The following is a 115,343-nucleotide window of genomic DNA, read 5'->3' on the forward strand; positions in this document are numbered from 1 at the left end:
CGGCATAACTTTTCCCCATAGAAACATCTAAAGCTAGTACATAAGTCATATTATTCCTCGCTTTCTTTTGTATTGAAAGACCATCACTGCTTCATTTCGTGTCTTATTTCCTGTACTCGGACTCATGGTCCCACATACTTAAACCTGATTTAGAAATGACAGTGAGGGAGCTCAGTTTTTGTTTCGGACTCATAGTCCCTGAGGCTTCAGTCGAGCTTCCTTTCACCCTTACTATACCTCTATAAAAGAAAAATAGTAGGTAAAAACCACCGTCGTGGTCTTTACCTACTAATCTTAGTATGTTTTTCTTATCGGTGGAGAAGTGTTTACAAAGCTTGTAAATTCAATTCCTTCAAGGTCGCATCAATAAATTCACGACGCATCTTAAAATCACTACCATATTGTTTGACGGCAGCAATGTCGCCTTCATCCGAATAAAAACCAGCATATTTATCGGGGTCTTTCACTGCTGAAATGACAGACTGGCAACCTTCATCTATGGTCACAAAAAAGGGATCTAATAACGTAAAGACTATTTTCGCAACTGTTGGACTGACATTGCTTTTCCCAATATTCGTTGAAACCATGCCCGGATGCACCGCAGTAGTCCTAAGTCCTTTGTGAGAGTAGAATTCATGCAGTTCCTGAGCCAAGTAAAGGGTCCCCAATTTAGAACGACCATAACCGGTCACTGCAGAAAAACGTTTCGGTTTGAAAAAGGGCTTTTTCATTGGCGCAAATCTATAAGCATCAGAAGAAACAACGACGATCTGTTTTCTTTCACTGTTCAGAACTAACGGCAACAGTTCATGTGTCAGTAAAAATGGACCCATATAGTTAGTCGCCATCATCAACTCATATCCATCATTACTTTCCTTTTTAGAAGTTGAAACGATCCCGGCATTATTGATTAAACAGTCTATGTGATCGAATCTACTTTTGATTGTCGTTGCAGCATCCCTAACAGAAGAGAGCTCACTTAAATCGCATTCAATTATGTCTACTTTCAACTGGGAATTCAATTCGAGTAATTCTTCTTTTAAGTAGGCACCTTTTTCCAAGTTGCGGACTAATAATAATACCCTATCAAATTCTGTTGCCAAAACTTTTACAGTCCCGCGACCGATTCCAGATGTTGGACCGGTGATGGCTAAAATTGATTCAGACATGTATGCATCCTCCTTTAACATTTATAAGAATTATACACTATCTTTTTCATTTTTTCTTTTCTCCACTACCCTTCTAGTTAAATAAACGACTGGAATGCTTAAAAATAATAATCCTCCACTGAATCTAATAAAGGTTGATGTAACTCGGCCGTCTACCAAAAGAATAAACAAAGAGACTGACACATTTTACACTGCCAGCCTATTTGTTATCCTACTGATTTAGTTTGAGAAATGAATCAGATCAATCAAACCATAATGCGATTTCTTTTTCTGCGCTCTCTTGGGAGTCGGATGCATGGACGGTATTCCTGGACTTATCGATTCCATAAAGGGCACGGATCGTATTATCTGTTGCTTTTTCCGGATTTGTGGCTCCGTTCAATGTACGGACGCGGGTGATGGCGTCTTCTCCTTCAAGGATCAAGGCGACAAGGGGGCCACTGGTGATATACGCCAGCAGTTCCGAGAAAAATGATTTTTCGATATGTGCCGCGTAGTGTTTTTTTGCGATACTTTCGGTTGCTTCTATCATCTTCATTTTTACGATTTTGAGTCCATTGCGCTCATACTCGCTTAAAATGTTACCGATTACATTTCTTTCTACCGCATCGGGCTTAATTAATACAAACGTTCTTTCTAGCATAGACACATTCCTCCTACTAACTGATTTGTGTTTTTAGCTTATCATATTTTTTAGTAGATAGATATTAGATAAATGCACAAGAACTCTGACACGTTTATCAAATAGAGCATAGGAACAAACTCTGGATTATGTTATGATAAAAACATTGCAAAAAAAATGGATACAAAGGAGAAATGAAAATGGATTGGATCAACTTATTGATTGATATCGCAAAGCCTATCGTTCTAGCTTTGATTACGTTTGCTGTAGGATCAGCCGCAATCAAAATCATTGTCAGAATTGTGGGGAATCAGATTGAAAAATCAAAATTAGATAGTAGTTTAAAACCATTCTTAAAATCTGTCTTAAGTGTAGCCCTAAAAATTGTTTTAATCATCACAGTAGTAGGTATATTGGGTATTCCCACAGCTTCATTTGTCGCCATGTTGGGTGCTGCCGGACTCGCTATCGGTTTAGCTTTCCAAGGTTCCTTATCAAATTTAGCGGGCGGAGTGCTGTTACTTTTCATGCGGCCTTTTTCAGTTGGGGATTATATTGAAGCCAGCGGATTTGATGGAACTGTAAAAGCCATTCAGATTTTGTACACTGAACTGATCACACCTGATAACAAGGTCATTTATATTCCAAATGGCGACTTGGCTAATTCAGGGATTGTGAATTACTCAGTCAATAGTACCCGCCGTGTCGATTTCACTTTCGGAGTTGGGTATGAAACAGATAACCAGCATGTTTTAACTACTCTAAAAGGCGTTGTTAACAAGCATACAGCCATTTTACAAGATCCAGAACCTTTTGTTCGCTTATCTGCTCATGGAGACAGTGTTGTTGAATATACGGTAAGAGTATGGGTAAATGCTGAAGACTATTGGGATGTCCATTTTGATATCTTAGAAGAAGTCAAAACGACTTTCGATGCAGAAAACATTTCTATCCCTTATCCGCAGATGGATGTACACGTGAATCAGTAAAAAGATCCTATCCGCATGAAACCGTGTGGATGAGTTCTAAAGCACGCGTGAGAACGATTTAGTATAGGAACTGGAGAAGTTTAGCAGAATACGGACAGAACTTCTGAAGATACCGCTCCTTCCACTACATTTTTAGTTTTGGTCACTGTTCGCTTGAAAATAGGAGAGCAGGTTTGAGGAAGTAACGGTATAGAAAGAGTCCAGGACAATACTGTCTTGGGCTTTTTTCATTTATTCTATTAGGGATAGAATAAATGAAAAAGTAGGATGAAGTGAATCAAACTATGTTTTCTGTAAAAACGAACTTTCCAAAAAAAAAGAGGATTTGTACGCAAATAAAACTACCCACATTCTTCAGAATAGCTTATGATAGAAAAATAAGTTTTTGTAAGGAGCGCGAGCCTGCGCTTTAAAAGAAGCCTGAGGATGTGAAAATATGGAAAAATTTCAAGCTATCAATACATGGGTGAATGGAATCGTTTGGGGATGGCCACTGTTAATTGCTATTTTAGGTACAGGTATTTACTTTACAGTCCAGACTCGCTTTATTTCGTTCACAAAGTTTCCTTATATCATGAAACAAACCTTTTTTAAGATGTTTTCCAAAAGCCAAGTCGGTGAAGGAGAAATCACAGCTTTTCAAGCCGTTGCTACAGCCTTAGCCGCAACAGTCGGGACCGGGAATATTGCGGGTGTCGGGACAGCCATCGCCATTGGAGGTCCGGGAGCTGTCTTTTGGATGTGGATCGCTGCGCTATTCGGAATGGCCACCAAATTTGCGGAAGTCGTTCTGTCCATTGAGTACAGAGAGAAAACAGCCAATGGACATTTTGTCGGTGGACCGATGTATTACATCAAAAATGGCACGAATATGAATTGGCTCGCCATCACTTTTGCCGTTTTTGGAGCTGTCGCTACTTTTGGAATTGGAAACATGGTCCAGTCAAATTCCGTTGCGGACGCCCTCAACACAACATTTGGAATCGATCCATTCATAACAGGACTCGTTTTAGCCACACTAGCTGCCCTGGTTATTTTTGGAGGAATAAAAGCAATCGGAAAAGTCACAGAAATACTGGTTCCGTTTATGGCCCTTGTTTATATAGTCGGAAGCCTGTTCGTGATCCTGTTCAATATTCAAGCTTTACCAGCAGCCTTTGTCCTTATTTTCAAAGAAGCCTTTACGGGTTCTGCAGCTGTCGGAGGCTTTGTCGGATCGAGCTTTTCACTTGCCGTCCGCTATGGGATCGCCCGGGGGGTCTTTACAAATGAGGCTGGCTTAGGAAGTGCACCAATAGCTCATGCGGCCGCTACGACGGACCATCCTGTCCGCCAAGGGATGTGGGGCGTGTTTGAAGTATTCGCAGATACACTGATACTGTGTACACTCACCGCTTTGGTGATCGTGATGACAGGAGCTGTAGAAACTGGATTAGACGGTGTATCCTTAACAGCCGCTGCCTTTGGTATGGGTCTTCCTTTTGGGGAATACATTGTCACATTCGGTATCATCTTTTTTGCTTTCTCAACTATTCTAGGCTGGTCTTATTACGGTGAACGGTGTGTAGAATTTTTATTTGGACCGAAAGCCACCGTTTTCTACCGTCTGGTTTATTTACCCTTGATCGTGGTTGGATCCGTAGGGGGGCTGCGGACAGTGTGGGCATTAGCCGATACGTTAAACGGCTTGATGGCTATTCCCAATTTGATCGGAATAGGCGTGCTCAGTCCGGTTGTGATCAGACTCACAAAAAACTACTTCAAAAAAGGTGGATTATACGAAAAAGATCAAGTTCTCTGAGATATGAGAGCGCACGAGTGAAGCACTTTGGAGGGGAAAATCTTCTGAGGTGCTTCATTTTTTACGACTGTTCAATTGTGAAGAGGAGTCGAATCAGTTGAACAACTTTGTGAATCATTATACAATTAAGAGGTGATATTCAAGATCAGTAATAGAAAGGGAGGATTTATTAATGAAAGCAGCTAGATGGCATGGTCAAAGAGATGTACGTGTGGAAGATGTGAAAACACCCACAGTGGGAGCACATCAAGTGAAAATTGCGGTTAAATACGCCGGTATTTGCGGAAGTGATTTACATGAATATTTAGGTGGACCCATTTTCATTCCGGTAGATAAACCTCATCCTTATTCAAATATAAAAGCACCTGTCACAATGGGACACGAATTTGCCGGAGAAATTGTAGAAGTCGGCGCTGATGTGGAAACTGTATCCGTTGGGGATAGGATCACCGTTGAACCGATTTTGGCTAAAAACGGATTAGTGGGTCAATACAATCTAGATGAGAATCTCGGATTTGTTGGTTTAGCTTCTAATGGAGGCTTTGCAGAATTTTGTGTGGTGGACGCCGGATTGGTGCACCTATTACCTGAAAAAGTAGACTTTGAACAAGGAGCTTTGACTGAACCGGCTGCAGTGGCTCTGTATGCAGTCCGTACAAGTAAACTAAAAGTGGGCGATTCAGCTATCGTTTTTGGAACAGGTCCGATAGGGTTATTGATCGTTGAAGCCTTATCTGCAGCGGGTGCCACAGATATCTATGCTGTAGAGCTGTCGCCTGAACGGCAGGAAAAAGCACGGAAACTCGGAGCGATCGTTATTGATCCTAAAGAAGTCGATGCCGTACAAGCAGTACGCGAAGCAACAAATGGAGGAGTAGATGTTGCGTTTGAAGTGACTGGTGTTCCGATGGTACTGCAACAATCGATCGAATCGGTTAAAAATGATGGAGAGTGTGTAATAGTCAGTATTTGGGAAAAACCCGCTACCATCCATCCAAATGAAATTGTGATCAAGGAAAAAACTGTCAAAGGCATTATTGCCTATCGTCATATTTTTCCTGAAGTTCTCAAATTAATGGAAAAGGGTTATTTTGCAAAAGAAAACTATGTCACGGGCCACATTAAAATTAATGATATTGTTGATAAAGGCTTTGAAGTTCTCGCTAATGAAAAAAGCCAAGTCAAAATCATGGTCTCTCCTGAATAATAAAACTATAGTATAAATATGGTAAGAAGCCTTGGATTTTCAAGGCTTCTTTTTAGATTCTCTGCAATTTTCAAAAGATAGACAAAAGAGTGTGTTTCACCGTAAGGGGAGTAAAAATTTGTGGTAAACTTTCTTTAAATATAAACATAAAGGAGGTAAAGTAATGAAGAAAATAACTAAAAAGAAGGGATCATTCTTTATTATTGGGATTGCTTTGTTATTTTACTTCTTTTATTTTCAGAATAATGCCCTTGTGGTAAGTGAATATACCCTCGCTTCAGAAAAAATTCCACAACAGTTTGATGGATACAAAATTGTTCAACTATCCGATCTGCATAATAAGTCTTTTGGGGATGATCAAAGTGATTTAGTTGAAAAAGTGGAAGATTTAGAGCCCGATTCGATTGTATTCACAGGTGATCTAGTAGATTCAAGGCGGTATGATGAAAAACCCAGTCTAGTGTTGATGGAAAGACTGGTTCAAATTGCACCAGTCTATTATGTGACAGGAAATAATGAATGGTGGTCTGGAAAATTCCAGACACTCGAGATGCAATTAAAAAGCCTAGGTGTACTGGTGATGAGAAATACTACTGAAGACATTACAATTGGAACTGAAAAAATCGCAATGATCGGAATTGATGATCCAATCATTGAAGAACTCTATTTGGAAAGAGCAAATACGAAGGAGAATATCGTGAATGCACTTGATGAAATAGAAGAAGAGACTGATTTTCAAATTCTCTTAGCACACAGACCCGAAATGTTTCCTTTGTATAGTGAATATGGATTTGATGTTGTTTTTTCAGGACACGCTCACGGTGGACAATTTAGAATTCCTTTCGTGGGAGGTTTGGTTGCTCCTGGTCAAGGTTTGTTTCCAAAGTATACATCTGGAACGCACGAAATGAATAACACGACAATGATCGTAAACAGAGGGCTAGGGAACAGTATCATTCCGATAAGGATCTTTAATCGCCCGGAAATTGTCACAGTGACATTGAATTCTGCTAACTAAATCAGCACCAAGAGAAAAGATAGAAAATAGTGAAGTAAAAAATATTTTATTTGGCTATTTACCATTAATAATAAAGACTTTTCAATCGATATGATGAAAATCAAAGAGCAGCTCAAATTGATTATCAAAAATCTATCTGCTATACTTTTGAGTATCGATAAGCAGTACTGAATAAAAAATTGAAGACATACTTAAAATGGAATCCGGTTAGAATCCGGGACGGTCCCGCCACTGTGATAGCATCTTGCTTAAGTCAGGTCTTTTTTACTGTGGTTCTATTCCGTTTTATACTTCGAGGCAAAGTATGAACAGCACCCTAGGAGTAGTATGCCTCTAGGGTGCTTTTTTTATATTTTAAAGTGGGCAGAACGGAACGAAGTGCAGAAATTAAACTAAAAAAAAGGAGAATGAAATATGACAAAGAAAATAATACTGTATACAAAAATAGGATGTGGTCAATGTCTGTTTACGAAAAAACAATTAGAAAAAATGCACTTAGCTTTTGAAGAAAAAAATATCTCTCAGAATCCAGAATGGATAGATGAGGTTAAAGCATTGGGATTTCAAAGTCTCCCCGTTATTTCTATTGAAGGGGAAGAGCCTTTTAGTGGATACCAACCGGATAAGTTAGAAAAGTTGGTTATGTAGTATGCCAGCTATTGTTTACTTTTCTATCACAGGGCAAACGAAAAGATTCGTAACGAAAATACCGAATGCAGAAGTAATCGAAATTGAACCACAAGATCCTTTTATAGAAATGGACAGAACGTACATACTCGTTGTGCCCACTTATGTCGAAGAAATGATCGAACCTGTTTTAGATTTCCTTGAAACAGGAAAAAATAGTGAATATTGTCTAGGAACATTTGGAAGTGGAAATCGAAATTTCGCACAGTTATTTTGTTTCACTGTTGACGAAATAGACAAGAAATACGGGATACCCGTTCTGCACAAATTCGAATTTCAAGGAACCCCAGCAGATATCAAAAAAATAGGAGAGGTGTTAGGGAATGAAAATAGAAAAGATCGATCAACAGTCTAAAGTGACATATTATCAATTGAATAACCAGTTGAATATACCTGTGAATGGTCAGATTCCATTAGTTAAAGATAAAGAGGCTGTAAAGCAGTATTTTTTGGAAGAAATAAATCAACATACGGTTTTCTTTCATAGCTTGGAAGAAAAAATTCACTATCTTCTGAAATACGATTATATCGATGAAATGATTCTATTAAACTATTCTGAGAAAAATGAAGCACCCTATGATTGGGTATTCATTAAAAAGTTATTTAAACAGATTTATGATCACAAATTTCGGTTTAAGAGCTTTATGGGAGCTTTCAAATTCTATGAACAATATGCTTTAAAAACCAATGACGGCAAAAAGTATCTAGAAAGATTCGAAGACCGTATTGCATTTACTGCTCTATTTTTAGCAGACGGAGATAAAAAACTGGCTTTGGATCTAGCTGAAGAGATGATTACTCAGAGATTTCAGCCGGCCACACCTACTTTTCTAAATGCAGGTAAGAAAAGACGGGGAGAGTTGGTATCTTGTTACTTGATCGACCTTGATGACTCCATGCTTTCCATAGCTAGAGGGATCAACTCTAGCTTACAATTGTCCAGAAAAGGCGGTGGAGTAGGTGTCAATCTATCCAATTTGCGAGCTGCAGGTGATCCGATAAAACATATCGAAAATGCCTCCTCTGGTGTGGTGCCGGTTATGAAGTTACTTGAAGATAGTTTTAGCTATAGTAACCAACTCGGTCAACGCAATGGTGCCGGAGCAGTTTATTTAAGTGTTTTCCATCCGGATATCTATGCTTTTTTATCGACAAAAAAAGAAAATGCCGATGAAAAAATCCGCGTTAAAACTCTTTCTTTAGGATTGACCGTTCCAGATAAATATTATGAATTGATAAAAACCAATCAGCCCATGTACTTATTTAGTCCCTATGATGTAGAACGAATATACGGAATACCCTTTTCTTATGTGGATCTTACAAAAGAATACGATAAGATGGTCAAGGATCCGGAAATCCAAAAGACAAAAATCAATGCAAGGGAACTGGAACAGGAAATATCTCGACTGCAGCAAGAATCGGGTTACCCTTATATCATCAATATCGATACCGTAAACCGCCAAAATCCAGTAGATGGAAAAATTATCATGAGTAATTTATGTAGCGAAATATTTCAACCCCAGGAACCCTCTGTTTTAAATCCTGATTTATCTTATGAATCTACCGGAACAGATATCAGCTGTAACTTAGGGTCGACAAATATTGTCAATATGATAGAATCGCCAGACTTCAAAAAATCGATTGAGATTGCGACACGCGCGTTGACTACTGTTACAAAAAATAGTGCGATCGAAGAAGTCCCTACAATCAAACGGGGCAACGACTTGTATCACACAATTGGTTTGGGTGCGATGGGGCTGCATACAACTTTTGCGTTAAATCAAATCGAATATGGATCTCCGGAATCACTTGAATTCACCGATGTTTATTTTAGAACACTCAACTATTATTCCTTGGTAGCAAGTAATAAAATTGCTCAGGAAAAAGGAGAGACTTTTAAAGATTTTGATAAATCAACCTATGCAGAAGGTTCCTATTTTGATAGCTATATACAAGAATCGCTCCACTATCGGTTTGAAAAAACGAAAGACATCTTCAAAGGCATCACAGTTCCAACAATAGAAAACTGGAAAGAGTTAAAAGGGAACGTTAAGAAATACGGGCTGTATCATCGAAATAGATTGGCGATCGCACCAACAGGTTCTATTTCCTATATCAATGAAACGAGTGCTTCTCTGCACCCGATCACACAAAGAATTGAACATCGTCAAGAAAAAACAATCGGAGCTATTTACTATCCTGCTCCCTATCTATCGGATGAAACGATTGACTATTACACATCCGCCTATGATATGGATCAAAGAAAAATCATTGATTTGTATGCCGCCGCGCAAAAACACATAGATCAAGGGATGAGTTTAACGCTATTTATTCGTTCTGAATTGCCAAAAGGATTGTATGAATGGAAAAAGAACAATGCGCAGAAATTGACTACAAGAGATTTGAATAGACTACGCAACTATGCTTATTCCAAAAAAATCAAATCTCTTTATTATGTGAGAACGTATACTGACGATGGATCCATTATTGGGGCAAATAGTTGTGAAAGCTGCATGGTTTGAGGAGGAGAAAGCAATGAAAAAATATTTGCATTATCAAGCGATCGATTGGAATAAACTAGAAGAGACCATCGACAAACATACTTGGGAAAAACTTACTTCGCAATTTTGGTTGGATACCCGTATACCTGTCTCCAACGACTTGGATGATTGGAGACAATTGTCTTTAGAAGAAAGGGATGTAGTCAACAAAGCTTTTGGAGGATTGACTTTACTGGATACACTCCAATCAGAAGTGGGAGCGAGTGTCATGAAACAAGATGTTCGTACCCAGCATGAAGAAGCAGTATTAAATAATATACTCTTTATGGAATCTGTTCATGCAAAAAGTTACAGCACGATTTTTATTTCATTAAATGAAAATCGAAAAATCGAAGAAATATTTGACTGGACGAATCAGAATGAACGTTTACAGTATAAAGCCAAAAGAATCAAAACGATTTATGATACAGGGACTCCTTTACAGAAAAAGATTGCCAGTGTGTTTTTGGAGTCTTTCTTATTCTATAGTGGGTTCTATACCCCGCTGTGGTATTTAGGAAATAATCAGTTGCCGAATGTGGCTGAAATCATCAAACTGATTATTCGGGATGAATCAGTCCATGGAACTTATCTGGGATATAAATTTCAGCTAGGGTATAAAGAGTTAACTGAAGAAGAACAAGCTGATCTGCGTGACTGGATGTATTCTTTGCTTTTTGATTTATTAGAAAATGAATTCGTCTATACGGAAGAACTGTATGATACCGTTGGCTGGACTCAAGAAGTGAAAGTGTTTGTACAATACAATGCAAATAAAGCTTTGCAGAATTTAGGGTTTGAATCGCTATTTCAAGAGGCAACAGAAAAAGAGATCAATCCAATCGTAATGAATGGTCTTTCAACAGATACGAATAATCATGACTTTTTCTCGCAGGTCGGTTCTGGATATTTAATGGGGGAAGTTGAGGCTATGGAAGAGGATGACTATGATTTTTAGCTGACAAAAACAGATTCTAGAAAAACTATTACTGTCAGAACAAAGGGGGATCAGAATGGAAGAACTGGGATCGAGACATAGAAACGATGTGCAGTATTATGTTATTAAAAGGGATGGAAAAAAACAGTTGTATTCAACAAATAAGTTAATACTTTCCCTATCTAAACTTTTGAAAGAAGATAAAAAAGCTATTGAAAAGATTAAAATGATCATTGAAAAAGAGGTAGAGTTTTTAGTAAAGGAACAAGGAAAAATTTCCGCTGTTCAGCTTTCCACTATCATTTGTACTTCTTTAGAAAACGGAGGTTTCAAGGATGCTAGGGGTTCATATGAAAAGTTTCAGCGAGATAAACAGCAGAATTTTGATAATAACAGGAATGTACAATATAAAATTGCCGAACTGGAAGCGAAAGAGGCCACTGTTGTCAACGAGAATGCAAATAAAGACAGTAGAATATTCAATACTCAACGCGATTTAACAGCTGGAGTCGTTTCCAAGACAATGGGACTGAAACGACTACCCGATCATGTAGCGAAAGCCCATGAAAAAGGGGATATACATTATCATGATTTGGATTATACGCCCTATTTACCGATGACTAATTGTTGTTTGATCGATTTTCAGACAATGTTTGAAAAAGGGTTTTACATCGGGAATGCAGAAGTTGAATCACCAAAATCTATTCAAACTGCGACAGCTCAGACAGCACAAATTATAGCCAATGTGGCTTCAAGTCAGTATGGCGGATGTACATTTGATAGAATTGATGAAGTGCTGGCTCCTTTTGCACGACTGAACTATGAAAAACACTTGAATACAGCAACCAAATGGATAGATGACCCTGAACAAAGAGAATTATTTTCTAGAGAGAGAACCAAAAAGGATATATACGATGCGATGCAAAGTTTAGAATATGAGATCAATACATTATATACTTCTCAAGGTCAAACCCCCTTCACAAGTATCGGGTTCGGTTTGGGAACGAATTGGATTGAAAAAGAAATCCAAAAAGCCATCTTGAATGTGCGAATAAAAGGATTGGGCAAAGAAAAAAGAACGGCTATTTTCCCCAAATTAATTTTCAGCTTAAAAACTGAGTTGAATCTTAAACCAGAGGATCCTAATTATGACATCAAAGTGCTAGCTTTAGAGTGTTCTACTAAACGTATGTATCCCGATGTATTGAACTACGATAAATTAGTTGAACTAACCGGTAGCTTTAAAGCACCAATGGGTTGTCGTTCTTTTCTGCAAGCTTGGCAGGATACTAAAGGTAATGAAATCAGCGCGGGTAGAATGAATTTGGGTGTGGTAAGTTTAAATATTCCCCGTATTAGTCTGGAAGCAGAAGGGAATAGGGAAGAGTTCTGGACATTATTTGATGAAAAGATGAAAATCATGCATGATGCATTAGTCTTTAAAGCAGAACGCGTCATGGAGGCCCAACCAGAAAATGCACCTATTTTATATAAATATGGTGCATTTAAAGACCGATTGGATGCTGATGATAAAGTAAAAAGTTTATTTATCAATCGTCGAGCAACCGTATCAATCGGATATATTGGACTATATGAAACAGCCACTGCTTTCTTTGGGCCAGATTGGGAAAATAATAACAGAGCAAAAACTTTTACCTTTGACATAGTCAAACGCTTAAAAACCTATGCAGAACGTTGGTCAATAGAAACAGATTTACATTTCAGTGTTTATTCTACACCAAGTGAAAGTCTGACTGATCGTTTTTGTCGCTTGGACAAAAAGAAGTTTGGAAGGATAAAGGATGTAACAGATAAAGACTATTACACAAACAGTTTCCACTATGATGTCAGGAAAAATCCAACTCCTTTTGAAAAAATAGATTTTGAAAAGGATTATCCTAGATATTCTAGTGGAGGATTTATTCATTACTGCGAATATCCGAAACTACAAAGCAATCCGAAAGCTTTAGAAGCAGTATGGGACTATGCCTATCCCCGCATTGCTTATCTAGGAACCAATACTCCTATTGATCATTGTTACCAGTGTGGATTTGAAGGAGATTTTCATCCGACAGCTCATGGATTTAAATGTCCACAATGTAAAAATACTGATCCGGAAACATGCGATGTAGTCAAAAGAACATGTGGTTATTTAGGTAATCCTCAAAAACGGCCGATGATAGCCGGGCGGCACAAAGAAATTGCTTCTCGTGTGAAGCATATGAAAAGAAGTGAGTATAATGAATCCAATTGAATGGACAACAAAACAATGGAGTCAGAATTTTATTGCTGACTATAAGCCGTATAACTTTGTGGATGGAGAAGGAGTTAGATGTAGCCTGTATGTCAGCGGGTGTCCATTTGCGTGTAAAGGCTGCTACAATAAAGCGGCACAAAGCTTTTCTTACGGAACGCTTTATACAAAAGAAGTAGAAGAACAAATCATAGAAGATCTGAGTGCTGATTATTGTCAAGGACTGACTTTACTAGGAGGAGAACCCTTTTTAAATACAGATGTGACAATTCCTCTTTCTAAAAGAGTGAAGAACACTTTTGGTGATACAAAAGATATTTGGTCCTGGTCGGGTTATACGTATGAGGAAATTTTAGCTTCCTCACAAGATAAACGGGAACTCTTAGATACTATTGATGTTCTTGTTGATGGTCGATTTGTACTTGATCAATTTGATTTGGGTCTCGATTTTAGAGGAAGTAAAAACCAACGTATTATTGATGTGCAATCTTCTTTAAAGAAAAAGAAAGTTGTCCTATGGAAACAAGGCGGATACAAATGAAGATAGAGAAGATTGTGTGGGTTGAATAGCTAGGGCAAGTATAGAAAAGAGTATCACAAAAGAACGAAGAACTCGTCGAATGATGAAAAGCCCTAATATCAAAACTGCTTGACGTGGACGTAGAGTCATAAAAAAACAAAAAAGTTAAACTAGGTATAAGTTGAACCTCACCTTTTTTATGCCAGCCTTCTAGCGACTACTGTTTGGTCATGGAAGGCTAGTTTTTTACTTGTCTAAATATTTACTGGCTTCTTGAATACTTAATGGATGAAGTTTTTTTTGATATTTGGATAAAAAAGATCGGACCCAGGCTGGATTTGTCTTGCTGTAGTCACGCAGACTCCATCCAATGGCTTTATTGATGAAGAATTCAGTGTCTCCTAAATTTGCTACAATGATTTTTTCAAGCAACGCGACATCTGTTTGTTCTTTTCGGTGCCGCTGATGGTTGATTGCGATACGTCTCAGCCAAATGCTATCGGCAGTACTCCATTCGATCAAAGTGGCATTTACTTCGGGTTCCTCCAGTGCGATTTTTCCAATGACTTTATCCAAGCTATCGATGGTATCCCACCATGGTTTGGTCAAAGCTAATGCTTTGATTTTGGGAATATCATTGGCGGCTAATGCCTTCTGTTTTAGATTAAGGTAATCAGCTCCTACATACTGATATTCTCGGTAAGGGGAGTCCCAACATTCTTTCAGGAATGTCCAATCGACCTCTTTTTCTTTGCGGGCTTCCTTAAAGAAAGCGCGTGTGATCTCCCGTCGTTTCTCGGCCTGGATACCGAGAAAGTTAAATTGGTCACGCATATAGGCACGCATGTGTACGGCTTTGGTGGAATCTCTATGTGCTACTAATTCATCAAATAATTGTTGCTTGTTCAAAAAATCGACTCCTTTCTCTGTATGAAAATTTTGATTGAACGTTTCCTCTCTTAAAATTTAACATGAAATACAATGGTAAAGGAAGCTTAAAATAGAATTAGACAATAGGATGTCTCATTCAGCAATTTGGTTTTGAACGAAAGATGAATTATTCGAAATTGCCTTCGTTTGATCTTAATGATAAAATAACGAAAAGGAGCGATAAAAATGCATAGAGATGAAAAGATAATTTCTATTGTCAGTGAAGAAAAAAAAATTGAGGTCAATGAACTTGCTACACGATTGGGAGTTTCAAAGGTAACGATGCGTAAAGATTTGGACAAGTTGGAAACAAGAGGGATCATCAACCGGCAGCACGGCTATGCATTGATCAATAATGAAGATGATATCAATTATCGCTTAGCAGTGAACTATGAGTTGAAATTAAATATAGCTAAAAAAGCGGCCGAATCTGTAAAAGACGGTGATACAGTCATGATCGAATCGGGATCATCTTGCACCTTATTAGCTGAAGAACTAGCAAAACAGAAGAAAAACATTACGATAATTACGAATTCTACATTTATTGCTTCCTATATCCGCAAATTAGAAAATGTGCATATTATTTTATTGGGAGGAGAATACCAGAAAGATTCCCAAGTTAATGTGGGTCCTCTTTTAAAAAAAGTAATCGAAAATTTTTATGTGGATAAATTATTTGTGGGAATCGACGGCTTTGATGAGAATAGAGGATTTATGGGAAGTGATCTCGCACGCTGCGATGCTGCTCAAATAATGGCAGAATCGGCTAGAAAAACAATAGTACTGACAGATTCTTCTAAATTTCTTAGACGAGGAATGGTAGCAGAATTCTCTTTTGAAGAAATTTTTCAAGTATATACGGATAAAGAAATTGAAAGTGAAAAGATAATTTTGTTACAACAAAAAGGAATAGAGGTAGTTTTAACCTAATTCAATGTTAGTGTAAAAATCGAATGGGTAAAATATAGTTTCTATTTTCATTTTTAGAAGAAAATAGAAACTATTTTATTTGCAGTAAGACGGCACATTTATTTTGAATGAAATATATAAAGTTTCATATGAACGATAATAATCCACTAAAGAAACAGCACAAATGTGCTGTTTCTTTAGTGGATTTTTTTAAAAAGCTTGGTACAGAGCTTTTTAAGTAATTTTTTAACAAAAACGGATCAAAATAGTAAGGGTTTTCAATTACACTTAACATATACTTAACAACAAAAAAATAGGAGGGAATAAAGTAACAGACGAAAATTTTTTATAAAATCATGAGGAGGAATTATAAATGAAGAATATGTTTGGGTATTTACAAAAGATTGGAAAATCATTGATGTTACCCGTTGCTACATTGCCTGCAGCAGGGATTTTAATGGCATTAGGTATTTTATTACAAAATGAAAGCTTGCTCGAAACGATCCCATTTATGAAAACGGATGGATTTCAATTGCTTGCAACGGTAATGGCAGATACAGGAAATATAATATTTGGTAACTTGCCTCTTTTATTTGCTATAGCGGTGGTTATTGGCTTAACAAATAATGATGGAACATCAGCACTTTCTGGTGTCATCAGTTATTTAATGATAAATATGTCAATCAATGCATTTTTGGGAATCACACCTGAAATGGTTGCTGCTGATGGACAAGCCTATGCAACTATTCTCGGTATCCCAACATTACAAACAGGAGTTTTTGGAGGGATCATCGCCGGACTGATTGGCGCTTGGTGTTATAATACTTTTTATCAAATTGAACTTCCTGATTATTTAGGGTTCTTTTCTGGAAAGCGTTTTGTACCCATGGTTACCGCAGTCGTTTCTATTGTAGCAGGATTTGTTCTCACTCTGGTGTGGCCACAATTTCAACAGCTGCTTACTGCGTTTTCACAAACAGTGATCGATACAAATCTAACCTTTGCCGCAGGTATTTTTGGAATTGTCGAAAGATTGTTGATTCCATTTGGTTTACACCACGTATTCTATGCTCCGTTCTGGTTTCAATTTGGTGAGTACATGAGTGCAGACGGAACGCTTATTTTCGGAGATCAATCTATTTTCTTTCAACAAATGCGTGAGGGTGCAGATTTCACTGCCGGTGCATTCATGACAGGGAAATTTCCGTTTATGATGTTTGGATTACCAGCAGGAGCACTTGCGATGTATCATACAGCAGAGGATAAAAAGAAAAAATTAGCTGGGGGGATACTCTTATCTGCAGCGTTAACTTCCTTTTTAACAGGTATAACAGAACCAATTGAATTTACTTTCTTATTCTTAGCCCCAGGGTTGTTTGTTATCCATAGTCTCTTTGCGGGAATATCGTTTGCTTTGATGAATCTTTTAAATGTCAAAATCGGAATGACTTTATCTGGTGGATTGATCGACTATATATTATTTGGGGTCATTCCAAATAATACTTCCTGGTGGTTGGTCATTCCTGTAGGTCTGATTTTCTCATTCTTATATTACTTCACTTTTAAATGGTACATTCTCCGTTTCAATGTTCCTACCCCAGGAAGAGACAAGACAGATAAAGTAGCGAATATCGCAGATAATTTTGACAAGACAACAATTTCTTGGAACGTTTTAGATGCATTAGGAGGTCTGTCAAACATTAAATCTGTTGACGCCTGTATTACTCGCTTACGGATGGAATTATACGATAACTCAGCGGTAGATAAACCCCGTTTAGCTGAATTAGGAGCAATGGGTGTTGTTGCAGTTGGAAGTGGACTACAAGTGATCTTCGGAGCGAAAGCTCAAGTTTATTCTAATGAGATAAACTATATTATGAAAGAAAATAGTGCGCGTCCGGATGATTTAGTGAAAATTGATGAAATTGAGGGCGATGAAAAGGCCCTTATCTTTGATGCACAAATCTTTTCACCCGTTTCAGGAGATATCATCCCCATTACAGAAGTTAATGACCCGGTATTTTCGCAAAAGATGATGGGAGAAGGATTTGCTGTACAACCAGAAATGGATGATAATATTGTTCATTCACCAGTAGAAGGTGAAGTAATCAGTCTATTTCCAACTAACCATGCAATCGGACTACGTACCTCTTGTGGATTAGAACTGATTGTTCATATTGGTTTAGATACTGTAAAACTAAATGGAAAAGGATTTAAACCCCTGATAGCCATTGGTCAAATGGTTAAAGTAGGTGAACCCTTAGTAGAAGTTAACTACCAAATATTAGAAGAGTATAAAAAAGATCCTTTGGTAGTCGTTGTCTTTACCAATTTAAGTGACGAAAATGTGGAGCTACAATATACCGGGAATCGAAAACATGCCGAAGACATCATCGTAGATTTTAACTTAGCCTATAGCTGAGTGAACAAATCAAAGCTGTATTTACTGTGAGCGGAAATGATTGTTAACAGAGATTTTGTTAGCAATCATTTTTTTAAGGGACACTTTTGGATAACGAGAACCCTTCTCATTATCCAAAAAGTATCCATAGACCACTGCACATTTGTGCAATTTAGATCTAACTCTCTATTTATGAATTGAATAAGATTTAGACACATGGTAAAATAATTACGAAAGAAACAAAAAAATGTTTCAAACGAAAGGGTGGATAGTATGTCAATAGCTACTATAAAAGACAAAAAGTTAGAGAAGAATGAACCATATTTCGGAAATTTAACTGAGAGAATGTCTGAATATCGCGAAAAAGTCTTGACAAAGAAACCTTATATTTGTGCAGAACGTGCTCTACTTGCCACAGAAGCTTATAAGGAACATGATCATAAACCTATCGTTATCAAAAGAGCACACATGTTAAAAAACATAGTAGAAAAAATGTCTATCTATATAGAAGATGAAACATTCATTGTTGGAAACCAAGCAGCTTCTAACAGAGATGCACCCGTTTTTCCAGAGTATACAATGGAATTTGTCCTAAATGAATTAGATACTTTTGAAAAAAGAGATGGCGATGTTTTTTATATTACAGAACAAACTAAGGAAGATCTTCGCTCCATGGCACCTTTTTGGAAAAATAAAACCTTGCGAGATTACTCGGGTTCGATCCTACCAGAGGAAGTAAAAGTGTTTATGGATACAAACTTTTTTGGTATGGAAGGGAAAATGAATTCGGGAGATGCACACTTAGCTGTCAATTATCAAGAAATGCTTAAAGTTGGTCTAAAAGGCTATGAGAAGCGTGTCAAAGAATACAAAGAAGCATTAGATCTAGCAGAATTAGGGAGTCTGGAAAAATATCATTTCTATGAATCCGTATTGATCGTGATCGCATCAGTGAAAACTTTTGCAGAGAGATACGCCGCATTAGCTAAGGAAAAAGCAGAAACAGCTTCTCCCGAAAGAAAAGCAGAGTTAGTAGAGATAAGCAGGATTTGTTCGAAAGTACCTTATGAACCAGCCGACTCACTGCATGAAGCTATACAATCTGTCTGGTTTATTCAATTGATTCTTCAAATCGAGTCTAATGGCCATTCTCTTTCATATGGACGGTTAGACCAGTTCTTATATCCCTATTTCATGAATGATGTAAATGCAGGAAAGATAGAAGAAGATCAAGCAGTTGAATTATTGGCGAACCTATGGATAAAAACTTTGACTGTCAACAAAGTTCGTAGTCAAGCACATACTCAAAGTAGTGCAGGAAGTCCGTTGTACCAAAATGTCACGATTGGCGGACAAACCCGTGATAAAAAAGATGCTGTAAATAAATTGTCGTATTTGGTACTGAAAAGTGTAGCACAAACTAAGTTACCTCAGCCGAATTTGACTGTTCGTTATCATGAAGGATTAGATGATCGCTTTATGAATGAATGCGTTGAAGTGATGAAATTAGGTTTTGGGATGCCTGCTTTTAATAATGACGAAATCATCATTCCATCTTTTACTCGAATTGGCGTGGCAGAGGAAGATGCCTATGATTATAGTGCGATTGGTTGTGTGGAAACGGCTATTCCTGGTAAATGGGGCTATCGTTGTACAGGAATGAGTTATATGAATTTCCCGAAAATTTTGATGATCGCGATGAATGACGGGATCGATCCGGTTTCTGGCCATCGTTTCACAAAAGGATATGGTCATTTCAACGAAATGCAGTCATTTGAAGAGCTTCAAGAAACGTGGGATAAAGTAGTCCGCGAACTGGCTCAGAAGAGTGTGATCGTTGAAAATTCTTGTGATATTGGATTGGAAAAGAAAGTGCCCGATATTTTGTGTTCTGCTCTGACAGATGATTGTATTAAACGAGGCAAGACCATTAAAGAAGGTGGAGCTGTATACGACTTTATTTCAGGCTTGCAAGTTGGGATCGCAAACTTAGCCGATTCATTGGCAGCTATTAAAAAATTAGTTTTTGAAGAAAAGAAATTTTCACAAGAAGAATTATGGGAAGCTCTCACGACTGATTTTGAAAGCGAAAGAAGTAAAGACATTCAACAGATGTTGATCCATGATGCTCCCAAATATGGGAATGATGATGATTATGTTGATTTACTAGTGACACATGCTTATGACAGTTACATCGATGAGATCAAGAAGTATCCGAACACTCGCTATGGTAGAGGACCAATCGGTGGAATTCGTTATGCGGGGACTTCTTCTATCTCGGCAAACGTTGGACAAGGTATGGGAACAATGGCTTCACCAGATGGGCGTAAAGCCTGGACACCATTGGCTGAAGGGTGCTCACCTTCCCATAACATGGATCAAAATGGTCCGACTTCTGTAATGAAATCTGTTTCTAAATTACCTACGGAAGAAATTGTCGGGGGAGTATTACTCAACCAGAAAATCAATCCACAAACACTTGCTAAGGAAGAAGACAAACAAAAATTAATACTGATGCTACGTGCCTTTTTCAATAAATTGCATGGGTATCATATTCAATACAATGTAGTTTCTCGAGATACATTGATCGATGCACAAAATAATCCGGAAAAACATAGAGACTTGATTGTCCGTGTTGCTGGGTACTCAGCGTTCTTTAATGTACTATCAAAAGCTACACAAGATGATATCATTGAAAGAACAGTACACGTTATTTAATAACCAAATGGTAAGCAGAAGAGAGTGGGACAAAAAACGTTCAGACCCGAATCGCTGGAGCGGATACTCGAAAGATAGTCGTAGACTATCGAAGAGTATTCGTGAAGTGGATGTCGGGTCTGTTTTTTGGAGCACGTTTTAGAAAGTAAAGTTTAGGAAATGATTAGAGGCTGGGTCTTTTGTTCGATCCTTTTTCTGTTCGTTTTTTGGAGGATCATCGTGGGTACAAATATAGTTAGGGGGACTGTTTTTAATAAATAAAAAACAGACAATTTTCAGCTATTATACTGAAAATTGTCTGTTTTGGGTTGATTAGTGTACTAAACACTGAATACCATTTTTTTCCATGACAGTTTGGTAATCAAGTAAATCTTCGGAATGGAGTTGTGGAATATCTTCCATTTCATAATCACGGTCTAAGTACGTATATTTTTTTTCGCCGAATTGATGAAAAGGTAATAATTCGATTTTTTCGACTCCATATTCATTGAATAGATCTGCAAATTTCACTGCATCTTCTAGGGTATCATTAAAGTTAGGAATGATAGGGATACGCACTATCAAATGGGGATGCTTAGCTAGAGCTAATGCTAAATTTTTTAAGATCAACTCATTTCTGACCCCGGTTCCGTCAAAATGTTTGATGGAATCATAATGTTTAATATCCATGTACACTAGGTCTACATTTTCTAAAAACTCTTCAAATTTCGAGCTTTTCACGTAACCAGTTGTTTCACAAGCCGTGTGAATATTTTTTTCCCGAAGTCTTTTTAATAAATCAATGGCAAAATCTGCTTGATAGAGAACTTCTCCTCCGGATAGGGTGACTCCACCGTTTGATTCTTGATAAAAAACTTCATCTTTTAAAATATCTTCCATAATTTCATCTGCGGTTCGATAATTCCCCACAGTAGTATGGGTTTTTTTCTGATTGTCCCACATCTTTTCAGGTTTGCTATCCTGGGATTCAGGATTTGCACACCAGTAGCACTTCAATGGACAGCCCTTAAAAAAGACAACCGTTCGGATGCCTGGTCCATCATGGATACTATATTTTTGAATATTGAATATGCTTGCAGTATTCGTCATTTCTTCCGCCTCCTCTACTTGTCTTTATATTACCACGTATACTATCTTTCGTAAATGAAATAATTACGTTCGTAAATATTCTAACTAGAACTTTTTTCAAACCAATCAATTTTCACCTGATAGTGGGGGTGTTCAGCGAGGGGAAGCTGAGATTGGAAAGGTTGGTTTAAAGATGAAAAGGGAGAATTTTTTATCTTTTTTGCACAAATGTGCAGATGTGTTTTTGTTAATGAACATTTGTTGTTGTGTGCGACCGTTCATGGTATTATTCTTACGAAAGAAAGAAAAGATTAAGGAGTGGTAGACATGACTGAAGAAAAAAGGAGAATGCTAGCCAAAATTGCCTATCTTTACTATATAGAAAACAAAAGTCAAAATGAGATTTCTAAAGAACTCAATATTTATCGGACAACAATCAGTCGCATGCTCAAACTTGCGAAGAAAAAAGGGATTATCGAAATCCAGATCAAGGACTATACAGCCGAACTTTTTTCTTTAGAAGAATATTTCAAAGAAAAATATCAGTTGAAAGATGTCTTGATCGTATCTGCTTCTAGGAACAATGCAGATATTTTTTACAAAGAAGCGGCATTTTATCTTAAGCGAGTGATTGGTCAGAAGGATAACGTAGGCGTATCTTGGGGAGCTACTTTAGGAGAAGTGTTTGGTTATATCCAAGACAAAAGAGAGACACAAGCGACTTTCGTACCGTTAGCTGGGGCGCCGAGTCATAGCAAATCGAATTTTCATGTAAATACGTTGGTATATGAATTAGCAAGAAAATTTAAAGGAGAAAGTATTTTTATTAATGCCAGTGTGATCCAAGAGAGAAAAGAGCTGACACAAGCTATTATGAATGCAAAGTATTTTCGAGAGCTAAAAGAATACTGGAGCAAACTGGACATAGCAATCATGGGCATTGGTGGGAAATTGACTGGGACAGAAAGTCAATGGCGAGATTTACTGACCACACAAGATTTGAAAGAATTGAAATTAAGAGAAGCCGCTGGAGATATTTGTTGCCGCTTTTATGATGCATACGGAAAAATTCTCAAGAGCGACTTGGACTCACGTACTATCAGTATCTCTCTAGAACATTTGCAGCGTATACCCACGCGGATCGGAATCGCTAAATCAACTGCTAAAACAAGAGCTATCTTGCCTACTTTACAAAAAGGATTTGTTAATGTTTTAATAACGGATGTTGAGACCGCTTTAGATATTCTAAGAGTAGATCAAGACCCGTTTTACGAAAAAATAAAAGAAAAAATGGAGGAAATATAATGGAATTTTTACTTGATACAGCTAATTTGGAAGAAATCAACTATTTTAAAGAGGTTTTACCGTTGTCCGGAATCACCTCGAATCCTTCTATAATAAAAAAAGAAGGGAAAGTAGACTTTTTTGTTCATATGAACAAAATACGTGAACTAATTGGGATCGACCGCTCTCTACATATTCAAGTCGTCTCTCAGAATTACGAAGGCATGATGAAGGATGCAGAAACAATTTTAAAGCAAGTGGATGAACAGGTATTTATTAAAGTGCCCGTCACAGAAGAAGGATTAAAAGCCATTCAAGCCTTAAAAAGACAAGGGAAAAATGTCACTGCAACAGCTATTTATACAAAAATACAAGCATACTATGCTATCGCAGCTAAAGTCGACTATCTTGCTCCTTACTATAATCGTATGGAAAATCTGAATATCGATCCAAATGAGGCAATACAAGAAATGAGAAATGAGATCCAGCGTACAGGGAGCACCTCAAAAATCCTTGCTGCAAGTTTCAAAAATGTTGGCCAAGTCACGAAAGCACTAGAAGCTGGAGCACATGCCGCTACTTTTAGTGCAGAGGTTGCGAAACAATCATTAGATATGCCATCTATTTCATTAGCAGTCGCTAATTTTACTGCGGATTGGGAAGCTGTTTATGGAGAAGACATGACGATCACAGATCTTTTTAAATCAGTAAATTAATCAACTGAAAAAACACCGGTAAGCAAAATTTGTTTTTGCTTACCGGTGTTTTTTGCATGAATACTTTACAAAGCTGGGTCATGTCTAGATTCTTGGTGAACAGGGTCTTCTGTCATAGTTGGTGGGCGACGTGAGAGTATCAACGCACCCAATCCGGTTAGGATTACGATCAGTCCAATGATCCAGTCTAGGATATTGATGAGTGAAAGCAATTCTAAAATGATCAGACCGACCAGTACAAGGAATACTTCTTTGTCAAAATTCTCTTTGCCGAATAGTCGAAAAATGGAAGCCCCGATATACAGAGCCACAATGATCTTCGAAATATAGAGAGCGATCCCATAGAGCATCATTAATAGTATACTCATGGGTACCCCGATCAGAGTAATCAACAAGAGCACGATAATAAAGGGGGTGGCAAGAAGTGCTACTGCCCCTATCCCTATGGTTTTGAGTGGTTGAGTGCCGATCGGTCTGACTGTGTCTTTCCAAAAATGAGGACTGAACAACTTGATCAAGAACCAGACCAAGAGAGCGCTGAGAACGCTCCACACAGCAGCCAGCAAAATGAATTCCCATCTTTCTGCTCGATTATAAGTCCATTCCCTGTCCCAGGAATCTCTCTGGGAAAAAATGGTCTCTCCAGCCACTGTTGCGCTGGGAGATAGTGAAGCTTCGTTGGGACTTTCATATCGGAGATCCCCTTCAATGGAAGCGGAATCTTCTAAAGTCAACTCTTCACTATTCAGATTTGCGTTTCCACCGATTTCACCATTCAAAGTGAGCGATTGCCCGGCTGCAAACAGATGGCGCGGAACGGATCCTTCAAACAGTGCATTCATTCCAGCCACAAACAAATCTCTTCCGACTTGAGCATCTTGTTCGATGGTGACAGTTTCTCCAGCAAAGAAAGCATCGCCATCATTTTGTCCGCTCAGTTGAATCAGCTGACCAGCTCCATAGATATTGCCGTTGATATCACCTGTGATTTGAACCGTGCTCCCCAAGACGAACAAGGAGCCGTTAATATCTCCATTCACCCGTATGAGGTCTCCGGAAACAAAGGTCGTTCCGTCGACCGTTCCATTGATTTCAACCAGGTCACCCGCAAAAAATCCAGGTCCGTCTACTGTTGAACCCCGATCTAATGTCTGCATCGTTTGACGGTCAAAGTTAAACCGGTTAGAATATGCCGAAACACTTCCGGCTATGGAGAACAGTCCAATAAGAAATACGATCAGGACAGAAAGACGCAATCGTTTAGAGCCTTTCTTTTTTCCTTTCATCTTTGTTAGCCTCCTCGGTAACTAGTCCATAAGCATCAACAATTCGGATTTGTATAGAAAGCCACCTCCCAACTGTAATGAACGTGAGCAAATAAGCCGGTTTCAATTGAATTTAGTAAATAGGAAAGGATCATTCGTCTGTAAAAGGGGGAAAGGGAATGTTTTTAAAAAAAGAGGGGGGTGTGGGGTGATTTTTCATCTTCATTTTATCATGAAAGAATGAAAGAGCGTAATCAAAACAACTGATCACAAAGAGAAATAGAAACCTAACTATCTTATTAAACCAGTTGGAAAAGGGGAAGAAGGCAGTCGCTCGTTCGTCAACTACTTTCATGCTTACTGGTCAATACTGAAAGGACGAGCATAAAAAAGACACTGGATCACATTCCCGTCAGAGCGACGCGCGTGATTCAGTGCATGTGTTTTAACGGTAGGTCCCAATTCGGCTCTTCAATCAACAGTATAGCTGAGTCACATGAATCTTAAAAGACCAACATGTCGTTCTCATCATAATTAAATTCGGGGCCCCAGGCCACTTCAAAAACATAGCCATCGGGGTCACTGAAATAGGCGTGATATCCACCCCAGAAAACATCCACCGGTGCCTTTAGAAGAGTTGCGCCCGACTGGATCGCTAAATCAACGAGTTCCTTTACGTGCTCTTTTTTTCGTACATTGATTGCAAGCGTCATTCCGCTAAAGCCTTGAGTAACTGCTGGTGGGGCAGTCGCATCGATATCTTTTCTGAGCTGATCCAGTGGAAACAATTCAAACTTCGTTCCCGTCGTGTTAAAGAAGATCACTGCTGGGGAATCACTCGTTTCTTCCGTTTGAAAACCTAAGCTATCACGGTAAAAGCGAATGGATGTTGCCATATCTCTAACACCTAAACAAATGAGGTTGATCCGGTTGACAGATTCCATATTGTTCACGCTCCTTATAATTGATCACTACACAAAGCTATTGTCGTTTACATCCGCATTACGGGTTCTTTTTCAGCGACTTTAGTTTACCAAATCAGGCTATGCAAGTGAAATTTTTGCTCCTATTGAATAGCAGTATTTCAGAAGGGCATCCTCGCCACTAGTATAGAAAGGCAAATTCGATTCTGCCTTTGTGCTTGTTCTCACAGTGTAGTAGAATAGAATAAACTATACATTAAAGGAGATCACCGATGGACTATCCCTTATTAAAAAATCAATTACCAGAATCGATCAAGTCAGTTTGGAAAAAAACCAGTTTGATTACTTTTATTATTTTTATGTTGGCTGGAATAGGTGTGATTGGTGGACTTACATATTTTGACGTGGTAAATGACATGTGGAAGCTGATAGGCGGTGGGTACTTCGCTTTGATAGTTCTTTTCTATCTATTGAATTTCTTCTTGATCCGTTACCGCTACGAGTATTTTCGTTACGAAATAACTTCTACAGAAGTTGTTTTTCAACAAGGGTTTATTTTCCGCTCGATAACGTACGTCCCTTTTTCCCGCATTCAACATATCGAAACGGAACAAGGTCCGTTTCTAAGACGAGAGAAATTGATGGAGTTAGTGATCCACACGGCCGCTACCAATCATCATATTGCCGGACTGGCCATGGATGAAGCACAACTATTGCGCCAGAATTTATTGGTGAAAGTAGAGGAGACTGGTGCCAATGAATACGGAGCGTAAAAAATTCCATCCAGCTGTCATTTTCGTCCATTTCATTCGAGAAATACGGAGTTGGCTGTTTCTGATTTTTATTTTATTTATTGATACTGACGGGAGCGGATTGTTTGCTAGTCTAGGGTTAGTCGCGCTTTTTCTGTTTGTTTTCGCCAAAAGTTTGATCAAGTATTTCTCGCAAACTTATCAGGTGACGGCCGATAAGATCGTTGTCTATCGCGGGATTTTCAATAAAAGAGAAACCGATATCGTCTACGATCGCATCCAAACCATCAAACAACGGCAATGGTTTTTCTTTAAACCATTTAACATCATCGAAATCTTGATCGAAACCGCCAGTAGTTCACCTGGAGAAGCTGAAGCTTCATTGACGGCAGTCGATCAATCATTAATCGAAACGATTGAACAATTCAGAAATCAGACGACTACCAGCTATGAAAATGCGGACCGGCCTTCTGATCATAGCCAGACCAGGTTTCATTTGACCAACAGAGAAATCGGCTTGTATGCTTTGACGGATGTGACGGCTATTTTTGTACTGGTCACGCTGTTTACTTTTGCGTTGGAATGGTTGCCAGATAGCATTTTTGCTCAAATCGACTCGGTCCTAGCGTATTTTCAAGGGATGATGCTCCTGATCTTGCTGGCTGTCGGGGTCGCTGCTATCGGGGCTTTGTCGGTGCTGAAAAACTTTGTGTTGTTTTACAATTTCCAAGCGTCACAAGAAGAGGAAACAATCACTCTAGAATACGGATTGTTTGAACGAAAAACTCAAAAGATCCCATTGAATAAAATCCAGGGGATCCGCATTCGCAAACAAGTCATCCGAAATATATTCCACCGATCATCTGTGGAACTGTTGATCATGGGCGGGCAGGAAAAAGAAGACGGAGGAATGAACATCCGGAAAGTATTTTTATTCCCGCTGATTCACAATGACAGTGTATATACTCAATTGAACAACTTTCTGCCGACAATCCCCATCCAAGAACCACGCATCCAAGCGGTGTCAAAAGGCAACAGCTGGTATTTCTGGCGTTGGACACTGCTCAGCGGCATCCCGTTGGTCGTTGGGTCCTTTTTCTGGGAGAAATGGGTAGCGGCCGGGCTCGTCTTTGTGCTTTTCATCGCTATTGGAGTCGGATGGAAGATGAGTCGCGCGCAAGGGTTCAGCATAAATGAGAATATTCTCTGTCTGCAACAATTCCAGGGACTTTCAACCGTTCAATTGTTTATCGCCCAGAAGAATATTCAATCGTTTACGCAGTCGACTACGTTCTGGCTCGTGAAAAAAGGTCTCGGACATATGACCATTTCATTTAAAGAAGGCGAGCTGCCCGCGGAATTCAAACTCCGCTTTATTTCACAAAACGATTCTGCACACATCTATGAAAAATTCTGGAAACAGACACGGTCAACAGACTAGATACAAGACAAGGTGTTTTCACTCTCCTGGACGACAACGAGAGTGAAGAGGCTGTTCAATACATCCGGAATGGGTACACTGATAGTTACTTACAACAGTAAGATTTACTTTGAGTTGTACCATTTTTTATAGGTAAGAATAAAGGCTCCTTTGCGGTTAAAAGATCCTACCGACTGATTTCAGCGTGCAGATACTTAAAGGGAGCGAATGTTTTCAAATTGGGTTGGCTACTTTCTTTCTGCCGGATCCAAAAACAGAAGAGCGCAGCTTGGTAGAGTTTTAAAAAAACAAGCGTATATCCGCACACAAAATTCGCTAGGAGGAATGAGAAATGAAATTATTAATTCGTGCAGACGATTTGGGGTATTCTGAAGGGATCAATTATGGCATCGAAAAAGCAGTGAAGGAAGGCATCGTTGCTAACGTGGGCATTATGGTCAATATGCCTGCAGTGGCGCATGGGATAAAGTTATTGAAAAATGAACCCATCTGTTTTGGGTGTCATGTGACGATCTGTGCCGGGAAACCAGTGACGGATCCCACTAAGATACCAAGCTTGACAACGGATAAAGGAGAATTTAAAGCATCCAAGGTGTACCGGGGATCTGCTGATGATTTCGTCGTTTTTGAAGAAGCATTAATAGAAGTGGAAGCTCAATTTGACCGCTTTGTAGAATTAATGGGGAGAAAACCTGATTATATGGATGTTCATGCACTAGGCAATCCGACTCTCTTAAAAGCAATCAAACAGATAGCTGATAAATATGGAGTGACGTATTCCGGATTTCCTATCGGTCACTATCCTTTAAAAGTGAACGGAACAAATGTCTACATGTCTATGGATAGCAGTAAACCAGATTATGATCCCTATAGAAGCTTAAAGGAAATAGTGGAACAGCCTCATGAAGACGGAGTAGATATGCTGATCCTTCACCCAGGGTATTTGGATGCACCTATTTTGAAAGGATCCAGCCTCACCACTTCACGTCCACAAGAAGTCGAGCTGGCCATCGATCCGGTAGTGAAAGAGTGGTTTAGAGAGTACGATGTGGAATTGATCGACTATCGGGATCTTTAACTGAACGCAAAAAAGAGTGCATGGGCAGAGTTCATTTTGAGGAAAGGGGAATGTGACCATGGAATTATTGCAAATAGAAAATTTTTTAAATCTGAGAGGGTTAGTGTTAGTCCTATTGGCAATAATTTTTTTACTTTCAGTGCTCCTAATGATCAGCGGAGTGAAAATAAAAAATGAAAGAGTAAAAGGAGTCAGTATTTTTTTCGGAGGGGTTCTGGGTCTCACAGCGATCCTATTGTTTATTTTCACTTTCATATTTGGCTTCAACTCATGACGACTGGTTTCTTAAACTGAGCAGGTCTGAAAAGGATCAGTACATATTCTATTGAACTTGAGAAGTTTAGACCGTTTAATTGAAAACTCCTGCAGTTCCGGTGGGAATCTGCAGGAGTTTATTCAAAACAGAAACGGACTTCTATAGATAACTAGTAAGCGTAAAAAGTATTCAGGGGGATCACGAAAACTTCTTATGCTATGGGCACATGTGCAATCTTTTTTGAAGATGAAATTTTTCGTAGGCGAAAAATGACCGCTTGATTAGAGAAAGAATGGGGAATTCAACTATAATAGGAACCACGACCAATGATATGCATGTGATAGTTGTTTTTCAACACATCTCTTATTCTCGATTTAGAATAACTCCCCCCACACCACTCATAGATAAACTGTTTCGTAAGGATAAGCTCTGGAAACAAGAGACGAAATTCTTTTATACTTCGATGAATGGCCTCAGCAGTTTTTTCTTGGTGCCCACATTCAGAGCATAGACAAAATTGTCGTGAACCACTGTGTTGAAATGAGAAGCATTTAGGACACAAGATCCCTTTCTGCAGCTGATCGAAGGTATACTCCGGTAGATTAGGCGGACGAAAATTGTGGTCATGTAGTCTGAGCAGTTTATCAGCTATCTTTTTGATTTGGTCAGTAACTGATGGTGTTTTTTTTACCAAATCATGAAAATGATTTGGTAGTTGTCCGAGAAAGAGAACCGACTGATTTAATGGCAACGAGTAAATATAAAAATCAGTGTTGATATAAACCACATAGGAAGTAATTTCGGTCTGGTGACCGAAATTCAACAGCAGGTTATATAAATAAGCTCTTTTCCGGTTGGCTTGAGCTAATGGATCCTGCAATGCGTGACCCGATTCTGAAAACAGTGAACCGTTTCTATGATGATACGTACCGGTATAGTTCTTCACTTCATATAGATAAATATGGTCAGCTGTAATAAGCAGGGAATCTATTTGATACTGTGTATCTCGGGTACTGATCAGCAGGTCATTTATAATTAGACCAGGTAGTTGAGCCTCTTTCATATAGTCGTCGAATACTTGCTCACCAGCAAAACCCTTGACCTGATTCTTATACTGATTTTTTTCATTAAATGAAAGGTTCATACGGTAATTCAACGATTCCAGCAACAGGTAACTTATCGATTTCGTTCGTTCTTTTAGTATCATTCAGATATATACTCCTTCTTTGTTGTTTCTACATACTTTATATACGAAAAACGAGAGAAGTTTTACTGAATTTGAGGAAAACTTCTTTCGATTCCGGAGAAACGAAAGAAGTTTGCAGGAAAAATCAAGAAACTTCTTTAGATACCTGTGTGATCGAAAGAAGTTTCAGCGCTTATAAGCAAAACTTCTTTCGTTAAACCAACTGGACTCATAAAAATCAGTTTATTTTGTCAGAACACTGACAAAATTTCCGACTTTATCTACAAAAATACTACAATCTGCTTTGTTAAACGAAAAACGAGAGAAGTTTTGGTGAATTTGAGGAAAACTTCTTTCGATTCCGGAGAAACGAAAGAAGTTTGCAGGAAAAATCAAGAAACTTCTTTAGATACCTGTGTGATCGAAAGAAGTTTCAGCGCTTATAAGCAAAACTTCTTTCGTTAAACCAACTGGACTCATAAAAATCAGTTTATTTTGTCAGAACACTGACAAAATTTCCGACTTTATCTACAAAAATACTACAATCTGCTTTGTTAAACGAAAAACGAGAGAAGTTTTGGTGAATTTGAGGAAAACTTCTTTCGATTCCGGAGAAACGAAAGAAGTTCGCAGGAAAAATCAAGAAACTTCTTTAGATACCTGTGTGATCGAAAGAAGTTTCAGCACTTATAAGCAAAACTTCTTTCGTTAAACCAACTGGGCTGATAAAAATCGGTTTATTTTGTCAGAACACTGACAAAATTTCCGACTTTGATTCTCATTGCTGCGATTTTTCATTATACTGGATAGAGAAAACTTTTTTAGACAGGGGAGGGAACGGACTAATGGGTTCTGCTGATGAAGATTACATACAGGGACAAATTGCTAAACAGTACAGAAATCCGAAAGCATCTTCCGTCAAAGTTTCGTTGGAGTATGAACCGTTTGCTGTAGAGGAAGATTTAATGAGTGAAGTGGTATCCAGCGATATTGAAAAGCTACAAAAAATGGTGCGAGACGGCCAAGTGTCTTATGCTGATATCGTCATGTGTTTCTGGAACCAGATTTTAAAAGACAAGGGATACAATGCCGTAATTTCTTTAGATGAAACAGTGATCGAAGAGGCTGAATCATTGGCCTATGCTGATACACATGATTTACTGTACGGGATGCCAGTCTTAGTCAAAGATAATATTGCAACAAAAAACTTGCCGACGACGGCAGGTGCTGCTGTATTAAAAGATTTTCAACCGAAGCAAGATGCAGAAATCATTAAACGATTGAAAGAAAAAGGGGCATTGATCTTAGGGAAAACCAATTTATCTGAGTGGGCGAACTTTATGTCGACAGACAGTTCGAACGGGTATTCTGCTATTGGAAGCCAGACAAAAAATGCACACGGTGAATTTGATGTCGGTGGGTCGAGTGCAGGCAGTTCGGTCGCTGCAGCGTTCGGTTTTGCACCAGTGACGATCGGATCGGAAACATCCGGCTCCATTATTTATCCTGCCAGTCAAAACGGTGTCGTGGGGCTAAAACCAACGCTGGGGATAGTGTCGCAGGACGGCATCATTCCCATCTCGAAAACACACGATACGGCTGGACCGATTGCGCGAACGGTCAAAGATACGTATGTGCTCTTTAAAGCGATGGCAGATGTGAAAGAGTCAGCCAAATGGGACAAAACAAGTTTGTCCGGGATCAAAGTGGGAATACTGACCAATCAGGCAGTCCAAGACGTGTACCGCGCTGAAGACGGGGAGATAGTGTCGCGTGCAGAAGAAGAATTGAGAAATGCGGGAGCCATATGTACGCACATTTCAGTGGATGCTGCAGCCTTTACTGTGGATTACCTCAGTATCTTGAAGCATGAGTTTCATTCGGGTATCCAGTCTTATTTCCGATCATACGGAAAAAACGGGTTGACGCTGGACAACATTTTTGCATTCAATGAACAAAAGAAGGCCGACTTTGCCCCTTACAATCAGGAATTGATTCGTCAGTCGCTAGAAGAACAGTATCCAAAAAAAGCCATAATAGAAGCCAGTAAATGGAATCAGGCGACAGCACGCAAAGCGCTAGATCAGGCATTTGAAACGGTAGATGTACTGGTCACTCTCAGTAACTATGCAACGGTCCTTTACGCGGCCGCCGGTTATCCGGCAGTGACCATTCCCGGTCAGAAAAGAGCTTCAGGAGAGCCGGTAGGCGTTACCTTTATCGGAAAAAATATGCAGGACGTCCAGCTGTTTGAGTGGGCCTATGCTTATGAGAATCAGGTAAAAGAGCAGTCAAAACACAAAGGGTAGAATATTGTGTACAGTATAAAAATAGGAAGACTCTTTAAAACCGGCAGTCCGTGCAAATGTAACAATAGGTGAGTGATTCATTTTATTTCTACCTTCTCCAAATGAATAGTGCCTAGGCGATGCTGATTTTTGCTGAATGTGCATTGATCAACTGCTATTGCAACTGCAGGTTGACGAAAAGCAAACGTGAGTGGGTAGTGTTTCAACTGGGCGTACCCTATCATTTTAAGTGAGGTGAGGAAAAATGGAGTTTTCTGAAAAATTGAGATCGTTGCGCAAAGAAAAAGGCTTATCCCAGGAGAAACTGGCAGAACGGTTGACTGTAACGCGGCAATCCGTTTCGAAATGGGAATCGGGCCAGGCATTCCCTGAAATTGAAAAGCTGATCAAAATAAGTGACCTGTTTGGAGTTTCTCTGGATGAGTTGATAAAGGATAGAAAGACACGTGCTGATCCAATCGAGATAGAAGAAATAGAGGAAGATGACGAAGAGATGGATGAGTATCTCATTGTTGGAGGCTTCATTATCGGGATAGGCATCGGACTGCTGACAGGTAACTTCCTGTTAGGTTCAGTCGGTGGGTTTATAGGGTTGGGATTGCCTTACGTCATAAAAGGTGTAAAGGGCAGAAGCAAAACTTAAAAATTACCAGGAAGAGGCTGAGAAAATGGGGATCATCTATAAAAAATGTCTCAAATGCGGTTCTTTAGATACGATCGATATTTTATATGGGCATCCTACTGCGAATGCAATGAAAAAGGCTGAAGAGGGGAAAATAAAACTCGGCGGAGGTCTAAAAACAGATGGAGACCCGCAATACTTATGTAACGAGTGTGGTCATGAATGGGATCGCCAAACAGCTGTTGATCAAGCTTACGCTGATATAAAGGGAATGAAAGCAGAAATCTGAGGGTTTCACAGTGGCTTTATTGTTGTAGAACTAGATTTTTACAGTCGGGAAATGAAGTGGTCACATAGCCTAGCTGTTGAACAGCCGGGCAAAAAATCCTACCTTCTTCTGAAATAGAAGCGTTTAGACAAAAGCTAAAAGAGATGAATTTACTGAACTGGAAAGCAGAGTATAGTGATCCATATATCTTAGACGGTACACAGTGGAGCATAGATATCCTAAGAAAAACGACCACTCTCCACAAATATGGGAGCAACAGATTTCCGGTTGAATGGGATGCATTCGGCCAGGCTATTCAAGCTATCAGTGGACAGGATTTTGACTAAGAAAAAAAGGGAGTTTTCAAAGTGTCACAAAAAAATGATGACCAGTCTTCTAAAAATCATTATTTAAGTTATGGAATAAGTTTTGGAATGCTTGCTGGAAGTATGATAGGAATGCTTATAGGTAGTTTGTTTAACAGTGGTGGCATCGGATTGGCTTTTGGAATCAGTATGGGATCAGGATTTGGGATGCTGATAGGAATTGTAATCGGTTCTTTGATGGATCTACCTAAAGAAGATGAATAGGTCCGAATGCTGAGAAATTCAGGAAAACACATGAGAATATTAAAAAGAACAAACAACTTCTTTAGGGAAGGTCGTTTGTTCTTTTTTTCTCTTCAGTTAACTGTTCTAGAGCTTTCCTTAATCCCTGACGAGCTAAGTTATCGGCCCCCTGGTTTTCTTTTTCTGGAATCCATTCTGTTACCACAACGGGAAAGTGTTCCATTAAAGTGGTGATTTTCTCGAGGGAATTTGAAAAGGTGCTCCTTTTTGCATAGCGTTTGTTGATGGAATCTGCGGCGATTTTACTGTCTGTGTACAAAAACAGCAGCTGATCCGTGTAGTGCTTTTCAACCAGCAAGGTCAGCGCTTCGATTATGGCTAAAAATTCAGCCTCGTGATTGGTGGCGGCTATGGGGAGTGTGCGTGCGTGCTGCTCATGAAACTCACCCTCGCCGGATAGCACGATCCCGATCCCAACAACAGGTAAATCTTGTTTGACGGCCGCATCTGTATATACTTTTAACAAACAACTACCTCCTATTTTTTTTAGCCGGTTTGACGAGGAAATGGTTTGAACCATAAGCACGTGTCCTTTCGTATAAAATAGCAGGAAAAAGCAACAGCTGAGCAGCATTTTAATAAACAGCGGATTTTCTAACTGATTTTCGATCAGCTAAAAAAAAGGAGAAGTTCGAAACGACCGTTTCAAAGAACTCCTTTTTGAATCTTTAATTTTCTACAACGGTCACATTTGTTGCTTGGGGTCCTCGGTTACCTTCTACGATTTCAAATTGAACGGATTGTCCTTCATTTAACGTTTTAAATCCTTCCATATCGATTCCAGTAAAATGTACAAATACATCTTCATCTTGGCCGTATTGAATAAAACCATAGCCTTTATCGTTACTAAACCACTTCACAGTTCCATTTGTCATTGTGAATCCCCCCAAATCCTATTGCAATCTCTTGCTAAACTGAACAAGAATTGCTAGTCTCATTATATTGAAGATAGATGAAACAGTCAATGGAAATTAAACCGTTTTCATGAAACTAAACCAAAGAGGGTGAGCAGCAATGCAATCGATCATTACAGAAGAGATGAAAATCCGAGCGCTAGCGCTCGTTCAAGACTATGCTGTTGAAGGCTTTATGAAGGGCCAAGGTTCTCTCCGACCAAAATGTGTATTTGTGGGCGAAGCTCCGGGAGAGACAGAAGTCGTTTCCGGTAAGCCATTTTCAGGGCGTGCAGGGAAAAAATTCGATGCCAATCTAGAACGGATCGGCTTGACGCGTGAAAATATTTTTGTAACCAGTGTGTTTCGTAGCCGTCCGTTTAAAGTAGTCAATAAAATGGACAGAAAAACGAATGAAATAGTGGAGAAAAGACCCAATCGCAAGCCTGTACAAAAAGAAATCGATGCGCATGCCTGGTTATTAGACGAGGAATTGAAACGATTGGATCCTTCTTTAGTGATCGTAATGGGGAACGTGGCATTGAAAAGAGTATTGGGGGATGGCTACTCACTAAAGGAAGCGCGCGGGAAAATTTTCAAAGAAAAGATTTTGATTTGGAATAATGGAAACTTACCGAAGTATATCCGGAGTGAGAAAGAATATTCTCTTTTGGTGACCTATCATCCGGCAGCTGTTTTGTATAATCCGTCACTAAATGAAGAAATTAAAGGGGATTTCCAACGAATCAGCGAATATTTGACCAAAAATATGGTAAACTAGGAACAATTGAATTTATGAAAAGGACTGATTGGAACAGATGATAGAATTAAAAGTAACGGACTTGACCCTCTCTTATGGAGACAAAGAATTATTTCAATCGATATCGTTTTCTATTAAAGAAAAAGAACGGATCGGTTTGATCGGTGTCAACGGAACAGGGAAAACAAGTTTATTGAATGTGCTGACAGACAACTTAGCGAAAGATTCTGGGACAATTACAAAGCCAAACAATTACCGTATGGGTTATTTAAAACAACATCCAGATTTTGATTTGGATCAGACAGTTCTGGATGCAGTCTTTTCAGGGGACAATCCATTAATGAATACGGTGAAAGAATACGAAGTTGCTTTAGAAAATTTAATGCTGCAGGCAGAAGATACGAAAGCACAAGATCGTTTTTCAAAAGCTGAACAGCAAATGAATGCTCAGGATGCCTGGCTTGCCAGTACGACAGCCACAACGATTTTAACAAAATTGGGTATCACAGATATGAATCAACGCGCCAACCAATTATCTGGGGGTCAACTGAAGCGGGTTTCTTTAGCACGCGTGCTGATATCCTCACCAGATTTATTGATCTTAGATGAACCGACCAACCACCTTGACTTTGACATGATCAATTGGCTAGAAGACTATTTAGCCAACTATAGAGGGTCTTTATTGCTTGTGACACATGATCGGTATTTCTTGGATCACGTAGTCAATCAAATCATGGAATTATCGAATGGTTCGCTGTACCAATATCCAGGTAACTATCATGAGTTCATTCGTTTGAAAGCTGAAAGAGAAGAAACAGAGGCGTTGATGCAACACAAAAAAACGCAACTTTTTAAAAAGGAACTGGCTTGGATGCGTACGGGTGCCAAAGCCCGGACAACAAAACAACAAGCGCGAATCAATCGCTTTGGAGACTTGAAAGAAGAAGTTTCCCAAGACTCCGGTCAAGGCGATATGGATCTTTCAATCAAAGGCTCCCGTTTGGGAACGAAAGTATTGGAATTGGAAAATGCTTCGTATCGGATAGAAGACAATCAAATACTAGATGAGTTTAATTTATTGATACAAAATAACGATCGAATCGGTATCACGGGAGAAAATGGTTCAGGGAAAACAACTTTCTTGAATATATTAGCTGGGCGAGTACCGCTTGATTCGGGCATATTGATCGTTGGCGAAACGGTTAAAATTGCTTATTATACCCAACAGAATGAGGAACTAGACCCAAATAAACGGGTCATTAACTACCTACAAGAAGTGGCAGAAGAAGTAGTCAATGCCGAAGGTGAAAAAATTAGTGTGACACAGTTGTTAGAACAATTCCTATTTAATCGTTCTTCCCATGGAACAATGATCGGCAAATTGTCTGGTGGAGAAAAACGCCGGTTGTATTTGTTGAAACTGCTCATGCAACAACCCAACGTATTGCTGCTGGATGAACCAACCAACGATTTAGATGTTCAAACATTAACCGTTCTGGAAGATTACATCGAACAATTTACAGGAGCTGTTCTAGCTGTTTCCCATGATCGGTATTTCTTAGATAAAACCGCCGATAAATTATTGGTTTTTAAAGGCAACGGGAAAATTGATACGTATTATGGAAAATTGACACGTTTCTTGGAAGAAGAAAAAGAGAAACAAGCTGAAAAAAAATCACCTGCAAAAAAAAGCACGCAATCTAAAGCTATCGAGCCGGCTCCCCCACAACAGGATGAGAAAAAGAAATTATCCTATATGGAGAAAAAAGAGTGGGAAACCATTGAAATGAATATAGCTGAATTGGAGAAGAGTTTAGAAAAAAACAAGGAAGAAATGGCTTTAGCTGGAAGTAATTATGAAAAAATTGCCGATTTAGAAAGTGAAGGAAAAAACATCGAAGAAAAACTAGAGGAAAAAATGGAAAGATGGGAATATTTAAGTCAATTTGCGGAATAAAAAGGAGCGAGGGGAATGGAAGAACACTATTTAAACTTAGCACGACACATTCTAGAAAACGGAACATACAAAGAGGATCGGACGAATACCGGGACGAAAAGTGTGTTTGGATACCAAATGCGGTTTGATTTACAAAAGGGATTTCCATTACTCACGACCAAACAAGTAGCTTTTCGCTTGATCAAAAGCGAATTGCTTTGGTTTTTGCATGGCGATACGAATATTCGCTATTTATTACAAAATAAAAATCATATTTGGGATGAATGGGCTTTTGAACGGTATGTCAAAAGCGATGCATACAAAGGCCCCGATATGACTGATTTTGGTAATCGAGCTCAACAAGATGCTGATTTCAACAAAGTATATAAAGAAGAAAAGAAAAAATTCACTACACAGATAGTAGAAGATGAAGCATTTGCAGAAGCGTTTGGGACTTTAGGAAATGTGTATGGTGCTCAATGGCGCGCCTGGAAAACGTCTCAAGGTGAAACCATTGATCAACTAAAAAATGTCATCGAAAACATAAAAAAGAATCCTCATTCTCGTCGGCATATTGTCACTGCATGGAATCCAGAAGATATTCCACACATGGCCTTGCCTCCTTGTCACATGATGTTTCAGTTTTATGTTGCGGATGGGAAACTGAGCTGTCAATTGTATCAGCGGAGTGCCGATGTCTTTTTAGGTGTTCCTTTCAACATTGCCAGCTATGCGTTATTAACACATTTGATTGCACATGAAGTAGGGTTGGAAGTCGGTGAATTTGTGCATACTCTAGGAGATGCCCATATTTATTCGAATCATTTCGAGGCAATCCAAACACAATTAGAGAGAGAACCTAAACCGCTACCTAATTTGAAACTGAATACAGAGAAGAAAAGCATTTTTGATTTTGAAATGGAAGATATTGAAGTTGTAGATTACAATCACCACCCAAGAATCAAAGCACCGATAGCTGTGTGATGGTTTCGCTATACAACCAATTGAAAGGAACGTTGCTATGATAACATTTGTATATGCGGAAGATGAAAATGGAGTGATCGGTCAAGATGGAAGTATTCCTTGGCATTTGCCTTCTGATATGAAGTTTTTTAAAAAAGTCACCTTAACAGGGAATGTAGTTATGGGGAGAAAGACATATGAAAGTATTCCAAATCCTCCTCTTGCCAAAAGAGAAAATATTATCCTAACACGTAATCTGTCTGCTGATTATCCTGGAGCTGAAGTCATGCATTCAAGAGAAGAAGTGATCGCTTACGCAAATAAAAATGAAAAAGAGACCCATGTGATCGGCGGAGCTGACATCTTCAGGTTATTCCGGGATGATGTCGACAAATTGTACCGCACAGTTATTCACCATTCATTTGCTGGAGACACGTATATGCCTAAGATCAATTATGATGAGTGGGATCTGGTGAAAAAAAGTGAGGGCGTAGTTGATGAAAAGAATCGCTATCCCCATACTTTTTATATTTACGAAAGAAAACAAAAATAAATGTATTTTTGTTTAAAATACAATAAAAAAGGACATGGTTGCACTTGACAACTATGTCTTTTTTGTTGCTATTTTTTACTGGTTTCCTGCGTATGGTTGATCACCTGCTCTAAAATACTGAATACATGCTCGTCATCTAAACTATAAAAAATCGACTTTCCATTTCTTCTTGATTTTACTAGTTTATATTTTTTTAATGTGTTGAGTTGATGAGAGATTGCTGATTGTTCCATATTTAAAGAAGTAGCAATTTCACCAACATTGTGTTCTTTTTTCTTTAATAAAAAGAGAATAGAAATTCTGGTTGGATCACTGATCACTTTGAAAAATTTACTGACACATTGGATGGTTTCGTTATCTGCAGTCACAATTTCTGTATCATTCATTTGGTGTCCTTCCTTTCTGATAAATGAACAACTAATCATATATAACAATAACATTTTTCGTTGAAATTACAATAAATGTTAGACAATTTTAGTGTAACATCTTGACAAAACAGGAGTGAACGATTAAAGTTGAGTTGTCATACATATGAATGAAACAACATATGTAAAACGGAATCAATCCGTTTTACCTTTAACTAAGGAAGGTGTTCGTTTATGGAGAATAGTCACGAAGGAAGAAAACAGAGTCAGGAAAAAAATCATGAGGAGAGTCACGAACATGACCATAATCATGGGAAAGGACCGATCGTTTTTTATTTAATAGGTTTATCACTCTATATTGGTGCATTGTTTTTAAGTAATGAAAATGTGTTTTTGACAAACCTATTATTTTTGACTGCATTAATTTTAGCTGGATATCACGTCATTCTTAATGAAGGTATTGCAGAGACGATCGAAAATACTAAAAGAGCAAAGAAGTTCATTCCCAATTCACATATATTAATGGGACTGGCTGCGATAGGGGCCTCATTATTAGGCGAGTTTAATGAAGGAGCACTATTGATCCTCATTTTTTCGGGTGCTCATTTTCTTGAAGATTATGCTGAAGGAAGGAGTAAAAGCGAGATATCTAGCCTATTAAAAATGAATCCGACAACAGCTCGACGCTTAACTTCTGATGGAAACACAGAGGTGGTCGATGTAAAGGAACTTGAAATCGGTGATCATCTCAAAGTCTTAAATGGAGATCAAGTTCCAATCGATGGCATCATTCTATCTGGAAGCACTTCAATAGATGAATCGTCTATTAGCGGAGAAAGTATACCGAAAGAGAAAACAAAGGATGATGAAGTCTTTGCCAGCACGATCAATGGTGCGGGTACTTTTACAATGGAAGTCACAAAGACGACTAAAAATACGGTGTTTTCTAAAATACTCGAATTAGTAAATCAAAATCAGAATAATCGAACAAAAGCTGCCAGTATTATACAAACATTCGAACCAAAATATGTGAATGTAGTTCTGCTATTGGTTTTACTTGTCATATTATTAGGGCCTATCTTGTTGGATTGGACATGGGGTCAAAGTATTTATAGAGGCCTCGTACTTTTAGTCGCGGCTTCTCCATGTGCTCTAGCTGCGGCTACTGTTTCAGTCACTTTATCAACAACGTCTAACCTAGCTAAAAAAGGGGTGCTTTCAAAAGGAAGTTCTTATTTATCAAATTTAGCTAAGATCAAGGCAATTGCTTTTGATAAAACAGGTACGCTCACCCATGGGAAACCAGAAGTAACGAATCATTATTTTTCTGACTCTGTGAATGAAGATGATCTGATCGATATAATCGTGTCTCTTGAAAAGAAAGCAAATCATCCGTTAGCAGATGCTATTTTAAGAAAATTCGAAGCTAAACAATTGCTTGAAATCGAAGTGACAAACCAGATCGGAAAAGGTCTTACTGGTATGTATGAAGGGAAAAATTATCGTATAGGAAAACCGACTTCTTTTGAGACGGTTTCGGCTGAATACAGTAAATTGAATACCGACTGGGCTACCCAAGGAAAGACTGTAGTCTATGTAGCTGAAGAAGAAAAAGTGATCGGTATTTTAGCTCTGATGGATACTCCGAGTGAACATGCGAAAACAACTATCGATTACTTTAAAAAACAAGGAGTCCATACCACTTTGATTACGGGTGATTCTAAAATGACAGGAGAGGCAGTGGCTAGAGAATTAGGAATAGACGAAGTCATCGCCAATGTCTTACCGGAAGATAAATCGGTAATCATAAATAAACAAAAAGAAAAATATGGCATGATCGCAATGGTTGGAGATGGAGTGAATGATGCACCGGCACTCGTTAGTGCAGATGTTGGAATTGCTATGGGAGATGGTACCGATGTAGCTGTGGAAGTATCCGATTTGGTTATCATGCAGAATAATTTGTCCAAATTGGTCCAAGCCCACATTATTTCAACTCAAATGAATCGTGTTACTTGGCAAAATATCCTATTTTCGATGGCAGTTGTTGTCTTTCTAGTGACGATCAGCCTATTAGGATTAACTGATATTTCATTGAGTGTGATCCTTCACGAGGGAAGTACCCTAGTAGTTATTTTAAACGGTCTGCGCTTGTTGAAGTATGGGAAATCAGCCTAAGATATACATTTGGATGGCTGGAGCAATTTTTTAGGAACGATTGGATACGATTTTGTTTAGAAACTGCGTGGGTTGAACAGTATACGGACAAAATTTCTGAAGATAAGTATTGTATCTTCAGAAGTCAGCGCACAAATCCACTAAACTTCTGAAGAAAACTAGCTTCTCTTTCCTTAAAAAGGTAGAAACGATTCAACACGAGTGGACAAAGAATCCAATAGAAAAGCGGCGCTGATAAGAACTCATCAGGGCCGCTTTTTTATTGATTTATCTAGTTATGTGATCAGGTATATAAATAGATTGAAAAGAACATGCAGATGGTTCCCAGCAATACGAATAGATGCCAAACGACATGCATGTAATGAACATGCTTCATTTTATAAAAAATTGCCCCGACACTAAAAGAAAGTCCGCCGAAGATCAACCAGAGAAATCCTTGAAGACCGAGTCCTCTGTACAATGAATTCAAAAAGAATACGGCTACCCAACCCATACCGATATAGATCCAGAGAGACAAACCTTTGAACTTATCAAACCAAATCGATTTGTACAAGACACCAAAAATAGCAATCATCCAAATAAAAATAGTCAACAACCAGCCTAATGTTCCCTGGATGACCAATAAAGTATAAGGAGTGTAGGTGCCAGCAATTAAAAGGAAAATACTACTGTGGTCTATCCGTTGGAAAACTTTTTTTGCTTTAGTAAATGTGAAACTATGATAGAGTGTGGAAGCTGTATAAAGCAATATCAGTGAGCCACCATAAATACTGTAAGAAACGATTTGAAGAGTTTGTCCCGTTTCTAAACTTTTCATCAGTAACAAGACTAAAGCGGTAATACTCATGATTGCTCCAATACCATGCGTGACTGCGTTTAAGATTTCGTTACGGATCAGATATTTTCTGTCAAGTTGATTTGTTGATTCCAACTAACTCACTCCTTTAATGTATTAAATTTATTTCTGCCTAATTATGTACGAAGAGGGTATCTTTTTGATATAATAGCACAAGGTCAAAAGACAGTAAATTTATTTCTCTTATTTGTAGAGAATTTTTATATAAACGAACAAGGTTTAGTTTAAAAGGACAGTTTCTATTGATTACTGCACAAGCCTACTTATAGTGTAACACATTTTTGAAGAAATTGGGAAAGGAGAGAGAGCAATGCGTTCAATAAAGTCGGCGTTTATAGCTTCTTTGGTAGTGACTTTCTCTGCGGTATTTATTTTTTTCTTATTGAGCCTGCTCCCTCTAAGTAATAATAGTAATGAGGCAAAAGAAAAGACACAGGATAGTCAAATGTATCGTCGTATGAATCTGAACTTCGTAGCAATTGGTGATTCTTTGACGCAAGGTACAGGAGACGGCACATATCGTGGTGGGTATATCCCGATAGTGGCCAGTCGTTTAGAAGAATCTGGAAATATTGAAAAAGTCTACACAAGTAATTTCGGTAAAAAGGGCGATGAATTACAGGATCTGCTCGAAAAGAAACAGACTCAAGAAGAAATGCAGACAAAAATCACACAAGCAGATATTGTTTCTGTTACAATCGGTGGAAATGATTTAGTAGCTGCTTTTCGAAAGAGCAATTTAAAGGGGACTGAAGCAGAATATGCGGAAGTCATCAAGAAATTTTCAAGAAATTTAGAACAGTTGATCGTCGAATTAAAGGTAATGAATGAGGATGCACAATTGTATGTTTATGGACTATACAATCCGTATTATTTTTATTTTTCAGATATTCAACCGATGCAGAATATCGTGAACTCCTGGAATGAGGAAACAGCTAGAGTGATCGAGGAACATGAACAAGTGACATTTGTCCCCATTGATAATTTGATCAATGGCGTGGAATTGCCTACAGACTCCACAGAAGAGGAATTCGTCCATCCCTACTTGTATACGGAAGACTTGTTTCATCCAAATGAGCATGGGTATCAATTAATGGCGGATGCTTTATATGAAGCCATTATTGCAAATAACCCAGAGTTCATTGAAACAGAATAAAAGAGGAAGTGTCAACGTGGAAAGAAGTAAACAGAAAAAAACAGTGTGGAAATGGGCGTTTCTTATCCTTTTAGGATTGAATATAGGTGCAGTCGTTTGGTTTGTCCTACAACTTTCACCGACTGAAACAACCCCTGTGGCTACTGATCCTGTTACCAGTGCAGAAGGAGAAATAATTCGTCTTCAAGTTGCGACTGGAAAGGGTGAAGTTGAAGATATTGTGAACCAGTATATTCAAAATAATCAGGAGAATGCGGATGTCGCTTATGAATTTTCTTTGGAAGAAGCCGCAAAACTCAATGGAGAGGTTGAAATTTTAGGATTTACAGTTCCCTTTTCTCTGGAAATGGATCCTTATGTTTTAGAAAATGGGAATCTACAGCTTCGAACAACAGATTTAAGTGTGGGTCGTTTGAATGTACCTATTTCGTTTGCGATGACCCAAATCGGAAAACATTTGCCCCTGCCTGATTGGGTGGAAATGAACAGTGAATTGAAGATCATCGTGGTCCATTTGGATCAAGTGTCATTCTCTGATGGCATCCAATTATCTATTGAACGCATTGATTTGGAACGGGATACTATTGAAGTGAATGTCTTCATGCCAAAAGAAGTCATTCAATAAAGGAGAGGTATAATAATGGAAACAGCTATTTTTGCCGGTGGATGTTTTTGGTGCATGGTGGCGCCTTTTGATGAATTGCCTGGAATCAGCACGGTTCGTTCAGGCTATACAGGCGGACACATTGAAAATCCGACTTATGAACAAGTGAAAAGTCAAGAGTCTGGGCATACGGAAGCAATAAAAATTACTTTTGATCCAGCAATCATTTCTTATGCAGAGCTAGTCCAAATCTATTGGCAGCAAACGGATCCAACTGATGCGATGGGACAATTTCAGGATCGGGGAGATAGTTATCGTCCGATCATCTTTGTCAAAGATACCGAACAACGAATAATCGCTGAGGCCTCGAAAAAAACCTTGCAATCATCTGGATTGTATAAGAAACCGATCGTGACTCAAATTGAACACGTTGTTCCTTTTTATGATGCAGAAGAAGAACACCAAGATTTTCACAAGAAAGATAGGCTACGCTACAAACAAGAAAAAAAAGAACGGGATCGATGGGTCTTAGAAAAAGGAGAAAAGACCACATGACACAATCGTTTTATCACTATTTAATGACAGAAAGAGACCCACATAAAAGGGATGAAGTGACTCAATTTGCCAATGCTGCTTTTGATGATGGCTCCTTTCCAAAACAATCGATGGATCACGAGGAAATTAGTCGCTATTTAGAATTAAACGGTCATTACTTACAGAGTATGCGAACTTTTGACAAAGCCTGGGAAATCTACTTGGAAAAGTGTTAAACTATAATAGATAAAATATTTTAAGGAGGAATTTATTAGATGAGTACACATATTAATGCGAAAAAAGGGGAAATTGCAGAAACAATTTTACTTCCTGGAGATCCTTTGCGTGCTAAATACATTGCAGAAACTTTTTTGGAAGATGTATCACAATACAATACAGTGAGAAATATGTTTGGGTACACAGGAACCTATAAAGGAGAACGTATTTCTGTCCAAGGAACAGGTATGGGAATTCCATCGTTAATGATTTATGTGGAGGAACTGATCCAAGAGTATGGCGTGGAAAATTTCATGCGCGTAGGTTCAGCTGGCGGAATGAAAGAAGACATTAAAATCAGAGACGTTGTCTTAGCACAAGGTGCAACAACAGATTCAAGTATTCACCGTCATATCTTTAATAACCAAGTTGACTTCGCGCCTTTAGCTGATTTTGATATGTTGCGTCATGCTTATGAAATCGGAGTCAGTAAAAACATGAACATCCGTGTAGGAAACGTATTGAGTGCGGATCGCTTTTATAATGCAGAGTTAGATAAAAGTAAATTAGCCGAATACGGTATCTTGGCTGTTGAAATGGAAGCTGCCGGTTTATACTCTCTTGCAGCGAAATACAACAAAAAAGCCTTAGCACTGTTAACGATCAGTGATCACTTGGTTACAGGGGAAGAAACAACAGCTGAAGAGAGACAGACATCCTTTAACGATATGATGGTAATCGCTCTAGAAACAGCTCTTAAAATGAAATAAGCGAATAGAAAAGAGGGAGAAAAGATGAATCGATCACCGAATGAACAATCGAAAGGGATTCGCACAAGCGTGTATATTGTCTCCCTCATAATTGTAGCGGTTTTATCTGTTGTGTTGACTATTTGGTTCACAACTGGACGAAATACTTCTCCTGCTGGCCCTACAAGTCAAGAAACCGGAACAGAAGAAAGTCGTTCGTTGGATTTTGCTTCCATTGATGAAGCATACGGCATTTTGAAAGAAAACTATTTTCAGGAAATCGATGATGCCGTGCTGATTGAAGGAGCCATTACGGGGATGGCCGAATCTTTGGAGGATCCCTATACGGAATACATCGACACTGACGAAGAAGCAATGCTTGATGAAAGCATCTCTGGCTCATTCGAAGGAATAGGCGCCGAAGTGATGAAAGAAGGCGAATTTGTAAAAATCGTCTCGCCGATTCCGGATTCTCCGGCTGAAGCAGCAGGTCTGTTGCCAAATGATTTAATTTTAGAAGTAGATGGTGAATCTGTTTCCGGATTGAGTTTAAACGAAGCTGTTGCATTAATACGCGGGGAAAAAGGGTCTGAAGTTTCCCTACTTATCCAGCGAGGCGAAAATGAGTTTGAAGTAACTGTTGTCAGAGACTCCATCCCTGTTGAGACTATACTCTATTCAATGGATGAGGAAAATGATGAAATCGGCTATATCCAAATCACAAATTTTTCGATGCCGACATATGATGAATTAGTCCAGGCAGTTGAAAGTCTGAGAGCTGACGGAGCAAAAGAATTTATTTTTGATGTCCGTGGCAATCCAGGTGGCTTACTCTCTACAGCATTGGAATTATCCAATATATTCGTTGAAGAAGGAGATATTCTTGTTCAGGAACAGATTGGGACTAAAGAACCATTTGAATATACAGCCACAGAAGAAGTATATGGTGATTTTAAAGTAACCGAACCGGCTGTCCTTTTAATAGATGGAGGGAGCGCGAGTGCTTCTGAAATCTTAGCTGGAGCTATGAATGAGTCTGCGGATATTCCGTTGATCGGTACGACTACTTTTGGAAAAGGAACTATTCAAAATATTAAGGAATTGTCCAGTACTGGAGAAATCAAAATGACTATTGGTAAGTGGTTGACCCCGTCGGGTACGTGGGTTCACGAAAAAGGAATCAAACCGACAATTGAAGTGGAAAAACCGGAATACGTGAACTTTCTTCTAATTGACAGCACGCAAACTTATCAATTGAATGACATGTCTGATGAAATTAAAAATCTTGAAGGGATACTAGCTGCATTGGATTATGATCCGGGCACAGTTGATGGGTATTTTGATGAAACGACCAAAGAGGCCATTCAAGCATTCCAAAGTGAGAATGAAATCGAAGCAACGGGTATCGTCACCGGTAATACCGCAACAACGCTAGTGGATGCATTGAGATCTTTAATCGAAGAAAATGATGTCCAGTACGACGAAGCGAAAAAACAACTGGAATCCAACTGACACATTTAGGCCATTTCAATGGTCCAATGTAAAAGAAACAGACTTTGTCGCTTGAAACGGAGTGGCAAAGTCTTTTATAATGTATGTAGCACATACTTTTCATGAAAGAAGTCGATGAGATAAATATGAAGCAGTGGAAACGTAAACGAGAGTGGGCAAGAGCCTATTTTGTTCTGTTTTTGGCTAGTTTTATCTTTTTACGTTTGTTTATTTTTGTCCCCATCACTATCCAGGGGGATTCGATGCTTCCTACTTTACAGTCAGGAGATGTGACACTCGTTAATCGGTTAGCAAAAATACAGCGATTTGATACGATCGTCTTTAATGATGGTGATTCTCAACCTGTAGTCAAACGAGTGATCGGATTACCGGGGGATCGATTGCATTATCAAAATGATCAACTTTTTATTAACGAGCGAAAAATAAATGAATTTTATTTTAATACATTTACACAAGAAGAAGCCAGTGGATTACGAACCTCAGATTTCTCGCTTCAGGAAATATTGCCTGAAGGAGAAGTACCGAGCAATGAATATTTTGTTTTAGGTGATAATCGCAGATTCAGCTATGATAGCCGCTTTTATGGAACAATTTCAAGTGAAGCCATTATTGGAGAAGTTCAAGTGATTTTTTATCCCTTTGATCGCTTTACAAGTGATTTTTAAAGAAGAAAGTAGTGAGAACTATGTCAAAAAAAACAGAAACTCAAAATAGAACATTTTTACAAGAATTACTCAATACCGTTCTCTATATCCTCTTTTTGTTTCTTCTGTTTTTTGGAATTCGGTATTTCTTGTTTGCTCCGGTCAGTGTAGATGGTGCTTCTATGGAACCTACGCTCCATCACGAGGATCGTTTGATTTTGAACAAAGTGAGTTCTATTGAACGATTTGATATTGTAGTGTTCCCCGCTCCGGATGATTTGGAACATCAATACATCAAACGGGTGATCGGTGTTCCAGGAGACGAAATCGTCTTTGATAGCAATACACTACTCGTCAATGGAGAAGAGATCCCTGAAACATACCTTCAGAATGATGAAAAGATATACGAGGACTGGAATGATTCGCTGTATTTTGATTTAGAAATGCTGACAGGTGCTACAACTGTTCCCGATGAAAGTTACTTTGTTATGGGGGATAATCGGAATAATTCGAAAGATAGCCGTTCATTCGGATTCGTTTCCCAAGATGCGATCATTGGGGAAACCCAATGGCGCTTCTGGCCGTTGGATAAATTTGGAAATGTTTTAAATAATTAAGCGAGTAAGAAAAGAGCGAACAACTGAAAGAGCGGTTGGCTCTTTTCTTCTTTACAGAGAGAAAGTAGGGCAAGAAACATGTCAATACAATGGTATCCAGGGCATATGGCCAAAGCGCGAAGAGAATTTCAAGAAAAATTAAAATTAGTGGATATCGTGTTCGAGTTACTCGATGCACGGATCCCTTATTCAAGTAGGAACCCGGATTTAGATAAACTGATCAATCAAAAACCACGTGTGGTCATTTTAACCAAAAGAGATTTGGCAGATCCTAAAGTTACAGCGCAATGGATTCGTCATTACGAAAAACAAGGAGTCGCAGCTATTGCAATCGATGCTCAAGAGGGCAAAGGAATTAAAGATGTCATCATTCTTGCTAAAAAAGTTTTAGAGCCGAAAATGGCTAAAATAAGAGCAAAAGGGATGAAACCACGTGCGATCCGTGCAGTGGCTGTAGGGATTCCAAACGTTGGGAAATCGACTTTATTGAATCGCTTTGCACACAAGAATATTGCTCGGACAGGAAATAAACCTGGGGTAACTAAAGCACAACAATGGATCAAATACGGCAAAGAATTAGAATTACTGGATACACCAGGTATTTTATGGCCTAAATTTGAAGATGAAGTGGTCGGAAAGAACTTGGCTTTGACCGGTGCGATCAAAGATACCTTGCTCCGGCTAGATGATATTGCATTATATGGAATGGAAATGCTGGTTCAGCATTACCCTGGAGCAATCAGTCGCCGCTATGATTTTGATCAAGCTGAGGAAACAGAACTTTCACTACCCGATTTATTGATCAAAATTTCTGATAAAAGAGGTTTTCTTGGAAACCATGAAAGAGCTGCGGAAATGTTTTTATTTGAATTGCGACGAGGTACACTCGGGCGGTTTAGTTTTGATTTTGTAGATGATGAGTTGGATGCGGATGACTAGTTACAAAATAAAAGAGATCCCTTCTTTGTTAGCTTCTGTTTCAAGTAAAGAAGATCCTTTATATAAAGAACTACTTGAGGATCCGCGCAAAGGGGTCCAAAAGGCGTTGATCAGTTGGGAGAAAAAACAACTGAAAGAAGCTCAACTAAAGCAGCTTTGGATCACTATGAACAAATACGAGGAGTATTATCGCAAACAAGGCGTAACCTATATTGCGGGCATAGACGAAGTGGGACGGGGACCGTTAGCTGGTCCGGTAGTCGCAGCAGCAGTGATTTTACCTGCAGATTTCACATTGCCCGGCTTAAATGATTCAAAGAAGTTATCAAAAGAAAAACGAGAAAATTTTTATAAAGAAATTTATGCTAAAGCTCTAGCAGTAGGTGTGGGCGAAATCACACCCGAACGAATCGATCAGATAAATATCTATGAAGCATCCAAACAAGCCATGCTTCAAGCTGTAAATCAACTGGCGGTTCAGCCTGAGCATTTATTGATCGATGCCATGCAATTGGCAGTGCCAATACCTCAAACAAAAATCATTAAAGGGGATGCCAAGAGCGTATCGATTGCGGCTGCAAGCGTCATTGCAAAAGTTACACGTGACCGGATGATGGAAATATATGATCTGGAATATCCAGGATATGGGTTTGCTACAAATGCCGGGTATGGTACCAAAGAACATTTGAACCAACTTCAAACGGCCGGTGTGACCCCTATTCATCGAAAAAGTTTTCAACCAGTTAAAGATTTGATCTACTAAACAATAACACTCTCTTTTTGCGTACTTAATGTGCAAAGGAGAGTGTTTATGTTTTTTTCTACCGTAGATTCCCTGTGTTTTTTCCTGTCTCATCAAGAGGGTATAAGCAATCAACTCAAATTGACACTGCTGGATGTCTATTTAGAGTATCAGCCAACGACTGTTTCTGCATTTATCCGTCAAGCACACCTGCCCTGCGCAATGAAGCAGAAACTGGTGCGAGCCATTGAACAATTTGATGGTGCGGACGAGGAGTTCAAATTGCTTCAAAAAGGTGTCCGATGGATATCTCTTTTTCATCCGCTGTATCCAACAGCATTGCGTAATAGTTACGATCCACCGGTGGGTTTGTTTTTCAAAGGAAAGGAAGCCTACTTGCTGGGAAAGAAATTGACCATTGTTGGAACCCGTCACCCTTCCTCATACGGAATAAAAGTAGTGGAACAGTGCATACCTGCTATTGTCTGCCGTGATTGGGTGTCTGTGAGTGGATTAGCTACTGGGATCGAACTCACAGTTCAAACAGAAGTTATACGTCAGAATGGCAAAGCAATCGCTGTTTTAGGATGCGGTCTGGATGTGTGCTATCCTAAGGAACATCTTTCGGTGCAACGGAATATGTTGGAAGAACAATTGGTCCTTTCGGAATATCCCTTGGGTTCTCCACCGCGAAAAGAACATTTTCCGATGCGGAACCGGATACTGGCGAGTCTCTCCTTCGGGACCATGGTGGTCGAAGCAAAAGAACGATCCAGCTGTCTGCATATAGCCGCTTTCGCTTTAGAAGAAGGCAGAGAAATATTTGCTGTCCCCGGAAGTGTTTTTTCACGCACATCGGTAGGTACAAATCAATTAATTAAGCAGGGAGCAAAATTGATTCAAACAACCGAAGATGTCTTTGCTGAGTTGACTTAGAATGAAAAAACAATGAAAAATCAGGCTCTTTTTTGGAGCTTGACCGAATTAAATAACATTCATTAGTTGACAAAGCGCCTATTTGTGACATAAGATGAAAAGCGATTATTGAATACGACAAGACAATCAGGTTTAAAACCCTACGGACGAAGGGAGAATTCCATGGCATATAAATATTTGGTGATAGTTGAATCACCTGCAAAAGCAAAAACGATTGAAAAATATCTTGGAAGAAATTATAAAGTGGTGGCCAGTTTGGGTCATATTCGTGATTTACCAAAAAGTCGGATGGGGATTCATTTCGATGAAAACTATGCACCCGATTATATCACCATTCGTGGGAAAGGTCCTTTGATCAAGGATTTAAAGAAGCATGCTAAAAAAGCGGAAAAAGTTTTCCTCGCAGCTGACCCGGATAGAGAAGGGGAAGCTATTGCATGGCATTTGAGCCATCTATTAAAATTAGATGGAGAAGAAAAGAATCGTGTCGTCTTTAATGAAATTACAAAAGAGGCTGTAAAGAATGCCTTTAAAGAACCGAGAGATTTAAATAAAGATCTAATTGATTCTCAACAAGCCCGACGTATTTTAGATCGCATAGTGGGGTACAGTATCAGCCCGATTTTGTGGAAAAAAGTAAAAAAAGGGTTGAGTGCCGGACGTGTACAATCGGTTGCGTTGAAATTAGTTGTCGATCGGGAAAATGAAATCAAAGCATTCGTTCCAAAAGAGTACTGGTCCATCGAAGGAAAGTTCAAAAAAGAGAAAAAGACATTTGATGCCTCTTTTTATGGAATCGACAAGAAGAAAAAAGCATTGAAAACGAATGAAGAAGTCCAAGAAATCTTAAGCACATTGGATTCTGACAACTGGACCGTTGAGTCTGTCATAAAAAAAGAACGGAAGCGAAATGCTTCCTTACCGTTTACAACAAGTAGTATGCAACAGGAAGCAGCACGGAAATTGAATTTCAGAACCCGGAAGACCATGCAAGTTGCTCAACAACTGTATGAAGGGATCACCTTGGGCAAAAGTGGAACAAACGGATTGATCACGTATATGCGTACGGATTCCACTCGTATTTCTGATACAGCTAAGTTTGAAGCTGCCGAATTGATCACGAATGATTATGGCAAGGAGTATTCAGCTGTGAAACCGCGTCAAGGAAAGAATAGTGAAACAGCACAAGATGCCCATGAAGCTATTCGTCCAACAAGTGCGCTAAGAAAACCAAGCGAAATCAAAAGTTACCTCTCAAAAGATCAGTACAAACTGTACAATTTGATCTGGTCACGTTTTATCGCTAGTCAAATGACTCCAGCTGTTTATGATACGGTACGCGTAGATATTATTCAAAATGGCGTGAAATTTAGAGCGAATGGTTCGACCATCAAGTTTGCCGGGTATCAAAAAGTGTATGTTGAAGGCAGCGATGATGACAAGAAGGAGAAAGACAATCTGTTACCAGAGATGTCTGAAGGCGACACAGTCACCTCAGTTGACTTGAAACCAAACCAGCATTTCACACAACCGCCTGCTCGTTTCAGTGAAGCTACCTTGATCAAAACACTGGAAGAAAAAGGTGTTGGCAGACCGTCTACGTACGCGCCGACTCTTGAAACGATCCAAAGGCGTTATTATGTATCCTTAAAAAACAAACGGTTTGAGCCGACTGAACTGGGTACGATCGTCAATGGTATCATCGTTGAATTCTTCCCGAATATTGTGGATGTAAACTTTACCGCTGAGATGGAAAAAGATTTAGATGCGGTCGAGGAAGGGAAGAAAGAATGGGTCGAAGTCATCGATCAGTTCTACAAACCTTTTGAAAAAGAAGTAGAGAACGCAGAAAAAAATATTGAAAAAATTGAGATCAAAGATGAACCTGCTGGCTTTGATTGTGATAAATGCGGTAGCCCGATGGTCATTAAAATTGGACGTTACGGTAAATTTTATGCCTGCAGCAATTTCCCTGAGTGTCGAAATACCCAAGCGATCGTCAAAGAAATTGGCGTGAAGTGTCCGACATGTGGTGAGGGAGAAGTTGTTGAGAGAAAATCGAAGAAAAATCGGTTGTTCTATGGCTGTAGTCGTTACCCCGATTGTGATTTCATCTCTTGGAACAAACCAGTAGGGAGAAACTGTCCCAAGTGCGATCATTACTTGGTTGAAAAGAAATCAAAAAAATCCAGTCAAGTGGTCTGTGAAAATTGTGACTACGAAGAAGAAATTCAAAAATAAAACATAAAATCTTCATAAATTGTTTTCCCTCTTATGATATGCTAAAGTTAATTTGGTATAGTTATAGGAGGGATTTTTTTGGATGCTACGCAGGTGTATTCCTTGTTCTTGAATTATCTGGCCCACGAGCGACAGTATTCCCAGCTGACGATTCGAGCGTATAAAGAAGACATTGATAATTTTGCGACTTTTTTACAAGAAACCGGAGAAGATAATTTTTTCGAAGTAAATGTTCAAGATGCCCGGATTTATTTGGGCTACTTAACTGATCGAAAATATAGCCGGAATTCTATTTCAAGAAAAATATCAAGTTTGCGCGCTTTTTATCAATTCTTATTGAAAAATGAAATCGTTTTTGAGAATCCCTTTTCTTACTTGAATATGAAAAAGCGTGGTTTGCGCTTGCCTAATTTCTTTTATTCTGAAGAAATGGAAAAATTATTTGAGTCTGTGAAAGGTGTGGAACCCTTAGATTATCGGAATGAAGCGCTACTGGAAGTTTTGTACGGAACGGGTATTCGGGTAAGCGAGTGCAAGAATATTCAGTTAGAAGATATCGATTTTGAATTGAGTGTCCTGCTAGTACACGGTAAGGGCAATAAAGAACGCTATGTTCCTTTTGGACATTATGCGGCATTAGCACTGGCGGATTATATGGAAAAAAGCCGCGATGTGCTGATGCGAAAATATAAAAAAGAGCATACGTATTTATTTGTTAACCATCATGGAGATCCCATCACAGTGGCGGGCATTCAATACGCTTTAACTCAAGTGATCAAGAAGAGTAGTCTGACGGCATCCATTCATCCCCACATGCTCAGACATACTTTTGCAACACATTTGTTGAATAATGGGGCGGACATGCGGACGGTGCAAGAATTGCTGGGACATGCAAGCTTGTCTTCCACGCAAATTTATGCACATGTGACCAAAGAGCATTTACAAAAAGATTATAAAAAGTATCATCCAAGAAGTTAACTGGAGGAATTACAATGACAGAATTTCATTCAACAACGATTCTCGGAATCAAACACAATGGCAAAACAGCTATGGCTGGTGACGGGCAAGTAACGATGGGCGAACAGGTCATCATGAAAGGCACGGCAAAAAAGGTTAGACGGATTTACAATAATGAAGTTTTGGTCGGTTTTGCAGGAAGTGTAGCGGATGCCTTTACACTGGAAGAAAAATTTGAAGGCTATTTGAATCAATACAAGGGCAATTTGATGCGTGCAGCTGTGGAGTTGGCACAAGAATGGCGTTCAGATAAAATGATGCAGAAACTTGAAGCATTGTTGATCGTGATGAATCAAGACGATATGTTGCTCGTTTCGGGGAATGGGGAAGTCATCCAGCCAGATGATGGCATTTTAGCTATCGGTTCGGGTGGAAACTTTGCTTTATCAGCCGCGCGTGCATTAAAGAAACACGGTAAGGATCTATCAGCAGCACAAATTGCACAAGATAGTTTGACCATTGCAGCGGATATCTGCGTTTATACTAATCACAATATAATTGTGGAAGAACTTTAAGAGGTGGAAAATATGTATACAAATGATGATTTAACTCCAAAAGAAATCGTAGAACGATTAGATAAGTTTATTGTCGGACAAAATGGCGCTAAAAGATCGGTTGCAATTGCTTTACGGAATCGTTACCGTCGTTTGAAATTATCTGAAGAGATGCAAAAAGAAATCACGCCTAAAAATATTTTAATGATCGGGGCAACAGGTGTTGGGAAAACAGAAATTGCTCGTCGGTTAGCAGAAATCGTTCAAGCTCCTTTTGCAAAAGTGGAGGCCACAAAATTTACAGAAGTTGGGTACATTGGCCGTGACGTAGAATCAATGGTGCGTGATTTGACAGAAACGGGGATCCGCATTGTTAGAGAACAGCAACATGCGTCTGTCCGTCCCAGAGCAGAAAGAATAGCAATCGAGCGGGTAGCGAAAGCTCTTGCTCCCGGTTTGAAAAAAGAAAAGAAAGCCAACACGAATAATCCTTTCGAGTCCATGTTCCAAAATATGGGAGTGAACCCGAATCAATTTGGTGGACAACAAGAAGAAGAGGAAGAAGAAGTTACTTCAGAAATTTCTACCAAACGGGAAGAATTAGAAGACCAAATCCGAAAAGGCAGACTGGATGCACGCGAGGTGACTATCAAAATAGAGGAGACAAAACGGTCAGCTCCCAATCCGATGAATGCGGGCATGGAACAAATGGGGATCGACTTAAGCGAGACCCTGGGTGCATTGACACCCAAGAAAAAAGTGAAACGGACAGTTTCCGTAAAAGAAGCCGTCGAAATCTTCACAGAAGAAGAAGCTGAGAAATTAGTTAATACGGAAGATGTGAATGCGGACGCTATCAACTTAGTTCAAAATAGTGGGATCATTTTCATTGACGAAATCGATAAAATCTCATCCAAAGGCAACCAGTCTGGAGAAGTTTCCAGAGAAGGAGTCCAGCGCGATATTTTACCCATCGTAGAAGGAAGTGCCGTCAATACGAAATATGGTGTAGTGAATACGGATCATATTCTTTTCATCGGTTCAGGTGCATTCCACATGTCTAAACCGAGTGATTTGATTCCCGAATTGCAGGGACGTTTCCCCATTCGTGTTGAATTAGATGATTTGACAAAAGAAGATTTCGTGAAAATTTTAACAGAACCCAAAAATGCTTTAGTTAAACAATACAAAGAAATGATCGGCACTGAAAATGTGGATGTGATTTTCACAATGGATGCCGTTGAACGTATTGCAGAGATCGCCTATGAAGTAAACGAAGAAACGGATAATATAGGTGCCAGAAGACTGCACACTATTTTAGAACGTTTACTGGAAGACCTCTTGTTTGAAGCGCCTGACATGCAGATGGGCGAAGTCCGCATCACGCAAAAATATGTGGATGATAAAATTGGCCATATCGTTGCAGATAAAGATTTGAGCCGCTATATCTTATAAACAAAACCAAGGAGGCGAACAAATGTTCTGTACCCTGAAAAATGGCACTTTAGAGATTAAAATCAATTCAAAAGGTGCCGAACTGAAAAGTTTAGTCAAAGATGGGATCGAATACCTCTGGCAGGGGGATCCTGTTTTTTGGAAACGTTCTGCTCCCGTATTGTTTCCTATCGTAGGGAAGCTGACAGATGATGTGTATCGACATGAAGGAGAGACCTATTCGCTTACACAACATGGGTTCGCACGCGATAACGACTTTGCATTGATACAGGAGTCGGCTGACCGGCTCGTATTTGAGTTAAAAGAATCCACAGAGACGTTGAAACACTTTCCATTTAACTTTGTACTGCGTATCACGTATACGCTGACCCAAGCCTCGATCGACGTGAAATATGAAGTAGTCAATACAGATAAAAAAACACTGTACTTTTCTATCGGTGCGCATCCAGCTTTCAATATCCCTTTGGATAGAGAATTGACTTTTGAAGATTACGCCGTTGAAATCGACCCGAAACTGAAGCGTACAGTCCTGCCTCTGAAAGGACCACATGTAGACCCGAAAGCGAGCCACCAAGTCGACTGGTCAACGAGGCCCTTGCCTCTTAAGCGTTCCTTGTTTGATCAAGATGCGCTGATTGTTGAAAATGACCTGGAGACGATGCAGACGTATCGGTTGGTTTCTACTAAAGATACAAAAGCAGTTGCGGTTTCTTTTAAGGGATTACCGTATACCGGCATCTGGTCTCTACCTGGAAAAGAAGCGCCTTTTGTCTGTATCGAACCATGGGCAGGGATTGCGGATACGGTAGCGTTTGACGGAACGCTAAAAGAGAAAAAAGGGATCCAGTCCCTATTTCCTCAAGACACATATAATATGCAGTACACGATCACGTTGACTTGATCACTTTTAAGTGTGAAGAAGAAAAAGTGACCAGTCGGCATGTCAACTGTTCTATATAAAAAGAGTAGTGCATTCATCGGATTTCACAGATGAAAGCGCTACTCTTTTATTTTCTAAGGAGATGTAAATGCTCGCTATGCCAACTTTCGGGTCACAAGGTTTTGCAGTATTGAAATATGGATGAAGCTTTTTCCCCCATATGGTTGCAGAGCGAGATCCCACGTTGTATCGAGTGTTTTTCGTTTGAGTCCTTAGCTACAGTTACTCTTTTTTCTTGGGTGCACCGAGTCCGAGGCCAAAAGATATCCGACTTTCTTCTCCATTGAAAATGCGTTTGATGTTTTCCGTATGCCTGATGAGGACAATAAACATCAATAGGAAGACGACGAAGCTGAACAACCAATCTTGGTATAGCAACGATGCAAAAGCAGCGAGGATCAAGGATAACACACTAGCCAGACTGACCATGCTACTGAGGTATAAGATAATAAAGAAGACGACAAGCATGATCAGGACAAAACTTGGCTGATAGGCAATAGCAACTCCTGCACTAGTTGCAACAGCTTTTCCTCCTTTAAAACCGGCAAATAAGGGGAATACATGGCCGATGATGGCTGCCAGACCTATGAGCATCGGATTGATAGAACTCCCTACCATTAGTGGCAACAAGGCAGCCAGAGTACCTTTTAGAAAGTCTGCAAAGAAAACGATGAATCCCGCTTTTTTACCTAAGACTCTAAATGTGTTGGTGGTGCCTGAATTTCCACTTCCGAATTTGCGAATATCTTTTTTATAAAATGCTTTTCCGATCCACACCCCTGAAGGGATGGAACCGAGTAAATAGGCGATAATGACCAGGATGACTGTTTCCACGAAATAGACCCCTCTTTCTCTTATTCTAGTTTTAGCTGTATTAGTTTACCATGGATTTGGGGAAAGAATCAATTCCACTTTAAAATCGAACATACTTTCGCTTTTTTGGAAAAATAAAATTTAACTTATTGAAATTTCATGCTATGATAAGTAGGAAATGATTTTTTAAGTAGTGTTGAGGACTTGGTAAAAAGAGTTCTGAACATTTTCTTTCTGTTCTCTTTTAAATTCGGGTAGAGAACACTATTCAGTGTAAGGAGTATGATAATAATGAAAGAACAAACAGGCTATAACGATTCGTCTATTCAGGTTCTAGAAGGGCTAGAAGCTGTCAGGAAAAGGCCAGGAATGTACATTGGATCAACTGATTCAAGAGGATTGCATCATTTGGTATATGAAATTGTGGACAATGCCGTGGACGAAGCTTTGTCTGGATTTGGAGATGAAATCCAGGTGAAGATCCATGCTGATAATAGCATCAGTGTAAAAGATAATGGACGGGGGATGCCTGTTGGAATGCATAGCTCAGGTATTCCAACGGTTCAAGTTATTTTCACTGTATTACATGCAGGGGGAAAATTTGGACAACAAGGCGGTTATAAGACCTCTGGTGGCTTGCATGGCGTTGGAGCAAGTGTGGTCAATGCATTGTCTGAATGGTTGATTGTTACGATCGTCAGAGATGGATTCAAATATGTGCAAAAGTTCGCAAAAGGTGGAAAGCCTAAAGGCGGAATAAAAAAAGAGAAAACGACTGAAAAGAAAAATGGAACGATTGTACACTTTAAACCGGATACAGATGTATTCTCCACGATCGATTTTTCATATGAAATTTTATCAGAGCGTTTACGTGAATCGGCTTTCTTACTGAAAGGTGTAAAAATCACACTTACAGATGAGCGTTCTGGCGAAGGTGAAGAATTCCACTATGAAGAAGGAATTAAAGAGTTTGTTCATTATTTAAATGAAGGTAAAGATACCTTGACCCCCATAACGTATTTTGAAGGAAGCATCAATGAGATCGAAGTGGAATGTTCTTTCCAATACAATGATGGTTATTCTGAAAATATTTTGTCGTTTGTCAATAACGTTCGAACACGAGATGGTGGAACACACGAAGCGGGAATGAAATCGGCCATTACGAAAACCTTTAACGAGTATGCACGTGGGGTAAACTTATTAAAAGACAAAGATAAAAACTTGGAAGGTACCGATGTACGCGAAGGGATCGCCCTTGTTTTATCTATTCGGATACCAGAACAATTGTTGCAGTTTGAAGGCCAGACAAAGAGCAAATTGGGCACACCAGAAGCTCGGCAAGCAGTCGAGGCGGTCATCAGCGAACAATTGAGCTTTTATTTGGCAGAAAGTGGAGAATTGAGTCAACAAATTGTGCGAAAAGCTGTTAAAGCAAGAGAAGCAAGAGAAGCAGCTCGAAAAGCAAAAGAAGAAAGTCGGAATGGGAAAAAGCGCAAGAAAAACGATGCGCTGCTTTCCGGAAAGCTCACACCGGCTCAAGGGAAAAATCCTAAACGAAATGAACTGTATCTAGTGGAGGGAGATTCTGCTGGGGGTTCGGCCAAGCAAGGACGGGACCGTAAGTTCCAAGCGATTTTACCTTTACGCGGGAAAGTGATCAACACAGAAAAAGCGAATTTACAAGATATTTTAAAAAACGAAGAGATCAACACAATGATCCATACAATTGGCGCAGGTGTTGGACCAGAATTTAATATAAAAGACTGTAACTACGAAAAAGTTGTCATCATGACAGATGCGGATACGGATGGTGCCCACATTCAGGTGTTGTTGCTCACCTTCTTTTACCGTTACATGAAACCATTGATTGAAGCAGGTAAAATTTATTTGGCACTTCCACCTTTGTACAAGTTATCTAAAGGCAAAGGCAAAAAAGAGAAAATCGAATATGCCTGGACAGATGAAGAGTTAGAAAAAATCCAAAAAGATTTTGGAAGCAATTATATTTTACAGCGCTATAAAGGGTTAGGTGAAATGAACGCGGATCAGTTATGGGACACAACCATGAATCCCGAAAGTCGGACGCTTATTCGTGTAACGATCGATGATGTTGCTCAAGCCGAAAGGCGCGTTTCTGTCTTGATGGGAAGTAAAGTAGAACCCCGCAGAAAATGGATCGAAAGTCATGTGGAGTTCACTTTAGCCGAGGGTGGCAGCATTTTGGAAAATAAACGTGTCTTAGAAGATTCGTATCATGATGAAACTGAACAAGAGGAAGTGATGATGGATGGAGAATAGAGCAGAAATTCAGGAATTAACGCTTGAGGAAGTAATGGGGGACCGTTTCGGACGGTATTCAAAATACATTATCCAAGAAAGAGCTTTGCCGGATATTCGCGATGGCTTAAAACCAGTTCAACGACGTATTCTGTATGCAATGAACGTCGAAGGCAATACTAGTGAGAAAGGCTTTAGAAAATCGGCCAAAACAGTTGGGAATGTAATCGGGAACTATCATCCTCATGGAGACAGTAGTGTCTACGAAGCGATGGTTCGTATGAGTCAAGATTGGAAGATGAAGCAACCCTTAGTCGAAATGCACGGAAATAATGGGAGTATGGATGGCGATTCTCCGGCAGCTATGCGTTATACAGAAGCACGTTTAGCTAAAATTTCGAGTGAATTAGTCAAAGACATCGACAAAGAAACGGTCGATTTCGTTTTAAACTTTGATGACACGACCCATGAACCCGTTGTCTTGCCTGCAAATTATCCTAACCTATTGATCAATGGAGCTACAGGGATCTCTGCTGGTTATGCAACGGATATTCCGCCACATAACTTAGCGGAGGTCATCGATGCTACCGTTCACTTAATTGATCATCCTAAAGCCACTACAGAAGATCTGATGAATTATGTAAAAGGACCTGACTTTCCTACCGGTGGTATTATCCAAGGCTTAAAAGGTCTTCAAAATGCATACGAAACAGGTAAAGGGAAAATAGTTGTGCGTTGTCAATCAACGATTGAAACGCTTCGAGGAGGCAAACAACAGATCGTTGTTACCGAAGTACCCTATGAATTAAACAAGGCATCTTTAGTCAGAAAGTTAGACGAGGTCCGGGTGAATAAAAAAATCGATGGGATAGCGGAAGTACGAGATGAATCAGACCGTTCTGGACTGCGTGTAGTGATCGAATTGAAAAAAGAGTCAAATGCTGAGGGAATTTTAACTTACTTGTTAAAAAATACTGACTTACAAGTATCGTATAACTTCAACATGGTCGCTATTTCTGACAAAAGACCGGAACAAGTGGGCTTAAGAAAAATTTTAGAAGCCTATATTAAATTCAAAAAAGAAGTCGTGACAAAACGCACACAATTTGAATTGATGAAAGCTCGTCGTAGACAGCATATTGTTGAAGGGTTGATCAAAGCAATTTCCATACTGGACGAAGTCATTGCTACGATCCGTCAAAGTAAAAATAAGCAGGATGCAAAAGAAAACATCATCCGCTCGTATGATTTCACAGAAGTTCAAGCCGAAGCAATCGTTTCTTTGCAATTGTATCGGTTGACAAATACCGACATCACTCAATTGCAACAAGAGTCAAACGAACTCAGCAAGAAAGTCGAAGAAATGTTAGCTATCTTGAATGATGTAAAAATACTAAATAAGTTAATGAAAAAAGAATTGAATAACGTGAAGAAAAATTATGCAGTAGAACGAATGACAGAAATCGAAAAAGAAATCGAAGAATTGAATGTAGACACAGAAGTCTTGATCACTCAAGAAGATACAATCGTTTCTGTCACGAAAGAAGGCTATATCAAGCGCACGAGCTTACGTTCTTATGGAGCTTCTTCACCTGAAGAAATCGGTGTCAAAGAGAGCGATCACCCACTCTTTGTGAAACAACTAACGACACTTGATCAAATGATCATTTTTACAAATAAAGGAAATGTGATCAATCGCCCCGTCCACGAAATCCCAGATGTTCGTTGGAAAGATATGGGACACCACTTATCGCAATCCATTCGGTTAGCTCCCGATGAAAAAGTAATTGCTGCTTATGGGCTTACAGAATTTTTAGATAAAAATCGGTTTGTATTTGTGACTAAGAATGGGTATATCAAGCAGACCGTCGCAGCAGAATTCGAACCAAAAAGAAGTTACAAGAAAAAATCGTTTACGGCTATGAAATTGAAAAATAAAGCAGACGAAGTCGTTCGTGTGATTTATCTGGAAGATAAACAGGAACCAGATATTTTCCTTATCAGTAACCGTGGTTTTGGATTGAGATACACCATGAGCGAGGTCCCTATAGTAGGAGCCAAAGCTGCTGGTGTAAAATCGATGAACCTTAAACCAGGCGACTTTGTGGTCAATGGTGTGACCATTTATCCAGAAGATTCACGAACGGATATTTTGATCGTGACGCATAGAGGCGCCGTGAAGAAAATGAATATTCAAGATTTTAGTCCATTATCTAGAGCGCAGAGAGGGTTACTCGTGCTCAGACAATTGAAGACAAAATCGCACCAAGTAACTTTAATGAAAAAAGTTGCAGCCGATGAAACATATACGATCGTGACCGATAAAGATAAAAAGTTTGAAATAGATGTAAACAATTATAGTTCCGTAGACCGGTATAACAATGGATCCTTCGTGTTAGACGAAAAAGAAGATGGACAGCCAATTGAATTGATTCCGCTTCGAGTAGTCTTTGATCCAATAGATGAAAAAAAAGAATAAGTGAACGAAAAAGAAGAGGTTGGGACAAAAGTCCCAGCCTCTAATCATTTCTCAAACTTTACTTTCTAAAACGTTCAGACCCGAATAGAGCTCCGCATACTGTATCCGTGAGGTGGAGGTCGGGTTTGAACGTTTTTTGTCGCACTCTCTTCTTCTCTGTACTAACATATGAATCTATCTGTACTATAATACAAGAGGTCGTATGGTAACTTATATGGCTGTAAAGTGAAATGTTAACAAAAAATTCACAAATTACAAATGCACTATTTCACAACATGAAAGCTTTGTTTAACAACGTTTTATAGGCTTGTTTACAATTTGGAATAACTTTGTTATGAAATGAACTTGTGCAAACAAGGCTCATGTGTTATATTGAACTTGTAAAAACTGTTATAGTCAATAACATTTAGGAGGGCTTATCAATTATGGAACAAGTTAAAGGTATAGAACAATTAGAAGCTTATTGGGAAGGGTTCAAAGGTACTGTTTGGAAAAGCGAGATCGACGTACGCGACTTTATCCAAAAAAACTTTACTCAATATGAAGGTAAAGAAGAATTTTTAGCAGATGCGACAGAAGCTACTAAAGAATTATGGAGTCAAGTGATGGACTTAAATGTAAAGGAAACAGAAGCTGGCGGAGTCTTAGATATGGACACAAAAGTTGTTTCTACAATTACTTCTCATGGCCCTGGTTACTTAAATAAAGAAAAAGAACAAATAGTTGGATTCCAAACAGAAAAACCGTTCAAACGTTCATTGCAACCTTTTGGCGGTATTCGCATGAGTGAACTTTCTGCTGAAGCGTATGGTTTTGAAATCGATCCTGAAGTTTCTCACATTTTCAGAGATTACCGTAAAACGCATAACCAAGGTGTATTCGATGCTTATACAAAAGAAATGCGTGACGCAAGAAGAGCAGGAATCATTACGGGTTTACCTGATGCTTATGGACGTGGAAGAATCATCGGAGACTATCGTCGTATCGCACTTTATGGAATCGATTATTTAATCGAAGAAAAAATGATGGACAAAGACAATACTGGACATGGAACAATGTCAGAAGACGTTATTCGTGCACGTGAAGAATTAAGCGAACAAATGGTAGCCTTAAAAGAATTGAAAGAATTAGGAAATATTTATGGATTCGATCTTGCTAGACCTGCTCAAACTGCTCGCGAAGCTTTCCAATGGTTATACATGGGTTACTTAGCTGCAGTTAAACAACAAAACGGAGCAGCTATGTCTTTGGGAAGAACCTCTACTTTCTTAGATATTTATATCGAACGTGATTTGAAAAACGGTACGTTGACAGAAGAAGAAGCACAAGAAATCGTGGATCACTTCATCATGAAATTGCGTTTAGTAAAATTTTCACGTACACCTGAATACAATGAATTATTCTCTGGTGATCCAACATGGGTAACAGAAGTAATTGGTGGAGTTGGACATGACGGTCGTCACATGGTCACAAAGAACAGTTACCGTTTCTTACACACTCTAACAAACTTAGGACCCGCTCCAGAACCTAACCTAACAGTCTTATGGTCAGAAAGATTACCGGAAAACTTCAAGGAATACTGTGCAAAAGTATCTATTGAATCCAGTGCGATCCAATATGAAAATGATGATCTTATGCGTCCAGAATGGGGCGACGATTATGGTATTGCCTGTTGTGTATCTGCTATGCCTATTGGAAAACAAATGCAATTCTTTGGTGCACGTGCCAATTTAGCTAAAGCTTTACTTTATGCTATCAATGGTGGTGTAGATGAAAAAACTAGAAAACAAGTTTCACCGAAATATCAACCGATCACTTCTGAATATTTAGACTATGATGAAGTCATGGAAAAATATGACCTTGTTCTAGAATGGTTATCCGGTTTATATCTCAATACATTAAATATTATTCATTACATGCACGATAAATATAGTTATGAAAGTGTTGAAATGGCTCTTCATGATAGTGAAGTCGTCCGTACTATGGCTACTGGTATTGCTGGATTTTCTGTTACTGCTGACTCATTGTCTGCAATCAAACATGCAAAAGTTAAAGTTATCCGCGATGAACAGGGTATAGCCGTTGACTTTGAAATCGAAGGAGAGTATCCAAAATATGGTAACAATGATGATCGCGTAGATCAAATCGCTATCGACTTATTGAAATCATTCATTTCTAAAGTGAAAAAACACCCAACTTATAGAGGTGCAACGCATACAACATCTATTTTAACAATCACTTCAAACGTTGTGTATGGTAAGAAAACAGGAAATACACCTGACGGACGTCGTGCTGGTGTTCCATTTGCTCCAGGAGCAAACCCATTACATGGACGTGACACACATGGTGCGTTAGCAAGTTTGAAATCTGTAGCAAAAATTCCTTACCGTTACTCTTTAGATGGGATTTCAAATACTTTCTCAGTTGTACCAAAAGCTTTAGGTAAAGAAGAAACTGTTCAAAAACAAAACTTAGCTAAAATGCTTGATGCATACGTAAGCTTAGATGGACATCACTTAAATGTTAATGTCATGAACAGAGAAACTTTGCTTGATGCAATGGATCATCCTGAAGAGTATCCGCAGTTAACAATTCGTGTATCTGGTTATGCTGTAAACTTCGTTAAATTAACAAGAGAACAACAGCAAGATGTCATTAACCGCACATTCCACAGTAGCATGTAATTAAACAAATATCAGAGGGAATAAGGTCTGTTCTTATTCCCTTTTTTATAAAAGTACGAAATAAAAAATAAAATTGATTTTGTGTTTTTATAAGAAAACGAGATGATAAAGGAGAGTATAAAGATGACGAAGCAAAATATTGGTTATGTTCATTCAACTGAAAGTTTTGGTACGGTAGACGGGCCCGGAATTCGGTTTATCGCTTTTATGCAAGGGTGTAGAATGCGCTGCGAATTTTGTCATAACCCAGACACGTGGAATATGGGTGGAGGAACACCCTATACACCAGAAGAAATGTTTAAAGAAGCAATGGAATACCAGCCGTTTTGGGGAACCGATGGGGGGATCACTGTCAGTGGTGGAGAACCTTTATTGCATATCGATTTTTTAATTGATTTATTTAAACTAGCGAAAGCAGAGGGTATCCATACAGCACTTGATACGTGTGGCCAACCATTTTCTTACGACGAACCTTTCTTTGGACGCTTTGAAGAGTTGATGAAATACACAGATCTTGTTTTAATGGATATCAAGCATATTGATGATGAATTTCACAAAAAATATACAATGCATTCTAATAAGAGTATCTTACAAATGGCTGAATATTTGGCTAATCAAAATATACCCATGTGGCTACGCCATGTATTAGTACCAGAGCGCTCAGATACTGACGAAGCTTTAACACGGTTAAGTGAATTTATTGAAAAATTAAGTAGTGTCGAAAAAGTAGAGGTTCTGCCTTACCATAAGCTAGGAATATATAAATATGAAGCATTGGGCATTCCGTATAAACTAAAAGATATCGATCCACCGACGCAAGAAAGAATTGATAATGCAAATCGTATTTTAAAAGTTGATAAATATACAACTATGAAATAACAAATTGGAACTATTATCAATAAAGAATAGCGAAATATAAACAAAAAGAGCAATTTGTATTGCTCTTTTTGTTTATATTACTTATTATGAAAGGAGAGACTTTGCATGAATATTCTTATTGACGAAAGGGAGAGAGTGTATGGACCCACATAAAATGTTTTCTAATCGCACATTAAACTATTTTTTAGAGCTATCAGATACAATGAACTACACCAAAGCTGCTGAAAAACTAGGAATCACCCAGCCGGCATTAACGCAACAAATCAAAAAACTAGAAAAAATTACAGGAGCCCCGTTGTTTTACACTACAGGCAAAAAAATGCACTTAACAGAAGTGGGGAAGTCCGTGTTAAGAATGACACACGGAATCTATACCATTTTGGAGAGTACCTCTGAAGAGATCCAAAAAACCACGAGCGCAAAACAGGGAAGCATTAAAATAGGACTGTTGTCTTCATTAGAGGATAAAATTTTTACTGACTTAATTATTCAACATAAAAAGATTTCTCCGGAAATTCAAATTAGTCTTTATATGCTTACGCGGGAAGAAATATGGAATAAACTGGAAAATAATTTCTTGGATTTAGCTATCATGTATTTACCGGATTATACAATTAAGAATTGGAATGCCTATGGAATCAAAGAAATAGCTGAAGATGAGTTGTTATTTATCCATGGCAAAGAAGAATGGACAAATAAGAAAACTATCGAAATTGAGGAGACAGCAGCTGAAGTATGGACACTTTACCCAGATACATATTATATAAATGATTGGTTAAAAAAAGAATTTCATAAACATATGCTCGATATGCCAACCGTCTCAGCTTATTTATCTACACCGACTCAATTATATCAATATAGTCAGAAAACTAATTCGGTAACAGCTTTACCAAAGTCTTTTGTTGATGCGAACCATCTTCAAGATTCTTTGTCAGCTTTTTCATTTGCTGATCCTATTTTCTTTAAATTAGCTTTTGTTTACCGCAAAGACAAGGTGCTCATTCCACGTATAGAAGCATTTCTGGATTTTTTTGAAGTCTATAATGAAGAACAAGATTATTTTAAACGGCTGAACAATATAGAATGATTTTGTTTGCCAATCAACCCATATTCACTTATACTAGTTTATGAAAATGTATAGAGAAAAGTAGAGGAGAGTTAATCTAATGAGTAAAATTCTTGTTTTTGGACACAAAAGTCCAGATACCGATGCTGTAACTTCAGCAATTTCTTTCGCTTATCTGCAAAATCAGCTAGGGAAAGAAGCTGAGGCAGTAGTTCTAGGAGAAATTGGAGCAGAAACACACTTTGCTTTAAATCACTTTGAAACAGAAGCTCCGCGTTCTGTTCAAACTGTCGCAAATGAGACAAACGAAGTAATGCTGGTCGATCACAACGAATTTCAACAAAGCGTAGATGATATTGAAAAAGTGACTATTTTGTCTGTAGTCGATCATCATCGAATTTCCAATTTTCAAACAAAGGATCCAGTTTATTACCGTGCTGAACCAGTCGGTTGTACAAACACGATCATTCACAGTATTTATAAAGAGAACAATGTTTCCATTCCCAAAAACATTGCTGGCTTGATGTTATCCGCAATTATTTCAGATACTTTACTATTTAAATCTCCGACCTGTACAGAACGGGATAAAGAAGCAGCAAAAGAATTAGCTGAAATCGCAGGAACAGAAATTGATAGTTATGGCTTAGATATGTTAAAGGCAGGTACAAATGTGATTTCTAAAGCAGCTGAAGAGATCCTTGAGGGAGACGCAAAAACATTTCCAATGGGTGACTATTCCGTACGAATTGGTCAGGTCAACGTAGTAGATCAAAGTGACGTGTTAAATCGCAAGGAAGAATTATTGGAAACTATGAAAACCATATCTGTAAAAGATAAATACGATTTGTATGTACTGGTGATAACAAACATTCTAGAGAGTGATTCTGTGGCTTTAGTTTATGGTGAACCAACGGAAGCAGTTGAAAATGCTTTTAATCAATCGATAAACAATGGCGAAATCAATTTGCCAGGTATAATGTCTAGAAAAAAACAAGTTGTACCACAATTGACAAAATTTTTAGAAAAATAATATAGTGGGACTTAAAAAAACGAACTGTTAAAATCCAGTTCGTTTTTTTGATTTATATAGAAAGGATCCATTTAATTCAATTTTGATTTACAGCGGATAGATAAGATGACTGAAATTGATTCAAATTGAACAAAGAGGGAGTTTAATTCAGTTAATCTACTTTGTATAATATATATTATGTAAACCTAAAGAATGTTTTTTCCTTAAGTGTCGCTTTTGTTGCTCACTTACCTTTTTCGCTGATTTTTATAGCTATTTTAGCAATCTTTTTTATTTATTTATCTTATTATTGATCATTTCCTGCTTTTTTGTTCTTATCTAGTGTCTAAGATTGGTTTGTTTACGATCGTACAGTTGGATATACTGTTTCCTCTACATTAACATGGACAAGAGTGTTTCACTTCGTTAAATCATATGGAAAATTTTTGCAACTATCTGTATTTCATACTATTTATTGCTACAAATTGTTCATTTAGTGGTTTATTTTAACTTTTAACCATAATTAATCTGAAATTTTAACTTTTTCGCTTAAATAATAAAATTTGATGAATCCAATAGAAATTTCATTTTTTTAGTGAAAATCTGACGATTAATAACAAACGATCTATTAATCTGAATAGATCGTTTGTTATGTTAAATTGCTTAAGGCTACGAAATCACTACAATTAGAATCCCATATCTACAGTTTCGTAGACTTTATTGATGTTTTCTTGGGTGATCCCGATGTAACGCAATGTGACGGCTTGAGATGAATGCTGAAAAATGGTTTGCAGCAAACTAATGTCGATCCCTTGTTTATAGGACCAGTATCCAAATGTCTTTCTGAGGGAATGTGCACTCAATGGTCTGATACCGATCATATCCCCTGCATGTGAAATGATTCGATGAGCTTGCATGCGTTGGATAGGTTGTTTGGGATTTTTATTAGAATAAAAAATATAATCCTCTGATTTTAACCCTTCAGTTTTTATATACAACTTGATCGACTGACGAAGTTTTGGATGTAAGAATAATATTTTCTTTTTCTTTGTTTTCTTTTCTTGTACCCAAACGAATTCTTGTTTATGTAAATCTTTGACTTTGAAAGAAAGAATATCACTGATCCGTAATCCCGTACGCAATCCAAACTCCAACAGAAGTCGATTTTTTGAGGTCAGCGGATAAACTTCCATCAAATGTTTTATTTGCTTTTTTTGTTGGATTGGATATGTAAAATTCATTTTGATTGACTCCTTCGACATGATGCTAAAATTTAATTACTTGTGAATGATTGAACTTTCACTGCTGTTTGCAAGGTGCTCTCTGAAATGACCTGTTTTATCTGTTGAGAACGCTTGCTAGCCTTAATTCATGTATTACGAGTCTTTACTATACCATTTTAACCGTTGCTATAGCAATGTTTTGCAGGATACACAATTGGAATTGTGTATCTTTAATAAACTTAATATAAGCACTCTCTGTCTCGTGGATTCTAAGACGATTTCAAATGTGTTGACGAGTCAATGTCCGTGAAATCGTCTGTAACCGTTTCGGATTTTTTGAAGAAAAAAATAGAATAAAAAAAGCCTCGATTTCGAGGCATGGATCAAGAAAGTATAGGAAAAGACTATTTTAAAATTAAAGAATTTGGAATTTTTTATTTCATGGGGCCCTTTCAACAAAAGGAGGTGTTGTCCCTCTTCTCTCCTCCCCCCCTTCTCCTCTCGTGTTCAAAAAATCTAAGGATGGGGCATATCGAATAGCATAGATCATACATAGGAAACCTCATAATGTATCATAAGGTTCAGGTTGAGTTCCATCTATATCTTTGAAACCATATTCTTTTCCCAATTCAGCAGCGATCAATATTTTTCCTGTTTTTAACATTAGTTTTTCATCAGCAGCTAAGTTGGCTATTGCTCTTCCAACGAATTGGGAGGACTCTTTTTTAGCATTCGGGTTTTTTTTATTTTTGTTATCGTCAATGTAACCAGGATACAATGAAACACAAGCAATATTATGTGGTTTTAGTTCGACGGCCATATCCATGGACATTTTGTCAACAGATGCTTTTGCGACACCATAAATAACATTACCATAATATTTTCGACTTGCATAAAATGAAATATTAACAATTAAACCCTGTTTTCTTTTAACCATCAATTCTGAGGCGAAAAAACTAGCAACATAATTTGAACGAACACCAACAGTATTCATCTCATCCCATAATTCCAACGGTTGTTTCCAGAAAACTTCTTTCCATTTAAAACCTTTGTACTTTTTTCTGTTACGTAAACGATGATAACCACCCCAAGCATTATTTACTAAAATGTCTAGTTTTCCTTCTTTTTCTTTGATACGCTCGAAGACTCTTTTTACTTCCTCATCATTTTCATGATTGCATACTACGGCAATGCCCTTTCCGCCTGCGGAAGTAATACCTTTAACATCATTATCCGTAATACTTCTTCCGGTAACATATACCGTTGCACCAGCCTCGCCTAAACCTAGTGCAATTCCCTTCCCAACATTTCGGGTTCCGCCGGTAACAAGGGCTATTTTTCCTTCAAGTGGTTTCATATTCTCATCTCCCGTACTAATTACAAGTTGTATTCGGTTTTCTATCTTATATCAAATTGGGTATTTTTTTGCATGAATAACTCATTTGAGGCAAATAGATAACGGGATGGGGCTGTTATTATGTGATTTATCTACCTATCGGGTTATAATTAAGTAGAATCTGCGTTGAGGAGGTCGATTAAACTAATGAAAAAATCTATCTTACATACCATTCCAATCAACAAACTGATAGAGTCTTCTATTTTGAGCTATCAAAAAGAGAGAAGATTTCCTTCTGAAAAGCTTAAAACTGTTTCAATCTGGAAAAAATTATGGAATGAAAGACAATTAAAAAAAATACTGAACAAGCTGCTTGATGAACAAAAACCTTATGTACCTGAATTAAGAGAGTATTTTGAGGCTCCTTTTAATTCTTCCTCCTCTGCAGTAAAGGAGGTAAAGTCGCTTCTTATCCAAGCTCTACAGAAAATGGATACAAGAAAGCTATTATTCGATCAGCCCTTCTTGTACTATTTTATCACGCAAGGCTACATGGATGTGGCTGAGGAGTTTCTCCACCGTGCGAAAAAAGAAGATTCTCATTTGAGTAGTGAAGAAATTTTCCAGGCTTTACGCAACGTTTGGATCATGAATAGTCTCCAACTATATTGGAATAATCCTCTCAGCCTAACTGCACCTATGTATGCCTACAGTATGTTGTACCCATACACAGATAATCTTCTCGATGATTCCAATGTAAATGATCGTACAAAGCAGGTATTCAATTATAGATTGGGCAAAGTGTTGACCGGAGAAACTGTTTCTTCTAATCAGATCACTGAGAAAAGGATTTTTTCATTAGTTGAAGAAATTAGATGCCACTATCCTATCAAGACCAATCCTGAAGTTATGGAAAGTGTTCAATTGATTCATAAAGCCCAAGTTGAAAGTTTGCTGCAAGGAAAAGATGAGCCTCTTACTGAAAGAGAAATTTTAACAATCAGTTTTTACAAAGGTGGCACTTCTGTTTTAGCAGATGCTTATTTAATAAAAGGCACACTAACTAAAGAAGAAATGCAATTTGCTTTTCAATATGGAGTTTTTTTACAATTGCTAGATGATTTGCAGGATAAAAAAGAGGACGAAGAAAATCATAGTCAGACACTTTTTAGCACAAAGCGCACACAGGAGTCTATTGATAGAGAAATAAGAAGTCTTATCTCTTATATTTATTTTGTGAACTCTGAAAATGGATTGGATAAGCAAAATACAATACTCATGAAACAGGTCATTAGTCAATGTACACTCCTAGTGGTTGTGGAAGCGATCGGGAAAAATCCCGATATTGTTACCCGATCGATGTACAAAGAGCTGGAATCGTATTCAAAAGTCAGACTAAAATTTTACAAAGAGTTGGAAAATAAAATGAAAGAATTTTTGGAACAATAACAATATATCAAAAAAGAAAAAATTGCCTCTTTCTCCCCCGCCCCTCTACCTTTTGAAAGGGGGGTCAATTTTTAAAGTGACTACCCCAAAGCGTGGAAATTGATATAGGCTGATCCTAATACATTTATTTTTAGGATCAGTCTACCAACACCTGCTTAACTGCTCTAAATACACGATTTTTATTCACGCAAGCTTAGACCAAATCCCTGCACCTTCTATTTTTCAAAGAAAACATCCAACAAATTGATACCGCCTGATCCGTGTTCTGTGAGACGATTAAGAAGAAGGTAAAAGCGATTAAACAAGTATTGAGCACCATCATTATTGAATTACTGCTATTTTAACAGCAATAGAAAGATTCTTTACTCAACTACTTTAACAAAAGATATCTGCATATATGTTTTCACCTGATGTGATGGCATGTATGCAGATATCTTTTGTTATTCTATTCCATTTACACTACGAATCATATAAGTGTTATCTCCATAGATCTAAATGATAAAAAGCGATGCATTTCTCTTTATTAACTATTACTGATAGAATAATCTCTTCTAGCTATCATCATAATCGTTGTATCTTTATACAAGAACTCTTTGGTTATAACACTATTTCAAACAGATATTAACGGCAATAGCAAGGAGCTAACGAGTTGAATAAAATTGTTTGAATATCTTGCAAATAGCTAAATCCAGATACAGCTGCAGTGTTTCTTTATCTTGACCAGCAGATATTCTCAAATCCCATAAGCCAGATTCTAATTGTTCGTCAATAAGCCATTGCAGTCCTTTTTTGATAGTAGGCTCCTGTGGTGAAAAACCTAACAACGACAGAGAATCTAAAACCGATATCAAGTCAGAGTAACAAAATGGGTAAACAAATTGTGTCCAATATTTTTTGTCTTGTCTATCAGGATACTTGTCCCTTTTGAAAATATAAGTGCTCACTAATTCTCCTGCTTCTTTAACTTCTGGTCGTTCTCTGAATAAAGGATGGATCGAAAATGCACGCAATACAACACTAGTGACCATATAAGATGAAGGTTGGTTGATATCAGGTTCGATTGTTTCATGATAGTTGTATGTAACATCTATATTATGATTTCTTGTTCTAAAAGGGAGTGCCCATCCACCATCGGTTTGACGATATTTTACTAACCAATCTAGTGCCCTAATGATCCGAACATCATCTGTGTACCCTGCTTTAATGAGCATTTCAGCAATGCCTGCTGTATAATTCGGTGTGTATTGTTTATCGTATATCCCACGAAAATCTCCCTGGGCTGTTTGGACTGAAAAAAAATATTCTGCTGTTTTTTTAATTACCGCATGAGATCGATCAAGGCTATACATATCCACTAACTTTGCAAAATTACGATAGGTCTGGTATTGATTTAAGTTATCCCTGTTCGTGTTCTCTCGGGCTTGAGGATAAATCCAGTACCCTTCCATCTGCTGTTTTTTTATGAGTTTTAGTACTTCTTTTGAGGCCCAGCATGACTCGAAATCGACTTCCTCATCGAACAAATCAGCATGAACTTTTAATTGTATACAGTTATTGTCATTCTCTAACAATGGTGGGAGCGGGTTATAGTTTAAGGGGCGTAACCAAGTTTGATTTACTCTATCATTCATAATCATCCTCCTTAAGTATTGGTTTATTTAGCGAATAATAAATCAGCCTATCATTTTGGAAATACGTAATACCATTCAATTCTACACTAAAAAAGCAGCTATTATGATAACAGATGCTTTTCTACAGTTGTTCAATTCAACATGGACGGTATCCCGACAACGATAGTACTATCTAGCTCACAGATTTTCTAACTTATTTCAAAAAAGTAATCATCTAATTTGGTTTAATATACAGTTGGATTGTTGTATTCGATTTTCAGCAATTCGAAAGTAAACCAAGTAAAATCACCTTCAGCTAATTTCCAAGTGATTGTTCCCTTAGTAGGCACTTTGATTCCTTCAAATGGTTTATAATCACTTACTGAAATCGACCACGTTTCTATTCTGAATTCACCATTAAAATCACCGTATCGTTCGGCCTCGAACCTGATTACCTCCCCCTTCTGATTAAAGGTAAATATTCCGGAGGCAGCTATCCCTCCATAAGTCATTGTAGCTTTTGCATTATTTTCATCTATTTTCTTCCAACTGATATACTTATTTAATACAGCTGAAGGCACCCATACTGTTTCTGCAAGATATCTGAGCAAAGTTCCTTGGTCGATTTCTTCTCCCTTTGAATCTGTAAGAGTGAACAAGGACAACGGTTTGATCAACATACTCCCTCTTCCGTTCAGATATTTATCTCTGCCAGCAATGTGTACAAAAGGAAATGGTTTAATGCTTGCACTCCATATAAAGCCTGGTTTACTCGCTGTAATGTATTGTTCAGCGTCTACTGGCATCCACGGACCATCGACATCCAATTTCATTTTGGCTTGTTGTTTTAAACGGGCAGAAACTATATTTTCTTTTCCAATAATACCACTGTATTTGAGCCATCTTTTTACACTGCTGGGTAAATCCATGAGATCTTCTTCCAATACAGTTTCACGGTGATCATCAAGATTATCAAAAAGCAGTTCAACTTCTGTTTTTACATTTCGTTTAAAAAGAGTATGACCTATTATGGAGCTCGTAATAATACCGACCAGCAATACAACCACACCAAGTAACATACGTTTCAGCAATGACATGATTTTAACCTCCATTCAAGAGTAAACTAAGTAGGAAGTATTCTATTAAAGTGAACTTACAGAGATGGTTTCGGATAATTATTAGTTTAAATGAGGAAATGGATGTTTGGTTTGTGAAAATAGCAACATCCTAATTCAAAAAAACAAAGTATAAGTATCAGAAATCAGCCTTTTCTTAAACTAATCAAGATTATCTATTGCATATTGTGCTTGTTCATTATTAAAGCCTTCGTAAATAAGTTGATCGTATAATTCGCCATCCGACATGGGGGAATATTCTAAATAGTCTTTAGCTTGTTGTAAAGCAAGAGTATTCCAATTCGCTTGAATACTATCAATAGCATACTGTGCTTCATCTTCTAAAAATTCTTCATAAAGCAGTTGATCGTACAGACCTTTTTTAGAAAAAGCAGTATAATCTATATATTGTTCTGCCTGTTTCAAAGCCTGGTCTTTCCAGTTTGTTTCTATACTATCTATAGCATACTGAGCAGCTTCCTCAGGATATTCTTCGTAGAGTAATTGGTCATATAATCCTTGCTTAGAAAAAGCAGTGTAATTTAAATATTGCTGTGCTTCTGCTAAAGCGTTGGCATGTTCCCGCGAAACTTCTTCAGTTTCATCAGCCTCTGTCACGTTCTCCTCTGGTTTTTTTTGAGATTCCTCTTCAACAACTCCGTCAGTTTTATCTTCTGCTTTTTCTGCAGTAGTATCTTTAGAGTCTTCTTCTATATCAGTTTCTGTTTCATCCTCTATATTTTCTTCTTGTTTGCCCTGTTCTGCTTCAACACCTTGTACTATTTCAGTATCATCCTTTTCCGGTTGCACTTCTTCTTCATTTCCTGTCATCGATCCTATTCCAATTGCCAGCACCACCAACCATACCCACCATCTTTTGTAGATAGGCTTTTTCGTTTTGTATTGTTTCTCCTTTTTTACCTTAGGACTTCCTTTTTTCATATCGATTTCCTCCTTGAAGTATGATTGAACTTTTCCGGGTATACAGACTGGTGATGTGTAAACTCTTCTTTTAAAATACTTATAAAAAATAGAAAAACTTATTATTGAATAAATATGGTTTCAGATTTTTTTGATAAACCCTTTTTATTATAGAGTTTTCTTATGTAAAAAAAGAGACTTTTCTAACTAGACTAAATTATCAATTCATAGTTGACCAAAAGCCTGACCCCCCTTTCGAAAGTACCTTTATCTTAGCATTGAAAGCGCTTATATGCTAGGGATATTTTGGTGGTTTCAATAAATCATATAGAAAAATCCCCTAACGATAGATTGTATACTCTATCGTTAGGGGATTGATCATTAATCTAGAATGATCGTTCTAAATTCATTGTTTTCATTTACTTCACCTTCGACTTCATTACCAGGTTCAACAAATGGTAAATTATCGTGTAAAGTAATATCGGCTTTGTAGATGCTTCCGTCGATCATGAAGTAATAAATCGTATTGCCTGAAACAACGGCTTGCGAAATATTTTCTACCTGCCCAGTAATTTTTGTTAAATTCTCATCGTCAACTTCTTCAATTTCTGTTTCTTCACCTTCTGCAGTGCTGCGCCCGTTTAATTGTGCGATCAGTCCGTCTACAGTATCGCTGGTGATGACTTTTTGGTAATTTTGAGCATCAACCAATGCATACGATCGAACGAGCCCTGAGTCATCTTTTAGGGATGATATATAGTAAGGCCGTTTATTCAAACTAATCAAAAGCGGGAACGTAGATTTAAAGCGCATTTGTTGCAAGGAGCCTTCTGCTGATTCCATTGCTGAAAATTCATCTGCTGAAGTTACTGGATAAAATTCTGATTCCTTCGTCCGCATATTGACGAGATAGAACCCAATATTTGAAGCATCACTATTGATAGATGTGACTCCAGTATATAGATAGATATCATTGTCCATAGGGATATAATTGTATCCGTCAGTTGTTTGAGTTACTCCGCGTTTTCCGAATTGTGCATTAAAGAACCCATCACTGTATTTTCCTTTATAATTCAATTGTTGCAAGATCAAATCAGCTGAATAGACTCTATCGACCCAAGTAGGCATGTTTTCTAAATCATACTCTTGGGTTTCACCTGTTACAGCATCCACAACGATCAATCCATTCGGTTCAAGCTGTGTAAACCAAAATTTGTTTTTATATGTGGTCGCAACATAAAAAGGATGGCCATCTTCGTCGACTTCAAAAGAAGGATCTTCAAATATTCGAGTTGGATAGTTAAAACGTAAATGACGCTTTACATTCCGATTCAGCAATTCAGAATCAGAATATTTGATATTTTCTTTCAAATCTTCAACTTCTACAGCTCCAGAAACCATGTCTACTTTTAAGTAGATTGGGATCCCTTCTTTACGGTTACTGAACCAACGAACCAGACTCGCATAACGTAAAGGAGTAACCCGATAAGGATCATTATCGATATTGATTTGTGTATACGTTTCAGAAGGAACAAATTGAGAAACCAGTTCATTGATCGAACCAATGCGTCTGTCCCCTAGTCTTTGAGCAGTATCTCTATCCATCATTGGAATAGAAGACTCATTCATAGCAGGGAAATCATTTTCAAAATCTTTTTCTTCTACTTGAATCAAGTCAGCATAATCATTTGCTCGAAAAAGCACACTATTAAATAAATTCCCGATACCAATTACAATGATAGCTATTATGGGGATTATTAAAGCAGTATATTTCTTCTTTTTTTTGAAAAAATATTGTCTGTCTAAAGATATCTCTATAGCAATAACCAATAGAGTGATCAATAAAATTAGAAACCTAAATTCTCGAGAGTGAATATTGATGGCTGGTGTATATATGTAAAATACAATGAGTGTGACAATGGATAGTAAACTGTATAGCGCTAACCGTATCTTTGTGTTCGACATAAAATCTTCCTTTTCTTTATCATTAAGTAAACAGAGTGAACTTACTGATTTAATAATTGATACTGTTTGCCAGATAAGAAGCATGAAAATTTAGAGGGTCCATATTCCCCTTTCCACTTTCTCCCTACCTTACTACAGTATAAACTTTTTTGAATCTAATTCAATCGTAAACTGTAGTTAATTCAGTTACAGAGCGATAATCGACTTTCTCAGCAGTCTCTTCTGTATTAAAATCCAAAAAATATTTCAATGAATAGTGCGATCATAGAATCAACTAGATATGTTGGTTTGAATTCGTAAATGTAGTTTTAAGTGCATGGAATAAGTATATAGTTTACTAAACACTCTTTACATAAGAAAAAAATTATTTTATTCCTTTTTGTTCTTTAGTTCTATTCGCAAACATAGTAAAATGGGACTATACAAAGATCAAGTCGATAAAGGCAAACCATTTGAAAAAATGAGACGCAAAACTACAGGGGCTAACGAGTAATCTCTATGCCAGCCAGTTACCGTAAAACAAGCAGATTCCTCTTGTTAGCGGGAATGTGCTTTTTTGTATAAAAAAATAGAAAGGAAGTGAATTCCCCCGGTGTCTTTTAAAAAAAGGTTAGCTAGTTTCCTTCTTTCTATAGGGATGGTTGCCTTTGCTGGATGCAATGATAACACAACGACACAACAAACTGTCGAAGTAAAACCCATTTCAATCCAGGAAGTAGATAAACCCGCGCCACTTTATGAAAACGAAGCTATAAATTTATTGGTTACACAAAGTGGAGATTGGCAAGTAGATACTGAAGCGCGTTCTTATAATCTTGAAGTTACGCTACATACTCAACAACTGCATGCGATAATTTCTACTGTTTCCACCACTCAAAATTTCGCGGGAGTCAAACAGGAACTGCTTAGTTCTGTTGGTGATGTAGAGATTCTTTCAGAAAATGACGAACAGTTTTCTTTCCAATCCAAGCTAAAAAGCCCGGTACGCACAGATGTCTTTATTAAGGAATCGAAAGACGCAAATTATCATTTGGTTATCGTATTTATGTCACCTGTTTCAGAATATGATCGCAATCAACCGGAAATGAAAGATTTATTAAATCATATACACTTTGATTAAAAAAGGAGCATACAAAATTGAAAAAAACTATTTTTAGTATTGTACTAGGTACAGGATTACTCTTAAACACTGGACAAGTATCTGCTTTAGAAACAGAAAAAAGCATCCATCCTGATTCAGAGTTATACGATACTTCTCGCGTGATGGAAGAAATCGAATACAATTTGACGGATAGCTTGTCTGATAAGGCCATACTTCAAGATCAATATGCAAGTGAACGTTTAAAAGAGTCGGAAGCTGCTCTGGAAAATGGAGATAGTGAAACAGCTGAAGAATTATTAGAAGAAGCTCAAATAAGCACAGAAAAATCAGCGGTCGATTTAGAAGAAGCTGAGGTATCCGGTGAAGAAATAAGTGAGGAAACTGAAAAATCTTTGGCTGAAAGTTTAGCTAAAAAAATAGCTGAACTAGAACTTTTATTGACACGTGAAGATATACCGGAATCAGCAAAAATCGGAATCTCTTCTGTATTGAAGCACGTTGAAATTATTAGCAAACGCGCTGAGGAACGTATGAATTTACAAGAACAATTAGTTAATGCTGATTTGACCGAAGAAGAATACAAAAACGAAATGAAATCTTTAAACGAACAGTTTAAAGAAGAATCTGAACTAAATCGGTCTGAAGCAAAGAGTAAACGGAATGAACTGAAAACCTTACGTAAAGAAACAAAAGAAGAACGTAAAAACAGTAAAAAACAAACCACAGTGAATTCTGATGAGACTCTTCCAATAAATGAAGAAATTCAAGAAGTTGAAAGAGAAATAGAAGAAAATGATGATTTTGAATCAACTGATAATTTTGAAGAAAAAATCAGCAAAGAATCAGAAGAATTGATTGAACATGAAGAAAAAGCAGCAGAACAAAATAAAAAACAAGCAGAAAAAGCCATTGAACGAGCAAAAAAAGAACAAGAAAAAAAAGAACGCAAAGAACAAGAAAAAGTTGAAAAAAGCAACCACAAATCTTTAGATAAAACTGAAGATCAGGAACAAGATGCTGAAGATCTAGAAGACTAAACAAGTCAACTGAACATTTTTTTAGCTGTGGGCTTATCTTTTCTCCCACTGATGCATATTGTTAAATTCAAAAACCCTTGTCGAATGACGAGGGTTTTTTGTTTATGAAAATAATCGATCATCAATTGATCCTCTCTGCTTATTTCTGTTTACTGGTAATTAAACTGGAGAAAAATTTATTCAAAAAAGCCAATGGACGAACTTGTCCACTGGCTCAATTTGAATTAGATTGGTTAAAAGATCAATACAACTCGTTTATCACATCAAATAATTCTTTCTCTTTTTCAATCTGTGCTTTATTGCCTATTACCACGACAGAACCTTCTTGTAGTGCAGCTGCATACTGTTCACTCAACGCAGCTATTTTACTGGAATCGGTTGCCAGTATTTCTTCTTTTAATTGAATAATATCTTCTCTGTGTATTTCTCGTTGCAACCTGTTGAAACCGGTCAGCCCTTTACTATGAGCTGATTTTGGTTGTTCTAAAGGACTTAGTGTCCCAATTATATACTTTAATAATTCTGATTCGGAAATGATAAATGCTCCAACGTAGTCTGGTAATTGCTTGTACACTTCTAAGGTTTTCCCAATATTTGGATCCCGATAAGAAGCTAACACAATGCTGCCGTTTCGGCTATGCTGATAAAGAGCACCATATGCTCCACCTTTTACGCGCACATTATTCCATAAATAATCAAACCGCAAAGCAGTCGATAGTACTTGAGAAGATCCCGTGAAGCTTAAGTGATCAGCTGCATTGGTTCCAAGACCGACATAATTCACATCTTGAGCGGTTACATAGGCTTCGTTTTGTTTCTTACCGGGTATATAACGAATATCTTCTCCCAGTTCATCATCCGCCAAGTCTTCAAAATGCTTGATCAAAGTATCTTTCACCAATGTTTTGCGATCTGAATCACCAGTGAATAAAACATTCAATCGATTTTTATTCACTAATCTATTGAGTAATTGAGTCAATTCTCCTGTTAGTTTAGAAGGATCTGTTTTTAGTTCTTCGCGCATTTCTTTTAAGAAATCAAAGTAATCAATACCGCTGACTCGCTCATTTAGTTTAGCTACTGATTTCACCTGGCTCAACGAACGATTGGCAACTATAGAATGCGAACTAAAATTGATTTTATTTTCAAAAATGGACAATAAGCGTTGTGTTATTTTTTGGAGTTCAGCTATATTATCGAATTTTGTTTCAAACAAAATTTCTTTCATTAATTCTGTCAATTCTGTTAAAGACGAAGCCAATGCTTTCCCACTTAATTTGAAATACGGTTTGAGCTTGCCATTCTTACTTTCGTATATTTCAATGGTTCCGTAAATTCCACCTGTATGTGTATCCATTTCCTTTTGAAGTGAAGCCTCGTCATGTTTGTTGGTCGCCAATTTACCAATTAAATCAGTTAAATAGCCAAGTAAAGAGTAATCTTCTTCCTTGAAGTCTGTAATATCGAAATATAAATCAATATAATCTATCCCTGATGTGAATTGATCCGCATGGTAAAAGGCAGTTTCTTCATAAAAAGAAGTAGTCTCTATGGGATATTCCTGAACATCTGTAGTTAAATCTTCTCTTTTTAGCATAGGGATCTTAGCTAAATTTTCAGGAGAATCAGGAGTTTCTTGTCTCTCAATTAAAGAGATCGTTTCGTCCACAATATGCTGTATTTCTTTTTCTGAGAGAGAAGCTTTGTATTCTTGTAATTTTTCAAGTGTTTTAGCCTCTAATTTATCACTTTTCCCAGGTTCAGCTTTTAGAACGATCTGTGTAAAATAATCATTGTTTAAAAATTTGCGTTGAATGAGGTCCTCAAAATAACCTTCTTCAACTTTATCAGACAGCTGTTCTAAATACTTGTTAAACTCCAAATGGACAAATGGCGTTTCATTATAAAGCCACGTATTTAATGATTGGATCGCATAAATGACTCCACGTGGATTATCTTCTGAAATGACAGATTCCCTTGTGTGGAAAGTGATTTTATTCAAAGCAGCTTGAATCATGCTCTTATCTAAGCCCTTCTCTACTAAAGCAGTCAGGGTATCGATAACGATCTGTTTAAAAGAGTGGATTTTTTCAGCTGATGAATACTTAGCTAAAATCATAAAAGCAGTCGGATAACCAATATCGGACACATCGCTCTCAATATCTCCCCCAATTTCAGCATCTAATAAAGCTTTTTTTAAAGGTGACTGATTATTTCCAAATAACAGTTCTTCGAGTACTTCTAAACCATAAAAATCTAAAGTATCTGTTGGTTCTGCCACATGCCATCCTAAAGCTAAATAATCTTTATTTTCAGGACTATCCCCTTCCGTTAGGGAATAAGTATCAGTAAACGTTTCCTCTTTTGGTTTTTGGGGAGTGATTGCCAAATCCACATCTTCAGGTAATTTACCTTTTCCCTCAAAATATTCTTCCAGGTTTTCAAAAATAGTGTCAATGGACAGATCTCCATAAACAATCGTAAACGAATTGCTTGGATGATAATATTTTTTGTGAAAAGCAATAAATTCCTCTTGAGTTAAGCTAGGAATAGCCTTCGGTTCTCCTCCAGAATTATAGCTGTAGAGACTATCTGGATAGAGCTGGTTAGCTAGATGTTGATAAACTTGGCGTTCAGGCGAAGCGGAAGCCCCCTTCATCTCATTGTAGACGACACCTTTATAAATCAAATCATCCTCTTTAGCTTCTAAGTGATAGTGCCAACCTTCTTGAGCTAAAATTCGAGGGTTTTCATAAAACAAAGGTTGAAACACAGCATCTAAGTACACAGACATCAAATGGGAAAAATCCTTTTTATTCGTTGATGCAACAGGATAAATTGTTTTATCCGAAAAAGTCATCGCATTCACAAATGTATTGAGAGATCCTTTGATCAGTTCAACAAAAGGTTCTTTTGAAGGATATTTTTTTGAACCATTTAAAACGGAATGTTCAATAATATGGGCGATTCCATTATCATTGTACGGAGGTGTTTTGAATCCGATTGTAAAAGATGTATTATTGTCATCATTTTCAAAGTGTAAAACCTGAGCACCCGTCTCTTCATGTTCATATAAATTACCTAGTGAATGTATATCTGTAAGGTCGTGTTGTTCTATTTTTTTAAAAACCATATGAGTCTCCTTTTAGAATTAGTTTAACTGAGTAAATTGTTTAATACAGGAATCCTTTTTTGTTTAAAATAGTAGCTTACTTAATCGGTCCTTAACGAATATATAAAATAGTTAGCAGAAGTAGAAAGTAGCCGGTTAAAAAAGTGATGATACCATTAAAAGTTAATTCAATTTGTGTGAGCTTAAATAACCACTTGTTTTGTTGGATCACCTTTTTGTATAAAGCAATACCTGCCAGCCCCATAAGGACATAGACGAATCCTTTTTGAAGATATTCTGCTGAATCAACTGTTAAGGGATAGTCAAACAAAAATTCTGTGACTCGCCGACCGAATAAGCCGGATAATAAAGCAAGCGAACTCACTATCAATACAGAATATTGACTTAACCGGTCTTTGATTTTTTCCTTACCCCATGTATTGTTCCCAAATAAGATGACGGAAAACTTGACAAATATGAGTATGGTACCTAAGTTTACAATGTTTAAAAGAAGGGTTGCAAAAAGATTATCTGTTCCATGTGCAATCATGTATTTTGATATGCTTCCATTAAAAAATGGGGCACCAGTGATACCCAATATAGAAAATATTATTGAATAGCCAATCAGAGGAAAGTTCTTAAGTACACTGTTCATTTCATGAATATTGCGGGTCTTATAGTATTTGGTAAGTAATCCCGCAGCTAAAAATAAAGCTGTCTTGAAAATAGCATGATTGAATATATGAAACACCGAACCATAAAAAGCTATTTCAGAATTCATGTTCAGTCCCATAAAGATGAGTCCAACTTGTGACACGGTGGAATAGGAAAGTATCAATTTGATATCTGTTTGACTGAACGACATGACTGCCCCAATGATTGCTGTTGCAAAACCTAAGTAGAAGAAAAAAGTATCCATTTGAACAGCTGGTGAGTACATCGCACTTATGCGTATAAACAAGTATAATCCACTTTTTATATAAAGACCAGATAATACCGCTGATATTACAGGGGGGGCACTTGGCGTACCATGTGCCTTGGGTAACCAACTGAACAGCGGACTAATAGCAGTTTTTAGTGAGACCGTTACCATCATCAAAGCAAACGGGACATACACCGAATCGTTTAGTGTGAATATTTCCATTGCTTTTGAAAGAGAACGGATGTCCAATACTCCAAAAAGTTTGTATATGAACCCTATTCCAAATAGAAAGAAGGAAGAACCCAAAACATTTACGAAAAAGTAAATCATTCCATCGTATACCGCTTGTTCTTTTTTATTGTACATGATCAAAATACTTACGATCACTGTTGATACTTCTAAAAAAATAAATAGATTAAATAAATCTCCGGAGAGAAATAATCCTGTTATCAACCCCTCTAGAGATAAAAAAGGGAAAAAGAATTGTGGTTCAAAATAGTCATGATTATAAGCATATATTATCAAAAAGAAATAAATCAAGGCAGTTAATAAGACAAAAGCTGCTGAGATATTATCAACATAAAGTGAAATGGCAAATCCATTGGGGACATTTCCCATATCGATGATTTGCGGTCCACTATTTTTTATCTGAAGAAAGGACAAGAAAGCAAAAACAAGATAAATGAATTGAAATATTAAAAGTAAAGGCTTTGAAAATCTATTCTTTGCTATATAAGCAATCAGACCAATAAGAATAGGTAATAAAATAAACAAATAATGCACTTATTGGTCACTCCTTTCTTCGCTTCGATTTCTAGACCAAAAAGAAATCCCATATCTTTTTTTATAATGGATGAACATGGTCAATCCAATTGCAGTGATCCCCAATCCAATAACAATAGCTGTAATCATCAAAGCCTGTGGAACTGGATCAGCCACCGGTTTTTCCAGAGTTTCCCCTATTGGTGGAATGGAATTATTAGGCAAGTCATCTGCAATAAAAAAAAGGTAAATGCCTGATTGTAAAATCGAAATAGACATAATTGTTTTTAAAATATTTTTTTTCGTCATTAAGCCGAACAACCCAATGAAAAAAAGGATGATTCCGACAGTTTCGCCACTTATAAAATCCATGCATCTACTCCTTTACTCTTTTTTTACTTAGACATAGTATTTAATTTAACCGTTCAAAGAAAATGAAGCGATAGAGAATGACCCCTAGCCCGAAGAATACCTTGAATCCAATGAGAATATTCATAGTGACGAGATAAATCTGATTAAAAATGAAATTCCCAGAAAAATCATTCATGAAAATAAAAAAGATGGGCACACTTAAAATAATGACAAACAAAAATTTTTCTAATTTTTCTAGAATATTTAAATCCAAATATTCATTAGGATAAATCAGGTACCGAGCAATTAAAGCTGTAGCTAAAATCGCACCTCCCTGAAAGCCTCCACCAGGGGAATTGTGCCCATTAATAATAATGTAAAAAGCAATCATCAGTAAAAACGGGAAAATAATGCCGACGAAATGAAGAACGACCTCAGATTGATTGTTTTTGTAAAATTCTTTTCTTAAAATAGAACGCTGAATCAAATGCTTATTGCCCCAGGATATATGAATAACTTCCATAACACTGACCATCAGCATCAAAGCTTCAAAAAGCGTATCAAACACTCTATAGTTTAAATAAATCGCTGCTACGGAATTTTTGGCGGCCGTGTCTTCATAGTAAAAATTCAGGTAGTAATTTTTTAAAGAAGGAATCGTTACTTCTATTTCTTTTGATTCTATAAAAAGGAAAATCATCAGGAAAGCTCCCAGTATTACCAAAAAAAAACGTAGGCCCAATATTAGTTTAGTTAGGTTCATAGAGATCCTCCGTATCCTTAAAGATTGCTTTGATTTCGTAGTCATTTTTCACAATGATATTAGCGAAATGGACAATGTCACTAAATATCGCATCTGAGGAATTTCCATACAGGTACAGTGTATCCTTCTCTTTATAAATAATTAAGTCATGCTCTGGTTGATCGAGTAACTTGGCTAGCGGTCGTGTACTATAGGAAAATTGAGATTCCATTTCTTCTTCTTTTTCTAAAAAGAGTTCGAGTTCGTTTAGGAATATGCTGGAAATTTCATGGATGTTCTTATCGGAGAACGTTTCGATCGTATTGTCCACATAGCATATACTATATATTTTCACTCTTCTCAGGGCTACCAGGTAGAGTAAAGAAGTTAACCCTAAGCCAATAGTTGTTTCAGCAAAAGCTACATCAGGTGCTCTGTAAAAAAGATAGGATAGGATCATCATAAGAGAAAATCCACCCATATATATGATAGAGCGTCTCAGACTATTGGAAACAACTGTTCCAAGAGCAAATAAAACGACTCCTAACAAGATAAAAGCTTCAATCATTTTCTTCATTCTCCTTCTTGATTCGATAGCCACTTAAAAAAGCAGACCGAGATATTGAATGAGTTGAAATGGGATTCGTAACAAGGTAAAGAAATAAAATAATAAGTAATTTCCCGCTTAAAAATGAGAAGCCGTTTTTTACTACTAAACCAATAATAATTGCAATGAAACCAACGGTATCTACTTTAGCCGTTATTAAAATACGGGAAAAGAAATCTTTGAACCGAAATAATCCGAATACACCTAAACCCATAAATAAAATTCCAATTATAATGAGAGTGTTGCCTATGATAATCATTATAAATTGCCCTTTCTTTCTATAAACTGAGAAAAAAGAACATTTTCTATAAATCCAAGTAATCCAAAAATGAGTGCAATATCCAACATGTAGTTTTTTTCAACTAACAAGCCGATAAAAATTGCGCCTATGATCACTTTTGAGGAAAGTACATTTAATCCAAGCATACGATCCCATACAGTCGGTCCGATAAGTATACGTGTCAATTCACCAACAGATAACAGTCCAATAACAACTAATACGATCTCATTAAAACTCATTATGTATACTTCCTTTCCTTGTTCTTTAATATAGGCTCGTAGGTCAATAAGATTTTTTCTAATTTCAAAGGAATGACTTCACCAATATGATTCTCAGGTAAATTCAACGTCAATATTTTCAAGTGGTTCCCTTTCTTTTGAATAGTAACCGTTCCGGGAGTTAACGTAATTGAATTAGCCAGAACACTTATCAAAAATTCATCAGTCAAATCTGATGAATAAGAAATCACTTGAACATCTGCAGATCCCGTAATAATACTGGGAATCACTTCAATACTGGATTTGAATATTTCAAAGAATAATCTCAGAGAATATTTTAAAAAGAAATTCACACTTAAATGATACTTTTTTTCATACTTTTCTTTTGAAAAAAATTGATCGGTCATTAAAACAACAAGAACCGCGACGGTCAAACCAGACAGTAACATGAACCAGGACGTTGTCTCAAATAAGATGATCCAAATAACAACAAGGAAGAAGATAATGCTCTTATTCCATAAAATTACTTTTCCTATTTTTTTTAGTAATCGAATCATCTTTTACCTCTCTTTCTATCAACTTAGTTTGAATGACGCTTATTTCTAAGTTGTTGAATTTTAGCATTGATTTTTTTTAATGGTTTAGAAAAAGAAGAGCCTCCTTTTTCTTTATTCAGAGCAACAACTTCTTCGACTGATTGTGACTTACCCTTATTTCTCTTTAAATACTGTTTGAAATTCTGATTCATCAATTTCTCGATATTCTTTAAATCTATTTCTTTTCCATTTGCTTCAGCTTGAGCAAGTTTTCCGAGAACTTCAATATAGCTCATGGCTAATGCACTTGTGATAATAGCTGCTGTGGTTCCTCCAATTAGTCCACCGACAAGCGTTCCGGCTCCCGGAATAAATTTTAGAGCATTTGAAACTATGTTTTTACCTAACATTGTAGCTCCACCCGTTCCCCCCACTGCGCTAACGATGCTCAATAATTTAGATTTATCGATTGAAAAGCCGAAGATCGCGGTAATATGTGCAATCAACGTGACCTGCATCGGTATAAGAATAGAAGCATCAGAAAAAGGGATAGGGATAAATCCTACTCCAAATATTGTCAAAATATACCTGTTTGCCCAACTACGAGCCGCTTTTATTTTTTTGTCTATATCAGCTTGTTGGGCATTAATAAAAGCCTCTTTTGATTCCTCAGGTATGATCTGTAATGTCACATCTATTAGCTGTTTTAATCCAAATTGTGATACTGTATAATTTTTATCGATTTGAAAATCCTTCGCCATAACAGGTACAACGGCTACGATAGACAGATTTAACTGTTCAATAAACTGTTTTAATTCTTCGGCAGAAGGACCGAAATATTGCGTTAATACGATAATGATCGGAACTTGCTTGCTTAATTCTTCGATAAAATCAATTTCAGTCTGCTCAATTCTACCTGAATTTGATTGTATGCAGTAATAAACACAATCTATTTTCTCTTTTGTTTGTTTTTGTTTGTTCAATAAATCGGTGATTTCTTTTTTTATTTGATTTTGAACGATTGGATCCAACTCCAACCCTCTCGTGTCATATAAAGAAATAGGGACACCTTTTTTTTGTATGTGTCTGATGTGTTTTGTAACAGGTTTTCCGATGCCGGTTTCGGCTAATTTTTCACGGAAGACCTGGTTGATCAATGTACTTTTACCTACACCAGTTTTACCGGCAATAATAATATGGATCGGTTTGATTTTACTGAGTTCTTCTTCTGTTTTATTTAATATGTCCTGAACAATAGAAAAACCGCCCTCAATATTTTTCATTTTTATCGACCCCGCATTTCTTATTTGATTTTCTTGATTGGTTTCACAATCAAAGGAACTAAGATGGCTGCAGTAATTGCTTCAGCTACTCCATTGGTAGCTACAACACCTATAAGAATCGTGGATAAATTAGAAAGATCGACGTCTAGAGCAGAAGCGTATTCTTGACCATAGATAAGGTAAATAAAGAGTAAGACAAATATAGTGTTCGTCAATGAGCCGACTACAGAAGCAATGGCCATTTTTATCCGGTCATTTCCAAATTTATTTTGTAACAATCGATAAATCAATCCAGTTGTCAAGCCTATTAAAACACGTGGAACAACAGCAATGATAGGATTTAACCAGAGCAATAAGTCTAAAGGAGAAGTAGGCATCGTATAGGCCTTGATCATGCGGATAACACCCCAAATCCCCCCTACTAGCATGCCATCTTTCGTACCCATGACAAGAGTAGCCACGATGACCGTTACATGAATGATTGTCGGATTTAAAGGAGGTATGGGAATATTTCCCAAAAAAGGCACGAAATTTTGAATGATTAAAATAGCTGTCAGAATACCTAACAGAGCTAATCTTTTAGTTGAATTTTTCTTTTTTTTCATTTATATTTCCTCGCTTTGAAATAGTATGAACTACTTTTCTTGAGAATTCACCGTGTAATGTATACTTCTATCTAATCGACCTAATAATACATAGACCAATTGAACTTCTTCTTCTGACCACGTTTTCAAAGAGTGATAGAGTTCTTTGTTTAAATCTTTTTTGAAATTTTGATACAGTGTTGCGGCTTCTTCTGAGAGTGTAAAATAAGTATAGCGTTTATCTTTCCGTCTTTCTTTTATTACCCAACCATTTTTGACTAACGGATTCACTTGTCTGCTAAGTGTAGATTTATCCAACAAACTTTTGTCAGTTAAATTTTTCAACGTTAATGTTTCATCTAACAACAATTCAAATATACTGATTGCAGAGGCGCTTAAGTGGTGTTTTTGTAAAACTGTTTTTTTCAGTAACGTATAATCTTTAATTAAATCTTCAATATTGGACCCTATTTTTTCGATTTGTCTAGGTTTTATCACGTAATCACCTTTTTCTAAAATTAATTGTATAGACAAACTATATCATTTTCTCAAACCATGCACAACGAAAAAGCTATTCTCTGAAATCACAGATTCCGTTTGTCCTATTTTGTTAGTTACTGTTTGAATGGTATAATTTGAATGACAAAAAAGTGTACAAAGGAGAATAACATGTCATTTGATGGAATTTTTACACATGCAATGGTCGATGAAATTAAAGATGCTTTAATAGAGGGACGAATTTCAAAAATACATCAACCTTATCCGAACGAAATCATTTTAATTGTTCGTTCACAGCGCAAGAACTATCGTCTATTGCTATCGGCTCATCCACAATATGCCCGAATGCAAGTTACGACAATAGAATATGAAAATCCGTCTGCTCCCCCTCAATTCTGTATGATCATGAGGAAATATTTAGAAGGTGCTATTCTGGATTCAATAGAACAAGAAGGAAACGATCGTGTAGTAAAATTTTCTTTTAAAAAAAGGAATGAGATCGGCGATGTCCAATCTCTGTTACTGGTTGTAGAGATCATGGGAAGGCATAGTAACGTTTTATTGATCAATCAAGAAGGCAATAAAATAATCGACGCTCTCCGACATGTGTCCCCTTCTCAAAATAGCTTTCGGACCCTCTTACCTGGAGCCGAGTATAGAGAGGCGCCCAAGCAAGAAAAAATAAATCCTTTTGAGGATCCAAGTCTGAAGAATTTGGATTCTGTCCCTAAAGATGCTCGTGAGATACAAGAAAAATTTCAAGGGGTCGGTAAAGACACCGCAAATGAAATTATTCACCGCATGCAAACAACCGGCAAGGATTTCTATACTGCTTTAAATGAACTGATCATTCCCATCCAGAACAAAGAAATCTCACCTACCCTTATTACTTCTGGAAAGAAAGAATATTTTGTTCCGTTAAGATTCGATAGTATAGAGGGTACACTGTCTTCTTTTTCTACTTTGAGTGAATTATTGGATGCCTATTATGAAGAGAAAGCTGAAAAAGATCGTGTCGGCCAGCAAGCCACCGATTTGATCAATCGCTTGAGTACCGAAAAAAAGAAAAACGAAAAAAAATTAAAAAAGCTAGAACAAGAATTTAACGATACAAAAAAAGCAAAACAGTTTCAGGTCAAAGGTGAAGTATTGACTGCCTATTTGCATGAAGTGGAAAAAGGACAAGAACATATTTCACTTCCCAACTTTTACGAAGAGAATGAACAAATTGAAATTGCTTTAAATCCGCGGTTGACTCCGGCGCAAAATGCGCAAAAATTCTTTACGAAGTACCAAAAGTTAAAAAATGCCACCATCCATTTAACTAAGCAAATTGCTGAAACAAAACAAGAAATCAATTACCTGGATTCAATATTGACTCAGCTTGAAGTCGCCTCCCCTAGAGATATAGAAGATATCAGAGAGGAAATCATCGAGGAGGGCTATCTAAAAAGAAAAAATAAAAAGAAAATGAAGAAAAAGAAACGAAATAATCCAGATAAGTTCATATCTAGTGATGGTTCCGAAATATTAGTAGGGAAAAACAATCATCAAAATGATGAATTGACCATGAAAATCGCCCGGAAAACAGATGTTTGGTTACACACCAAAGACATTCCCGGTTCACATGTGATCATCAGAGACGATGATCCCAGTGAGCAAACGATTTTAGAAGCAGCTCAAATTGCAGCATATTATTCCAAAGCGCGTAGCTCTTCCTCAGTTCCTGTCGATAAAGTCCAAGTTAAGCAAATTAGAAAACCGAATGGAGCTAAACCAGGATTTGTCATCTATGAAGGTCAAACAACCTTATTTGTCACACCTTCTATCGATGTGATCCACTCTCTTCACGCAAAAGAATAATAATTTAATATAAAAAACAATGAAAGCAGAGAAGTATCACTCTTCTCTGCTTTCATTGTTTTTATGTTTGATCAGCCATACGCCTTCTTCGTTATCGTATGCTTGTACTTTCACTTTGACTTCTTCTGAACTTGCTGTCGGAATGTTCTTCCCTACAAAATCGGAACGGATAGGTAATTCTCTGTGTCCCCTATCTATCAAAGCGGCCACCATAATTCTTTTGGGTCTACCTATTGAAATGATTGCATCCATTGCAGCACGGATCGTACGGCCTGTATAAATCACATCATCTACCAAGACGACTTGTTTATCTGTGATATCTACAGGAATACTGGTCCCCTTAAGTTCTGGAGAAATCGCTTGGGAAGCATGATGACGATCGTCACGATAAAGTGTGATGTCAAGCTCCCCTATGGGTACCGTGATTTCTTCAATTTGCTTGATTTTTTCCTGAATCTTTTGAGCTAGAAAAATGCCCCTCGTTTTGATCCCTATTAAAACCAAATGATCTGTACCTTTAAGTTTCTCAATGATTTCATAAGCAATACGGGTAATAGCACGAGACATCGCTTGTTCATCTAAAATTTTCTTCTCCATTTATATTTCCTCCATGGTTAAAGTTGTTCTCTTAACTCGTTTAATTGCTGTTGGAATATTTCTGGTAACTCAACTTCAAATGTTAAGAATTCATTTGTAGTCGGATGAACAAACCCAATTTTTCTAGCATGCAAGAATTGTCCATTTCCTTTGAGTGTTTTTTTCGGGCCATAGACTGGGTCTCCCGCTAAAGGATAGCCAATATAATCCATGTGAACACGTATTTGATGTGTTCTACCCGTTTCAAGTTTTAAAGAAACAAGGGTAAAATCAGGAAATCTTTCCAATACTTCGAAATGCGTAACGGCATCTTTCCCACCATCAACGACCCCAAACTTTTTCCGATCAGTTTTTGATCGACCAATGGGTGCCTCTATTTTTCCTTTTTCATGAGGAATAACCCCATGCACCAAAGCAACGTATTCGCGCAGAGTGGTTTTATCTTTTAATTGCTCAGCTAATTTTTCATGACTTTCATCATTTTTTGCAACCATTAACAAACCGGAGGTATCTTTATCGATTCTGTGTACAATTCCGGGACGGATTTTTCCATTGATTCCAGATAAGTCTGTTACATGATACAACAATGCATTGACTAATGTTCCTGCATGATGTCCAGCAGCTGGATGTACAACCATTCCTTGTGGCTTGTTAATGACCACGACATCTTTGTCCTCATATACGATTTCTAGAGGGATATTTTCTGGATCAGCATCTAATAAGACTGGATCAGGAATAGTCACTTCAATCGAATCTCCAAATCGAACTTTATAGTTGGGTTTTGGAATTTCTCCATTGACTCTGATATGTTCTTCCTCAATCAGAATTTTTACATGAGAACGGGAGACTTTTTCTAATAAATTTGATATGACTTTATCTATTCGACCTTTTTCTTCGTTTACATTAAATTGAAATTGTTTACTCATAATGACCCTTTCTTCTTTCTTGAATTTCATCGATGATTAGATGAATGATCATCAACCCGACTCCGATGGTTAATGCTGAATCTGCTATATTAAAAATAGGAAAAGATATGAAATCAACCCGTATCATGTCAATGACATATTGATAAAGGATACGATCAATGAAGTTTCCAATTGCTCCTCCTAATAAAAAAGCCAAAGCAATAGAAAATAACTGACTTTCTTTGTAATGTTTTACTAAATAATAAACAAGTGTAATGATTACTATCGAAGTGATCAAATAAAAAAAGATCATTTGCCCTTCTAATATACTCCATGCTGCTCCATCATTTTGTATATAAGTAAAAGATAAAATATCTGGAATTATTGTGTAGACTTCATGCAGATCTAGTGTTGCCACAGTATATATTTTTGAAATTTGATCAGTAACAACAATTGCGAGCGCTAACAGAAAATAAACGAACATGTATTTCCCTCTTTCTTTAAAGTTTATCTAAACCTCGCTCTTTATTTTACATGATTTCCCTCATAAAATATAGGGCTTTATGAGAACGGTCCGTATTAAACTGATTTTTATTTAGATATGTAAATTGTGTACAAAATAGTCACAAAGCTGTTGTTTTAAAAAAGCGGTTTATTTGATATACTCAAACTAGTTTTGTGAATAGAATTAAGTGTAAACATTCTTAAATTTAAGGGAGTAAACGAATGAAGTTTAATAAACAAATAATATTAGGAAGTCTTGTCCCGTCTCTTTTTATTTTATCCGGTTGCAGCAATGAAGCAGAATCGATAAATGAACTTGTTGGAGAAATGAATACGCAATCTACGGTTGTGATCGATGAATTGAATAACGTGACACAACTTGAAGGTGAAATTCAGACTGCTTTCAGTGACACGTTAAAAAATGATGAAAAATTAACGACTCTTGTTGATAAATCATCTCCAGTCTTTGAAACTATTCAAAATCGTGAGGACGGTATAGAAGAAATAGAAGCGAATATTGATACCATGGGAGAGATCACTTCTAAACTAAAAGAAATCGAACTGAGTGAAATTGATACGAGTGTAATACTAAGTTATATTGATGCAACAGATACTGTCGTATCAACTGTATACGAGTATATTGAACAGTATCGATCCGTGCTTGTAGAGGAAAGAAGCTACTTTGAATCGTTAACTGGTGAAGAAGCTTCCTATCAAACTTTTTCAGAAGGTGTAGAAGAAATCAATTCTCTTCACCTATCGCTTCAAGAATCCTATGCAGCCATCGATGATCAGTTAGAAAATTTTTATATTGAGGAATCGAATTTGACCAACACCGTTGACGAACTCTTAAATGAAGAATAAAGGAGAAAAACAAAATGAAAAAGAAATGGCTAGCTCCCTTCTTCCCGCTTGCTGCTTTAACACTAATAGCTTGTCAACCCATTGAATCAAAAGAATTAAGCGATAGCACTTCTGAAGCGGCCACAATAAATAGCGAAGAATCCTCTACAGCCGAAGTAGAGACTGTTGAGGCGGAGAATGAACAGGAAGAAATTGACGAAGTGACATTTAACTATGTTATTAACCCAGATACTTATTCTGTTCACCCTATCGAATCGGGTACCAATGAAAAAGTTGTATTATTGACTTTTGATGATGCACCTGATGGGAATGCAGTTGAAATAGCTACTACCTTAAAAGAAAAAGATGCTTCAGCAATTTTCTTTGTCAATAGTATGTTTCTAGAAAGCGAACAAGGAAAAAAAGATTTAGTAGCTATTCACGAGATGGGATTTGAAATTGGTAATCACACCCATACCCATCAAAGCCTTCCTGATTTGAGCGAAACAGAACAATATGATGAAATCGTCAAGACAAACGATATTGTTGAAGATATCATCGGTATTCGCCCCCGTTTCTTTAGAGCTCCTTTTGGGATGAGCACGGAGTATTCCAAAGAAATTGTCAAAGAAGAACAAATGACGTTAATGAAGTGGTCTTTTGGTTATGACTGGGAGAAAGAATATCAAGAAAGTGCCGCGCTCACGGACATCACATTGAATACCCCTCTACTTGGAAATGGTGCGAATATCTTGATGCACGATCGTACTTGGACTAAAGAGGCAATTGCTTCAATTATAGATGGCCTGAGGGAAGCAGAATTTGAGATCGTAAATACAAAAGAAATCATGAGTGTTAAGGAAGGTGCAGAATGAAAAATAAAAATATATTTTTAAAAAGCGCATGGGTGCTTTCTTTTGTTGGAATGGTATCCCTTACTAATCCTATACAGGCAGAAGAAACCTCTTCCCTTTCTCATTTGGAAGAAAAAAGTGCGGAAATCCTTTCATTACCTGAGCAATTTCCATCTCAATTCAAGTACGATAGTGGTATTACTATCGCGTATCCCGAATCAGGCGTGAAAGGTGTATATGTAACGGGTCACTCAGCTGGCGGAAGCCGCATGGAAACATTGGTAGATTTAATGAACACGACTGATTTAAATGCAATGGTCGTTGATGTAAAAGATGATTATGGTGATTTCACAATGGATTTGCAGTCTGAAAACGAACTAATTCAAAAAAACACGTATAATTATGCTGATCCAGAAAAACTTTTAGCAACGATGGAAGAAAATCAAATTTATCCGATTGCGCGTATTGTTGTATTTAAAGATTCTCGATTAGCAAATGCACACCCTGAATTGTCTTTTACATATCCTAATGGAGAATTATGGACAAACGGGCGCGGTGAAAGTTTTGTCAATCCTTTTTCCAAAGAGGTCTGGGATTACAATATCGAAGTAGCAAAACAAGCAGCGAAAATGGGATTCAAAGAAATCCAATTCGATTATGTGCGTTTTCCTGAAGGATTCGAACATCGTGCAGAGGAATTGAACTATACACGGGGTAATTATGACGAAAAAGATTTAGAAGATGATACACAAGAAAGGATCCACGCAGTTACAGATTTTGTTGCCTACGCACGGGAACAATTGCAACCTTTTGATGTAGAAGTTTCTGTTGATATATTTGGCTATTCTGCTACTGAAAAAGAAGCACCCGGAATAGGTCAAAACTTTTCGAAAATTTCGAGCAATGTTGACGTTATTTCTTCTATGATCTATCCAAGTCATTGGGGATTGGGCTATTTTGGAATTGCAAAACCTGATTTAGAACCATACCAAGTCGTCGATGAATACATGAAAGCTGAGAATGAGGTTTTGGGTAAATTAGATGATGCTCCCACTTCTCGACCTTGGATACAAGATTTTACAGCTTCGTATCTTGGAGGCGGAAATTATAAAGTTTATGGATCAGCGGAAGTAGAAGCACAAATTAAGGCTCTTGCAGATAACGGAGTAAATGAATTTTTACTATGGGATGCCGGAAATACGTATACTGAAAATGTCCAATATACATTTGAATAAATAGAAAAAAAGGTTGAGAAACTATTCTCAACCTTTTTTCTATTTATGCTCGTAGTCAAAATGTGGCTACCCCTTCTAAACTTGAAAAAACAAGAAAAACACTGTTACTCTATTTCTGTGCATTGCACATTAGTTTAAGAGGGGATGCTCGCTTTTTTTATAGTATCCTATCTCCATCTATCGATTATTTTTAAAAAGATCATAGACAGGCGATCTCGGTCGTATCCAACAGAACTAAATAAGTTGAACTAACTTTTTTACCTGTTATAGATTCTAATGCCATCCGATACAAATTGAGTTGTCCTTTATATTTATCAAGCATATGCTCTTTAGCTTTATCTTTGAACCTTTTAACTTGATCAGTTTTATAATCAAATAAAATCAAAGAATCTTCAAATTCAATGTATCCGTCAATAATTCCGTGGATGAGAATATGGTCTTTCCCATCTTCTTCGCTTTTACCAAATAGTTCATCAGCACCCAGTAACAAAGAAAAGGGGACTTCTCTTTTTACAATAGATGAATATTGAATGATCGTCTGAGCTAAGTCCGTTTCAAAGAAATCTAAGAGAGTCTGCTGGTCAATACGATCCCCTATTTCTTTGGTAATTAATTGTTTCTTCATCAGTTCATGAATGAGATTTACAATTTTTTCTTCGGTAGGTTTACTGTCTAAATTTAAAGACTGTAAAACCAAATGGGTCCCTTGTCCGACTTCTGCACTTGTTGGTACAGATTGTTCCCGAACGAATCGCGGTTGTGGTAATTCATCTTCGGTATAGCGATGTTGACTGCGCAAGTTACTTAAATCCACTTTTAACATTTTTCCATCTTCCGGTTCTTCAAAAAGCCGTTTGATTTCAGAAACAGACTGATAACTTGTCGTTCTAGTTGCTTCTTTATATGAGTATCCTGCATTCAGAAGTTTGTTAGCCTCTTTCATCCAATCTATGGATGTTTGAGTGATATTTACAGGCTCAGATTGGCTTTTAAAAGATTCAAACCATTGTTCACCTGTATAAACCTCTGTTTTTAATGCGCTCTGGCTCAATAACTGTTCAGAGTAATACTGTACACTAAAGCGAACGGGATAATGGTGGATCACTGGATTTGTCTGAGATTTACTTGATAAAGAATGAGTTTCATGACGAGCAACACTCATTCCGATCCAGTCCATATAACTTTTCGCATGTAACCGCATCTCTGTTGGTAAAGCCGACCCATAATGAGCCGTAGCTACTTTCCATTTGTTTTCAGCCTCTTCTTTATTTTTATAAGATCCGACTAAGAACAGTTTTTGTTCTGCACGAGTTAAAGCAACGTACAATACGCGCATGGCTTCAGCTATTAATTTCTTCTCTTTTTCTTTTTTTATGGCTACTTCCGCTAAAGTGGCTATTTTTATTCGCTGGTCACTGTCAACAAACGTCATTCCAGCGCCATATTCTTCATCAAATACATAAGGTTTATTTAGATCTTGGGTATTGAACTGTTTGGTCATATCCATAATAAAAACAACTGGAAATTCTAAGCCTTTACTCCCGTGGATCGTCATCACTCTTACCGCATTATCATCTTCTGAAAGCAAGGATGGCTCAGCTAAGTCTTTATCTTTTTTCTGCATCTTCTCAATAAAGCGTATGAACTGGAATAATCCTTTGAAACTTGTTTTTTCATAATTTTCAGCTTTTTCATAAAGAGCATGTAAATTTGCTACACGCTGTTTTCCCGAAGATAATCCACTAACGTAATCGATAAAACCAGTCTCATTATACAGAAGCCATATTAAGTTCACCAATTTTAATCTACGCGCTTTCTCTCTCCAACGTTCTAACTGTGTTAAGAAAAAGGTTGCCTTCTTGGTTAAAGAGTTAAGTGAAATAGTTCCGTCCAGTCCTGTTGGAGGGTGTTTGACGAAAGTAAGCAATGCTTCATAATAATCACTCGTTTTATTTGCTATCCGTATAGCTGCTAATTCATTTTCATCTAATCCAACTAATGGTGACCGCAGAACAGCTGCTAAGGGAATATCTTGCCTGGGGTTATCGATTATTTTTAATAAAGAAAGAATAATAGTGATTTCAGTCGTTTGAAAGTAGTTTTGTGTATCTTTTACAGCTACTGGTAACATGTGCTGAGTAAAGATTTCTTGAATGGTGATATTGTGTTTTTTGGTTGGGACCAATAAAACAACATCTTTGTATTGGATAGGGCGCGTTTGTTTCAATTTTTTATCATAAACCGCGTAACCCATCTCAATCAATTCAGTTATTTTCTGAGCAGTCATTTGTATTTGACCCTCGGCTTTAGAATCGATAGAAAAATCGATTCCGACATCTAATCCCTCATCACTATTTAGTTCTGTTTCTTCTTCTTCCTCTTGTTCGGACTCATAAATCAACAGTTCTGTTTCACGATCATCAAAAGACGCGGGGAAATCTTTACGGCCATTGACTAGTTGAGCTGCTTCATCGTAATCTAATTGACCGAGTTGTTTATTCATCAATTGTGAAAATATAAAGTTAGTGAACTGGATAATCGATTTATGAGACCGAAAGTTTTCTGCTAAGACGATTCGTTCACCTGACTGGCCATTTTTGTAGTCTTCATATTTCTCTAGAAACAAAGTGGGATCGGCTAATCTAAAGGAATAAATGGACTGTTTCACATCCCCCACCATAAATTGATTTCCTGCTTCACTTTCAGATTTAGCCAACCATGAAAGAATAGTTGCTTGTAATTTATTAATATCTTGATACTCATCTACCATGACTTCTTTAAATTTTTCCCGATAATATAAAGAAGCTTCACTCGGTAGCCAGTCTCCTTCTTCTTTGTTTCTTAAGATGGCTAATGTATGGTGCTCGAGGTCATTAAAATCAACAAGCCGTCTTTCTTTTTTGTAAGCTGAAAAATTCACTGTAAATTGTTTAGTGATCTCGACCAATTTCTCAATTAAAGGATGCAGCGACTGCATAATTTCTTCTTGGCTTTTTGGAGAAAAGGCAAAATATTTATCAAGGAGTTTTTTATTATACATATCCTTTAGTTTATCACGGAAACTTTTCATTTCTTGTGCGACCTCGTACTGTTCTGGTTCTTTTTTCTTATTTGGACTTTTCCAAATTGAAAATTTATATGAACTGGCTATTCCATAAAAAGAGTCCAGATCGTCGCTGTCCAATAATTGTTTCAATTCAGTTAACTGCCCTGAATCTTCTTTGAGAATAGTTAACGATTTTTCGAGACCAGCTTCGCCTTCGCCTAAAGCTTCAGCATTTTTTGTGTACTCGATCATAGTTGTCAGAATATCGTCCAACTGAGGTTTGAGCATGGCTTGATATAATTTTGATTGCGTTAAAGAATCAGTCATTTGGTACATTTCTGCCAAGTTGTCTAACCATTCATTTGGATCGGGATGGGCCCTTGAAAAATTATATAAAGAAAATACCAAATCCGTCAATGCATCATCAGTTCTGTCTGATGAAAACATTTCTGCCAAAGAAAGGAATGTTTGGTTTTCTTCTTCGTATAGTTTTTCTCTTAACTCAAACCACACTTCTTCTTTCATTAACGAAACTTCAACGTCGTCTGCCAACAAACGGAAGACCGGGTCAAAATCGATCAGATAATAAAAACGGCGTACAACTGCAAGACAGAAAGAATGCAACGTGCTGATATCAGCTTGGTTCAGCAATGTGAGTTGTTGCTGCAATTGTTTTCTTTCTTCCGTTTCGGGTTCAGAAGAAATTGTTTCCCTCACTGCTTGTTGAACGCGTTCTTTCATTTCTTTTGCTGCATCATTCGTAAATGTAACAACTAATAATTCATCAATATTCGTTCCTGCTTTGATTTTTTCGATGACTCGTCTCACTAGCACGGTTGTTTTTCCCGAACCAGCCGAGGCAGAGACAAGTAGGTTGTTCCCTTGACGATGGATAGCTTCCCATTGTTTATCTGTAAACAGTTCATTCGCCGGTTTCATCGGAATGTGACTCATGAATGGCCTCCTCCTTTTCTATCTCGGTTTGAATTTTTTCGAGCAATTGTTTTTTTGAATAGTTTTCAATCGTTCGATACGTATTTTCCGGAAGTAAAACATCAAATTGTGCTACTGCCTTATAAGCTCCACCAACTGAAGGTGTATATTGTCGTTTCAGCGTGTCTTTAAAAGGAAGCAGGGAGACATCTCCTTCTAAAATATTCTGGCCAGCTTTTTTGATCAGTAAGCGATTATAGGCTAAGAGTAAAGCTAATTCTTCCTTCGCAAAGAATTTATTCGATCGGAATCGTCCGTCTTTTAATTGCTTGTATTCGTATACCAATGAGCTTTCTGTCGGGTTAAGTGATACATCCAATTCTTTTAATAACTCTTCGTCTTCGATGATAAATCCAGATAGTTTAAAGTCTTTTAATAACGCTAAGGATGTTTTGTCAGACTGGATGTCCTTTTCAGTTAACTTAAGTAACGGATTATGGATGTGGTAATAAAAAGCTCCCGCGGGTTCTGCTGATCGTCCAAATAGTTCGTCAGCATGTTCAATGGCGGTGTCTAAATACGTAAAAATTTGCATCGACAATCCGTAAAACACATCCGGGTACCCTAATTTTTTTTTGCTTGATTTATAATCTACTACACTTAGATAGAGTTGGTCATTTAATTCCAGTGAATCAATGCGATCAATTTTTCCTCGTAAGTGTATTTCTTTTTCTTCGGGTAATTTGAATGATAAACTAGGCAACCCTTTTTGTGCACCTACTTTGCCGAATAGAACTTCTGATTGGCTCGCTTTCATATTCGAACGGTTCGATTGATTCACCAATGCCCCGATAACTTGTTTAATAGTAAGAAATAATTGTTTGCGTATAAAATTCATTCGATGGGAACTCGTTAAAATATTGTATTTTTCTTTTTCAAATAAACGAGCAAATACATCTCTGGTGATTACTTCGATTTGAGCAGTACTCAAATTAGGCAGGAGTAGATTCCTTTGTTGTGTTTCCTTGAAAACCAAATCCAATACTTCGTGAAAGAAGCTTCCGGTCTCTGCAGGAGATAATTCCTGAATGAGTCTTTCTTTTAACTTCAAACCATAAATCAAGAAGTGGCTGAAAGGATCCAAGTAATAAGTTTCTAGTTGAGACACGGATAAATACAACTGCTTCCCGTATAATTGTTCTGCTAATTGTTTTTTTAAAGAAGTCGGCTGGTTTTTCCAATTCAGACTTTCCAGTAAAGAGGCAAAATAAGGATCGTCCTCATAGTGTGTGAGATAATATTGATACAGTTGTAACCACACAGGGTGGGGAAGTTCATTTTGTTCGATTCCTTCTCTCATCTTTCTTAACAATTGATTTAACGTTCCTTTTGGAGTGCCAATAAAAGACAAGAAGTCTTTCTTGTCCTTTTCTTCGAGCCATTCGTTGTTTTTTGCTTCAACAGGAATAGAGAAATAATCTTTGATCCGTTGTATATATGGAGACAGTTTGTATGTCTTATTATCTGAATTTTTCATCGGATAAGAAAATACAATGCGGTCTTTTGCATGCATGAAAGCTTTGTACGCCAAATAAGGTTCGTTAGCCATTCTTTTAGAAGGACTTGATACAAAGTATTGTCCTTCCTCAAACGTTCCTTCTAACTGGTTTTTATCTTCTTCTGTTAGCAAGGAATCATTGTCGTATGCCATGGGTAGATGCTGATCAGTCATTCCCAAGAAAAATACTATTTTTGAAGGAGTAGCTTGTTCACTTGAAAAGTCAGTCAAAATTACTTGATCGATGCTAGGTGGAACAATGCTATAAGATGCATTCTCAAAACCGGTGGCTACTATTTTTAAAAATAAATCACTATCCCAAGTATCCTCCCCTAATATATCAACAAATTCGTCTAATAATTGCACGAAGGTGTCCCACACTTGTTCGTGTTTTCGTGCTCCATCCAAATCCCCTTCAGCGATTGCTTCATCACGCCAATAAAGTAATTGTTTATTGATACCGTTCTTTTCTAAAAAACGATACAAAAGGGTGGCTGCTTCTTCGTTTGTTTGTGCCTTTTTGAGTTTTGTAAAGAATGGGATCAGACGGCTTTGCAAATCAAATCGGATTTCGTTTGCCGTTTCTTCTATTCCCTTCTCACTATCTGACTGATTGTCTAAATCATCCAATTCAAAGCGTGTATATTTCCATGGGTTTTTATTTGTCCACTGATTTCCTTCATACCCGTAAGCCAAAACAACGTTCTCAGTTAAATCGACTTTATCTCTATAGATAGAAATCAATTTATTGATCGAGATCAACCGTTGCTCTTTTGATAATAAAGAAAAATCGGTTTCCCACACGGTCGGTATAAACAACTCCGTGCGTAAAAATCGCAGAATATCTGTGTAGCGCCAATTTCTTTTCATAATCTGCATCAATGCATCTAAGAATTCCACGAGTGGATGCCGTGACATTGTTTCCGCTTGGTCGACAAATACCTCAATTTGATTTTTTTGGAAAACAGGGACGACAATATTCTTGTACTCATCAATGTTCCTGGTCAATAAACGAATCTCTTTATAGCGGTATCCTTGTGTGGTAAGTTGCCTGATTTGATTCGCTACATGACTGACTTCCGCTTGTTTGTCTTCTGCCTGCCAGATATCTACGCAATCGACAACAGACCCCTTCTCAGTAGTTATCGGATCGAAAGATGAGCTTTGCATCCAATACTCTTCTAAATTCCTTAAACCGGAACAATAAGGCAATGCATCGGTTTTTATTTTCTTGTCAAAAAAAATCGGCGTGCCCTCATTTTTTGCTAACTGATATAAACGAGAATAAGTGAGTCCTACTTCGTAAAACAAGTCGATCTTTTCGGGTTCTTGTTTACTATAAGGATAGGGCGTGTTTAATGAAATCGTCACGTTTTTTGCTTGTTTCATAAACATGTTCAACAATTCCATTTCTTTTGCTGAAAAAGAATCAAATCCATCAACAAAAATATAGGTTTGACTAAAGTCTTCTTCAGACACTTTTTGAATCAACGCATCGAGGACATCTTCTTTTTCAATATAGTGATCGGAAAGTTGAGTGAGATACAGGGAATAAATCAAGTGAATATCCTGCATTTTTTCAAGATAATCCTTTTTGGCTGCTAGATTTTGAGTAGGGATCGAGCTAGAGGCTAAATCTTCTGTAGAGATATTGCCTTGACGAAATTCCCTGAATAATTGAACGAGTTTTTCAACAAATCCCTGATTGTGTGATTCTCCTCTAAAAATAGATAATTGATCTTCATTTTCTGATAAAATCTTTTGAACGAGCATGCTCAAGCCAATGTCCGATAGTTGAGGCGTGGAATAAAGAGTCGAGTCTTGGAGCAAATACCAAGCTAAGCGACTAAAGCTAAATACTTGTAGCCGGATCATCCCCATGATTTCGCGGTCACTATACAATGGATGCTGGTGCAAGTCTTTTAGTACAGCCATTTCCATTTCAAATTTTGCATGGTCTGGGACCAAATAAAACAGTTTTGCCTCCGGTTCGTTTTGTAAAATAGTTGCAATGGAATCGATCATTTCTTTTCTCTTGGGAGCAGTGATATTTCCTATAACAAATTGAAGTCCCATTCTTACTCCTCCATTCTTTTATGTAACAAAACCCAGGAATCATACCCAGGCCTTGTATTGAATTACTCTATCTAAAACCTATGTGTTTTTTTTAGTCGGCCATTTATTTTTGTTGAGTGCCCAATTTCGCGATTTCAATAATTACATCCGTTGCTGCTTCCATGCTTTCCAACGCTACAAATTCATAGCGTCCATGGAAATTTTCTCCCCCAGCAAATAAATTAGGTGTAGGTAAGCCCATAAATGAAATTTTAGAGCCATCTGTACCGCCTCTGATTGGTTTGATATTCGGTATGATACCTAAATTTTCCATAGCTTTTTGGGCCAATTCAACTGGACGCATATCTTTTTCTATGATCTCGCGCATATTGTAATATTGATCTTTCAGCATGACTTCTACACGTTTTTCATCGTAACCTGCATTCATTTTTTCTGCAATTTCGAAAAATAGATTTTTCCGTTTTTCAAATAACTCTTTGTCGTGATCTCGAACAATATAATTTAAGTGAGCTTCTTCAACCGTCCCTTTCATGTCTATCAAATGAAAGAATCCTTCTCTTTTTTCGGTTTTTTCGGGAACTTCCTCTTGAGGTAAGTGTTGATCAAATTGGAGAGCAAGCTTATTTGCATTCACCAGTGTGTCTTTTGCTGTACCGGGATGAACATTTTTCCCTTTGAATCTTACGCGTGCTGAAGCTGCATTAAAACTTTCGTATTCTAATTCGCCGACAGGTCCGCCATCCAAGGTATAAGCAAAGTCCGCTCCGAAATGGTCCACGTCAAATAAATCGGCACCTACACCAATTTCTTCGTCGGGTCCAAAGGCGACCCTGATTTTTCCATGCTTCTCATCTGGATGAGTCAATAAGTAATCCAATGCCGTTATGATTTCAGCTATCCCTGATTTGTCATCGGATCCTAGCAAGGTTGTTCCGTCGGTAGTGATCAACGTTTTTCCATGATAATTTTTTAAATTTGGAAAATCGTCCGGTGATAAGATAATATTTTCTTCTTCATTTAATACGATAGCCGTGCCATCATAATTTTCAATTATCTGAGGACGGACATTTTCTGCATTAAAGTCAGCCGTGTCCATATGGGCAATGAACCCGATTACCGGTGTCTGTTCTTCCCCGGTAGACGCTGGCAAAGTCGCTGTTACAAATCCATTGTTTGTATCGTAATCAATTTGTTCCAGACCTAATTGCATCAGTTCTTCCATCAGTAGTTTTGCAAATTCTACTTGAGTTTGTGTGGAAGGTACCGTTTGGCTTGTTTCATCTGAACGCGTTTCAAATTTCACATAGCGAGTAAATCGGTTTAATAATTCTTCATATTTCATAGCAGTAACGTCTATGCTTAGGAACTAAGCACAACGTTTTCACATCCCTTCAGTAAATAGTTTTTATTTTTTTAGTATGAATTTAAATGGATCTGTATTTAATTGAGAAGAAATGACCTCTAATTCCCACTTTTCTTCCATTGCCCATTGCTGAAATTTTTCTGTCAATGGAGCTTTCGCCAAACTTTCAATGTGGTGCCCTGGATCAATGACGGATAAATTAGCTGCCTGCATATCGTGAGCGGTATGATAATAAACGTCTCCTGTTATAAATACGTCAGCATTTTTTTCTACAGCTTTTTGATAGAATTTCCCTCCATCACCGCCTAGTATAGCAATGCGCTGAATTTGTCTAGTCGGTTCATAATTGACAATGCGCACACCTTCAACCTGAAAGACTTGTTGTAAGTTGTCAACAAATTTTTCAAATGATACGGGATTTTTCAAGTTGCCGATTCTGCCTAGGCCAAAATGTTTTTGATAGTGGTCAATAGAGTACAGGTCAAATACAGGTTCCTCATATGGATGGACCTCTTTGATCGTTTGGATAGCTAGTTCAGTCAGTGATTGTGGAAGCAGAAATTCGATTTTTTCTTCTTCTATTTGTTCTGGCTGATTACTTTTGCCTATAGCTGGATCAGCTTTTTCCGTCGGTGTAAATCTTCCCAATCCTTTTAGGGAGTAGGAAACATTTTTATACTCCCCAATTTCCCCCACGCCAACACGGTGAAGAGCTTTGCGCATTTTCTCGGAATCGTTGAGCGGAGTGAAAATAGCTAATTTTTTATACTTTTCGGCGTATGTTTCTGCTAAGATTTCTGTATCTTCTAATTCCAGCAAATCACTCAACAGATCATTCATTCCTCCTATTGCCACATCAAAATTCGTGTGTGCAGAATAGACAGAAATATTGTGTTGAATAAGCTTTCTGTACATACGTGTTTGTGGATCTTCAGTGGTCAATGTTTTAACTGATCTAAATATAGGGGGATGATGAGAAAAGATGAATTGAACATGTTGATCGATTGCTTCTTGGACTGTTTCAGGCCGCACGTCTAGCGTCACCATCATTTTATCGATAACTTGTTCTGCAGACCCAATAGCTAATCCAATCGGGTCTCCGTCCATTGCTAACTTTTTAGGGGCAAACTGTTCAAATTTTGTTATAAAATCACCCACAGTTAATTTTGGCAAGTTAAAACCTCCTTGATTTCTGCGATGTCACGTTCTACTTCTTCGATTTTTGAACTGTCTGGAATAGAAGCTTTTTTCAATTGCTGAGAAACGAACTGCAACTTTTCAATCTCTTGTTTCCATTTCTTTTGAAATAAAGAGGAACAGTCTTTACGAAGGAATACTCCATATTTCATATCCCGTTCTGAATAGTCTGGTGTCGGTCTATCCGGTTTTTTCTCCGCTACAATAAATTCGTACAGCTTAGCATTCTCTTCTACTATTGCTTCAGACACTATAGAATAACCCTGTCTGACTAGCCATCTGCGCACAAGTTGTTCGCCTACATTCGGTTGTAAAATCAACCGTTCAGTGCCATTCAAGCGATCGTCTTTGACTCCTCTGTCTAAAATGTCACGTATCAGGCCACCGCCCATCCCACAAATACTTACCGCAGAAATATGGTCTGTTTGCTTGATTACTTCCAGGCCATCACCTAAACGGATATCTATTGCCCCAAGTAATTGTCTTTTTTCTACCTCTTTATGCGCATGTTCATAGGGTCCTTTGACCACTTCACCGGCAATAGCTTTTTGTACATGTCCGATTTGGACTAAATTGATGGGTAAATATGCATGATCTGAGCCGATATCAGCCAGTATCGCCCCTTTTGGAACGTATTCTCCAGCTTTTTTTAGTCTCTTTGATAAAGTGACGCTCTCCATGTACCTTAACTCCTTTTGTAATTATTCTGTCCAGTAGAAAAAAAGCTTGCAAAAGAAACTAATTCGTTTCCTTGCAAGCTAAATTTTTCACTGCTTATGCTTCTTCTGAGTCTTCTTCCCCAACTATTTCTGGTTCAGCCATTTCTTCATCAGTTTCTTCTGGTTCTTCATAAGTTGGAGGTGGAGTTACTGAAACAATAATAGAATCTAATTCAGTCAACATTTCCATATTTTCTGTAAGTTCTAAATCAGAAACAGACAGAGTATCTCCAATTACTAATTTGCTTACATCTAAAATAAATTCTGAAGGAGCTTCTGAAGGTGCAACTTCCACTTCAACTTCTGAAAGTGAATGAGAAACATAGCCTTCGTCAATATCATCTTCTCCTGTAACCATAACTGGGATTGTCATAGTAACTTTTTCACCTTTTTTGAATGCGAGTAAGTCGACATTATACAAAATAGGTTTTAGAGATGAGCGAGCTGTGTCTTTGACAAACACTTGATAAGTTTCTCCGTCTTTAACGGCAACATCAAATACTCCATTTGAACCTACTTCTTTTAAAGTCTCTTCTAACTCTTTTTCATTAATTAATACGGGTAAAGATTCTACATCTTTACCAAAAATCGTTGCAGGGACTTTGCCCTCATTTCTTGCTCTTTTTGATGCTCCTGTACCTGTTACTGTACGTTTTTCTGCTACTATCTTCATATACTTCACCTTCCGAATAAGAATTTTTATGATCAATGAAATGATTGCTTTTTCATTTTTAATCTCTCATAAAATTTATTATACCAAATTTCTAATAAACAAGCTAGTAAACATGAGCATTCCATTTCAAAAAAAAACCTACCCCTCTAAAATTTAAAGGAGTAGGCGGAAAAGCATTATTCTAAAAAGTCTTTCAACTGTTTGGAACGACTTGGATGACGCAATTTACGTAGTGCTTTTGCTTCTATTTGACGTATCCGTTCTCTTGTTACACCAAATACTTTGCCCACGTCTTCTAGAGTACGCTGTCTTCCATCGTCTAAACCAAAACGTAAACGTAAAACATTTTCTTCTCGGTCGGTTAAAGTATCTAAGACATCTTCCAACTGTTCTTTTAGCAACTCATAAGCAGCGTTATCTGCGGGACTGGTTGCATCATTGTCTTCAATGAAATCTCCAAGATGAGAATCATCTTCTTCTCCGATAGGTGTTTCCAACGAAACAGGTTCTTGTGAAATTTTAAGGATCTCCCGTACTTTTTCAGTTGGTAAATCCATTTCTGCACCGATCTCTTCTGGCGTCGGTTCACGACCTAAATCTTGAAGTAATTGACGTTGAATACGCACAAGCTTATTAATTGTTTCCACCATGTGCACAGGAATCCGAATTGTTCGCGCTTGGTCAGCTATTGCACGAGTGATAGCCTGTCTAATCCACCAGGTTGCATAGGTAGAAAACTTAAATCCTTTGGTGTGGTCGAATTTCTCAACGGCTTTCATCAACCCCATATTTCCTTCTTGAATCAAATCAAGGAAAGACATGCCTCGTCCGACATATCTCTTAGCAATACTTACAACTAGACGTAAGTTGGCTTCTGCCAATTCTTGTTTCGCAAGAGCATCGCCATCAAGGATACGTTTAGCTAGGCTGATTTCTTGTTCCGCTTTAAGCAAGTCTACTCGTCCGATTTCTTTCAAATACATACGAACGGGGTCATTGATTTTCACCCCTGGAGGAGCAGTCAAATCTTCTTTTTTGGCATCTTCAACAGCATCGGCTTCTTTTTGAATTTGACGCTCCATAGGATCGCCTTCCTCATCCACTACACCTACACCTTGGTCTTCTAAACGTTGAATCAAATCGTCCATTTCGGAAGCATCTAACTCGTAAGGGTTTGCGATACGTTTAGTTAACTCCGTATAATTCACATTTTTCTCTTTTTTCTTCTTGATTTCTGCGATATATCCTTTTACTGCTTGTTCATAAGAAGCTTGTTCTGGGATCTGTTGCTTTTCTTTTTCAGACATTATTTTCCTCCTAGTGGATACATTCTTAGTTGGTATTTTTTAATTGCCTTGATAATTGAATGATTTCCGTCATCAGCATGTGCTGTGCTGCTGTGTCTTTCCTTTGTGCTGCTTTTTTCATATCGAGTTGTTTTACTTTTAATTCTTCCTCAAGGGAATCTTTTGTGGAAATAATAGCAATATAATCCTGTATTTCTTCCATTGTATATTCTGATTCTAAACTGATCCACTCGATTCGAACAGCCTTTTCCTTCAGTTCTTTATCTTTAATGTATTCTAAAAACAAAGATAAGCTAAATTCTTCTTTGTCGCTGATAAAGCTTTCAAACAAATAATAGAGCAATTGATATTCTTCGTGGACAAAATGAAAATCCTCGAGGTTTTGAATATGTCGAAAAACTTCCATTGAATGAGTTAGGCGATAAAAAAGAAATTGTTCAGCTCTTTCTGTTTGGGTGAGTTTGGCCTGTTGAGTACGAACTTGTGGAACAATTGGAACTTCTTTTGACGAAGTGTTTTTTTGACGTTGTTGTCTCTTTATTTGTCTGTTTTCTCTGGTGTATTGCTCAAATTGAGAAGTCAATGAATTCTTAGATACGGAGAATTCTTCTGCCAACTGATTGATATATGTTTCTCTCTGAATTGCTGACGGGACCAAAACTAATTCCTTTAAAATCTGTTCGATGTAGGCAAATTGTTCACTTTCATTCGCTAGATTCAATTCTTGTCGATAATAGTCCATCAAGAAGCCCATAAAAGTATTGCGACCATGCGTGATCAATTCCGAATACGTTTCTTTTCCTCTTTTTTTGATAAAATCGTCTGGATCTAGTCCTTCAGGAAACTGGATGATTTCAATAGCAAAAGGGGATTCATCTCTGAATATTTCTCCAACTTTTTTAGCAGCATTTAAACCTGCTTGATCTCCATCGAAGGCAAGCACGATATGATCGGTAACTTTATCGAGCAATTGAATGTGCTCATTTGTCAAACTCGTACCCATGGAAGCAAGCCCATGTTTGATACCAGCTTGGTAAGAAGATATGACATCCATAAATCCTTCGAAAAGTATGGCTTCTTTTTTTCGTCGTATTTCAGAGCGTCCATTTGCATAGTTAAATAGAATCTTTCTTTTATTAAAGAGAACCGTTTCGGGACTATTTAGATATTTGGGTTGTGTATAATCCGATTGTGCATGTTCAGACATAGAATCTTCAACAACAAATAGTCTACCAGAAAAGGCGACAGTCTTGCCACGATCGTTCTCAATAGGAAAAATGATCCGCCCAGCAAAACGATCAAGCCATTCTCCTTCTCTATCCGCAAATAGTCCGCTTTTTTGTAGTTCGTCAGAAGTGAAAGCTTCTTTGGTGTCTAAAAATTGTTTTAAAACTGTTTTTTTAGAAGGAGAATAACCAATAGCAAAGGTTTCAATGGTTTCTTTCGTTAACCCTCTATCATATAAATAATTTAAAGCAGCTTCTCCAGTAGTCGTATTGAGCAACAGGTGTTGATAAAACTCTCTTGCGTAATTGTGCATACGTAATAGTTTCGCTGCAATCGAATCTTCTTTTATTCCATCGTGTTGCATTTGCGAGTATTTCTCATCTATAGACAGACCACTAACTTCAGCGGTTTTTACAACAGCTTCCGGAAAGGACAAACCATCTATTTCCATTAAGAAAGAATACGCATTTCCTCCTCTTCCGCAACTAAAACAATGATACATTTGCTTTTCCTCATTGACAGAAAAAGAAGGTGTCCGTTCCTCATGGAATGGACAGGAACCAAACAAATTTTTCCCTTGTTTCTTAAGTTGAACATACTGAGAAATCACATCGACTATATTCGTTTGAGTCAATACAGATTGCACAGTTTCTTCAGGAATTCTCATTACTGCCGTGTCACCTCTTCTGCATATCCATTGTTTTCATAGACATTAATAGCCGCATCCATATTCCTATGCGGCAACTATCTATGACACAAAATTTATCCATTTAATCATATTTCAGTATACCAGATTTTTTTATAGATTACAAAAAAAGAAAACCAAACCTTACGAGTGGTTTTCTTTCTTTTGCAGTCTGCTTTTAGGTTAACTGTGCTAATTTCTTTGTTCTCTTCCCTAGCCCTTTCCAGACTATTTGGGCAATAAAAAAATCGATCATACTGTGAAGGAGTGTTCCCACTCCGACGAGTAAGAAAATCGAGTAAAAAAATCCGTCTGTATAGTTTGCTTGCGGCAATGCTCCTCCAAAGTAAAAAAAGGTCACTAAAGCCATTTCAGAAGCCCCATGTAGGATACCTATAAAGAATGAAAAAATCTGGCTCTTGACCTTATCTTCAATCAGTAACCTGTTTCTTTTGATAACCAACCCACCAATGACGGCAAAAACCACATGACTCAGCGCTCTCAAAGCTATTATTAAAGGAAATCCCGCCAACATGAATCCTACCACGGTTCCCAATGAAACGGCCACAGCAATTCCTGGTGAAATGAATAATGCAATAAAAATAGGAACATGACTAGCCAATGTAAAAGAAGCGGGCTCCATCAATATTTTTATAGGCGATACCATCGGAATGACGATGCCAATGGATATGAGCAGAGCAGAGAGGGTCAGTTTAAATACTTCATTTCTTTTAATGCGTATCAACTCCTTATGTATAATAAACAAGTGACAGGTGTCATGACACCTGTCACTTGTTTATTATACGAAATTGATAGGATAAGTCAATCTTTTTTATTAACGGGACATTAATCTCTGTAAATGATATTTAGGTTATCCAATTTTTCGCGAATCGTTTCAAAGACTTCCTTTGAAGGTGTGGTAATTGTATGAGTATGCAAACCTTCTGTCAGTTTGGATAATAGGGAGGTCTCCTCTTCTTTGATTTTTTTCAAAAAAGCATCTGCATCATTTCTGGAAGCTATATTGAGTTGGCCTTTTATTTCTCCATAAACTGGATGATCAATGACCACATCAACGATGGCCCCGCCTGAATCTACGACAGTGTATAATTCATCAGCGGTTTGCTCAGCAGAATGCTGACAAACCACTTGTTGAATATACTGAGGCTGTTTTTGGTAATGTGTGATATACCCATTTGGTGTCGCTAGTATATCATTTCCGCTGGCTCTTAATAATGCAATATCTCCCACAATGACTTGTCTGCTCACGTTGAATTCAGTTCCTAACGATGAAGCCGTCATTGGTTTAAAAGCTTGCAACAACGTTTTCAATAGAGCATCTCTTCTTGAGTTGGCATCCATTTCATTCCCTCCAGTTTACTTTGCCGTGTTTTATTACTCTCCAAATTGAGCTTCATACAAGCGTCTATAGGGACCACTACTACTCATGAGTTCCTGATGGGTGCCAATTTCTGCTATTCCCTGATCGGCTACTACTGCAATCCGATCGGCATTTTTAATTGTAGCCAAGCGATGGGCAATGATCAGTGTTGTACGCCCTTTTGCTAATGAATCTAAAGCTTCTTGTATCGCTTGTTCGGTTTCCGTATCCAAAGCAGAAGTGGCTTCATCTAGAATAAGAATAGGTGGATTTTTCAAAAAAATACGTGCGATAGACAAGCGTTGTTTCTGTCCCCCAGATAATTTAACCCCGCGTTCTCCAATAATGGTTTGGATTCCTTTAGGCATTTGATTTACAACCGTTTCTAAATTCGCCAAACGGATAGCTTCCCATACCTCCTCATCTGTGGCTTGCAAATTTCCGTAAGCAATATTTTCTCTGATCGTTCCAGGGAATAAGAAGACATCTTGTTGAACGATCCCAATTTGTTTTCGTAGTGACTCGATCGTCAAATCTTGAATAGGATAGCCATCTATCGTTATTTGTCCCTCATCTACTTCATAAAAACGAGGTAATAAATTACATAAAGTAGATTTCCCTGCCCCACTTGGTCCAACAAAAGCAATCGTTTCGCCTTGTTTGATGGAGAGATCGATAGAGTCCAATACGGTCAACTCTTCTTCATAACTAAATGTAACTGAATCATATTCGATGTTTCCATTTAAATGGTCTATATCGATAGCATTTTCTTTATTTTGAATTTCTGGAAGACGATGGAGTTCCTCTTGAAACCGCTTAAATCCTGCTATTCCTTTTGGATAGCTCTCGATCATCGTGTTCACTTTTTCAATCGGGCGAACAAACACATTTGAAAAGAGAATAAAAGCTACAAAATCTCCGTAACTGATTTCACCATTAATCGTATAGTAAGCTCCAAAGAATAAAGCGAACAAACTGATCAGCCGAATCAATAAGTAGTTATAAGAGTGACTGATCCCCATCATTTTGTAGAATAAAAATTTCGATTTTTTATAAGCTTGATTTAATTTATCGAAACGCTTTGATTCGAACGATTCATTTGCAAAAGCTTGGACTACTCGAATACCACCGACTGAAGAAGCAATACCCGCACTGAAGTTAGCTAAGTCGTCATAAATTTGTGTGTTTATTTTTGTCATTTTCCGATTGAAAAAGGCTAACGCTAAAGCAATAAAAGGAACCAATATGAATGTTGCAATAGCTAACCTCACGTGAATAGTCATCATAAGACCGAACGCACCGGCTAATGTAAAAATCGTTATGAAAATATCTTCCGGTCCGTGATGAGCAACTTCGGCTATTTCAAACAGATCAGAAGTTAAACGCGTGATCAACTTGCCTGTTTCCCTCTCGTCAAAATAACTAAAAGATTGCTTTTGAACATGATCATACAGGTCTTTTCGCATGTCCGTTTCTATATTGATACCCAGTTGGTGACCATAGTAAGTCACAATGAACTGGAAAAAAGTATTCAGAAAAAACAGCAAAAAGAGTCCAAAAGAAACAAGCAAGATAATAGGCCAGTTCCCTGTTGGTAGCAACTCATCGGTAACTGTACTTACCACCATAGGAAAGGCTAATTCCAGAAGTGCTACAAATATAGCACAACAAAAATCAATCATAAATAATTTTTTGTACGGTCGATAATATCCAAAAAA

The 115,343-nt window shown here is 37.7% G+C and carries 100 protein-coding genes and 2 riboswitches (1 of these 102 running past the window's edge); of the genes, 57 read left to right on the forward strand and 43 right to left on the reverse strand.

Annotation, left to right across the window (positions count from 1 at the left end; all coding sequences use genetic code 11):
* Nucleotides 1-326: 326 nt before the first annotated feature.
* Both H626_RS0105035 and ndk read right to left on the reverse strand, forming a co-directional pair.
* Nucleotides 327-1,169: an SDR family NAD(P)-dependent oxidoreductase gene (locus H626_RS0105035; RefSeq protein ID WP_027108370.1), complete on the reverse strand. Its 843-nt coding sequence runs from the start codon at nucleotides 1,167-1,169 to the stop codon at nucleotides 327-329.
* Between the two features lie 241 nt (nucleotides 1,170-1,410).
* A complete protein-coding gene (gene ndk, locus H626_RS0105040) occupies nucleotides 1,411-1,812 on the reverse strand; it encodes a nucleoside-diphosphate kinase (RefSeq protein WP_027108371.1) in 402 nt (133 codons plus the stop codon).
* 179 nt (nucleotides 1,813-1,991) lie between these two features.
* Here ndk and H626_RS0105045 point away from each other — a divergent pair, with 179 nt between their 5' ends.
* The 10 genes from H626_RS0105045 to nrdG all read left to right on the forward strand — a co-directional run bounded on the left by H626_RS0105045 (nucleotide 1,992) and on the right by nrdG (nucleotide 13,765).
* The gene (locus H626_RS0105045; RefSeq protein WP_051237841.1) at nucleotides 1,992-2,780 is read left to right on the forward strand and encodes a mechanosensitive ion channel family protein; all 789 of its coding nucleotides are present in this window, start codon (nucleotides 1,992-1,994) and stop codon (nucleotides 2,778-2,780) included.
* Between the two features lie 436 nt (nucleotides 2,781-3,216).
* The gene (locus H626_RS0105050) at nucleotides 3,217-4,581 is read left to right on the forward strand and encodes an alanine/glycine:cation symporter family protein (RefSeq protein ID WP_027108373.1); all 1,365 of its coding nucleotides are present in this window, start codon (nucleotides 3,217-3,219) and stop codon (nucleotides 4,579-4,581) included.
* Between the two features lie 172 nt (nucleotides 4,582-4,753).
* Nucleotides 4,754-5,788 carry a 2,3-butanediol dehydrogenase gene (locus tag H626_RS0105055; RefSeq protein ID WP_027108374.1) on the forward strand — a complete coding sequence of 345 codons (1,035 nt, stop codon included), beginning with the start codon at nucleotides 4,754-4,756 and terminating at the stop codon, nucleotides 5,786-5,788.
* A gap of 163 nt (nucleotides 5,789-5,951) precedes the next feature.
* Entirely contained in the window at nucleotides 5,952-6,806 is an 855-nt protein-coding gene (locus tag H626_RS0105060) for a metallophosphoesterase (RefSeq protein ID WP_027108375.1), read from the forward strand.
* A gap of 170 nt (nucleotides 6,807-6,976) precedes the next feature.
* Nucleotides 6,977-7,121: riboswitch (adenosylcobalamin (AdoCbl) riboswitch) on the forward strand.
* 99 nt (nucleotides 7,122-7,220) lie between these two features.
* Nucleotides 7,221-7,454, forward strand: coding sequence for a glutaredoxin-like protein NrdH (gene nrdH / locus H626_RS0105065; RefSeq protein WP_027108376.1), 234 nt, complete (start codon nucleotides 7,221-7,223; stop codon nucleotides 7,452-7,454).
* A 1-nt stretch (nucleotide 7,455) separates the two neighbouring features.
* A complete protein-coding gene (gene nrdI / locus H626_RS0105070) occupies nucleotides 7,456-7,848 on the forward strand; it encodes a class Ib ribonucleoside-diphosphate reductase assembly flavoprotein NrdI (protein WP_027108377.1) in 393 nt (130 codons plus the stop codon).
* Complete coding sequence (gene nrdE, locus H626_RS0105075; protein ID WP_035618694.1) at nucleotides 7,817-10,015, forward strand: class 1b ribonucleoside-diphosphate reductase subunit alpha; 2,199 nt, start codon at nucleotides 7,817-7,819, stop codon at nucleotides 10,013-10,015. Before nrdI ends, nrdE begins: the two co-directional genes overlap by 32 nt.
* A gap of 13 nt (nucleotides 10,016-10,028) precedes the next feature.
* A complete protein-coding gene (gene nrdF, locus H626_RS0105080; protein ID WP_027108379.1) occupies nucleotides 10,029-10,991 on the forward strand; it encodes a class 1b ribonucleoside-diphosphate reductase subunit beta in 963 nt (320 codons plus the stop codon).
* A gap of 55 nt (nucleotides 10,992-11,046) precedes the next feature.
* Nucleotides 11,047-13,224, forward strand: coding sequence for an anaerobic ribonucleoside-triphosphate reductase (gene nrdD / locus H626_RS0105085; protein ID WP_027108380.1), 2,178 nt, complete (start codon nucleotides 11,047-11,049; stop codon nucleotides 13,222-13,224).
* Complete coding sequence (nrdG, locus tag H626_RS0105090; protein WP_027108381.1) at nucleotides 13,211-13,765, forward strand: anaerobic ribonucleoside-triphosphate reductase activating protein; 555 nt, start codon at nucleotides 13,211-13,213, stop codon at nucleotides 13,763-13,765. The genes nrdD and nrdG overlap by 14 nt, the downstream gene beginning before the upstream one ends.
* A gap of 225 nt (nucleotides 13,766-13,990) precedes the next feature.
* On the opposite strand, the gene H626_RS0105095 is transcribed toward nrdG, so the two are convergent.
* The gene (locus H626_RS0105095; protein WP_027108382.1) at nucleotides 13,991-14,653 is read right to left on the reverse strand and encodes a DNA alkylation repair protein; all 663 of its coding nucleotides are present in this window, start codon (nucleotides 14,651-14,653) and stop codon (nucleotides 13,991-13,993) included.
* Between the two features lie 207 nt (nucleotides 14,654-14,860).
* Here H626_RS0105095 and H626_RS0105100 point away from each other — a divergent pair, with 207 nt between their 5' ends.
* The 3 genes from H626_RS0105100 to H626_RS0105110 all read left to right on the forward strand — a co-directional run bounded on the left by H626_RS0105100 (nucleotide 14,861) and on the right by H626_RS0105110 (nucleotide 20,702).
* Complete coding sequence (locus tag H626_RS0105100; protein WP_027108383.1) at nucleotides 14,861-15,604, forward strand: DeoR/GlpR family DNA-binding transcription regulator; 744 nt, start codon at nucleotides 14,861-14,863, stop codon at nucleotides 15,602-15,604.
* A 352-nt stretch (nucleotides 15,605-15,956) separates the two neighbouring features.
* Nucleotides 15,957-18,005 carry a glucose-specific PTS transporter subunit IIBC gene (gene ptsG, locus H626_RS0105105; RefSeq protein WP_027108384.1) on the forward strand — a complete coding sequence of 683 codons (2,049 nt, stop codon included), beginning with the start codon at nucleotides 15,957-15,959 and terminating at the stop codon, nucleotides 18,003-18,005.
* 252 nt (nucleotides 18,006-18,257) lie between these two features.
* The gene (locus tag H626_RS0105110) at nucleotides 18,258-20,702 is read left to right on the forward strand and encodes a glycyl radical protein (RefSeq protein ID WP_051237843.1); all 2,445 of its coding nucleotides are present in this window, start codon (nucleotides 18,258-18,260) and stop codon (nucleotides 20,700-20,702) included.
* 312 nt (nucleotides 20,703-21,014) lie between these two features.
* Here the strand turns inward: H626_RS0105110 and H626_RS0105115 are convergent, their stop codons facing one another.
* The gene (locus H626_RS0105115) at nucleotides 21,015-21,791 is read right to left on the reverse strand and encodes a glycyl-radical enzyme activating protein (RefSeq protein ID WP_027108386.1); all 777 of its coding nucleotides are present in this window, start codon (nucleotides 21,789-21,791) and stop codon (nucleotides 21,015-21,017) included.
* 306 nt (nucleotides 21,792-22,097) lie between these two features.
* Here H626_RS0105115 and H626_RS0105120 point away from each other — a divergent pair, with 306 nt between their 5' ends.
* A complete protein-coding gene (locus H626_RS0105120) occupies nucleotides 22,098-23,075 on the forward strand; it encodes a sugar-binding transcriptional regulator (RefSeq protein WP_027108387.1) in 978 nt (325 codons plus the stop codon).
* The gene (locus H626_RS0105125; RefSeq protein WP_027108388.1) at nucleotides 23,075-23,770 is read left to right on the forward strand and encodes a fructose-6-phosphate aldolase; all 696 of its coding nucleotides are present in this window, start codon (nucleotides 23,075-23,077) and stop codon (nucleotides 23,768-23,770) included. Before H626_RS0105120 ends, H626_RS0105125 begins: the two co-directional genes overlap by 1 nt.
* A 65-nt stretch (nucleotides 23,771-23,835) precedes the next feature.
* Here the strand turns inward: H626_RS0105125 and H626_RS0105130 are convergent, their stop codons facing one another.
* Together H626_RS0105130 and H626_RS0105135 are read right to left on the reverse strand one after the other, a co-directional pair.
* The gene (locus H626_RS0105130) at nucleotides 23,836-25,056 is read right to left on the reverse strand and encodes a DUF8173 domain-containing protein (RefSeq protein WP_027108389.1); all 1,221 of its coding nucleotides are present in this window, start codon (nucleotides 25,054-25,056) and stop codon (nucleotides 23,836-23,838) included.
* A gap of 482 nt (nucleotides 25,057-25,538) precedes the next feature.
* Nucleotides 25,539-25,979, reverse strand: a complete 441-nt coding sequence (locus tag H626_RS0105135) for a VOC family protein (protein WP_035618697.1) — start codon at nucleotides 25,977-25,979, stop codon at nucleotides 25,539-25,541.
* Between the two features lie 251 nt (nucleotides 25,980-26,230).
* Between H626_RS0105135 and H626_RS0105140 the strand changes: the two genes are divergently transcribed.
* From H626_RS0105140 to H626_RS0105150, 3 genes are all read left to right on the forward strand, one after another.
* On the forward strand, nucleotides 26,231-26,731 hold the full coding sequence (locus H626_RS0105140; protein ID WP_027108391.1) for a PH domain-containing protein: 501 nt from the start codon (nucleotides 26,231-26,233) through the stop codon (nucleotides 26,729-26,731).
* Nucleotides 26,715-28,151: a PH domain-containing protein gene (locus tag H626_RS0105145; RefSeq protein ID WP_027108392.1), complete on the forward strand. Its 1,437-nt coding sequence runs from the start codon at nucleotides 26,715-26,717 to the stop codon at nucleotides 28,149-28,151. Before H626_RS0105140 ends, H626_RS0105145 begins: the two co-directional genes overlap by 17 nt.
* Before the next feature lie 331 nt (nucleotides 28,152-28,482).
* Nucleotides 28,483-29,229 carry a ChbG/HpnK family deacetylase gene (locus H626_RS0105150; RefSeq protein ID WP_027108393.1) on the forward strand — a complete coding sequence of 249 codons (747 nt, stop codon included), beginning with the start codon at nucleotides 28,483-28,485 and terminating at the stop codon, nucleotides 29,227-29,229.
* A gap of 557 nt (nucleotides 29,230-29,786) precedes the next feature.
* Here H626_RS0105150 and H626_RS0105160 read toward each other — a convergent pair.
* A complete protein-coding gene (locus H626_RS0105160; RefSeq protein ID WP_027108395.1) occupies nucleotides 29,787-30,692 on the reverse strand; it encodes a nuclease-related domain-containing protein in 906 nt (301 codons plus the stop codon).
* Nucleotides 30,693-31,516: 824 nt separating this feature from the next.
* On the opposite strand from H626_RS0105160, the gene H626_RS0105170 reads away from it, so the two are divergent.
* The 5 genes from H626_RS0105170 (at nucleotide 31,517) to H626_RS0105195 (ending at nucleotide 34,460) form a co-directional block, all read left to right on the forward strand.
* Nucleotides 31,517-32,980 carry an amidase family protein gene (locus H626_RS0105170; protein WP_027108396.1) on the forward strand — a complete coding sequence of 488 codons (1,464 nt, stop codon included), beginning with the start codon at nucleotides 31,517-31,519 and terminating at the stop codon, nucleotides 32,978-32,980.
* Nucleotides 32,981-33,224: 244 nt separating this feature from the next.
* Nucleotides 33,225-33,623: a helix-turn-helix domain-containing protein gene (locus tag H626_RS0105175; RefSeq protein ID WP_027108397.1), complete on the forward strand. Its 399-nt coding sequence runs from the start codon at nucleotides 33,225-33,227 to the stop codon at nucleotides 33,621-33,623.
* 25 nt (nucleotides 33,624-33,648) lie between these two features.
* Nucleotides 33,649-33,891 carry a hypothetical protein gene (locus H626_RS10710; protein WP_051237844.1) on the forward strand — a complete coding sequence of 81 codons (243 nt, stop codon included), beginning with the start codon at nucleotides 33,649-33,651 and terminating at the stop codon, nucleotides 33,889-33,891.
* A 143-nt stretch (nucleotides 33,892-34,034) separates the two neighbouring features.
* On the forward strand, nucleotides 34,035-34,217 hold the full coding sequence (locus H626_RS10715; protein ID WP_035618700.1) for a hypothetical protein: 183 nt from the start codon (nucleotides 34,035-34,037) through the stop codon (nucleotides 34,215-34,217).
* A 21-nt stretch (nucleotides 34,218-34,238) separates the two neighbouring features.
* A complete protein-coding gene (locus tag H626_RS0105195; protein ID WP_027108398.1) occupies nucleotides 34,239-34,460 on the forward strand; it encodes a hypothetical protein in 222 nt (73 codons plus the stop codon).
* A gap of 61 nt (nucleotides 34,461-34,521) precedes the next feature.
* Here H626_RS0105195 and H626_RS0105200 read toward each other — a convergent pair whose 3' ends face one another.
* Entirely contained in the window at nucleotides 34,522-34,965 is a 444-nt protein-coding gene (locus H626_RS0105200) for a ribonuclease HI family protein (RefSeq protein ID WP_027108399.1), read from the reverse strand.
* Nucleotides 34,966-35,167: 202 nt separating this feature from the next.
* Nucleotides 35,168-35,374: a cold-shock protein gene (locus H626_RS0105205; protein ID WP_027108400.1), complete on the reverse strand. Its 207-nt coding sequence runs from the start codon at nucleotides 35,372-35,374 to the stop codon at nucleotides 35,168-35,170.
* 139 nt (nucleotides 35,375-35,513) lie between these two features.
* Here H626_RS0105205 and H626_RS0105210 point away from each other — a divergent pair, with 139 nt between their 5' ends.
* From H626_RS0105210 to H626_RS0105225, 4 genes are read left to right on the forward strand one after another with little or no spacing between them, the layout of a single operon-like run.
* Entirely contained in the window at nucleotides 35,514-36,173 is a 660-nt protein-coding gene (locus H626_RS0105210) for a uracil-DNA glycosylase (protein ID WP_027108401.1), read from the forward strand.
* A gap of 37 nt (nucleotides 36,174-36,210) precedes the next feature.
* Nucleotides 36,211-38,109, forward strand: coding sequence for an ABC-F family ATP-binding cassette domain-containing protein (locus H626_RS0105215; RefSeq protein WP_027108402.1), 1,899 nt, complete (start codon nucleotides 36,211-36,213; stop codon nucleotides 38,107-38,109).
* A gap of 15 nt (nucleotides 38,110-38,124) precedes the next feature.
* Nucleotides 38,125-39,072, forward strand: coding sequence for a thymidylate synthase (locus H626_RS0105220; RefSeq protein ID WP_027108403.1), 948 nt, complete (start codon nucleotides 38,125-38,127; stop codon nucleotides 39,070-39,072).
* 37 nt (nucleotides 39,073-39,109) lie between these two features.
* Complete coding sequence (locus H626_RS0105225) at nucleotides 39,110-39,604, forward strand: dihydrofolate reductase (protein WP_027108404.1); 495 nt, start codon at nucleotides 39,110-39,112, stop codon at nucleotides 39,602-39,604.
* Between the two features lie 68 nt (nucleotides 39,605-39,672).
* Here H626_RS0105225 and H626_RS0105230 read toward each other — a convergent pair whose 3' ends face one another.
* Nucleotides 39,673-39,990: an ArsR/SmtB family transcription factor gene (locus H626_RS0105230; RefSeq protein ID WP_035618703.1), complete on the reverse strand. Its 318-nt coding sequence runs from the start codon at nucleotides 39,988-39,990 to the stop codon at nucleotides 39,673-39,675.
* Nucleotides 39,991-40,203: 213 nt separating this feature from the next.
* Between H626_RS0105230 and H626_RS0105235 the strand changes: the two genes are divergently transcribed.
* A complete protein-coding gene (locus tag H626_RS0105235; RefSeq protein WP_027108406.1) occupies nucleotides 40,204-42,147 on the forward strand; it encodes a heavy metal translocating P-type ATPase in 1,944 nt (647 codons plus the stop codon).
* 283 nt (nucleotides 42,148-42,430) lie between these two features.
* Here the strand turns inward: H626_RS0105235 and trhA are convergent, their stop codons facing one another.
* Nucleotides 42,431-43,078: a PAQR family membrane homeostasis protein TrhA gene (gene trhA, locus H626_RS0105240; protein ID WP_027108407.1), complete on the reverse strand. Its 648-nt coding sequence runs from the start codon at nucleotides 43,076-43,078 to the stop codon at nucleotides 42,431-42,433.
* A gap of 235 nt (nucleotides 43,079-43,313) precedes the next feature.
* Between trhA and H626_RS0105245 the strand changes: the two genes are divergently transcribed.
* From H626_RS0105245 to H626_RS0105320, 16 genes are all read left to right on the forward strand, one after another.
* Nucleotides 43,314-44,159: an SGNH/GDSL hydrolase family protein gene (locus H626_RS0105245; protein WP_027108408.1), complete on the forward strand. Its 846-nt coding sequence runs from the start codon at nucleotides 43,314-43,316 to the stop codon at nucleotides 44,157-44,159.
* Nucleotides 44,160-44,175: 16 nt separating this feature from the next.
* Nucleotides 44,176-44,784 (forward strand): YpmS family protein, encoded by a 609-nt coding sequence (locus tag H626_RS0105250; RefSeq protein ID WP_027108409.1) that lies wholly within the window; start codon nucleotides 44,176-44,178, stop codon nucleotides 44,782-44,784.
* Between the two features lie 9 nt (nucleotides 44,785-44,793).
* Nucleotides 44,794-45,318: a peptide-methionine (S)-S-oxide reductase MsrA gene (msrA, locus tag H626_RS0105255; RefSeq protein ID WP_156883245.1), complete on the forward strand. Its 525-nt coding sequence runs from the start codon at nucleotides 44,794-44,796 to the stop codon at nucleotides 45,316-45,318.
* Nucleotides 45,315-45,533: a YozE family protein gene (locus H626_RS0105260; RefSeq protein ID WP_027108411.1), complete on the forward strand. Its 219-nt coding sequence runs from the start codon at nucleotides 45,315-45,317 to the stop codon at nucleotides 45,531-45,533. Before msrA ends, H626_RS0105260 begins: the two co-directional genes overlap by 4 nt.
* A 39-nt stretch (nucleotides 45,534-45,572) precedes the next feature.
* Nucleotides 45,573-46,283 carry a purine-nucleoside phosphorylase gene (gene deoD / locus H626_RS0105265; protein ID WP_027108412.1) on the forward strand — a complete coding sequence of 237 codons (711 nt, stop codon included), beginning with the start codon at nucleotides 45,573-45,575 and terminating at the stop codon, nucleotides 46,281-46,283.
* A 24-nt stretch (nucleotides 46,284-46,307) separates the two neighbouring features.
* A complete protein-coding gene (locus H626_RS0105270) occupies nucleotides 46,308-47,774 on the forward strand; it encodes a S41 family peptidase (protein ID WP_027108413.1) in 1,467 nt (488 codons plus the stop codon).
* Between the two features lie 125 nt (nucleotides 47,775-47,899).
* A complete protein-coding gene (gene lepB / locus H626_RS0105275) occupies nucleotides 47,900-48,439 on the forward strand; it encodes a signal peptidase I (protein ID WP_027108414.1) in 540 nt (179 codons plus the stop codon).
* A gap of 20 nt (nucleotides 48,440-48,459) precedes the next feature.
* Entirely contained in the window at nucleotides 48,460-49,035 is a 576-nt protein-coding gene (gene lepB, locus H626_RS0105280) for a signal peptidase I (protein ID WP_051237848.1), read from the forward strand.
* A gap of 78 nt (nucleotides 49,036-49,113) precedes the next feature.
* Nucleotides 49,114-49,974 (forward strand): ribosome biogenesis GTPase YlqF, encoded by an 861-nt coding sequence (gene ylqF / locus H626_RS0105285; protein WP_027108416.1) that lies wholly within the window; start codon nucleotides 49,114-49,116, stop codon nucleotides 49,972-49,974.
* Entirely contained in the window at nucleotides 49,967-50,737 is a 771-nt protein-coding gene (locus H626_RS0105290; protein ID WP_027108417.1) for a ribonuclease HII, read from the forward strand. Before ylqF ends, H626_RS0105290 begins: the two co-directional genes overlap by 8 nt.
* Before the next feature lie 48 nt (nucleotides 50,738-50,785).
* Nucleotides 50,786-51,652 carry a DNA-processing protein DprA gene (gene dprA, locus H626_RS0105295; RefSeq protein ID WP_027108418.1) on the forward strand — a complete coding sequence of 289 codons (867 nt, stop codon included), beginning with the start codon at nucleotides 50,786-50,788 and terminating at the stop codon, nucleotides 51,650-51,652.
* 162 nt (nucleotides 51,653-51,814) lie between these two features.
* Nucleotides 51,815-53,893, forward strand: a complete 2,079-nt coding sequence (gene topA, locus H626_RS0105300) for a type I DNA topoisomerase (RefSeq protein WP_027108419.1) — start codon at nucleotides 51,815-51,817, stop codon at nucleotides 53,891-53,893.
* 78 nt (nucleotides 53,894-53,971) lie between these two features.
* On the forward strand, nucleotides 53,972-54,871 hold the full coding sequence (gene xerC / locus H626_RS0105305; RefSeq protein ID WP_035618707.1) for a tyrosine recombinase XerC: 900 nt from the start codon (nucleotides 53,972-53,974) through the stop codon (nucleotides 54,869-54,871).
* 14 nt (nucleotides 54,872-54,885) lie between these two features.
* The gene (hslV, locus tag H626_RS0105310; protein WP_035618711.1) at nucleotides 54,886-55,425 is read left to right on the forward strand and encodes an ATP-dependent protease subunit HslV; all 540 of its coding nucleotides are present in this window, start codon (nucleotides 54,886-54,888) and stop codon (nucleotides 55,423-55,425) included.
* 12 nt (nucleotides 55,426-55,437) lie between these two features.
* Nucleotides 55,438-56,859, forward strand: coding sequence for an ATP-dependent protease ATPase subunit HslU (hslU, locus tag H626_RS0105315; protein ID WP_027108422.1), 1,422 nt, complete (start codon nucleotides 55,438-55,440; stop codon nucleotides 56,857-56,859).
* A gap of 22 nt (nucleotides 56,860-56,881) precedes the next feature.
* Nucleotides 56,882-57,760: an aldose 1-epimerase family protein gene (locus H626_RS0105320; protein WP_027108423.1), complete on the forward strand. Its 879-nt coding sequence runs from the start codon at nucleotides 56,882-56,884 to the stop codon at nucleotides 57,758-57,760.
* Nucleotides 57,761-58,021: 261 nt separating this feature from the next.
* On the opposite strand, the gene plsY is transcribed toward H626_RS0105320, so the two are convergent.
* Nucleotides 58,022-58,633 carry a glycerol-3-phosphate 1-O-acyltransferase PlsY gene (plsY, locus tag H626_RS0105325; protein ID WP_027108424.1) on the reverse strand — a complete coding sequence of 204 codons (612 nt, stop codon included), beginning with the start codon at nucleotides 58,631-58,633 and terminating at the stop codon, nucleotides 58,022-58,024.
* A gap of 261 nt (nucleotides 58,634-58,894) precedes the next feature.
* Here plsY and parE point away from each other — a divergent pair, with 261 nt between their 5' ends.
* The 6 genes from parE to H626_RS0105355 all read left to right on the forward strand — a co-directional run bounded on the left by parE (nucleotide 58,895) and on the right by H626_RS0105355 (nucleotide 69,027).
* A complete protein-coding gene (gene parE / locus H626_RS0105330; RefSeq protein WP_027108425.1) occupies nucleotides 58,895-60,910 on the forward strand; it encodes a DNA topoisomerase IV subunit B in 2,016 nt (671 codons plus the stop codon).
* On the forward strand, nucleotides 60,900-63,368 hold the full coding sequence (gene parC / locus H626_RS0105335) for a DNA topoisomerase IV subunit A (protein ID WP_027108426.1): 2,469 nt from the start codon (nucleotides 60,900-60,902) through the stop codon (nucleotides 63,366-63,368). Before parE ends, parC begins: the two co-directional genes overlap by 11 nt.
* A gap of 425 nt (nucleotides 63,369-63,793) precedes the next feature.
* Nucleotides 63,794-66,052, forward strand: coding sequence for a formate C-acetyltransferase (pflB, locus tag H626_RS0105340; protein WP_156883247.1), 2,259 nt, complete (start codon nucleotides 63,794-63,796; stop codon nucleotides 66,050-66,052).
* Between the two features lie 123 nt (nucleotides 66,053-66,175).
* A complete protein-coding gene (pflA, locus tag H626_RS0105345; RefSeq protein ID WP_027108428.1) occupies nucleotides 66,176-66,931 on the forward strand; it encodes a pyruvate formate-lyase-activating protein in 756 nt (251 codons plus the stop codon).
* A gap of 139 nt (nucleotides 66,932-67,070) precedes the next feature.
* Entirely contained in the window at nucleotides 67,071-68,018 is a 948-nt protein-coding gene (locus H626_RS0105350) for a LysR family transcriptional regulator (RefSeq protein ID WP_027108429.1), read from the forward strand.
* A 79-nt stretch (nucleotides 68,019-68,097) separates the two neighbouring features.
* Complete coding sequence (locus H626_RS0105355) at nucleotides 68,098-69,027, forward strand: manganese-dependent inorganic pyrophosphatase (protein WP_027108430.1); 930 nt, start codon at nucleotides 68,098-68,100, stop codon at nucleotides 69,025-69,027.
* A gap of 665 nt (nucleotides 69,028-69,692) precedes the next feature.
* On the opposite strand, the gene H626_RS0105360 is transcribed toward H626_RS0105355, so the two are convergent.
* Nucleotides 69,693-70,247 (reverse strand): tyrosine-type recombinase/integrase, encoded by a 555-nt coding sequence (locus H626_RS0105360; RefSeq protein ID WP_027108431.1) that lies wholly within the window; start codon nucleotides 70,245-70,247, stop codon nucleotides 69,693-69,695.
* A 544-nt stretch (nucleotides 70,248-70,791) separates the two neighbouring features.
* Nucleotides 70,792-71,586, reverse strand: a complete 795-nt coding sequence (locus tag H626_RS0105365; RefSeq protein ID WP_027108432.1) for an SDR family NAD(P)-dependent oxidoreductase — start codon at nucleotides 71,584-71,586, stop codon at nucleotides 70,792-70,794.
* A 186-nt stretch (nucleotides 71,587-71,772) separates the two neighbouring features.
* Between H626_RS0105365 and H626_RS0105370 the strand changes: the two genes are divergently transcribed.
* Complete coding sequence (locus H626_RS0105370; protein ID WP_027108433.1) at nucleotides 71,773-73,014, forward strand: class 1 isoprenoid biosynthesis enzyme; 1,242 nt, start codon at nucleotides 71,773-71,775, stop codon at nucleotides 73,012-73,014.
* A gap of 641 nt (nucleotides 73,015-73,655) precedes the next feature.
* Here H626_RS0105370 and H626_RS0105375 read toward each other — a convergent pair.
* The 4 genes from H626_RS0105375 to H626_RS0105390 form a co-directional block, all read right to left on the reverse strand.
* Nucleotides 73,656-74,645 (reverse strand): prenyltransferase/squalene oxidase repeat-containing protein, encoded by a 990-nt coding sequence (locus tag H626_RS0105375; RefSeq protein ID WP_027108434.1) that lies wholly within the window; start codon nucleotides 74,643-74,645, stop codon nucleotides 73,656-73,658.
* A gap of 224 nt (nucleotides 74,646-74,869) precedes the next feature.
* Nucleotides 74,870-75,721: a DUF6544 family protein gene (locus H626_RS0105380; protein ID WP_051237853.1), complete on the reverse strand. Its 852-nt coding sequence runs from the start codon at nucleotides 75,719-75,721 to the stop codon at nucleotides 74,870-74,872.
* Between the two features lie 180 nt (nucleotides 75,722-75,901).
* Nucleotides 75,902-76,681 carry an Ltp family lipoprotein gene (locus H626_RS0105385; RefSeq protein WP_035618715.1) on the reverse strand — a complete coding sequence of 260 codons (780 nt, stop codon included), beginning with the start codon at nucleotides 76,679-76,681 and terminating at the stop codon, nucleotides 75,902-75,904.
* A gap of 360 nt (nucleotides 76,682-77,041) precedes the next feature.
* Entirely contained in the window at nucleotides 77,042-78,625 is a 1,584-nt protein-coding gene (locus H626_RS0105390) for a hypothetical protein (RefSeq protein ID WP_051237855.1), read from the reverse strand.
* A gap of 432 nt (nucleotides 78,626-79,057) precedes the next feature.
* Nucleotides 79,058-79,142: riboswitch (cyclic di-GMP riboswitch) on the forward strand.
* A 75-nt stretch (nucleotides 79,143-79,217) separates the two neighbouring features.
* Here H626_RS0105390 and H626_RS0105395 point away from each other — a divergent pair.
* On the forward strand, nucleotides 79,218-79,745 hold the full coding sequence (locus tag H626_RS0105395; protein WP_027108438.1) for a hypothetical protein: 528 nt from the start codon (nucleotides 79,218-79,220) through the stop codon (nucleotides 79,743-79,745).
* A 17-nt stretch (nucleotides 79,746-79,762) separates the two neighbouring features.
* Nucleotides 79,763-80,764, forward strand: a complete 1,002-nt coding sequence (locus H626_RS11455) for a DUF5667 domain-containing protein (protein ID WP_035618718.1) — start codon at nucleotides 79,763-79,765, stop codon at nucleotides 80,762-80,764.
* A 241-nt stretch (nucleotides 80,765-81,005) separates the two neighbouring features.
* Here the strand turns inward: H626_RS11455 and H626_RS0105410 are convergent, their stop codons facing one another.
* The 11 genes from H626_RS0105410 to H626_RS0105460 all read right to left on the reverse strand — a co-directional run bounded on the left by H626_RS0105410 (nucleotide 81,006) and on the right by H626_RS0105460 (nucleotide 90,659).
* On the reverse strand, nucleotides 81,006-83,897 hold the full coding sequence (locus H626_RS0105410; RefSeq protein ID WP_027108439.1) for an insulinase family protein: 2,892 nt from the start codon (nucleotides 83,895-83,897) through the stop codon (nucleotides 81,006-81,008).
* 91 nt (nucleotides 83,898-83,988) lie between these two features.
* Nucleotides 83,989-85,581, reverse strand: a complete 1,593-nt coding sequence (locus H626_RS0105415) for a complex I subunit 5 family protein (RefSeq protein WP_027108440.1) — start codon at nucleotides 85,579-85,581, stop codon at nucleotides 83,989-83,991.
* Entirely contained in the window at nucleotides 85,582-85,932 is a 351-nt protein-coding gene (locus tag H626_RS0105420) for a sodium:proton antiporter (protein WP_027108441.1), read from the reverse strand.
* Between the two features lie 40 nt (nucleotides 85,933-85,972).
* On the reverse strand, nucleotides 85,973-86,611 hold the full coding sequence (locus H626_RS0105425; protein ID WP_169449779.1) for an MnhB domain-containing protein: 639 nt from the start codon (nucleotides 86,609-86,611) through the stop codon (nucleotides 85,973-85,975).
* Between the two features lie 49 nt (nucleotides 86,612-86,660).
* The gene (locus H626_RS11170) at nucleotides 86,661-87,221 is read right to left on the reverse strand and encodes a Na(+)/H(+) antiporter subunit B (protein ID WP_027108443.1); all 561 of its coding nucleotides are present in this window, start codon (nucleotides 87,219-87,221) and stop codon (nucleotides 86,661-86,663) included.
* On the reverse strand, nucleotides 87,214-87,519 hold the full coding sequence (gene mnhG / locus H626_RS0105435) for a monovalent cation/H(+) antiporter subunit G (RefSeq protein WP_027108444.1): 306 nt from the start codon (nucleotides 87,517-87,519) through the stop codon (nucleotides 87,214-87,216). Before mnhG ends, H626_RS11170 begins: the two co-directional genes overlap by 8 nt.
* Nucleotides 87,519-87,779, reverse strand: coding sequence for an MrpF/PhaF family protein (locus H626_RS0105440; protein WP_027108445.1), 261 nt, complete (start codon nucleotides 87,777-87,779; stop codon nucleotides 87,519-87,521). Before H626_RS0105440 ends, mnhG begins: the two co-directional genes overlap by 1 nt.
* On the reverse strand, nucleotides 87,779-88,315 hold the full coding sequence (locus H626_RS0105445) for a Na+/H+ antiporter subunit E (RefSeq protein WP_035618723.1): 537 nt from the start codon (nucleotides 88,313-88,315) through the stop codon (nucleotides 87,779-87,781). Before H626_RS0105445 ends, H626_RS0105440 begins: the two co-directional genes overlap by 1 nt.
* A gap of 23 nt (nucleotides 88,316-88,338) precedes the next feature.
* Complete coding sequence (locus tag H626_RS0105450) at nucleotides 88,339-89,577, reverse strand: YcjF family protein (RefSeq protein ID WP_027108447.1); 1,239 nt, start codon at nucleotides 89,575-89,577, stop codon at nucleotides 88,339-88,341.
* A 20-nt stretch (nucleotides 89,578-89,597) separates the two neighbouring features.
* The gene (locus H626_RS0105455; protein ID WP_027108448.1) at nucleotides 89,598-90,182 is read right to left on the reverse strand and encodes an ECF transporter S component; all 585 of its coding nucleotides are present in this window, start codon (nucleotides 90,180-90,182) and stop codon (nucleotides 89,598-89,600) included.
* Between the two features lie 30 nt (nucleotides 90,183-90,212).
* Nucleotides 90,213-90,659, reverse strand: coding sequence for a MarR family winged helix-turn-helix transcriptional regulator (locus H626_RS0105460; RefSeq protein WP_027108449.1), 447 nt, complete (start codon nucleotides 90,657-90,659; stop codon nucleotides 90,213-90,215).
* Nucleotides 90,660-90,830: 171 nt separating this feature from the next.
* Here H626_RS0105460 and H626_RS0105465 point away from each other — a divergent pair, with 171 nt between their 5' ends.
* Nucleotides 90,831-92,522 (forward strand): NFACT RNA binding domain-containing protein, encoded by a 1,692-nt coding sequence (locus H626_RS0105465; protein WP_027108450.1) that lies wholly within the window; start codon nucleotides 90,831-90,833, stop codon nucleotides 92,520-92,522.
* Between the two features lie 36 nt (nucleotides 92,523-92,558).
* Here the strand turns inward: H626_RS0105465 and pyrR are convergent, their stop codons facing one another.
* The 3 genes from pyrR to lspA are packed head-to-tail and all read right to left on the reverse strand — an operon-like array spanning nucleotide 92,559 to nucleotide 94,508.
* A complete protein-coding gene (gene pyrR / locus H626_RS0105470) occupies nucleotides 92,559-93,119 on the reverse strand; it encodes a bifunctional pyr operon transcriptional regulator/uracil phosphoribosyltransferase PyrR (RefSeq protein ID WP_027108451.1) in 561 nt (186 codons plus the stop codon).
* Nucleotides 93,120-93,136: 17 nt separating this feature from the next.
* Nucleotides 93,137-94,045 carry an RluA family pseudouridine synthase gene (locus tag H626_RS0105475; RefSeq protein ID WP_027108452.1) on the reverse strand — a complete coding sequence of 303 codons (909 nt, stop codon included), beginning with the start codon at nucleotides 94,043-94,045 and terminating at the stop codon, nucleotides 93,137-93,139.
* Complete coding sequence (gene lspA, locus H626_RS0105480; RefSeq protein WP_027108453.1) at nucleotides 94,038-94,508, reverse strand: signal peptidase II; 471 nt, start codon at nucleotides 94,506-94,508, stop codon at nucleotides 94,038-94,040. Before lspA ends, H626_RS0105475 begins: the two co-directional genes overlap by 8 nt.
* Before the next feature lie 242 nt (nucleotides 94,509-94,750).
* On the opposite strand from lspA, the gene H626_RS0105485 reads away from it, so the two are divergent.
* Genes H626_RS0105485 through H626_RS0105495 form a run of 3 tightly spaced genes read left to right on the forward strand, consistent with a single transcriptional unit; the run spans nucleotide 94,751 to nucleotide 97,460 of the window.
* Entirely contained in the window at nucleotides 94,751-95,392 is a 642-nt protein-coding gene (locus tag H626_RS0105485; RefSeq protein ID WP_027108454.1) for a YkyA family protein, read from the forward strand.
* A gap of 14 nt (nucleotides 95,393-95,406) precedes the next feature.
* Entirely contained in the window at nucleotides 95,407-96,246 is an 840-nt protein-coding gene (locus tag H626_RS0105490) for a polysaccharide deacetylase family protein (protein WP_035618726.1), read from the forward strand.
* The gene (locus H626_RS0105495) at nucleotides 96,243-97,460 is read left to right on the forward strand and encodes a putative glycoside hydrolase (protein ID WP_027108456.1); all 1,218 of its coding nucleotides are present in this window, start codon (nucleotides 96,243-96,245) and stop codon (nucleotides 97,458-97,460) included. The genes H626_RS0105490 and H626_RS0105495 overlap by 4 nt, the downstream gene beginning before the upstream one ends.
* A gap of 199 nt (nucleotides 97,461-97,659) precedes the next feature.
* Here the strand turns inward: H626_RS0105495 and addA are convergent, their stop codons facing one another.
* From addA to H626_RS0105550, 11 genes are all read right to left on the reverse strand, one after another.
* On the reverse strand, nucleotides 97,660-101,460 hold the full coding sequence (gene addA / locus H626_RS0105500; RefSeq protein ID WP_027108457.1) for a helicase-exonuclease AddAB subunit AddA: 3,801 nt from the start codon (nucleotides 101,458-101,460) through the stop codon (nucleotides 97,660-97,662).
* Entirely contained in the window at nucleotides 101,429-105,073 is a 3,645-nt protein-coding gene (locus tag H626_RS10730; RefSeq protein WP_051237859.1) for a PD-(D/E)XK nuclease family protein, read from the reverse strand. Before H626_RS10730 ends, addA begins: the two co-directional genes overlap by 32 nt.
* Before the next feature lie 103 nt (nucleotides 105,074-105,176).
* On the reverse strand, nucleotides 105,177-106,415 hold the full coding sequence (gene pepT, locus H626_RS0105510) for a peptidase T (protein ID WP_035618729.1): 1,239 nt from the start codon (nucleotides 106,413-106,415) through the stop codon (nucleotides 105,177-105,179).
* A 63-nt stretch (nucleotides 106,416-106,478) separates the two neighbouring features.
* Nucleotides 106,479-107,609 carry a Nif3-like dinuclear metal center hexameric protein gene (locus H626_RS0105515; protein ID WP_027108459.1) on the reverse strand — a complete coding sequence of 377 codons (1,131 nt, stop codon included), beginning with the start codon at nucleotides 107,607-107,609 and terminating at the stop codon, nucleotides 106,479-106,481.
* The gene (locus H626_RS0105520) at nucleotides 107,597-108,313 is read right to left on the reverse strand and encodes a tRNA (adenine(22)-N(1))-methyltransferase (RefSeq protein WP_027108460.1); all 717 of its coding nucleotides are present in this window, start codon (nucleotides 108,311-108,313) and stop codon (nucleotides 107,597-107,599) included. The genes H626_RS0105515 and H626_RS0105520 overlap by 13 nt, the downstream gene beginning before the upstream one ends.
* Before the next feature lie 94 nt (nucleotides 108,314-108,407).
* Nucleotides 108,408-109,025: a 50S ribosomal protein L25 gene (locus H626_RS0105525; protein ID WP_027108461.1), complete on the reverse strand. Its 618-nt coding sequence runs from the start codon at nucleotides 109,023-109,025 to the stop codon at nucleotides 108,408-108,410.
* A 176-nt stretch (nucleotides 109,026-109,201) separates the two neighbouring features.
* Nucleotides 109,202-110,332, reverse strand: coding sequence for an RNA polymerase sigma factor RpoD (rpoD, locus tag H626_RS0105530; protein WP_035618731.1), 1,131 nt, complete (start codon nucleotides 110,330-110,332; stop codon nucleotides 109,202-109,204).
* Between the two features lie 25 nt (nucleotides 110,333-110,357).
* Nucleotides 110,358-112,226, reverse strand: a complete 1,869-nt coding sequence (gene dnaG, locus H626_RS0105535) for a DNA primase (protein WP_035618734.1) — start codon at nucleotides 112,224-112,226, stop codon at nucleotides 110,358-110,360.
* Between the two features lie 196 nt (nucleotides 112,227-112,422).
* Entirely contained in the window at nucleotides 112,423-113,010 is a 588-nt protein-coding gene (locus tag H626_RS0105540; RefSeq protein ID WP_245570080.1) for a hypothetical protein, read from the reverse strand.
* 80 nt (nucleotides 113,011-113,090) lie between these two features.
* Nucleotides 113,091-113,606, reverse strand: a complete 516-nt coding sequence (locus H626_RS0105545) for a transcription repressor NadR (protein ID WP_027108465.1) — start codon at nucleotides 113,604-113,606, stop codon at nucleotides 113,091-113,093.
* A gap of 33 nt (nucleotides 113,607-113,639) precedes the next feature.
* Nucleotides 113,640-115,343 carry the 3' portion of an ABC transporter ATP-binding protein gene (locus tag H626_RS0105550; RefSeq protein WP_027108466.1) on the reverse strand. It continues 12 nt past the right edge of the window, so the window shows 1,704 of its 1,716 coding nt (coding positions 13-1,716); its start codon lies beyond the right edge, outside the window; the stop codon is at nucleotides 113,640-113,642.

It is taken from the genome of Lacticigenium naphthae DSM 19658, assembly GCF_000425865.1.
GTDB lineage: Bacteria > Bacillota > Bacilli > Lactobacillales > Carnobacteriaceae_A > Lacticigenium > Lacticigenium naphthae.

What these genes read in the sequence shown, in the direction of transcription:
- H626_RS0105035 (WP_027108370.1), bottom strand. Translation starts at nt 1,169, where the DNA reads ATGTCTGAATCAATTTTAGCCATCACCGGTCCAACATCTGGAATCGGT.
- ndk (WP_027108371.1), bottom strand. Translation starts at nt 1,812, where the DNA reads ATGCTAGAAAGAACGTTTGTATTAATTAAGCCCGATGCGGTAGAAAGA.
- H626_RS0105045 (WP_051237841.1), top strand. Translation starts at nt 1,992, where the DNA reads ATGGATTGGATCAACTTATTGATTGATATCGCAAAGCCTATCGTTCTA.
- H626_RS0105050 (WP_027108373.1), top strand. Translation starts at nt 3,217, where the DNA reads ATGGAAAAATTTCAAGCTATCAATACATGGGTGAATGGAATCGTTTGG.
- H626_RS0105055 (WP_027108374.1), top strand. Translation starts at nt 4,754, where the DNA reads ATGAAAGCAGCTAGATGGCATGGTCAAAGAGATGTACGTGTGGAAGAT.
- H626_RS0105060 (WP_027108375.1), top strand. Translation starts at nt 5,952, where the DNA reads ATGAAGAAAATAACTAAAAAGAAGGGATCATTCTTTATTATTGGGATT.
- nrdH (WP_027108376.1), top strand. Translation starts at nt 7,221, where the DNA reads ATGACAAAGAAAATAATACTGTATACAAAAATAGGATGTGGTCAATGT.
- nrdI (WP_027108377.1), top strand. Translation starts at nt 7,456, where the DNA reads ATGCCAGCTATTGTTTACTTTTCTATCACAGGGCAAACGAAAAGATTC.
- nrdE (WP_035618694.1), top strand. Translation starts at nt 7,817, where the DNA reads ATGAAAATAGAAAAGATCGATCAACAGTCTAAAGTGACATATTATCAA.
- nrdF (WP_027108379.1), top strand. Translation starts at nt 10,029, where the DNA reads ATGAAAAAATATTTGCATTATCAAGCGATCGATTGGAATAAACTAGAA.
- nrdD (WP_027108380.1), top strand. Translation starts at nt 11,047, where the DNA reads ATGGAAGAACTGGGATCGAGACATAGAAACGATGTGCAGTATTATGTT.
- nrdG (WP_027108381.1), top strand. Translation starts at nt 13,211, where the DNA reads ATGAATCCAATTGAATGGACAACAAAACAATGGAGTCAGAATTTTATT.
- H626_RS0105100 (WP_027108383.1), top strand. Translation starts at nt 14,861, where the DNA reads ATGCATAGAGATGAAAAGATAATTTCTATTGTCAGTGAAGAAAAAAAA.
- ptsG (WP_027108384.1), top strand. Translation starts at nt 15,957, where the DNA reads ATGAAGAATATGTTTGGGTATTTACAAAAGATTGGAAAATCATTGATG.
- H626_RS0105110 (WP_051237843.1), top strand. Translation starts at nt 18,258, where the DNA reads ATGTCAATAGCTACTATAAAAGACAAAAAGTTAGAGAAGAATGAACCA.
- H626_RS0105115 (WP_027108386.1), bottom strand. Translation starts at nt 21,791, where the DNA reads ATGACGAATACTGCAAGCATATTCAATATTCAAAAATATAGTATCCAT.
- H626_RS0105120 (WP_027108387.1), top strand. Translation starts at nt 22,098, where the DNA reads ATGACTGAAGAAAAAAGGAGAATGCTAGCCAAAATTGCCTATCTTTAC.
- H626_RS0105125 (WP_027108388.1), top strand. Translation starts at nt 23,075, where the DNA reads ATGGAATTTTTACTTGATACAGCTAATTTGGAAGAAATCAACTATTTT.
- H626_RS0105130 (WP_027108389.1), bottom strand. Translation starts at nt 25,056, where the DNA reads ATGAAAGGAAAAAAGAAAGGCTCTAAACGATTGCGTCTTTCTGTCCTG.
- H626_RS0105135 (WP_035618697.1), bottom strand. Translation starts at nt 25,979, where the DNA reads ATGGAATCTGTCAACCGGATCAACCTCATTTGTTTAGGTGTTAGAGAT.
- H626_RS0105140 (WP_027108391.1), top strand. Translation starts at nt 26,231, where the DNA reads ATGGACTATCCCTTATTAAAAAATCAATTACCAGAATCGATCAAGTCA.
- H626_RS0105145 (WP_027108392.1), top strand. Translation starts at nt 26,715, where the DNA reads ATGAATACGGAGCGTAAAAAATTCCATCCAGCTGTCATTTTCGTCCAT.
- H626_RS0105150 (WP_027108393.1), top strand. Translation starts at nt 28,483, where the DNA reads ATGAAATTATTAATTCGTGCAGACGATTTGGGGTATTCTGAAGGGATC.
- H626_RS0105160 (WP_027108395.1), bottom strand. Translation starts at nt 30,692, where the DNA reads ATGATACTAAAAGAACGAACGAAATCGATAAGTTACCTGTTGCTGGAA.
- H626_RS0105170 (WP_027108396.1), top strand. Translation starts at nt 31,517, where the DNA reads ATGGGTTCTGCTGATGAAGATTACATACAGGGACAAATTGCTAAACAG.
- H626_RS0105175 (WP_027108397.1), top strand. Translation starts at nt 33,225, where the DNA reads ATGGAGTTTTCTGAAAAATTGAGATCGTTGCGCAAAGAAAAAGGCTTA.
- H626_RS10710 (WP_051237844.1), top strand. Translation starts at nt 33,649, where the DNA reads ATGGGGATCATCTATAAAAAATGTCTCAAATGCGGTTCTTTAGATACG.
- H626_RS10715 (WP_035618700.1), top strand. Translation starts at nt 34,035, where the DNA reads ATGAATTTACTGAACTGGAAAGCAGAGTATAGTGATCCATATATCTTA.
- H626_RS0105205 (WP_027108400.1), bottom strand. Translation starts at nt 35,374, where the DNA reads ATGACAAATGGAACTGTGAAGTGGTTTAGTAACGATAAAGGCTATGGT.
- H626_RS0105210 (WP_027108401.1), top strand. Translation starts at nt 35,514, where the DNA reads ATGCAATCGATCATTACAGAAGAGATGAAAATCCGAGCGCTAGCGCTC.
- H626_RS0105215 (WP_027108402.1), top strand. Translation starts at nt 36,211, where the DNA reads ATGATAGAATTAAAAGTAACGGACTTGACCCTCTCTTATGGAGACAAA.
- H626_RS0105220 (WP_027108403.1), top strand. Translation starts at nt 38,125, where the DNA reads ATGGAAGAACACTATTTAAACTTAGCACGACACATTCTAGAAAACGGA.
- H626_RS0105225 (WP_027108404.1), top strand. Translation starts at nt 39,110, where the DNA reads ATGATAACATTTGTATATGCGGAAGATGAAAATGGAGTGATCGGTCAA.
- H626_RS0105230 (WP_035618703.1), bottom strand. Translation starts at nt 39,990, where the DNA reads ATGAATGATACAGAAATTGTGACTGCAGATAACGAAACCATCCAATGT.
- H626_RS0105235 (WP_027108406.1), top strand. Translation starts at nt 40,204, where the DNA reads ATGGAGAATAGTCACGAAGGAAGAAAACAGAGTCAGGAAAAAAATCAT.
- H626_RS0105245 (WP_027108408.1), top strand. Translation starts at nt 43,314, where the DNA reads ATGCGTTCAATAAAGTCGGCGTTTATAGCTTCTTTGGTAGTGACTTTC.
- H626_RS0105260 (WP_027108411.1), top strand. Translation starts at nt 45,315, where the DNA reads ATGACACAATCGTTTTATCACTATTTAATGACAGAAAGAGACCCACAT.
- deoD (WP_027108412.1), top strand. Translation starts at nt 45,573, where the DNA reads ATGAGTACACATATTAATGCGAAAAAAGGGGAAATTGCAGAAACAATT.
- H626_RS0105270 (WP_027108413.1), top strand. Translation starts at nt 46,308, where the DNA reads ATGAATCGATCACCGAATGAACAATCGAAAGGGATTCGCACAAGCGTG.
- lepB (WP_027108414.1), top strand. Translation starts at nt 47,900, where the DNA reads ATGAAGCAGTGGAAACGTAAACGAGAGTGGGCAAGAGCCTATTTTGTT.
- lepB (WP_051237848.1), top strand. Translation starts at nt 48,460, where the DNA reads ATGTCAAAAAAAACAGAAACTCAAAATAGAACATTTTTACAAGAATTA.
- ylqF (WP_027108416.1), top strand. Translation starts at nt 49,114, where the DNA reads ATGTCAATACAATGGTATCCAGGGCATATGGCCAAAGCGCGAAGAGAA.
- H626_RS0105290 (WP_027108417.1), top strand. Translation starts at nt 49,967, where the DNA reads ATGACTAGTTACAAAATAAAAGAGATCCCTTCTTTGTTAGCTTCTGTT.
- dprA (WP_027108418.1), top strand. Translation starts at nt 50,786, where the DNA reads ATGTTTTTTTCTACCGTAGATTCCCTGTGTTTTTTCCTGTCTCATCAA.
- topA (WP_027108419.1), top strand. Translation starts at nt 51,815, where the DNA reads ATGGCATATAAATATTTGGTGATAGTTGAATCACCTGCAAAAGCAAAA.
- hslV (WP_035618711.1), top strand. Translation starts at nt 54,886, where the DNA reads ATGACAGAATTTCATTCAACAACGATTCTCGGAATCAAACACAATGGC.
- hslU (WP_027108422.1), top strand. Translation starts at nt 55,438, where the DNA reads ATGTATACAAATGATGATTTAACTCCAAAAGAAATCGTAGAACGATTA.
- H626_RS0105320 (WP_027108423.1), top strand. Translation starts at nt 56,882, where the DNA reads ATGTTCTGTACCCTGAAAAATGGCACTTTAGAGATTAAAATCAATTCA.
- parE (WP_027108425.1), top strand. Translation starts at nt 58,895, where the DNA reads ATGATAATAATGAAAGAACAAACAGGCTATAACGATTCGTCTATTCAG.
- parC (WP_027108426.1), top strand. Translation starts at nt 60,900, where the DNA reads ATGGAGAATAGAGCAGAAATTCAGGAATTAACGCTTGAGGAAGTAATG.
- pflB (WP_156883247.1), top strand. Translation starts at nt 63,794, where the DNA reads ATGGAACAAGTTAAAGGTATAGAACAATTAGAAGCTTATTGGGAAGGG.
- pflA (WP_027108428.1), top strand. Translation starts at nt 66,176, where the DNA reads ATGACGAAGCAAAATATTGGTTATGTTCATTCAACTGAAAGTTTTGGT.
- H626_RS0105350 (WP_027108429.1), top strand. Translation starts at nt 67,071, where the DNA reads ATGGACCCACATAAAATGTTTTCTAATCGCACATTAAACTATTTTTTA.
- H626_RS0105355 (WP_027108430.1), top strand. Translation starts at nt 68,098, where the DNA reads ATGAGTAAAATTCTTGTTTTTGGACACAAAAGTCCAGATACCGATGCT.
- H626_RS0105360 (WP_027108431.1), bottom strand. Translation starts at nt 70,247, where the DNA reads ATGAATTTTACATATCCAATCCAACAAAAAAAGCAAATAAAACATTTG.
- H626_RS0105365 (WP_027108432.1), bottom strand. Translation starts at nt 71,586, where the DNA reads ATGAAACCACTTGAAGGAAAAATAGCCCTTGTTACCGGCGGAACCCGA.
- H626_RS0105370 (WP_027108433.1), top strand. Translation starts at nt 71,773, where the DNA reads ATGAAAAAATCTATCTTACATACCATTCCAATCAACAAACTGATAGAG.
- H626_RS0105375 (WP_027108434.1), bottom strand. Translation starts at nt 74,645, where the DNA reads ATGAATGATAGAGTAAATCAAACTTGGTTACGCCCCTTAAACTATAAC.
- H626_RS0105380 (WP_051237853.1), bottom strand. Translation starts at nt 75,721, where the DNA reads ATGTCATTGCTGAAACGTATGTTACTTGGTGTGGTTGTATTGCTGGTC.
- H626_RS0105385 (WP_035618715.1), bottom strand. Translation starts at nt 76,681, where the DNA reads ATGAAAAAAGGAAGTCCTAAGGTAAAAAAGGAGAAACAATACAAAACG.
- H626_RS0105390 (WP_051237855.1), bottom strand. Translation starts at nt 78,625, where the DNA reads ATGTCGAACACAAAGATACGGTTAGCGCTATACAGTTTACTATCCATT.
- H626_RS0105410 (WP_027108439.1), bottom strand. Translation starts at nt 83,897, where the DNA reads ATGGTTTTTAAAAAAATAGAACAACACGACCTTACAGATATACATTCA.
- H626_RS0105420 (WP_027108441.1), bottom strand. Translation starts at nt 85,932, where the DNA reads ATGGATTTTATAAGTGGCGAAACTGTCGGAATCATCCTTTTTTTCATT.
- H626_RS0105425 (WP_169449779.1), bottom strand. Translation starts at nt 86,611, where the DNA reads ATGATTTTCCTTTTTATAGAATCAAAAGAAATAGAAGTAACGATTCCT.
- H626_RS11170 (WP_027108443.1), bottom strand. Translation starts at nt 87,221, where the DNA reads ATGATTGAAGCTTTTATCTTGTTAGGAGTCGTTTTATTTGCTCTTGGA.
- mnhG (WP_027108444.1), bottom strand. Translation starts at nt 87,519, where the DNA reads ATGATTATCATAGGCAACACTCTCATTATAATTGGAATTTTATTTATG.
- H626_RS0105440 (WP_027108445.1), bottom strand. Translation starts at nt 87,779, where the DNA reads ATGAGTTTTAATGAGATCGTATTAGTTGTTATTGGACTGTTATCTGTT.
- H626_RS0105445 (WP_035618723.1), bottom strand. Translation starts at nt 88,315, where the DNA reads ATGATTCGATTACTAAAAAAAATAGGAAAAGTAATTTTATGGAATAAG.
- H626_RS0105450 (WP_027108447.1), bottom strand. Translation starts at nt 89,577, where the DNA reads ATGAAAAATATTGAGGGCGGTTTTTCTATTGTTCAGGACATATTAAAT.
- H626_RS0105455 (WP_027108448.1), bottom strand. Translation starts at nt 90,182, where the DNA reads ATGAAAAAAAAGAAAAATTCAACTAAAAGATTAGCTCTGTTAGGTATT.
- H626_RS0105465 (WP_027108450.1), top strand. Translation starts at nt 90,831, where the DNA reads ATGTCATTTGATGGAATTTTTACACATGCAATGGTCGATGAAATTAAA.
- pyrR (WP_027108451.1), bottom strand. Translation starts at nt 93,119, where the DNA reads ATGGAGAAGAAAATTTTAGATGAACAAGCGATGTCTCGTGCTATTACC.
- H626_RS0105475 (WP_027108452.1), bottom strand. Translation starts at nt 94,045, where the DNA reads ATGAGTAAACAATTTCAATTTAATGTAAACGAAGAAAAAGGTCGAATA.
- lspA (WP_027108453.1), bottom strand. Translation starts at nt 94,508, where the DNA reads ATGTTCGTTTATTTTCTGTTAGCGCTCGCAATTGTTGTTACTGATCAA.
- H626_RS0105485 (WP_027108454.1), top strand. Translation starts at nt 94,751, where the DNA reads ATGAAGTTTAATAAACAAATAATATTAGGAAGTCTTGTCCCGTCTCTT.
- H626_RS0105490 (WP_035618726.1), top strand. Translation starts at nt 95,407, where the DNA reads ATGAAAAAGAAATGGCTAGCTCCCTTCTTCCCGCTTGCTGCTTTAACA.
- H626_RS0105495 (WP_027108456.1), top strand. Translation starts at nt 96,243, where the DNA reads ATGAAAAATAAAAATATATTTTTAAAAAGCGCATGGGTGCTTTCTTTT.
- addA (WP_027108457.1), bottom strand. Translation starts at nt 101,460, where the DNA reads ATGAGTCACATTCCGATGAAACCGGCGAATGAACTGTTTACAGATAAA.
- H626_RS10730 (WP_051237859.1), bottom strand. Translation starts at nt 105,073, where the DNA reads ATGGGACTTCAATTTGTTATAGGAAATATCACTGCTCCCAAGAGAAAA.
- pepT (WP_035618729.1), bottom strand. Translation starts at nt 106,415, where the DNA reads ATGAAATATGAAGAATTATTAAACCGATTTACTCGCTATGTGAAATTT.
- H626_RS0105520 (WP_027108460.1), bottom strand. Translation starts at nt 108,313, where the DNA reads ATGGAGAGCGTCACTTTATCAAAGAGACTAAAAAAAGCTGGAGAATAC.
- H626_RS0105525 (WP_027108461.1), bottom strand. Translation starts at nt 109,025, where the DNA reads ATGAAGATAGTAGCAGAAAAACGTACAGTAACAGGTACAGGAGCATCA.
- rpoD (WP_035618731.1), bottom strand. Translation starts at nt 110,332, where the DNA reads ATGTCTGAAAAAGAAAAGCAACAGATCCCAGAACAAGCTTCTTATGAA.
- dnaG (WP_035618734.1), bottom strand. Translation starts at nt 112,226, where the DNA reads ATGAGAATTCCTGAAGAAACTGTGCAATCTGTATTGACTCAAACGAAT.
- H626_RS0105545 (WP_027108465.1), bottom strand. Translation starts at nt 113,606, where the DNA reads ATGGATGCCAACTCAAGAAGAGATGCTCTATTGAAAACGTTGTTGCAA.